The following is a 115,343-nucleotide window of genomic DNA, read 5'->3' on the forward strand; positions in this document are numbered from 1 at the left end:
TGATGATTCTCAGGTAATTTAAAACAGGACTTTGATTTAAATTTAAAGTGGACAAATTATTATAACTGGCCTCAAGTGACTTTAATTTGGGTGTATTCTGAAGAACAAGAGAAGTAAGCTGATTGGCCGAACATACCAGATCTTCAAGTTTTGTTAAGTTGCTTACATTAAGACTCGTCAGTAAATTGCTGGAAATATGAAATCTGTACAGGTCAGTCAGTGAACTTACATCAATACTGGATATTTCATTGTCACTGCAAAGCAAATACTTCATGGTTGAGCTTCCTGCAAAATTAATGGTCTGTACTTTTCCTCCCGTACACGTCAGGATATTCATTTTTGGAAGATTGGAAATATCAAGGTTGACAATATGAGCATTCTTAACACTAATATTTTCCAATACGGGACAACCCGTAAAATTAGCTGAAGACATATTCGTATTATTATCAAAGCTTACCAGTTTTATTTTCGGCATTCCACTTATATCTACAGAAAGGATATTCGGAGAATCGGATACATCCAGGTACTCCAGGTTCACGAAAGATTTTACACCTTCTATCGAGGAAATCTGGAATGGACTGCCGTTTGAGCTGTAGATCGTGATATTCCTGATGTTGGCTGCTTCGGAAACCTGTATTTCCCCATCATTGTTAAGGTCCATAAGTATCCAGTTACCCGCAAGATCCTGTGTGATATGGTTGGTAGCACTACCGGAAAGTAGATTAGCCTTAAATTGCAGGTCCGGAATATTGACAATCTGCGCTATAACAGATAAGTGTGCCAGGAATAGCACGAAAAAGTAGAGTTTTTTCATGGTTCAGTGATTATTTGTTTTTATAAATATATAAAAATTATATTATAAAAAATAATTACTTTTTAATTTTTATTATTTCACATAATTTTAATTTTGTTTGTTTTTATTTAATTAATTTATTTAAATATTGATTTTGTGTTAATTTAAATAAAAAATAAACCATTGAAATCTGGTCTCAATGGTTTATTTTATCATGTATTAAAGAAATTACTGCTTTTCTATCAGATCCAGAAACTCCTGTTCATCCAGAATTGTGATGGTTCCTATATCCTGGGCCTTTTTCAGTTTGCTTCCGGCCTTTTCCCCAACTACAAGGAAATTGAGGTTTTTAGACACAGCAGAAATATTTTTTCCGCCATGCTTTTCCACCATTTCCTCAGCCTGTTCCCTTGTAAAAAGCGATAGTTTTCCGGTAAAAAGGAAAGCCTTTCCTTCCAGAACATTGGATAGAACCTCATTGGTGCTTTCACCCTTTTCAAGCTGTACTCCATAAGATTTCAAACGCTCGATCATCAGTACATTTTCCGGGTTATTGAAAAACTCTACAATGCTTACGGCAATCTTGGTTCCAATATCTTCCACCTGGCAAAGCTCTTCTGCAGTGGCAGCTTTTAACTCATCAATAGTGGCAAAATTTTTCACCAGCTTTTTGGCAACCGTTTCACCCACATGCTTGATCCCGATTCCGTAAAGCACCTTTTCAAAAGGAATTTCTTTCGATTTTTCAATTCCCGAAATAATATTCTGGGCAGATTTTTCCGCCATTCTTTCAAGAGGAAGAAGCTGTTCTTTTTTTAAGGTATAGAAGTCTGCCGGATTTTCAATCAGTTTTTCCCTGTAAAGCTGCTCAATTGTTTCGCTTCCCAGGTTTTCAATATTCAGGGCCTTTCTGGAAACGTAATGGATCATTCTTCCTACCACCTGAGGCGGACAGTGAAGTTCATTCGGGCAGAAATGAATGGCCTGGTCTTCTATTTTTACAAGCTCCGTCCCGCATTCAGGACAGTGTTTGATGTATTCTATCTCTTTACTTTCTACTGTTCTTTTTTCGGTATTGACAGCTACGATTTTCGGGATGATCTCGCCGCCTTTTTCCACATAAACAAAATCATGTTCGTGCAGATCGAGCTTTTTGATAATGTCTTCATTGTGAAGAGAAGCTCTTTTAACAATGGTTCCTGCCAGTAAAACAGGCTTCAGGTTGGCAACCGGGGTAATTGCGCCTGTTCTTCCCACCTGGTAAGAAACACTCTGAAGTTCAGTTTCTACCTTTTCAGCTTTGAATTTATAAGCCATAGCCCATCTTGGTGATTTTGCCGTATAGCCAAGTTGTCTTTGCTGCTGTAAAGAATTTACCTTTAAAACGATACCGTCAATTTCAAAAGGAAGATGATGTCTTTCGTTATCCCAGAAGCTGATGAATTCTTTAACCTCATCCATCGTTTTGCAGAGTTTGGCCTGCTGCGAAGTCTTAAAACCCCAGCTTTGTGCTTTTTGCAGCAGCTCCCAGTGACTTTCTGCCGGAATATCTTCAGAAATAAACTGATAAAGTACAGATGACAATCCGCGCTTTCTTACCTCACCGCTGTCCTGCATTTTTAAACTTCCGCTGGCAGTATTCCTCGGATTCATAAAAGGATCTAAGCCCTCTTCTTCACGGAGTTTATTAATTTTGTCAAAATTTTTCCGGGTCAGGTAAATTTCACCTCTCATGAAAAAATGAGCAGGGAAATCACCTTTCAATGTCAAAGGAATATCCGAAATAGTGCGGACATTTGCCGTAATTTCATCCCCTTGAAAACCGTCACCGCGTGTTACAGCCTGCGCCAGTTTTCCGTTTTCATACAGGATAGAGATAGAAGCGCCATCGTATTTCAGCTCTGCAACAAATTCTACAGGATCATTGATGGTCTTGATAATTCTCTTCTCCCAATCTTCAAGATCATCAAAATCATAAGAATTATCCAGGGAATACATTCTGAATTTATGCTGAACCGTTGGAAAAACTTTGGTAATACCACCGCCCACACGTACGGTAGGTGAGTTTTCGTCATAGAATTCAGGGTATTTTGCTTCCAGATCCTGCAGTTGTTCCAGAAGCATATCAAACTCATAATCCGAGATGGTGGCTGCGTCCAGAAGGTAGTAATTTTCGTTATGCTGATGAAGCTCTTTGCGGAGCTGTTCTATTTTTTGCTGTATGTTTTCAGGCATTGCTTTCTATCTTTTGAGCAAAAATAGCTAAACTAATTTCATTAAAAAATACTGTAATTAAATATTATACAAATATTAAAAAGCTGTAATATGCTTTAAGCAGCTGGCTGTCTTTATTTTAAAACAATTGTTTAAATTAATTTAACATCGCGTTATGATTTAATTGAAAATTTGTTAAAGCTCCCTTAAACAGGCAGTCCGGAAAGTCAAAATACCTTTGCACATCTGATTTGAGTCATAAAAATTAATAAAAAGATTTTCGGAAGAGATGAGAAAAGTAAAGATTGTACTAGGATTATTGTTTTTGGGATTTGGAACACTGACGTATGCACAGACTACGCAGGCTTCTATTGTGGGAAAAGTAACAGGGCTGGGCAGTACTGCTCAGGAAAGAGTGAAAGTAACGATTGTGAATGAGTCTACAGGGTTCAGGACGGAGACGGAGACCAATTCGAAGGGAGAATATATCTTTAAAGAAATTCCTCTTGGCGGGCCTTATACGGTTATTGTGAATGATGAAAAGAAAGAAGGATACAGCGTCAACTTCGGGGATCAGGTTACGGTCAATATGAGTTTAGGCGGCACACAAAACCAGATAGAAGAAGTTGTGGTTACCGGAAACCTGAAAAACAAAATCGGAAACCTCGGGGCGGCTACAGCTATTTCTGCTAAGAATATCAGCATTCTCCCGGTCAATGGAAGAAATTTCAACAATCTTACCGAATTATCACCATTAAGCGGGAAAGGTGGAAATTTATCCGGGCAGCTGGGATCTTCAACCAATTTTACCATTGATGGGATGACGGCTAAAAACCCAACCTCTGCGGGAGCTACCACCAGCAGGAGCAGTGCACCGTTTTCTATTTCGATAGAAGCTGTAAGGGAATTTAAAATTACCACCAACCAGTACGATGTAACCTTAGGAAGAAGCGGTGGAGGAACCGTAAGTGCTGTTACAAAATCCGGAACGAATAAATTTTCAGGAAGTGCATGGGAGTATTTAAGAACCAATTGGCTTTCCAGTCCGTATGATATCAGGGGAAACAAAAGGGAAAATGATTTCTCTACTTCCCAGTTTGGGTTTTCACTGGGCGGACCGATCATTAAGAATAAATTACACTTCTTCGTTGCCTGGGATCACCAGCTGGATTCAAGACCTTTGATTATTGCAGATATCAAATCTCCGGATGATGAAAAGAGGTTTAATGTAACAACACAAACCCTGAATAATTTCCTTGATATTGCGAGAAAGAAGTATGGGGTAGGGAACTCACCTCAGTTCGGGACCTTTGATAAAGTGAGAAATTCTGATGCAGGGTTTTTACGTTTAGACTGGCAGATCAGTCCCAGGCATTTATTAACCTTAAGAAACAACTTTACCTACGATCTGAATAAAAACGGATTGGGAGACAATACCAATATCAATTTCTTCGAATCTTACGGAAATGATAAAAACCTGGACAACAGTTTACTTTTAACCTTAAGATCGAATTTAAAACCTAATTTAACGAACGAACTTAAAGCACAATACCTTTATACCTTCCAGGACAGTTACCAGAACAGTGAGCTTGGAAAACCGGTTCCAAGAGCGATTGTAGAAAATATTATTTCTCCGGGGATCGGGGCTACCAATATCCAGATCGGGGGACACCGTTTTGGCCAGGAAAGCTTTAGAAATAATGTCATCCAGGTTGTAGATAATTTGTATTACAATACAGATAAAGTAAAATATACTTTCGGGACGGATCTGATGTATACCACAGCGAAATCGGTATACGGAAGCGAGGTGAACGGGAGATTTCATTTCAGGGAAGAAGCTGCCAACCCCGGCAATCTCTATAATTTTAACAACCTTACGGCCTACAGGTTTTACAGGGAAGTACCTTTAATGGAAGATACGTCCGTGAGATCAAACATATGGAACATTGGAGTTTATGGGCAGTTTCAGACGAAGATTGCCAAAGGTCTGGATTTAATGGCCGGTTTAAGATTAGACTACGGAGGCTATCCCAAAGCTGAATTCAACCAGAAATTATATGATGAAATGGGAATCAGAACGGATAATAAGATCAAATCTTTTGTCATCCAGCCAAGATTCCAGATTGAATGGAACTTCAACGAGCAGAACAAAGACTTCCTGAAATTCGGAGCAGGAATTTTCTCTTCTGATATCAACAACTATATGATTATCAATAATCTTGTCTTTGACGGAAAGCACCTGGCAACAGTAGATGTAGACCCTTCTGCCATAGGTCTTACACCTGATTTCTACAGCTACAGGAATGATTACAGTACGGTTCCTACACTTTCTCAGTATCAGATCCCAACTATCAATTATACAGGAGAAGATGCCAAAATCCCAATCGTTTACAAGGCTAATATTTCCTATACTCATTTCTTCAATGAGAGATTCAGAGCGGGAATTGCAGGATATATGGCTTTAGGAAGAAACAATTATTTCTATTATGACCGGAACATGGTTTCCAATCCATATTTTACATTGGCTAATGAAGGAGGAAGAGGGGTTTATGTGCCGGCTTCTTCAATCCAGGGAGCAAAAGTAGACTGGAAATACGGAAGAATCAATAATAATTTCGGAAGAGTATTAGAGCTTGTAAGTGACGGAAAAGTGAATCAGTTCTCATTTGTGGTGGATACCAGCTACCGTTACTGGAAAGATGGGGAGATCACAGCGAGTTATACATGGTCCGATATTAAAGATAATACATCATACAACGGAAACGTAGCCAATTCAGCAACACTGTTCACTATGATCCAGAGCGACCCAAGAGACCTTAGAATGACTTATTCCGATAACCAGTTCAGGAATAAAATTGTTATTTACGGTAACTCACCTACCGTAGCAGGGTTTACGCTGGGATTAAGATATTCAGGTATCGGAGGAACGCGTTTCTCAGTAACTGCAGGTGGAAATATCAATGGGGATTTTGTGGATTCCAACGATCTGGCTTACATCTTTCCGGAAATCATCACCCAACCGCTTCTTAATGATCCGGAAGTAGGGCAGGCACTGAAAGACTATGTCGAAAAATACAACAACGCCATTGCAGAACGTAACGGGGGTAAAAATGGTTTTTACGGAGTCTGGGATGTTCGTGTGGCAAAGAAAATTAAGTTTGAAAAGATCGGCGCATTTGAGTTTTCCGTAGACATCTTTAACGTTGCCAATCTCCTTAATAAAGAATGGGGTGTGAACAAATCCTATGGAAATATGGCTTTGTACAGGGTTACTAAATTCAATCAGGTTACGAAACAGTTTGAATACGTTAAGAATACCAGCGGTTTAGCGCCGCTTTCCGGGAATCCTTACCAGATCCAGATTGGTGCTAAGTACAGCTTTTAATATTTAAGCACTACCTTTATCAAACGTTTTTAAGTTTTTTATTTAATTATCCAATTATATTATGAAAAAATTTATCTTAGGGTTAACAGTTTTAAGTACAGTAGCAATGCAGGCACAAACCCAGATTATTGCGCACAGAGGCTATTTCCAGTCTCAGCCGCCCACAACAGAAAATTCCATTACATCTTTGGAAAACGCCCAGAAATTAAAGATATACGGATCCGAATTTGATGTGAGAATGACCAAAGACGGTATTCTGGTCATCAATCACGATGAACATCATGGGGAAATGGAGATTTCCGAAACCTCCTTCAAAGAACTGGAAGCATTGAAATTATCTAACGGTGAAAAGTTCCCCACATTGAAAGATTACCTGAAACAGGGTAAAAAAGATCCGTCTTTAAAGCTTATTGTTGAGATCAAGCCCGCCAAAACTCCGGAAATAGAAAACGAGATCACTCAGAAAACCCTGAAAATGATCAAAGATATGAAGCTGGAAGGGCAGTGTGAATATATTTCTTTCAGCCTGAATATCTGCAAAGAGATCAAAAAGCTTGAGCCAAAATTCAAAGTACAATACCTGAACGGAGAACTGTCTCCTGAACAGATCAAAAAAGAAGGCCTTGACGGAATGGATTATCATTACAGCGTATTCCAGAAAAACCCTGCATGGATCTCCGATGCAAAAGCATTAGGGCTTATTACAAATTCCTGGACAGTGAATGATCCTGCTGTTTATGAAGAACTGAAAAAACAAGGGATAGGTTTTGTGACTACTAATATTCCGGACCAGTTAAAAAATAAATAACAGATTTGGTTTTAAAATAAAGCCGTATAATACATGTACATAGCCTGTTTCTTTTTAGGAACAGGCTGTTTTATATATATGAAAACCAGTATTTTGAACTTGGTTTGTTATATTTTCTTAAAAAATTCATTACAATTTTCAGTATAATATTAAAAATTAAAATTCCGTTAAATCAGTGTGATTGCGGCACTATAAAAATGTTCTTTCGTAAATTTGTATGAGAAATAATAGTATTATGAATATAAACGGAAAGAATGCCATTGTAACAGGTGGCGGAAGAGGACTTGGAAAAGCAGTTGCCCTTGCTTTGGCAAATGAAGGAGTAAATGTTGCCATTACAGGAAGAAATGAAGAAAACCTTAAAATGACGGTTGAAGAGATCAGGCAATTTGGAGTAAACTCAACATATGCCGTTTTTTCTGTAGACAATGAAATTCAGGTAAAAGCCGGAATAGAATCTTTGGCAGAACAATTGGGAGGTATTGATATTCTGATTAATAACGCAGGAATAGGAGATTTTGGAACCATCGAAGAAATGCCTTCCGAAACCTGGGAGCAGGTCATTAAAACCAATCTGTTCGGGGTGTATTACGCTGCAAAAGCAGTTTACCCGTTTATGAAAGCTAAAGGCGAGGGAGATATTGTAAACGTAGCATCTACCGCAGGTTTGAAAGGCGGTCCTAATATGTCAGCTTATGCAGCTTCAAAAGCTGCAGTGGTTTCCCTGTCACAATCCATGATGGCAGAATGGAGAAAGCAGAATATCCGTGTAATCACCTTAACACCAAGCACCATTGCTTCCGATTTGAGTATCCAGAGTGGACTTACAGACGGGAATCCCGATAAAGTACTTCAGCCTGAAGATTTTGCAGAATGGGTAAGGGATATTTTAAAAATGAACAGAAGAGTATTAATTGCTAATGGTTCTATTTTCTCTACGAATCCGTAGAAGTTGTCGGGATTCGTGTTACAGAATAATTGAACACATTATTAAAACGGTAAAATATTCAATAGGAGCGGGCTTTAGCCCGCTTTTTCAATGAATGTAAATTCATCCGGCTTTAGCCAAAACATAAAAATCCCTCATCCTCTGCTAAGTATTAACACCTTTGCGGTCTTAAAAACATTCTGTCCATAGAAACTTTGCTTCTTTGCGATTAAAATAAACCCCCATTATTCTCAAAATATACAATACTCATGTCACTTCAATTTTTTTAACAATAATAACATTCCTATTTTTGTACTAAATTATTGACTCACATGCAAAATTATTTAGAATTCAATTTCAGGATTTCTCCATTGCAGCCATGGAACGAGATATTAATGGCAGAGCTTATCGAAATAGGTTTTGACAGCTTTACAGAAGAAATCGACGGAATTTTAGGATATATCCAGAAAGAATTGTTTAAAGAAGAAGAACTTAAGGCACTGCCTCTTTTTGAGAACGAAAATGTACAGATCAGCTATACTTACGAAGAAATGCCTAATATCAACTGGAACGAAGAGTGGGAAAAAAACTTCTCACCCATCAATATTGATGATAAAGTGCTGATCAGGGCAGAATTCCATGAATCTGTACCGGGAATGCATGAAATTATCATTCAGCCTAAAATGTCTTTCGGAACAGGGCATCATCCTACAACACACCTGATGATCCAGCAGATGATGGATATTGATTTCAGCGGTAAGAAAGTACTGGATATGGGCTGTGGAACTTCAGTCCTGGCAATTTACGCAAAACAAATCGGTGCGGGAGATACAAAAGCTATCGACATCGATGAGTGGTCTGTTGAAAATTCAAAAGAAAATGCAGCCAGAAATAATGTTGAACTTGATATTGAACAGGGAACTGCCGAAAATTTGGGGAAAGAAAATTTTGATATCATTCTTGCCAATATCAACAGAAATATACTGATCTCTGATATTCCAACCTATGTTTCCGTATTGAATGAAGGAGGAAAATTACTGCTTTCAGGGCTGTGTTTCTTCGATGTGGATGACATCCTTGAAGTATGTAAAGAAAACGGATTGGAGCTTAAAAAGAAGCTGCAGCGTGAAGAATGGGTAAGTCTGCTACTGGAAAAATAATAAAACAGAATATTACTATGAAATCTTTAATAACCGGGTTGTTTTTAATGGTGTTGCAATTTATTTCGGCACAGGATGATAATATGGTGTATGCTGATGGAGTTTTTGGCTTTGAAGAAAATAAAACCCAGAAAATCTTTACAGACTGGACCAGAGTGAGAAAACTACCGGATGTAAAATCTGAAATAACAGATTCATTGCAGACCAATCAGCAGGTAATGATTCTTAAAAAGGAAGAATCTGTCTTAAGATTGGGGGAAAGAGGTGCCAATTGGTATAAGATATCGTATCAGAAAGGAGAATTGGTTTCGGAAGGTTATATCTGGGGAGGCAATCTGTGCATTGGTTACCGAAACAAAAACGGTTACGATTTCCTTTTCGGTCTCTCCAAAACAGTAGACAGGAAAAATAAAGATTATAATGAAACCATAAAGCAGAATATTGCCGGAATAAAAGTTATTGAGGGTACCAATCTGATTGATGAGGTTTATTTTGATACAGGAAGTGGAGAGGAACTGAGTTATGCAACATTTACTGTTGAAAGCGGCCATAAGTTACAAAACGTGGAACTGACCCTTAAAGCTAGGGTTTCCGGTGAGGCATGCGGAATTGCAAGTTACGATCAGTATGTGTTCTTCAGGAATAAGAAATTAGTTATCCTGCCACAGCTGATGAACGTTGGGGATGCAGATGTATATTACCACTCTGAAGAATTTGTATTTCCTAATGATAAAGGAGGGATTCCCGGCGCCTTTATTTTTAAAATGGAAGAAATGGAAAAAGATGACAAAGACAGGGAAAAGAAAAAACGGTCTTCCAAAACCTATCTGTGGAATGGAGATTCTTATAGACTCAAATAAAAATAAAACCGCTGTAGAGATTGCAGCGGTTTTTTTATGATCTGCTTCAAATTGAGTAAAAACAAAAAAGACTCTACATTTCTGTAAAGTCTTCCTGAGTGAGCGCGAAAGGATTCGAACCTTTGACCGTCTGCTTAGAAGGCAGATGCTCTATCCAGCTGAGCTACGCACCCATTAAATAATTTTGAGAAAATTAATAAAACAGTCGGGGCGGCAGGATTCGAACCTGCGACCTCCTGGTCCCAAACCAGGCGCGATGACCGGACTACGCTACGCCCCGATTGATGGTCATCTAAGCGAATTTTACTTCGTTTTTGCGAGTGCAAAGATAGAAATTTATTTTTAATAAAAAAGAGAATTTTGAAAAAAAATAAAATATTAATGAACTTTATCAGGCAGTAATTAGTACAAGAAATATGGGCTTTTCAGGCTTAAAGAGTATTTTGTATTAAATATCAGTATTTTACGTTGTAATAATATTTCAATTTCAGAAAAGATCAGCAAAAAGCCTCTGGAAAAAATCCAGAGGCTTTACTTTTTATAATAAAACTGCAGTGCAAGTTCAATTTACTTTTTTATAAATTTTACGCTTTCTGCTTTTTTATCATTTTTAAATGTAATGAAATAGGTTCCTTTCGTTAATTCAGATACATGTATTTTCTGATCTGCAATAGTACCTGTTTTTACAATCTGACCAACAGCATTGTGAATTTCATACTTGGTATCATTGGCAATATTGGTAACATTTAAAATATCGCTTACAGGGTTTGGATAAATGCCAACAGTATTTTTTTCCTTAGTTACTTCGCCTGTAGCTAATGCACCAACAACCTTAAATTTTCTTTCTTGCGTATCAGTAAAATCATTACCTGCAATTATAGGTACGCCTGCTGAATTTAAAATTCTGTAATATCCTTCATATTCATAAAAACCGTCACCATAGCTGTCGTTAACAGTAATGGTATAACAGTCATTAAGAGGTAATACCCAGTTTTCAGTTATTAATGTAGGAAGCGGGGTGCTTGCATTTGGATTTGGAACATCTGCATATGGACCACCACTGTAAAGTACATTACCTGCACTGTTAGTTAGAGCCCATGTTGTTTCAGAACCCCAATAGTCAAGCTGTAATTCGAATGTGAAGTTTGTGTTTGATACAGGCGCTATATTTCCTATCAATACAGATGCTGTATTATTACTTGCTCTTTGGTCTGCGGTCCCATTAACAGATGTAATTTGTGCTGAAATATTACCGGTAGCTGTGCCAGTAGGAATATTAACAATAGCATATTTATCCTGTGCCAGATTTCCATTCCAGTTCATAGTCTGTACAGGTCCACCATTTACAGTGTAGGTAATTACAGCTGATGTAATCGAGCTTGTACCTCTGTTGTAAAGCGAAAACTGAACAGTAACGGGCGCTGGAGAATCAGCACATGCTGTCTGACTACAGTTTCTTTCTCCTTTAAGTTCAGCATCATTAGCAAATAATGGAATAGGAAGATCTGCGGTTGAAGTTTTCAGTTCCATTCTTCTGGGAGAATTATTCATTACAGCAACCATTCTGTCCTTCTGGTTAATCGTAAAAATGTTCATACATGTATCATATGTATAATCCATGTAATTTTCAAACATTTCATCAGGAGTTCCGCAAGAATTTGCTTTTGGGTGTGTTGGGCATCCTCCATTGGAAGTTCTGTGTGTTGGAGTATCTGCAACGTAATCTGTTCCACAGTTTAAATCTCCCCAGATATGTCTCAACCCTAAGAAGTGTCCTACTTCGTGTGTCATTGTTCTTCCACGGTCATAAGGAGCACTTAATAAAAATGTTCCGTCATTATATGTGCTGCTTCCAAAAGTTGCATAGTTAGCTACTACACCATCGGTATCAGCATACCCGCCATTTGTATTAAGTCCGGGTAGAGTAGAATTAGATGGAAATTGTGCATAACCAAGTAGCTCTGCGTCAGAGAAGTTTACGCTCCACATATTCATGTATTTTGTAGGATCCCAGATGGTAGTTGGTTTTACGTAAGTGTCAATAGCTGCTGTTGCCCATGAAGTTTGGCAAAGGTTTACACGGTCTATCCCATTTGTAGGGTTGCCTTTAGGGTCAACTTTTGCCAATGCAAACTGAATCATCGTATCTGCTCCTACAGGGCTGGTATTGGCTCCCGGAGTTCCTGCCAGTTTTCTGTAATCATTATTCATTACAGTAATCTGGGACTGAACCTGTGTGTCAGTAATGTTAGGTGCAGTACCCAAAGCCTGTCCGCTGTGAATAACGTGCACTACAACAGGAATTGTAATAATTCCGCCGTTCTGAGATTTGTTTGCCTGTGCATTGGCGATCAACGGGCCAATCCAGTTTTCAAATTCTTGCTCAGTCATCCTTTTCGGATCTTTCTTTTGCAGCATGTCTTCATATTCTGTAGAAGCACATCTTACAAAACCATTTGTTTTTCTTAGTTCCTCCAATGTATAGGTTTTGCCAAAAACAATCTTATCCTGAGAGTTTTTCTTTTGGCCAAAAGCTAAACAGAAAAGTGTTAAAAAAAGTAAAAACGGGAATTTAAAAGTAGTTTTACTCATCATCTGAATATATTTTGATTAATTGTCAAATATATTAATTTTTATTATTATTTTTAAACGTTTTTTTAAAAATAAATCAAATGATGTATAGATTTTCAATTGCATTCATTTTTGTTTTTTTATGTAGTTTGAGTTGTACTTCTCAACAAAAAAAGGATAAAGATGTAATTATGTCAAACGGCTTACAGGCAAAATCTAAAATTGAAAAAATTGAAGTTACTGAACAGACAAGAGGCACAAACAGACTGATTACGTTCACTCCGGATTCTAAAATTACATCCGTTAATGGAAATGTAACAACTTCAATATTATCCGCTGTAAACTGGGAAAATATTGTAAAGAATGCGGAAGCTATCGACCTGAGTAAGATTGCTTCGTTTCAATCCCCTACAGAAGGAAGGTTTGGAGACCGGGCCTTATATTCCAGTATACTGATTACGAAAGGTGGAAAGGTGTATGAATCGTCAAATTTTGATGCCGGAAATCCCCCGAAAGAATTGGAAAATTTATACAATGCTCTTTTTAGCGATAGAAAGGTTAAACAGAAGTTTCCTAAAAATAACATACGTTAATTACTTATCAACTAGATTTTAAAGACAAAGGATTTCTGAATTTTCTTTCTTATAAACAAATAAAGGGAATATTTTCAGTCATAAAATTTTCGTAAGATTTGTTATTCTTCATGCGAATTACCAATGTATAGTGCCGGGAAATAAGATGGTACCGAATTGTCATTTGACTTTTTAGTAGTAAATATAAAAGATTGATCTTTTATGAAGTAAATAAAGAAAGTATAAAACCACAAAAAGCTTGCAATAATGATTGTAAGCTTTTTGTGGTAATTTGTAATAATTTTCAAATCATATCATGACTTTCTTATCAATGAATATGAGTTTAATATTTGTATTTAAAATCCTGAAGGCTTACTTAAGGCTTGTGTAGAACCGTTTGTACCGCCCAGATCCTGAACAGTGTCATTGATATTCTGTTTGGTAATAAGATATTTATAAGCCATAAGATATAAATCAATGGTAAAATTGTTATAAGTTCCGTCCGGGTATCCCGTAGTATAATCCAGCAGCTTACTGTTGGTAAAATTGGCTGTGATATGCCAGGTCCCGTTGCTGCGGAATGCTGTGATATTAGGAGAGCCCTGTATCTTGTCATTAATCCCGTTACTTCCGTAATCCAGTGCCACTTCAGTGGAGCCGTTATTGAGCTTGAATGAATAATTGTGAACAACCACTAAAAATTTGGAAGCATCAATTTTAGTATCATAATCAGTAAGACCGGTAAAAGGTACTCCTGTAAGGGTAAGATTTATATAATTAAATAATCCGCTGCTTTCAAGAGTCGGATCATAAAGGTCCAGTGTGTTTTTGGAGGTGGCGAGAAAGTGGCCACCCGTTTTGTCGGGTTCGCCGGGATTCCTGAGATAGAGGGAATTGGTATAGCTTGCCCCGTTTACGTCCAATGTTTCTGTAGGATTGGCGGTATTTATTCCTACTTTACTGTTTTGAGCATTAATGAATAGGCTCATCATCAATGCAATGACTGTACTGTAAATTTTTCTTTCCATGATTTATCGAAGACCTGCCGGTGTGTTAGTTGAAGTTCCTGTATATGAATCGTCTACAGAACCTGAGTAGGTTCCCCAGTCTTTTATGAGTGCTTTTTCATAAACGCAGAGTGTAAGCGTCCATGTCCCGTTTTGTGCGGAAACCGTACCCGCTCCCTGAAAGCTTAAATTAATGGCGTTATAGGTTTGGCCTGCGTTGGTAACAGTGGTAACTTCTGTAGAATAGGCGCCATATGACTGATCACCCGGGTTCATTTTTAGCTCGGCTGCAGTAAAAACAGCACCGGTAATGGCAACAACATATTTGCTTGTTTCCAATCCTGTATTCAGTTTGACAACATCATCCTGGTTTACGTTATTCAAAGTAATGGTGTAGGTATTTACAGGTGCCACATTTCTAAGAGCAATATCCAGCAATTTTACCTTTCCTACCGGTGTTGTGTCTTTGGAGCGGGTAAGCAGGTAATAATTTCCTGTGGCATTGGCATTCTTGGTATCAATGACATAAGACTCTATCAGAGTTGCGCCTGTAACATCCAGCATTCCTTTGGGAGTTGTTGTTTTTATACCCACCTGTGCGTCCAAATGCAGAAAGGTAAAAAGCCCCAATAATGGCAGTATTATTTTTTTCATTCTATTTTATTTGGTTATTGGATCAATGGAGCTGCCGCAGATCCGTTAGCAGAACCGCTGAGATTCTGGGTATTATTAAACTGTTTTGTATAGGCTTTATCGAAAACCAATAAATTGAGAGTCCAGATCCCGGCAGGAAGAGAATCTGCGGGTTTAAATCCTGCATAATCAGCTTTAAGTCTCCATGTTCCGCCTTTTGGGTAAGCGAAAATCTGGGGTACTGGTGTCGCTACTTTACTCATGATGGTATATACCGGCTGTGTAAAGCCAAAGGATGAGAGTACAACCAGAAATTTGCCTGCGTTGATCTTGGTGTCATATTCATCTACCCAATCCTTATTGGAAGGGTCGCAGCTGATTTTGAACTGGATCAGGTTAATCGGGGCCGGGGTAGTAGGCACAAAGCTGTCGTTGTAAGACGTTATTTTGTTCTGTGGGGCCGGAGATTTAATTAAAAAAGAATAATTTTCATCTGCCCCCAGTTTTTCCAGAGGATCTTTTATGGTCATACCGGAAGTTTTCATAGTGCCGTTTACGGTAAGCTCTTTTTCAGGATTGGAGGTGTTGATTCCGATGTTTCCGGAATTTTGTGCACGCACAGAAATAAGAGCACCGGCGAGCAGTACTGTCGAAATAATTTTATTCATTAAATATTGTTGTTTGTGTTATGCGTTTTTTTGTGTCAAATGGAGAGGCATAGCTTAAATTTTAAAACTGTTTTTCCATTTTGCAACAGTATTTCTGCTTAATTTGTAATGGTTGGATAACTGGGTGTTGTTAAGCTTATACTTTTTCTGATATTCCAATATTTTTATAATGGCCTCGTCATCATAGGAACGCAGTTTCTGGTTATCTGATGAAATCTCATCCGAACCGAAAATCTGCTGGTTGAGCTGGATAACATCTAAAACGTTAAGCTCGTTCTTAGACAGTATAGGCTGGCATTCAGCTATTTTTTCCGGAAACTTTTGGGTAAGTATATCCGTAAAAATCTTTTTATAATAAGGCTGTGTTATTTTTTGCTTTTCTCTATCCATTTGTATAAAGTTGTTTTGGGAATATTATATTCATTAACGACCTGGCTTTTGGTCTTTTCACCTTTTTCAATCGTTTCGAGTATAAAATTGATTACCTCTTTGGTGTAAATATTTTTACGGAAATAGGGCATCTGTGAATCTGCTTTCTTTTTCCTTTTTTTGATACCCGGCGAAGCTGGAGAGTAAAAGATCAGGTTTTGGGAATAGAATCTGAAAAAATCATATTCTAAAATCTTACTCCATTTCAAAAGAATTTCAGAATCCAGGCTTTTGGAATTATACATTTCTAAAACCTCATCCTCCGTGCAGTTGAAAAATTTACAGATCCGCAGCACTTCAACCTCGCATTCCACTACGCGTTTATTGACCATTGAGCCAATGTGTATATTCTTAAAATTCATTTGAAACGGTATATGAAATGTTGATATTGTGAAGGTATATGCTTTCGGAAGTTGCGAAATAATGTGTTTTTATCATAAGCATTTGAAAATTTTAAATCTTTTACATGTTTAAAAAACTATACAGAGCAGGTAATGTACTTTGGGTACATCATTGTAATCGGCATGAAAAATCTGGAAGGGAATAGGAATTCTCTGTATAGTCATTGTGTTAAAAATATTCATCATTTGTGTTTACAGACTACAGAACAGCTAGGCTGATCTTCTATTTGAACTAACAGTAAAGTCTGATTTGTAAAATATGTATACTAAAAATTTGTTCGTTTGTAAATTATTTGATACTATTTGATTTTTGTGTTTTTTTATAAATATGCCCTTTTACGGCTTGAGTATTGTTCTTATTTAAAATTTTGGAATAAATTTTCAACGTTAATCTTTATATAATGAATTATGTATAAGAAAATGAAAATCGATTTATATTTTCCATCATTTTAAATATTATCATATATTATTAAATTTGTAACTTACTTTTGCAAAATTAACTGATAAAAACAATCAAAAAATTTAACTATAAATAGAATTTTTAATTTCATTAATATTTATAATTAATTTATAATCAGTATTTTGTATAAGCTATTTTTTGAAAAACATTACGATGGTAGTTGATAACGAATTTATGAATGGATCTGTGGATGCATTAAAGAGAAAACTCATCTCACAGTACGTATATTTAATGTCGGGCATACTGCTTACTTACTCTTTAGTATTCTACTTTGTTATTAAAGATTCTTTTTTTGCAGCCTGCACACTTGCCTATTCCGTGTTTTTATTTTATACGTTTATGATTATCCGTAAAAATTATAATATAAAAATGCTGGTGCATCTGTATATTGCCTATGCACCTTTATTTGCCGGATTTATCATGCTGGACTTCTGGAAATATTCTGCCGCCACTGCCATGTGGCTGCTGCCCGTACCGCTTGGGGCTCATATTTTTCTGGGTAAAAAATATATTTATATCTATACACTTTATATTTTATTGATTATAGCAGCTGTAAGCATCCTTACCAAGATGTTTGTTTTTGATTATTTCAGCCTGAATGATGTAAAGGTCATTGTAATCTCAGATACTTTTGTAGGAGTCTCTAATATTGCTGTATTCGGTCTTTTGCTTTACTACAATGAAAAAATAAGAAAAGCGGAGATAGAGAAAAACATTTTTACCAGGATGGGCTTTTCCGGAGAGGATAAACAGCCTGAGCCCGCTGAAACTACTGTGGAAAAAGATAAAGCTGCCTATGCTGATAATGAAAGTATAGAGAAATATGCTCTTTTATTTAGCGAAGTGCAGGAAATTGTAGAAAATAAGGCTTATTATAAAGATGTGGGCTTTACAATTTCCCAGTTATCTAATATTTTGAAATCCAATAACCTGTACATATCCAAATCAATTAAATTAAACGGATTTTCAAATTTCAACCATTATCTAAATATCTGCCGGATAGAGAATGTAAAAAAGCTTCTTGAAGAAAATGACATCAGCAGGGTAACTCTCATGTATATCTATACGGAGTCGGGCTTTTCCAATCAGTCTACTTTTAACCGGGTATTTAAACAGATTGAAGGAGTAACCCCATCAGAATATATAACGGCTTTAAATCAGAAAAAAAATGATACCTCAACGCTCTGACAATTAATTGTTTTTGTGATTTGAGTGTACAGCATTAATCAAAGACTTTACTGTTTTAAATAAAAAATCCGGCACCATTGGTGCCGGATTCAATTATTGATATTAAACGGGATCTATTTCCAGAAGCTCCATTTAAGGCCATCAAATACAGCCATTGTTTTGCTTACAGTATCATAGCATACCGTTCCTGCTATCGGGCTTTTCATATTAGCTACCGGGTTGTTAACTTTAGGTAAAATTAATGCCTTGTTGGCAGCTTCAAGTACCAGTACACCCTGTGCGGGGGAGCTTGCAGCGCCAATAATAACGCCTCCTCCCTGTTCACCTGAAGTATTGGGCATTGTGCCCGTAAGACTTCCGGCATCTGATAACGGGACCCACAGGTCATTTTCACGCATCTTTACGGTAAGGTCTGTTTGATCCAGCAGGAATGTTCCGTTGCTTGCAGCGATTCCTGTAGGAAGGGCTTCTACCATTGGAAGAATAATTCCTGTAGTGGATAAAGGAAAATCCAGAATAGCATCTCCGTCCACAGAAGCTTTACCCATACCCACCTGTGATTTCACGGAAGACAGGCCGGCAAAAATAATGGTTAATATTATTATTTTTTTCATTTTTAATTCATTTAAAAATTATCATTCGTTACAGCTTCTCACTACACAGTTCCAGCTGGTTCCGTTATAAAGCTTCATACATTTATCTGTTGTGTCATAGATAAGCATACCTTCTACCGGGTTGACAATCAGAGAACTCTGGGTACGTGTGATGACGAAACCTTTTGTTTTGGATTCCAGGGCTACCGCACCGTTCGGAAGATTTTCCGGCCATCCGCTTTGCTTGGTCTGGATTGTAATACCTATTTTGGTAAACGTATCGGCAGGAGAGGTATTCGGATCTTTTGTACAGTAAGTACATGCAAGTACTTTTAGCAGATTGGAAGCTACAGAATTTGCTGCTCCACACTGAGACTGAGGATCTACTGAAACAGATGCCTGGTTGTAGAAGAACTTGCTTCCGTCTACATCAGTATAAGCCATTGAAGCGGAAGTGTTGGTGTTAACTTTAAATTTAACAACAGCAGTCTGTCCCGGTGCTATACTCATTCCTGAAATGTACACCAGTCCTCCGTTGAAGGTGGCTGTTCCGTTAGCCGTAAAATTGGTCTGAACCAAAGAACCGGTTATGTAAGTCTGCGCAGCATCAAGGTTATCCATGAATTCAACGCTGGTAATAGGATTGGTATCATTATTCGTGATATTGACCGTGTATTCCAGTTCTGTTGAAGAGGTTCCGAAGCATCTGTTCACAGATTTTGTTACCGTTGGTTTCGCAATTACAGGGCTTGCAGTATAAGTAATGCTTGTATCCTGGTAACCTGCAGTGCCGCTGTCGTCATCACTTCTGTAAGGGTTCGGATTGTTGATTCCTCCGTCTACAGTATAATTGAAGTGGGTTGCGTAGGTTCCGGCTCCTGAAGGTCTTACTTTTATGTAAATGTAAGAATCTCCCGAAGGCACTGTAAGGTCATTCAGTAAGAAATTTTGTCCTGCATAGGTAGGTGCTTCTGTTCCAAGTCCTACATAGCTGGCTGCAACATACTGCAATCCTCCAGGTAAAGTATTATTGATATCAATTGTTTTGGAAGTACAGTTATTGTTTTTGATGTTCAACTTCAATGTTGCATCCTCACAGGTTGGTAACTGGCTTTCAATATAGGAAGCGATAATACTTACGTTGTCCGGAGTCGGTTCAATAGGATTGGCACAAACAAATGACATATCACCAATATAAAGGAAATCCACTTTACTGAATACCTGTTCCCTGTTAATCGTCCATTCTATCACAATTTTTTCAACAGGTTTTTCAAAATCTACATTTACGGTTGCATAATCAAGATAGTCTAAATACGGTTGGGTTCCTGTTGCTGTACCTGTAGCTGAGTCAATAGTGTATCTTCTCAGAATACTGTTAAGAGCAGGGGTTGAATTGTAAGCGTAATTCATTTTTGGAATAACCTGATTGGCACCACAATATCCAATTACTTTTACAACAGCAGTCTGACCTGCCAGTTTAGTGATACCTGCAATCTGGAAGCTTGCTTTTGCTGCCTTGCTGCCGCTTACGTCTTTTAAATTTACCGTATAGGATACTTTTCCTGCAGCACCGCTCAGGTTGTCGTATCTTGACAATTGTGTCCATTTACCAAACATTCTGGGGAATAGAGTTGGTATCCATTCAACGCCTGAAGGGTAGGTAGCACTGATATCTGCTGATAATGCGCCGCTTGCAGGAGCGGTTCCTGTCAATGGTACGTTGCTTAAAGTATTGGTGTTCATACCTGTGGTACCTCCGTTGAACCAGGCTTGTGCATTCTGCAGGGTTTGTTTTCCTCCGGTACAAGTCTGGCAGGCAATAGGGCCCACTTTACCTACTACTGTAAAATACTGTCCGTTTTTAAAGTTGTAATAAAATACTGCTTTACCTCCGGAAACGCTGACAGCAGGAGAGATGCCTGTATTGGTGGTAAATCCGCTGTCATCAGCAAAATATAAAGATATTTCACTGTTGATATTGTAAGATGATAAATCAACTTCAAAATAAGCAGCACCTACAGTACCGGTTTCCTGAACCAGCCATGTTTTGTTGATTCTTTCAAGGCCGTCCGCCAAAGCAGGGCAGTTAACAGGATTTACCACTGTAGTACCCGTATGGATATTATTATCACCAAACATCATGAAACCTTTGTCGGCAAGCGATGTTCTGCTTACAGTAGAGTTAGGTGATGTAAAATCATTAACGGTTGATGCAGTAAGTATACTGTTGTCATTGATACTGTGAGATACTTTCTGATCCAGGTTACCGATTACATCTCTCGCAACACCGAAGATGTTGTTATTGAATGCAGTATTGGTAGATGAATTCCAGACAATAGTTGCATCAGAATTAAGGTAATTCTGCGGCTGTATCAATGTAATACCGTATTTTATGGCAAAATAGGAATCTACTTTGTCTCTGTCCTGTGTTGATAAACTGGCATTATAATAGACAACCTCCGGAATTCTTCCTGCGAAACCGTAAATACTTCCGCCTATTTGCATATTGGCATAAACATCAGCTGTTATATCATCTGAAAAAGTACTGAAACTACCATTATAGCCCACCTGCTTGTTATTGCCGCTGACCACTGAGCTTACCTGGCCCCCAATTAGAGTCATTTTATTTAAAATAGCGCTGAAATTGGTATTTTGTCTGTCTATTGTACCTCCGCTATTAATATAATGTAGGGATGAATAATTATTCGAAGTATTAATACCTAAACCATATCTGTGAATAGTTCCACTTGTAGGGTCATTTCCAAATCTGAAGATATGACTGTAAAAAGCATTAATATCCCCTGATTTTGCTCCTACAGCAAAAGTTGTATGCAGTCTGCCTAAAGCAACCGGATTTATAACTCCTGTAAAGTGTGCAAAGTCTGTTGCGGAAAATGTATAGAATGGATTATAGTTACTGTTTGTATCACCATTGGATAATACAATTGCTCCTGTCCCATTCTTACTGATGGTAAAGCCGTTTACCCTGTCAGACCAATTAGTTAAGGTAGCTGTAACGCCTGCATCATACCAATATCCCAATCCTGCTGCAACACCTGCAGGAGCATTGATGAAGCCTGCAAAAGTAAAATACTGACCATTGGCTAAAGTTACATCTGCATAATTGTAAGTTATCCCGTTAACAACCTGTGTGGAAGTCATATTGGTAACTGTATCCGAACTGTCAAAAATTGCATCAGAACTCTGAAGCAGTTTCATATTGGTAATGCCTTGAGGCCACAATACCCTTACCGTACCTACAGAAGTAGTATTCTGTGCTTTCCAGATCGCTGCAAAGCGCAGATTGATACCGGAAATTCCTGTAATAATTACAGATAATGATCGTGCCAAACCGTTATCTCCCCACATCAGATACTGTCTGTCAGTTGGGAAGCTGTTGGTATTTAAAGCATTGGTATTGGCTAATGTTCCACCGATTCCTATGATCACCTGGGAAGTATTGGAATTGATACTTTGGGACTGCTTCTGGTTCAAAGCTGTATTGTCATCACGGCCAATACCTGCAATATTTTGGTTATAAGCAGAGTTGGTTGTGGCATTCCATATTGTAGTACCGTCCGTAGCAACATAGTTTGTTGCTGTAGTCTGATCTATCGTAATGCCATATTTCACGGCCAAATAACTTTCAATCCTGCTTTGTTCAGCTGGAGTTACCTGTCTTTCATAGCCTATGACTTCCTGATAATCATTTCCGCCTCTTTCCAAACCACCATCGGTATCCGTATTCAGGTGAAAGTTTCTACCGGTAAATGCAGATGGGGCATAACTGGCTGTTACGGATTTTCCATTTATTTTATATGGAAAAGTACCGCTGCTGAGACTTGTAGTATAAGCCCAGCCTAAAATGTTATAAGTAGATGGAGTAAATAAGTTGCTGACATTTACACTCTGGCTCCATCTGAATATTCCTGCTGAAGTGGAACTGTTGATATAGCTTCCTATTTCAGCCTCAGGTGAGCCAACAGTACTTAATGTTGCGTTACTGACATTCATCTGTACGTTATAGCCTGTAGTCACTGTTCCTCCTGCTCCTGCTTTAGAAACATTGTAAAAGCTTCCTGCTGTCCCTAATGTGGTTGCAGTTGAGGAAAAGGCATTGAGCATTCCTAAACCTGCTCCCTGAATCATTCTTACTGTTGGGTTGAAGTTTCCTCCCTGGTTCAGATAGGTAGAGCTGGCTGTATGACTGGTAAATCCTGACAGTGCCTGAAGCTGTCCGCCCGGCAATGCTGAATTATTCCATGATGTTACTGTACCGCCTTCAGCAGTTGTATTGGTTCCAAAATCTGCTCTGTTCCAAATCTGAAGACTGCTGATGACACCACCGGGAGCTTGTACAAAAGCTGCCAAAGTAAAATATTGTCCATCGGCAAGCGTTACATCAGCATAATTATAAATAACCCCATTGATGGTCTGTGTGTTGGCAGACATATCAACAAAGGTATTACCCACGGAAAAAGTGGGATCCAGGTTGTTTTGAATCAGCTTGATATTGGATAGACCCTGCGGCCACATTACTCTTACAGTTCCAACAGATCCTGTATTCTGAACTTTCCATACAGCTCCGAACCGGTAATTGACCCCGGTAATACCATTAATTGGTACTGAAGGCGCTTTTGCCGATCCGTTGTCTCCAACCACGAGATACTGCTGATCCGTCAATGTTCCGGTATTGGAAGCATTGGTGTTGGCCATGCCTGTAAGCCCAATCAGAACCTGTTGTCCGGAATTGATACTCATGGATTGCTTTTGGTAAAGGGCAGAGTTATCATCCCTTCCGATACCGGTAATGTTATTATTAAAGCCGGTGTTGGTTGCAGAACTCCAGTAGGTGGATGCGGTTCCCGGAGTTGTATAATTCCCGGATTTTGTCATCCCGTATTTCAGACAGAGATAACTCTCTATGTGGGTACGGTTTGCTGCAGTTTGGTTGATGTTGTAAATCACAACTTCAGCTATATCTGCATTTACGTTTGTAAGACCACTTTCTCCTCCAATCCAGAAACTTTGTGCTCCGGCGTTACCGATGCCATTGTTGAGTACTGAAGATACCGAAGCTCCGTTCAGGTAGGATGTTGCCGCACTTGTGCTTCCGTCTAATTCCTGTAATCGGATTTCATTGACTGCAGGGGTAGATGTAGAAACATACCTGTTGGTGATGTACATTGCCCCATTTGTAATTGCTCCTACATTCCAGGCACTGCCGCCACCGTTAGAATGATTGTAAAGTGGTCTGGCATTAGTACCTATATTCCTATATACAACATACTGTGAGGTGGTATAAGGAGCTGCCGCAGCAGTGGTTACCGTTTGAGGGACGGTAGTGGTTGTAACCAGGCGGTCATCTACACCATCAAATCTTACTGATGGGTTGAAGTTAATCTGGCTTGTATTGTATGCGGGCAGGGTAGTTGCAGCAGTAGCGCTCTGCTGGGCCAGAGTGTATGTACTTGATGGTGCACTGTTACTCCATGTCTGCACATTGCTTCCTACAGGCGTGATTCCGGCATTGGCCTTATACCACAGTTGTACATTGGTTACCCCACCGGGATTTTGGGCGTTAATGAGCACACTCATGATCATGAATATGCCCGTTAGAATATTAAATTTTTTCACCTTATTTTTCTTTTAAATTTTAAATAGTAAGAAATGTTTGTTCTTTAAAATAAAATTCAAAAGGAGGGGGGCGTGTTGTATGGTGTGACAGATAGTAATTCTTTAAAATATCAGAATTGCTGTGTCTTATCTCATGGTTGGTAAACATTGAATACCCGGGTAAGGGTTTAAACCTTATGTTTTCAATTAAAAACTTCGAATCATACTGGGTGGAGGCTCCTGCTGAAATAGCTATTCCTTTCTGATAAGCTGAAAAGAAATTATCGGGATTCAGTTGTACAAATTCAATAGGTTTTGCCTGTGGGTATGTTTTTACCTTTTTTTCAGAATGTTTTGAAACAGAGAGTTTTTCATTTTTTGTGGATCCGGATCTTTTTTTATTGAGTGCAGCATATTTATCATTGGAAGACGGTTTTGCTGTCAACGGTTTTTTTTCGAAATTTTTCACCCTCGCCTGGTCTACATTCCCGGAATCAACAATATAAAAAACGGTGTTCTTGTCAATTGTGATTTGGGTATCCTTTAAATAGGAAAAAACCTGTGCATCTAACCTTAAGGATGTTAAGAGGATGAACAACAGCAATGAAGCCCTTTTGTAAAAAGGAAATTCGGGCTTCAGCTGTTGTATAGAAAATTTCATTACTTGTGTTTTTGTTAATTATGAAGACAAATTGTGTTTGTCTCAATATGCTCTGATCATAAGTGTTTTTTAAGATCAGAATGAAAATGAGGGAATAAAGGTTTTTCTTTTATTAAAGCTAACTGCTGTTTATGCAGTTCGTTATATATAGTTACTAAGCTATTGAAGTAGGTGTGTTGGCGATGTTCGCTGTATTGTTGGAAGTATTAGACTGAATTATATACTTCTTTTGTGAACTAAATAAAAAAAATATCAGTTTTGGTTATTTATAATTTATATTATTTTAAATAATTTATATATGATTAAATTTTAATCTAAAATATATTTGATTTTATGTTTTATTTATTTTGTAAAATTAAGACAATATTTACAGCTTAAGTAGGCTTTGCATAATAACTTTAAATCATTTTATTAATTTCATTTAATTAATTTAAGTAATTGATTATTAGTGTTTTATATAAGTTATAAAGTAAATTCATTTATAATAACTCATATAAATGGAATATTAATTTTTATGAAACAGGTAAAACGGGAAATTTATAGTGCTTATTGATGGTTAAGGATGAAGTTATTTTAGCATTCCATTACAATATCCGGAATAAAGGATAGTATTAAAATAAAGCATAAATAACTTCTGTTTTAATCTTAATTTTTTTCTGATTATGAAAGACAGTATAATTCAACAGAAGCTCAGAAATAGAATGAAATAAAAAGTCACATCGCCTGGGAATTCAGGTAAGCAGGTCTTGAATGCAGTTTTATGAAAATTTTTAGAAGAATTATAAAGTAATGACTGATGTATGATTCCGGTTGTATACATAAAAAAAGTCTTCACATTGCTGTAAAGACTTGATTTTCAATTAGTGAGCGCGAAAGGATTCGAACCTTTGACCGTCTGCTTAGAAGGCAGATGCTCTATCCAGCTGAGCTACGCACCCATTAAATAATTTTGAGAAAATTAATAAAACAGTCGGGGCGGCAGGATTCGAACCTGCGACCTCCTGGTCCCAAACCAGGCGCGATGACCGGACTACGCTACGCCCCGAAGTATATATTGGTGTAAGAAAAAATGCGGAGGGTAAGGGATTCGAACCCTTGCGACACTTTCGCGTCGACAGTTTAGCAAACTGCTCCATTAACCACTCTGGCAACCCTCCTTTTTTCTTATTTTTTAATGATCGTTGTTCCGTTATTGCGAGTGCAAATATAGAATAGATTTCTTTATTTACCAAATAAAATTCAAGAAAAATTTGTGTATTTTTGAGGAGATAAATGATTAAAAAATTAAACGGATGCGTAAGACATTATATATCATCGGATTAAGTACTTTTGTTTTTTCATGTACTTCCCAGCAAAATGTAAAGAAAACCGCTTACAAGCCAAAAACCCCGGTATCACAGGCAAAACCGGCAGTTAAAACCCCGGTAGCCGAAGCCGCGAAACCTAAAATTACCAATGATCACGGAGCAGAATTTTTTACAGTCAATCTTGCTGATCCTAAAAATAATGATAATACAGCCAGTTATGGCTCCATTGTGTCAGCAAAACCGGCAGGATATAAAGTAGTGAAAACCTATTTTCCTGCTATTGGGCAAAACTTCAGACAGCGTTACCTTATCCTGCATTATACAGCACTTGCTGATGACAAATCCATTACAGTTCTTACCCAACAGGGAGTAAGTGCACATTACCTGGTAAATAATACAGGAGACAACGAGATCTATCAGTTGGTGGATGAGAACAAACGTTCCTATCACGCAGGAGTAAGCAATTGGAGAAATGATAAAAACCTTAACGATACATCCATAGGAATTGAGATTGTTAATACAGGTTATACGGCAGATGCCACAGGAAAAAAAATATTTGTCCCTTTTAGCGATGATCAGGTGAAAAAAGTGGCTGCACTGGCTAAAGATATTGTAAACAGATACCAGATTCCGGCAACCAATGTACTTGCCCATTCAGATATTGCCCCTACAAGAAAGCAGGATCCGGGGCCTATGTTTCCCTGGAAAAAGCTTTATGACGAATACCAGATTGGAATGTGGTACGATGAAGCTGCAAAACAAAGCTTTCTTGATTTAGCGCAGACAGACTTTGCCACGAGATACAGTGAACCATCCTTTATTTTTCTGATCCAGACTGCATTGCAGAAATTCGGATATTATCTGGATCTGAGCGGAAAATGGGATGATGGTACCAAAAAAACAATTGAAGCCTTTCAATATCATTTCCGTCCGCAGAATTATGACGGAATTATGGATGCCGAAACATGGGCAATTCTCCAGGCTTTAAATCAAAAATATCCAGCGAAATAAAATTATTAAAACGCATCGCCTAAGATGCGTTTTTGTTATATTTAAAAATAAAAAGTTAAAAAATCTGTAATGGAAAATTTCAGAAAAGAAAGTGACCTGTTAGGCGAACTTAATGTGCCTGCAGATGCTTATTACGGGGTGCAGACGCAAAGAGCGATCAATAATTTTAAGATCTCAGGACAGCTTTTGTCCTCATATCCGGACTTTATCAAAGGTCTGGCCTTTGTGAAAAAAGCAGCCGCAAAAACCAATTATGAACTGGGATTGCTTGATGAAAATTTATATTTCAAAATAGCAGAAGCATGTGATGAAATTGTAGCAGGAAAATACCACGAACAGTTTCCTGTAGATATGATTCAGGGAGGAGCCGGAACTTCAATCAATATGAATGCGAATGAAGTAATAGCCAACATCGTGTTGGAAAAACTGGGAAAAAAGAAAGGCGAATATGAATTCTGTTCACCAAACGACCATATCAATCTTTCCCAATCAACTAATGATGCATATCCTACAGCAATCAAAATGGGACTTCTGCAAATGAATATCGGGCTGGTTGAACGGCTTGAAAAAATTGTTGAAGCTTTCCGTGCCAAAGGAAAAGAGTTCCATGATGTAATCAAAATGGGGCGTACCCAGCTTCAGGACGCCGTTCCGATGACCTTAGGACAGGAATTTGAAGCATATGCCGCCACTCTGGAAGAAGATATTTCCAAATTAAATAATAACGCCAGCCTTTTCGTAGAAGTTAATATGGGAGCCACAGCTATCGGGACAGGACTGAATGCTCCGGTAGGCTATGCAACCCTTTGTGCCAAAAACCTGGCCCAGATTACAGGTTTTCCGGTTATCTCTGCACCGGACCTCGTTGAAGCAACACCGGATACAGGTTCTTACGTGATTTATTCCTCAGCTACAAAACGTCTTGCTGTAAAGCTTTCAAAGATCTGTAATGATCTGAGACTGCTTTCCTCGGGACCAAGAGCAGGTTTATTTGAGATCAATCTTCCTCCGATGCAGCCGGGATCATCCATTATGCCCGGAAAAGTAAACCCTGTTATCCCGGAAGTGGTGAACCAGGTATGTTTTAAAGTATTCGGAAATGATCTTACGGTAACTTTTGCTGCGGAAGCAGGGCAATTACAGCTTAACGTAATGGAACCGGTACTTTCTCACGCGATTATGGAAAACATCAATTTCCTTTGCAATGCCCTGGATACTCTTCGTGAAAAATGCGTTACAGGAATTACTGCTAACAAAGAAGTATGCCTGAATATGGTAAAACACAGCATCGGTATTGTAACAGCTCTTAACCCGTACATCGGGTACAAAAAATCTACGGAGATTGCAAAAGAAGCTTTGGAAACCGGAAACAGCGTTTATAATCTTGTTTTGGAAAAAGGAATTCTTTCCCAGGAAAAACTGGATGAAATTCTTGATCCTAAAAATATGCTGAAACCGCATAACAAATAAAACTTAATTGATAGATGGCAAGTGATAAATAATGATCCCGTATCAGTAATTTATCACTTGGTATTCATTACTCATTACTTATTAATCATTATCCATAAAAAACGTGAGGTTTTTAATTATAATTCCTGCACATAACGAAGAAGAAAATCTTCCGTTCACACTGGATTCTTTACAGCAGCAAAGCTTTAAAGATTTCAAAACTGTGATTGTTAATGATGGTTCTACGGATAAAACACCGGAGGTTATCAGAAAATATACAGAAACAGATTCCCGTTTTGAAACAGTAGATCTTCAGAAATCTGCCCATCAGCCGGGCTCTAAAGTAGTGAATGCGTTCAAAAACGGTTTAAAGACCCAAAATAAGGATGAATTTGATGTCATCTGTAAATTTGATGCAGATATTATCCTGTCTGAAAACTATCTGGAAACAGTAGAAAATGCCTTTAAAAATAATCCTGAATATGGGCTTGTTGGCGGCTTACTCTACATAGAAAAAGAGGGAAAATGGATATATGAAGGGAATTCAAATAAAACCCATGTAAGAGGCCCAATGAAAGCTTACCGTAAAGAATGCTTCATTCAGATTGGAGGATTGCGGGAAACATTAGGCTGGGATAATATTGACTCTATTCTTTTGGAAAACCTGGGGTGGAAAGAAATCGTTATTCCTGAATTGCAGGTAAAACTCATTAAGGTGAAAGGCGCAGATTATACAATAAGACCTGCAGACTATTACGGCAGGTATTTTTACTTTTTAGGACTGAACAGGTTTCTTGCTTACACAGCCTCTGCAAAAGAAGCTGCAAAAAGTAAATCCGTTTCGTTTTTCTTTAAGATCATCAAAGCCTATGAAACCTGCAAAACAAACAACCTTGAGCTGAAGATATCAAAAGAAGAGCAAAAAACCATTAATAACAAACGATGGAAAATGCTGAAAAAAAAGTGGCTGAAAATGTAACGAAAACAAAGAAGTAAAAATTATAAAAACATATAAAACGTTTTACCTTTGCTAATCCCTAATCCCTAATCCCTAATCCCTAATCCCTAATCCCTAATTGAAAAAAATCGCCTACATAGAAATAGACACCCACGCAGAGATCGCACAGGCTTTCATGGATATTATGAAGGATTCTTCAGGTTTCAGTGTAGATTATTATTTTTCAAAAAAGATAAAGGATTTGGTTGAAGAGAGTGGGGAATCTGTGTTTTTATCAGACAGTTCCATGATTATGGAGCAGCTGAAATTAAAAAAGTATGATCTGATTATTATTGGAACTGTTCACAGGTATTTCAATACTTTTTATGCACTGACTCAGAAATATAATACCTCTGTCATTGTTCACAATATGAATTTTTCAGTAGCATCAAAAGGTGCTTTGATGAGAAGTATCTTTAAAGGAGATATTATTTACCGGCTGAAACTTTGGTGGAAAGAAGGGTTGTTTTATACCTCAAAAACATACAGGAATGCCAAAAGCTTACTGGTTTTGGATGAAGAGCTTGAATCAGGTAACTATAAGTTTTTACCTCTTTTTTACAGTGGAAATTTTGAAAAACATGAAAATAATGTCCTTACCATTGTAATCCCCGGAGGTGTTTCACAGAAAAGGAGAGATTACCATCATGTTTTTGAAACCATTCAGAATTTGAAAACGGAAGAGAAGTGTGCATTCATATTTCTTGGAAAGGCTAAAGATAAAGAGCTGGATCAGCTGAAAAAACTATCCCAGAAGCTTCCGGAAAATGTTTCCATACAATATTTTTCAGACCGGGTTTCCCATAGCGATTTTGAAGAAGGAATGCGGAAAGCAGATGTTTTATGGTGTCCAATCCGGCAGAAAACAGAATTTTTTAGCATGGAGGAAACATATGGAGTTACCAAAATGACCGGAAATATGGGAGATGCTGTCAGATATAGAAAAATAGCGGTTTTTCCTAAAGATTATCCTTCAAAACTGGAATTCATTATTCCTGAAAAAGAAAATATTCTGGAACAATGTAAAACCCTTAAAAACACTCATTTTGATTTCCAGGGAAATTATAATAAAAAGGCGGTTTTAAAAAAGCTGGAAGATGTTCTTTCCGGTTTGGTCTCTATTTAAATTTAAAAATACTTTTAATGAATTTTGCATTCAGGTAATCCTCAAGTGGGAATACCCTGGTAAAATAATTTCCGATATAGATTAATATCAGAACAACGGAAGGCTTATATAACAGATTGATAAAGTTATTGTTGAAATTCGGAAGTACAATGGCGACAGTAATTGCCAAAGTACAGATAATGGAAACAAAGATCATTTCAATGGTCAGTGGAGAAACTTTAAAAACAAAATAATTGAAAGCTATTTTAATAACATTGTAAGTCGTCAGAGAAATTGCTGTGGATAAAGCAATTCCGATCAGTTTCAGATCCGTATTTTTAATGAAATAATAATTTAAACCAACGGTAAGGCCTGCCAGAAGAAGCATAATCAGGATGTTGAATCTGTAATACTTTGAAAGAGAAATAATATTTCCGTTAAATCCTGTTGCCAGGTCAATCAGAACTGCAGAACCCCAGATCCATACCACAGGCTCGTACTCCCTGAGCATAGTCCCGTTTTTAGGCATCAGTTCCGTAAGGTAAGGGAAGCCTACCATAATACATGAAAACAAAACGGCCCCTAAAAAATAGAGAGATAAAGATGTTTTTTTGTGGAACCTGTCCAGTTCCTCCATGTCACCCTCAATTAATGTTTTATTGATGATAGGTGCAGAAATATTAAACAATCCCAGTTGTGGAATAGAAATCAGAGAGATGAGGGCATAAAGAACAGAATAAATTCCTACTTCTTCCATTCCCATAAACTCACCGATCATAAAGTTATTGATCGCTAGGTAATTTCCGAAAGTTCCCAGAAAACCAAAAAAACTGTAATTGAAGAACTCCTTCCAGAAATTATCTTTTTTGAAATAATCCGTATTAAAATCCAGCTCTATCTTTTCAAGCTTATTCGTATAATAAATATATCCGAAAAGTATCAAAGCAAACATTCCGAAAAAGAATCCAAATGCTATTTCCTGGGGTAGCAGAAAATAGGCAAACAGGCAGAAGGCTCCGAGATTGGCTATTTTAGGGAAAAGATTGTCGAAAATATTGGAAACCACAATCCTCTTGTAATTGGATGTGTATTTATTAAAGATCGCACAAAAGGAAAGAATCAGTATTAAAGGAAGAATCATTTCCTTAAGCTTCCAGGCTTCCGTGTGTATGAATTTTGGAAAAAAATAGGGGAGTATGAAAAATACACCCATAAAAACAATAAAGTTAATAAAAATGGCCAGCAGCGATAAAGACAGCATATTCTGCTGTTTACCATCCTTTTCCACCCTGTGGAAAAATTTCACATTGGAGTAGGAGATTCCCAAAACAACAACAGGAACCAGCATTTCTGCGGTTGGCAGGATATAACGCAGCTTTCCGTAAAATTCAAAATTATACGGAAAAATAAAAATGGCGGATATGGTACCCAGCAGAAAACCAATATAACCTATGATGGAATATTTGAAGCCCTGTCTCGCTACTACACTCATAATGTTTATTTAATGGTTTTTGGCGTAAAAATAATGTTGTTTATATAGCTGGTTTTGTTTTTTTCATCGTTGGTGTTATGTATTAAGATCTCTTCCGTTAAAAGTTCCAGCTTAAAACTGTTGCGGTTAAGATATTGTGCTTCGTATCCCCAGCTTTTAACCTCGGAAATATCATTCCAGATAGGGTTTTCGTGGTGTCTTTGTTCCATTTCTACCATTAAAGTCGGAAGAAACTGTCTGATGATTTTTTGGGCACCGGACAAAGTTTTCATTTCATTGCCTTCCACATCTATTTTAATAAAGTCCAGCCTTTCGAAATGTTCTATGGCAGCCCATTCGTCTAACTTAATTACTTTTACTTTTTCGGTATAGCTTTTTTCTTCACCTTTTTCTTTGTAAGATGTGTTTAAAGTTCCGCGGGAAGCAATCAGTTTACCGTTGATAACAGGAACCTTAAATTCAGCCGTTGTATTTTCGTCAGAAAGAGCTAAAGGAAGAATTCTCATTCTCGGAAAAAGTCTTTTCAGTCGGCGGTAAAGCTTTTTGTTAGGTTCAAAGCCATAAATATGTTCATGGTTCAGCTTATGTTCCAGCTGATAAAGAAAAGTTCCCACATTGGCCCCGATATCCAATATTACAGCGCTTTTTGGAAGGTATTCCTTAATCCATACCAGTTCCGGTTCTACATTGCGTGCCGAAAAATTATCCTTGGTAAGATTGTTTAAATTCTTAAAATATCTCTTTTTATAAAAACTCGGACTTATATATTGTAGTTTTTCTGCAATTTTTTGATATAAAGACATCCCTGGTTATTTGACGAAAAGCAAAGATAAGCAAAAATGTTAAACTAATGTTAAAAAATAACAAATATAACCGATTGATTATCAATTTATAACTTTTAAATACTCTTTTATGAAAATTGAATTTTATTAGACGGATATTTTATTGCAGAAATCTTCGTGGTAAAGTTGTTGCGAAAGTATTAATTTAAAAAATCAGTTACAAAATCTCAGTATCTCCTGTTTTTTTATTTGCCATAGTTTCCACTGATTTACACAGATGTTTATGTCATACTTATTGAAACCACTAAAACTATATGCAATCATCTGTGCAAATCAATGAAATCTGTGGTTAAAAAATTCAATACCCCTTTTTGCAATGAAAATAATACCCTTCTCCTTTCCAGCTTTTCCGTTTTTTTAATTTGCTATGGTGTGAATATATTTAATCTGTTTTTAGTTAATTCATGGTTTATTTCTGTTTTTTGCGGTGTAATTTTTATTGTTTTTCGTTTTATAGTATGTATTTAATAATTAATGGTTTGTTTTTTACGAAAAATGAAATGAATTACACTTCATTTTTGAATATTTCCGGTTTGTTAAAATGTTAAAGTTTGCATTTTGATATATTTTTTTTAGAAATGTTGCTGTTTTGACAAAATTTTGGCAAATATTTTGATATGGAAACAATACTTGTCGATAAGAACCCTAAAACTAATAATCACTGATTTTAACAGTTTAAATATTTAATAGTGATGAAACACCTAAACCAAAATCAGGAATTTCGTTTTAACGAGGTTCTTTTTGAGCACCGAAACAAGGAATACGGTGCCTATGTATTAAGAAATGAATCAGATAAAATCCTAACCAAAGCGCTTTTTATAGGAGTGAGTTTATTGGCTGCCATTTCAATAACACCATTTGTAGTTTCGGCATTTGAAACAACTGAAACGGTTGTTATCAAAGACCCGATTTACCGTCCAATGGATATCATCCCTAATGATCCGCCAAAGGAAAAGCCACCAGTGCAGATTCAAAAGCCGGAGACTCAGCCACAAAAAGTTAAAACCTATGATGCGAGTTTGGGTGAGCCCAAAGCACATGTAACCAATGAAAAAGTGGTAGAAAAAATCGAAGGAGCTATTGCAGGACCAACAAATAATCCGGATGGAGCTATTGCAAAGACAAATTATCAGCCTGTTACCCCTAATATAGGAACAGGTCCGGCAGTACCTTATATTCCGCCTGCGCCACCGGCAAAAGTTCCGGATAATCATATAGCAGGTGATGATGAACTGGGTTCTGAAGCTGCATTTGCCGGAGGAATTGATTCTTTCAGAAATAAAGTCATAAGCAGTTTTGATGGTTCAGGCTTTGAAGGAGAAGGAGGTACTATGAAAACAGTTATAACCTTCGTTGTAGAAAAAGACGGAACTATTTCCGGGTTAAAAGCCAATGGTAAAGATGCTGAATTTAATAATGAGGCTATCAGAACCATTAAAAGTGTCAGAGGATTATGGAAGCCTGCTAAAAATAAGCAGGGTGAAACCGTAAGAAGCTATTTCAAATTTCCGATCACCATGAACTTTGAATAATTCAGATAAAAAACCAATCTTGAATAGTTATCCACAAAGAATTTTTTTTGTGGATAATTTTTTTAATTGTTAAACCATTTATTAACAATACTTTAACTCAATTTTGAATTTCGCCACTCACACAGAGCAAAGAAAAAAGTGTATTTTTGAAACCTAAAGTTCTAATAATGGCAAAAATCATAGGTATCGCTAATCAAAAAGGAGGAGTAGGAAAAACGACAACGGCTGTAAACCTGGCAGCGGCATTAGGGGTATTGGAAAAAAGAATATTGATCATTGATGCTGATCCGCAGGCGAATGCAACTTCCGGACTTGGTGTGGAAGATGTTCAGTATTCCACATATAACCTGCTGGAGCACAGTGCAGATACAGCAACATGTATCAAAAGAACTGCCAGCCCCAATCTGGATATCATCCCTTCACATATTGACCTGGTAGCGGCGGAAATTGAGCTCGTGGACAAAGAAAACCGTGAGTATATGCTGAAAAAAGCATTGGAAGAAGTGAGAGGTGATTATGATTACATTATTATAGACTGTGCACCAAGTTTAGGACTTATTACAGTGAATGCACTTACTGCGGCAGATTCTGTGATTATCCCTATCCAGTGTGAATATTTTGCATTGGAGGGATTAGGCAAACTTTTGAATACCATTAAAAATGTACAGAAGATCCACAATAAAGATCTGGGTATAGAAGGGCTTCTTCTTACCATGTACGACAGCAGGCTGAGATTATCCAACCAGGTAGTTGAAGAAGTGAATTCACACTTCCCGGATATGGTTTTTGAAACCATTATAAGCAGGAATGTAAGATTAAGTGAAGCGCCAAGCTTTGGAGAAAGCATTCTGAACTATGATGCAGAGAGCAAAGGAGCTATCCAGTATATTCAGCTTGCAGAAGAAGTTTTGCTGAAGAATGAAAACTTAGTAAAAAATTAATAGCAGTAAAAAGTCAATCAACAGATGATAAACGGTAAAAGCCAATTATATCATTTGTAACTTAGAATTAAGCCATCATTATCAAATATATTTATGAAGGACAAAAAAAGAGCTATGGGACGTGGTTTGGGCGCTATTTTAAGTGCCGAATCCAAAGCGAGTGTCAACTCCGCTACCGATGAAGGTGCAGATAAATTTGTAGGGAATATCGTAGAGGTAGCCCTTGAAGATATTTATCCGAATCCGACCCAGCCGAGAACCTATTTTGACGAAAAAGCATTGAACGAACTTGCCCTGTCGATCAAAAACCTAGGTGTGATCCAGCCGATCACTTTAAGGAAAGACGGTGAGAAATTCGAAATCATATCAGGGGAAAGACGTTACCGTGCAAGTAAAATTGCCGGACTTGCGACAGTTCCTGCCTACATCCGTTTAGTAAACGATCAGGAGCTTCTGGAAATGGCTCTTGTTGAAAATATTCAGAGAGAAGATCTGGATGCTATCGAGATTGCCCTTACTTACCAGAGACTTTTGGATGAGATCGGTCTCACTCAGGAAAATCTGAGCCAGAGAGTAGGAAAGGACAGAAGTACCATTACCAACTCTATCAGGCTTCTAAGATTGAATCCCGATATCCAGAATGCAATCAGAAGCGGGGAAATCTCTGCAGGACACGGAAGAGCCATCATCAGCCTTGAAAGTGAAGAACATCAGCAAATCCTGTTTGACCTGATTATCAAAGAAAAACTCAATGTACGTCAGGCTGAACAGGCTGCCACAGCATTGAAGAATCCTAAATCACCGGCAGCGAAAAAAGCTAATACTGAACTCTCCAATAATTATAAGAGAGCTCAAAAGATGATTGCCGATATTTTGGACGTAAAAGTAGAAATCAAAACCTCCGGAAACGGAAAAAAAGGTAAAATTCTCCTGGACTTCAAAAATGAAGAAGAACTGGAATATATTTTATCCCATATTAAATAATGAAGAAATTATTTTTCACATTCTTTTTGTGCATTTTTGCTTTCGCTTATTCGCAGGTAGTTCCCAGCGATACTGCTCGTGTAGAGCCACTTCCAAAGGATAGCGCGGTTGTTACCAAAGCTGTAAAACCCTCAAAACCTGTAAAAACAGAAGCTAAGATCATTGAAGATCTGGAAAATGCCAATGGACCCACAAAGAAAACTATTAAACTGAACCCTACAAGAGCAGGGCTGTATTCCGCAGTACTTCCGGGATTAGGACAGTATTATAATAAAAAATATATTAAAATTCCTATTGTCTGGGGAGCTGTAGGAGCCGGTATCGGATATACAATCTGGAGTAATAACCAGTATAAAAAATACCGGGAATATTATGTGGCAAAACTGAACGGGACACCCAATGAATTCGTAGACAGCCACCCGTGGCTTGATAAAAAAGCATTCGGTAATGCCCAGGACAGGTATAAAAGACAGAGAGATTATGCCATTGCGATCACTGGCCTGATCTACATTCTGAACATTGTAGATGCCGTAGTAGATGCACATCTTTATGAAAGCCGTCATGACCCGGATCTTAGTTTCAATCCAACAGTAATCCAGGATCAGTATGGATTTTCCAATCCGAAAACAGGATTAAGTTTAAGTTACAGATTTTAAAATAAGTAAGCATCTGTGAACGGTAAAGTTCATTAGATCATAATAAAATAAAATATTACATGAGAATAGCATTAGTTGGATACGGTAAAATGGGGAAGATCATTGATGAGATTGCTCAGAAGAGAGGTCATGAAATAGTAGCCCGACTGAAAGAAACTCCAACAGCTGAAAATCTTAATAATCCTGATGTGGCTATTGAATTTTCACTGCCGGAAGCTGCGTATGACAACATCAAGGCTTGCCTCGAAAATAAAATCCCGGTAATCTGTGGTACTACAGGCTGGCTGGAGAAAAAAGAAGAAATTGAAAAAATTGCTGTAGATAATGACAGCGCATTCTTATACGGTTCAAACTTCAGCTTAGGTGTGAATTTATTTTTTGCCCTGAACGAAAAAGTAGCTGAAATCATGAAAAATGTGGATGAATACACATGCCAGCTTGAAGAAATTCATCATATCCATAAAAAAGATGCTCCAAGCGGAACAGCTATTTCCATTGCTGAAGGAATTATCAAAAATAACCCTAAATTTAATGCCTGGAAACTGGAAGAAACTGAGGGACAGGAACTGGGGATTTTTGCCATCCGTGAAGATGAGGTTCCGGGAACCCATAGCGTTTATTACAAAAGCGAAGTTGATGAAATTGAATTAAAACATACAGCTTTCAACAGAAACGGTTTTGCACTCGGAGCTGTAGTAGCTGCAGAATGGATTAAAGATAAAAAAGGAAACTTCACAATGAAAGACGTTTTGGGGCTTTAATTTGTAACAATTGCACTAAATAGTAAACTAATAATGAAAAATGATGATTTATAAGTGTTCAGCAATTAAAAAAAACACTGTCATTTAATAATCATATTTGTCATTTATATTATCAGAATAGGCACAAAAAACTATGAATTATTTTTTAACTTATACAGTATATGTTCTCATTTTGTCTGTACTGATGGGAATTTCCACTTGGAAACTGTTCAAGAAAATGGGATACAGTCCCTTATTTGCATTTATACCTTTCTATAATTACTTCATTATATTAAAGGAAACCAAACATCCGAAATGGTGGGCTATCCTGTCTTATCTTCCGATAGTAGGACCTATTATGATGTCTGCTTTCCATATTTATTTAATGAAAAAATTTGGAAAACCCCTTTTTCAGCACCAGCTTCTTACCGTGATCCTGCCGTTTATCTATATGGCAACGGTGAACTACTCCAAAGATGTAGAGATAGAAGATGAAAATGCTGATGACCTGTTCATTACAGACGAAGAAAAAAATGCAAAAAAGAAAGATACATTCATTGGATCTATTACTTTTGCGGTTGTTTTTGCAACCATTATCCACGTTTTTGTAACGCAGCCGTTCGGGATTCCTACAGGATCCATGGAAAGAACGCTTTTGGTAGGTGACTTCCTTTTTGTAAACAAATGGAGCTACGGCTACAGAATGCCGATGCGTCCTGTGGCAATACCATTCCTTCAGGGAACCATTATGGATACCGGAAAAAAAGGAAACCCGAAAGACGATCCGAAATCTTATGTAGATGCTGTAAAGCTTCCTTATACAAGAATTTTCCAGTTCAACAAACCTCAGAAAAATGATGTGGTAGTATTCAACTATCCTCAGGATTCCGTACATACAGCAATTGACAGGAAAGATCCTTACGTTAAAAGATGTGTAGCCACTGCCGGAGACACCTTTGAAATGAGAGCCGGAAGACTTTTCGTTAACGGAAAGCCGGAAACCGTTTTAGGAGATCAGGAAGTACAGCACAGATATATTGTGAATACAGGAAGCCAGTTGGATATTCCTGCGTTATATAATACTTATGGATTTTTACCTGTACAGGAAGTTCAGGGAGAAAAAGGATATATTTATGCTTTCCAGGGGCTTACAGACAAAACTGCTCAGGAAATCAAACAGCTTCCTCAGGTAATCGACATGAAGGAAGATATTACAGCAAAAGGAGAACCGGCAGTATATTACAAAGACGAAGCAAAAACAAGAATAGATACCACACAATCCATTTTCCCGATCAACAAGCCGTGGAACCAGGACTGGTACGGACCGTTAAGAATTCCTAAAAAAGGAGATGTAGTAGCAATCAATAACGAAACACTTCCTATGTACCAGTGGATTATTTCCGAGTACGAGCACAACAGCCTTGAAAAGAAAAACGGGAAAATCTTCATCAATGGAAAAGAAGCCAGTCAGTATACGATCCAGCAGGATTATTACATGATGATAGGAGACAACAGAGACGCTTCCCTCGATGCAAGATTCTTTGGTTTCGTTCCTGAAGAAAACATCGTAGGAAAACCAATGTTTACATGGATGAGTTTACAGGGAGCATTCTCGGACAACAGTTCTACATATCAGGCTCCGTTCAAAATCCGTTGGGACAGAATGTTCAAAGCAACCAACACAGGGGAAGCCAATAAAACTTCATACTGGTGGATTGCTGCAATGATTCTTATACTGTTCTTCGGATGGGAATATTTTATGAAATTATTCAGAAAGAAAAAAACAGAAGACGAATTATAACTAAATTTAAACTTAAAATAGAATGAAGTATTTGAAAAAATACTTCATTTTTGTATGATGAATATGACGAATGTATTATTGCCGGTATTTTATATGCCCCCGATTTCATGGTTTTCAGTGTTTTTAAACCCTGAGAATAATATTATATTTGAACAGTTTGAAAATTTCCCGAAGCAGACCTACAGGAACAGAGCCAATATCTTTGGCGCAAACGGGAAACTTTCCTTGATAATCCCTATCAATCATAACGGGAAAAGAGAATATAAGGATATTGAGATCTCTTACCGGGAAGACTGGAAAAACCTGCATTGGAAATCCATTAAAACAGCATATCAGAGCTCTCCTTACTTCGAATATTATGAAGAAAAATTCAGGAAAATATACGATCTGAATGAGAAATTTCTTATCGATTTCAATCAGAAAGGATTAGAAGTTCTGCAACAGATCCTTAAAACAGAAAAGGCACAGTCTTTGAATGAAGAATATATCAAAAATCCGGAAAGTGTAAACTTCAGAGAAGGATTTTCGGCTAAACACCCTTCAGAATTTAAAATGGAAGAGTATTACCAAACCTTCTCAGACAAACTTGGATTTTTGGAAGATTTGTCGGTTTTGGATCTTATTTGTAACAAAGGTCCTGAATCTCTGACTTATATAAAAAATATTAAACAATCATACTAATGAAAAAGGTATTATTAGCTGCTGTTTTTCTGGCAGGTTTTAGTTTCTCTTACGCTCAGGAATCACAGGCTAAGAGCATTGATCCAAAAGAAGATAAAGATCTGATGACTTGGTATCATAAAGATTTTTCCACAACAAAAGTATACGGGATAAATACTGCAAACGCATATAAATACTTGGAATCCAAAGGTCTTAAACCGAAAACTGTTGTTGTAGGAGTTTTAGACAGCGGAGTTCAGGTTGATCACCCGGGGCTTGTCAAAAATGTATGGTCGAATCCTAACGAAGTTCCCGGAAACGGTAAAGATGATGACGGAAACGGCTATATCGATGACGTACACGGCTGGAACTTTATCGGAGGAAAAAACGGCGACATTGATGTAGATAACATGGAAGTAACCAGGGTTGTTGCCAAATATAAACCGGTTTTTGAAGGTGATGATTCTGCAAAAAACAAAGCAAACCAGGCGAAAATGCCCGAAGAGTTTGCGATGTATATGAAATCTAAAGAACTTTTCAGTAAAAAAAGCGTAGAAGCAAAACAAGGCTTGCAGACTTATACCATGATCAACAGTATCATTCCGAATATGGTAAAACTATTGGGAGGTAAACCTGTTACTGCAGAGACTCTGGATGGAATTAAACCTCCAACAGATCAGAAAGATGCTATTGCACTTCAGGTTCTTGGACAGGTTTCTCAAAGTCCGGAATTCAAAGGAAAATCCTCTGCAGACTTCGAAAAGCTGATGAAAGAGCAGATGAAAGAAGCTATCGATCATTTTACACCACAGTCTAAGCAGTATGATCTGGGCTATGATCCAAGAAAAGAAATTGTAGGAGACAATTACGACGATTATTCTGAGAAAAAATACGGAAATAACGACTATGAAGGACCGGATGCAGAGCACGGAACACACGTTTCAGGAATCATTGCAGGTCTTCCACAAGGGAAAGAAATACAGTATGGTGTAGCTTCCAAAGTAGCTAAAATTATGTCTGTAAGAACCGTTCCAAACGGAGATGAAAGAGATAAAGACGTTGCCAATGCCATCAGATATGCAGTTGACAATGGAGCAAAAGTATTGAACATGAGTTTTGGAAAACCGGTATCTCCAGGTAAAAGCGTAGTGTGGGATGCGTTCAAATATGCAGAAGATAAAGGCGTTCTTTTGGTAAAAGCAGCAGGTAACGAAAACGAAGATGTAGCTGAACACCTTGCATACCCTACAAACTTTAAAAATGTTACAGATGAAAAACCGTTTGTAAACAACGTATTGGTTGTAGGAGCCAGTACCAACAGAAATAATGATCTTAGAGCAAGCTTCTCTAATTACAATAAAAAAATGGTAAATGTTTTTGCACCAGGTGAAGAAATATACTCTACAGTACCTAAAAACGAATACAAATACCTTCAGGGAACTTCTATGGCATCACCGGTAGTAGCCGGAGCAGCAGCTGTATTATTAGCTTATATGCCTAATCTGAAGCCTTACCAGATTATTGAAGCACTTGTAAAAAGCAGCAATCCGAATGCGGATAATAAATTTCCTGAATATTCCCAGGCAGGAGGTGTTATAGATCTTGAAAAAGCAGCAGAATATGCCTATACCAACTTCTATAACGGAAAATCTTCAAGCAGCAGCAAGCCTGCGAAATCCGTAAAAAAGGCTGTTAAAAAATAATATATCTCCCTGTATATAAGGAGAAAGCATTTAAAGTCCGAAATTTTCGGACTTTTTTTATTTTTATTATTCAATTTGGCACGGTTTTTTGTAACTTTATAAATAACAAAATAATAAACAACAAAATGAAAAAGTTACTACTTGCAGGGATGATCGGAACATCACTTTTTGCAGTGTCTTGTTCCTCAGTGAAAAATGCAGAAACATCACAAAACCAGAGAGTCGAATACCTGAAATTAAAAGGTGACTGGCAAATTGTTAGCGTGGATTATGAAAAAGGGTTTAAAATCAAACCTTTTGATGAAGGTGCTGATGCTCAGTGTTTTGTAGGAAGTCATTGGAGATTGATTCCCAATAACTACACCGGAGCCTATACTTTGAATGGCGGTGGAGCTTGTCCAAGCGTTACCCAGCCAATTAAATTTGAAGTAAAAGACGGAAATACTTTCATGTTTAAAAAAATCGCTGCGGGAACTAAAGCTAAGCAAAATACTGTAGGATACTCTTTAACGATCACTAACCAGTCTACAGACCAGTTTTCACTTGTACAGAACGTTCCTTTCGACGGAAATACAGTACAGGTTGTTTACAACTTCCAGAGAACAGGAATGAAATAATTATAACATAAAAGATAAAAAAAATGAAATTTACTAAAACATATATAGGTGCTCTTTTCTTATCATCAGCATTATTATTAACCAGCTGTGAGGCTGTTCAGAATTCTAACCACCAGCAGAGAGGTACAGCAGTAGGTGTTGCATCAGGAGCTGTGATCGGGGGTATTTTAGGTAATAATGTAGGAAGTGGTAAAAACTCAGCATTAGGAGCCGTATTAGGAGGTATTATCGGTGGTGTTGCCGGTAACGTAATCGGTAATAAGATGGATAAGCAGGCTAAACAGATTAAGGAAACTTTACCTGGAGCTGAAGTGGAAAGAGTAGGAGACGGTATTAAGATTACCATGAACGAAAGCATTGTAAACTTTGCTTTTGACTCTTCAAACTTAACTCCTACGGCTAAAACCAACCTGGATAAATTAGCAACAGTTCTTGTTGATAACCCGGATACGAATATTAATATCTACGGTCACACAGACAGCAAAGGTACTGATGCTTATAACCTAAGTCTTTCACAAAGAAGAGCAGATGCTGTAAAAGCTTATCTGTCAGGTAAAGGAATTGCGTCAAGCAGAATGATGACAAAAGGAGAAGGAGAATCCATGCCTGTAGCTACCAACGATACAGAAGAAGGAAGAGCTAAAAACAGAAGAGTGGAATTTGCCATTACTGCTAATGAAAAGATGATTAATGATGCCAAGCAAGGGCAGTAATTAATTTTATATAAATATTTTCGTAAAAGACCGCCTCGGCGGTTTTTTTTATATTTTTATGTTTAATTTTGAATTCACTATTTTTGTAACCGAAATAGCATAAATGAAGAAATATTTTAAACTCCTCCGTGTAGAACAATGGGTGAAAAACCTGTTTGTTTTTGTCCCCCTGTTTTTTTCCGGAAACATTACAAATTTAGACTTACTTACCAAAAGCATCTTTGCATTCATCATCTTTTCCCTTGCTGCAAGTGTTGTATACATCCTTAATGATTATAACGATATAGAAGCGGATAGCAAGCATCCTGAAAAAAGAAGAAGACCCCTTGCAAGCGGAGCTATTTCAAAATCCAAAGCTTTGGGAATCCTTGCAGGACTTATTATCGTAGATGTTGCCCTTGTATTTCTTGCGCAGCTTTATTTTCATGAACCCTTATGGAAATTTGCAGCAATTATAGGGTTCTATATCGTGATGAATCTGGCCTATACCTTTAAACTTAAGCATGTGCCGATCATAGATATCTTCATTATTGCCTTAGGTTTTGTACTGAGAGTTTTAGCAGGAGGACGCATAACGGAAATAAATATTTCACAATGGGCCATCCTACTGACCTTTGTACTCGCACTTGTTTTAGCCATCGGAAAAAGAAGGGGAGAACTCATCAATGCACAGGTTTCCGGGAAAACAAGAAAAGCTTTGGATGGGTACAACGTACAGTTTGCGGATATTGCTCTTTCCATTTCAGTTACCCTTGCAATTGTCTGCTACCTAATGTTTACCCTTTCGCCCGAAGTGCAGGGAAGATTTCATCAGAGAGTTTTCTATACCGTAATATTTGTAGTCTTTGCATTTTTGAGATATCTGCAGCAGACATTAGTTTATAACAGAACAGAGTCTCCTACAAAAATTGTGTACAGAGACCGATATATCCAGGTGACTTTAGTGCTTTGGGTAGCCGCATTTTTAATCCAGATTTATTTTAAAAAATGAAGCCGAATTTCACACAGAAAGTTGCCAACTGGGGAAATTACCCGGTTGTAGAAAAAGAAATAAGATCTGAGGACAGCTTTAGCAGAATAAAAGAATTTGTACTCAATCATAATGAAGTTATTGCCAGAGGCAATGGAAGATGCTACGGGGATGCCTCCCTGGGAGAAGCCATATTTTCTACCCAGAAATTAAATAAATTCATCAGTTTCGACCGTCTTAACGGTATTATAGAATGCGAATCCGGAGTATTACTTTCAGACGTGCTTGAAATCTCCGTTCCGCAGGGATATTTTCTTTATGTAACTCCCGGAACTAAATTTATTTCAGTAGGTGGGGCAATTGCTTCAGATGTTCACGGTAAAAATCACCACGCAGAAGGCTGCTTTTCAGAATACGTGACGGAATTTAAGCTGATGACTGAAAACGGAAACATTATCACATGTTCCAGAGAGGAAAATTCAGATAAATTCTGGGCCACCATCGGAGGAATGGGACTTACCGGAATTATCCTTACAGTAAAATTCAAACTTAAAAATATAGAATCTGCCTACATTCGTCAGGAAAGCATCAAAGCAGAGAATCTGGATGAAATTTTCAGGCTTTTTGACGAAAGTGAAAACTGGACGTATACAGTAGCATGGATCGACTGTCTTCAGAAAGGAAAAAATCTGGGAAGAAGCATTTTAATGAGAGGTGAACACGCTTTTCAGCACGAACTTCCACAGAATATTGCCAAACAGCCATTAAGACTGAAGAAAAAATTACAGCCTACAGTTCCGTTTTATTTTCCAGGCTTTGTTCTGAATGCATTGACGGTAAAGATCTTCAATCTGCTGTATTATAAAAAACAGACCAGAAAAGAAGTGAAAAACTTTATTGATTATGAAACCTTTTTCTATCCGCTGGATGCCATCACCGACTGGAACAAAATCTATGGAAAATCAGGTTTTATCCAATATCAGATGGTAATTCCGAAAGAAGCAGGCAAAGAAGGAATGAAGCAGATCCTCGAGACCATCGCGGCAAGCGGTAACGGCTCTTTTCTTGCCGTTTTAAAGCTTTTCGGGAAAAACAATCCTGAAGCCTACAATTCATTTCCGTTTGAAGGCTATACGCTTGCCCTCGATTTTAAGGTCAATTCAAAACTGAAAAAGCTTGTTGAAAAGTTAGACGATATCGTACAGCAGTTCGGAGGAAGAATTTACCTTACGAAAGACAGCATGAGCAGGTCTTCACTTACGAATTACCTTAAAAACATTCAAAGTTCAAAATTTGTGTCTTTACAGCACAAAAGAATTATAAACAACAATTCATAATGATAGTTCTGGGAAGTACATCTGAAGTAGCGCAGGCCTTTGTAGAAAAGGCTTTGCAGGAAGGAGAAAAATTTGAGAAAATATATCTTTTCACATCCAATAAAGAAACTACGGAAAGATTCGCAAGACATATTGATGTAAAGTTTCTGCAGCAGTCCGAAGTTATTGAAATTGATCTCATGAAGGAGATTGATTACAATACATTTGATCATGTCAGCTCAAATGTATTATTTTGTGCTGCGGGATATTTGGGAGACGGAACAGAGGAAGGTCTCTATGACAGCAGGAACACAGAAAAGATCATCAGTATCAATTATTCCAAATTGGTCCCGGTGATGAACTTTTTTGCACAAAAATTTGAGAGCAGAAGATCGGGAACCATTATAGGGCTTTCATCAGTGGCAGGAGACCGTGGAAGACAGAGTAATTTTATTTACGGAAGCGCAAAAGCAGCTTTTACAGCATATCTGAGTGGGCTCCGCAACTATCTTTTTGATAAAAAGGTACATGTTCTTACCGTAAAACCAGGTTTTATGGCCACTAAAATGACGGAAGGATTACCTTTGAACCCTAAACTGACAGCAACGCCAAAACAGGCGGCAGCCTGCATTTATAAGGCTTTCAAAAAGCAGAAGAATGTAGCATATGTTTTACCTGTATGGGGTATTATTATGATGATTATCAGGAATATCCCTGAGTTTATATTTAAAAAATTAAAGCTTTAATAAAAATGAAAAAATTGTATTGTTTTGATTTTGACGGAACCCTGACGTATAAAGATACCATGTTTATGTATCTTAAATTCTATGATTCTACCAAATTCAGGATACAGTTTTTAAGACATGTTCCTCTTTTCATTCTGTTAAAACTAAAGCTTGCAGAAACTGAAAAAGTAAAAAAGAGTTTTATAGGATCTATTCTGAAAGGACAGACCCAGGAAAAGATCGAAATGAAATCCAAACAGTTTTTCGAGCAGTATTATCCAGCAATTGTAAGAGAAAATGCCCTGGATTTCATAAAAAATATCGATAGAGATAATACACAGAGTTTATTGGTTACCGCATCACTGGATATCTGGGTAAAACCTTTTGCCGAAAAGCTTCAGATGCAGCTGATATCCACGCGTGCAGAGTTTAAGAATGGTGTTTTTACAGGAAATTTCATTGGCAAAAACTGCAACGGAAAAGAAAAACTTCTGAGAATAAAAGCGGAAATACACGATTCTAAATACGATAAAATTATCGCTTTCGGAGACACTTCCGGAGACAGACAGATGCTTAAGTGGGCAAATGAAGGTCATTACCAATTTTTTCACTAATTTTGGGTGGTAAAAATGTAATAATGAAAAGACTGCTTGTTTTATGTACTGCAATCTTAATGAACTGTACAGCTGCGCCGTCTCAAAGAGCATCAGATATGCCTGAAAATGCAGAACTGCTTGTTTCTGAGGCACAGGGCGGTACAGATGAAGTTGGATTTACTATTATTAAGAATGAAAAAGAATTCCGTAACGCTATTAAAGGCAGTTTCGGTCTTATAGATTTGAAAAAAGAGCCGTCCGTCAATTATCCTAAATTTCCAAAAAACAAAAAAGTGATCATGTATCATATGGGAATTTTCAGGTCGGGCAGTCACAGAATTACCTCAATCAGAAATATATCCGTAAAAAATAATGTACTGTACGTGGAAGTTCCGGGGATATCATCAGGCGGAATGGAAATTCAGGTGCTTTCAAATCCGTGGTTTATTTTTGCCGTTCCTTCAGATTACCAGTTTGCCTCAATAGAATTAAAATATTCCAATTAAAATGAACAAAATATATTTAGATAACGCTGCAACAACTCCTCTTTCAGAAGAAGTCATAGATGCAATGGTTGGCACCATGAAGATGAATTTCGGAAATCCTTCTTCCACCCACAGTTTTGGGCAGGAAGCAAAGATCCTTATAGAAAATGTGAGAAGGCAGGTTGCAGATTATCTTCATGTAACACCTGCAGAAATTATCTTTACTTCGTGCGGAACAGAATCGAACAATATGATCATTAAATCCAGTGTGGAACATCTTGGAGTACAGAGGATCATCAGTTCACCGCTGGAACACAAATGTGTATCTGAGAGTATTCTGGATATGAAAAGCAGAAAAGGAGTAGAGGTAAACTATATACGTCCCAATGAGAAAGGGGATATTGACCTTAATAAGCTGGAAGAGCTTTTAAAAGCATCAGATAAAAAAACGCTGGTAAGCTTAATGCATGCCAATAACGAGATCGGAAATATTGCAGACATCAAAAAGATTGCTGAAATCTGTAAAGCAAATAATGCCCTTTTCCATTCAGATACGGTACAAACGATGGCCCACATGAATCTTGATTTTTCCGATATCTTGGTAGATTTTGCTTCATGCAGTGCCCACAAATTCCATGGCCCGAAAGGAGTAGGGTTTGCTTTCATCCGAAAATCAACAGGAATGAAGGGAATTATCACAGGAGGACCCCAGGAAAGAAGTCTGAGAGCCGGAACTGAGAATGTAGCCGGTATCGTAGGTCTTGGAAAAGCACTGGAACTTTCCCTGAATCATATGGAAGAATATACCAACCACATGCAGGGCATCAAAGATTACGCAATAGAAAGACTTTCTGCAGTAATTCCGGGCATTAAATTCAACGGAAGAAGTGCAGAGAAGGAAAACAGCCTTTACACGGTTTTAAGTGCTTTACTCCCTTATAAAAACCCTTTGATCGGGCTTCAGCTGGATATGAAAGGAATTGCAATTTCCCAGGGAAGTGCATGTTCTTCAGGAGCATCAAAACCTTCGATGGTGATGATGATGGTTCTTTCTGAGGATGAAATGGAGCATTGTACGCCGTTACGTATTTCTTTCAGCCATATGACAACAAAAGAGGAAATAGACGCATTGGCAGCAGCTCTGGAAGAAATTTCAAAAGACTTTACTATAGAAAAAACAAATGTTGAGCATAGATAGTCTTATTGCTTAAAAATCGTAATTTTGAACATCCGATTAAGGATTGGAATAAGAATATAATATTAATTTAAATAAAAGAAACAAAATGGCTTTAGAAATTACGGACAGCTCATTTCAGGACACAGTTTTAAAATCAGACAAGCCGGTATTGGTAGACTTTTGGGCGGTATGGTGCGGACCATGCAGAACTTTGGGACCAATCATCGAAGAAGTAGCATCAGATTTTGAAGGAAAAGCAGTGGTAGGAAAAGTTGATGTAGACAACAATCAGGAAATTTCTACACAGTACGGCATCAGAAATATCCCTACAGTTCTGATTTTTAAGAACGGTGAAGTGGTTGATAAATTAGTTGGTGTAGCTCCAAAAGAGGTGATCGCCGAAAAACTAAGTGCACACTTATAAAAAAAATAACTTTGATAATGAATGCCTTCCATTTTCGGGGGGCTTTTTTTTTGTAAATAATTTGCAGGTAATGAAAAAAGGTGTAATTTTGCAATCACAAAAAAGAAACAACGTTCTTTACAACACAGAAAATGATCCGGTAGTTCAGCTGGTTAGAATGCCGCCCTGTCACGGCGGAGGTCGCGGGTTCGAGTCCCGTCCGGATCGCAAAAGTTTTATAATTTACTTTAAAAAAATTAGATCCGGTAGTTCAGCTGGTTAGAATGCCGCCCTGTCACGGCGGAGGTCGCGGGTTCGAGTCCCGTCCGGATCGCAGAAGTTTTCTCAATTTCTTTTTTAAAAAATTGATCCGGTAGTTCAGCTGGTTAGAATGCCGCCCTGTCACGGCGGAGGTCGCGGGTTCGAGTCCCGTCCGGATCGCAATATTTGTAAAGTCACCAATTTGGTGACTTTTTTTGTTTGTAATTGTTTGATAAACAGAATCATACCTGCTTATAAACAGGTTGGCTAAGTCCAGAATAAAATGGTGAAATTTTGAAGGTATTTCGTAAGCGACCTAATTTTTTACCATTCTATGTAATAAGAATTCTACGGTCTTGTTTATACTGTAAGATCTATATGCCTAATGTCTCATGGGCTGTTATAATTTACATTCTTTTCGTTTTCTAACTTAAAAAAGGGGAATTTCCTCTATGAAAAAGGGTGTATTTCCTGTAACATATTTTATATATTATTGCTTGTTTTGTATAGGAATCTTTGATAAAATAATGATTTATTAAAACATTCTTAATAAGCATATGAATTTAAAAACAATCATAGAGAAAATTGCCGGATTGGTTGATCCTGATGAAAATATGATCAGCATCACCAATATTGCTACCCTTAATGATGGAGATGATTTTCTAGAATTAAAATCCAGCATTACCCTATCTGTTGTAAATATTCAGGAAGATAAAACACTTAAAAACCAGTCTGTTTATCAAAAAAATACCATCAGCAATACTGTTGATAAATATGCACATCCTACAAAATACCTGAATATTTCTATTCTTTTTGCATCTTATAATAAAGACCATTCCCAGTATTTGGTTGGTCTCGAAAAACTACAGAGTATTATTGATTTTTTTCAGCAGAACAACTCTTTTTATTATCATTTGAATACTAATGAAGTAATTACATATTATACCTATGACGGTAAAAGTGATACCGAAAAAAAAGACTATTCAAAAATAACATTCTTATTAGTTAGTTTAAGTATGGACCAGCTCAATCAGATGTGGTCATACTTAGGTTCAAAATACATGCCTTCAGTTTTGTACGAAATGAGAGTGCTGCCTGTTCAGAAAAATACAAAAGTCAACGAAAAAGCAATCGAAGAAATTGGAATAAATCTGTGGGAAAATAATAAAAATGATCCTACAGGATTTTTAGAATCCGTAGTTCACCCTAATCCTTAAAAATAATTAAAAAATAAAGCCATGAATGTAAGTTCACTTAAAACACCCGGAGTGCACATCAATGAAATTGACGCATTCCCACCATCAGTAGCACAGGTAGCCACAGCAATACCTGCTTTTATAGGCTATACGGAAAAAGGACCGCTTGTTCCGGTAAGAATTACCTCTTTTATGGAATTTGAACAGATTTTCGGAAAAGCTCCAAGTCCGGACACCGTTACCATTGATATAGGAAATGACGTGTATACGGTAACTGAAAGTAAATTTAAACTGTACAACAGCATAAAATTGTTTTATGCAAACGGAGGAGGAACATGCTATATCGTTTCCCTCGGAAAATTTACAGATAATCCTGCATTCTCTGCGTCAAAAGACTTTACAGATGGTTTGGATTTGTTAAGAAGTTTTGATGAGCCCACCTTATTGCTTTCTCCCGATGCAGTTAATTTATCCGCTGATAATCTTGCTGCCGTTCAACAGCAGATGCTTCTTCAGTGTAATGATCTGATGGACAGGTTTTCAATACTGGATATCATCACATTATCTGCCCCGAATAAAACGGACTTAATTTCCAGCATTGAAAGCTTCAGGGATAAAGTAGGAAATATGAACCTGAAATACGGAGCTGCTTATTATCCGCATTTCAACATCAATTCCAGTTATAAATTCAGGTTTAGCAAAATAGATGCACAGGTAAATTTTGCAGGTATTTATGCTTCTGATCCTATTATTGCTCCCATGATCGCTAAATTTAAATCCCAGTATGATTTAGTTTATAAAGCTACAGCAACTACAGGATTTATTTTTGAATGGAATAAAGCTGCTTTTCAAACCAATAAAGACAAAGCGGTAATAGCAAACGACTTTTCCAATACCAATGCCTATTTCACAAAACTGGTAAACCTGTTGTCAAAACTGGGGAAAACATCCACCATTACCGATGCAGATTTGAAAATTTATGTTGAAAACACAATCTCAACATCATTAAAACCATATCTGCAAAGCCTGATTGATCTCAAGGCAGTTTATAATACATTGAAAGATCCTGCTACCACAAACGTTTTTGTTGCAGGAAAACAGATCAGCCAAACTATTGTAGCTGCTGATTTTGAATCAATCTGGGGTACTTTGGCCGTTTCATCATCCAATCCTTTCACGGGTAATTTAGAAACTACTCCCGCACTTACGGCAGATTTAAATAAAATACAGTTTGCATTGGACAAATTAAGAACATTGATTCTTAATGGAATGAACAGTGCCATGGCTTCCATCGAAAATTATATCGAACAGCAGGAAAGCACGCTGACTTCCAATATGCCGTTGTATGCTGAAATCGTTGCCAGATTATCCGTTTCTATGAATACTGTGCCTCCTTCGGGCGCTATAGCAGGAATTTATGCACAGACAGACAGGACAAGAGGAGTCTGGAAGTCCCCAGCAAATATCAGTATCAATGGAATTATTGGTTTAACAGATGATATCAATGATACGGAACAGGAAGACATGAATATTCATCCTACCGGAAAATCTGTTAATGCCTTAAGAAAATTTACAGGAAGCGGTTTCCTGGTTTGGGGTGGAAGAACACTAGCCGGAAACAGTAATGACTGGAAATACATTAACGTTCGCAGATTGGCCAATATGATTGAAGAATCTGTGAAAAAGGCATGTATGCAGTTCGTTTTTGAACCTAATGCTGCTCAAACCTGGGTCAATGTAAAAGGAATGATAGAAAATTACCTTACCACAGTATGGAATGACGGAGGTTTGGTAGGGGCAAAAGCAGAGCATGCATTTTTCGTTCAGGTTGGATTGGGACAAACCATGTCCGCCCAGGATATTCTGGAAGGAAGAATGATTGTTAAAATTGGGTATGCCCCTTCAAGACCTGCTGAATTTATCGTTTTGGAATTCAAGCAAATGCAACAGCGTTCATAAAAATAATCTTTACTAATCAAAAAAATTAATATCATGCCAAATACAGATTTTCCACTACCGAAGTTCCATTTTAGCGTTGCCTGGGGAGGTAGTAAAATAGCATTTACTGAAGTTTCCGGTCTTAATAAAGAAATGGATATCATAGAGCACCGTGTAGGATCAAGCCCCGAGTTTTTTAAAAAGAAAATGCCGGGATTGGCAAAAAACGGGAATATTACCTTAAAAAGAGGCGTGTTTGAGGGAGATAACGAGTTTTACGACTGGTACAATACGGTAGCCCTCAACACCGTAGAAAGAAGAAACATTACGATCTCGCTATTGGACGAAAACCATGAACCGAAAGTAGTCTGGAAAGTGAAAGACTGTTTCATCGTATCCCTGAAATGTACAGATATGAAAGCCGATGCCAACGAAGCAGCCATAGATACGGTGGAAATCGCCAATCATGGTTTTACATTGGAATACCTATAAAAGCTTGTCATGCCTAATAATGATCCCATAGTAGGTTTCCATTTTTCGGTAGTATTTGAACTGATGCCACAGTTTTCTATTGATACAAAGTTCCAGAATGTAAGCGGATTAAAGGCAACTGTTGAAACGGAATCCTATACAGAAGGCGGACAAAACAGGTTCAAACACAATCTGCCGTTGCGTTCCGGTTATCAGGATCTTGTTTTAAAAAGGGGGCTTACCTCCGATATGTCCGGACTGTCCATGTGGTGTAGCCAGGCCATAGAAAACTTTATTTTCCATCCGGCCAATCTGGTAGTGTCATTATTAAATGAAAATGGAATTCCCGTAAAAGTCTGGTATGTATCTCATGCCATTCCGCTGAGCTATGAATTCAGTGAATTTAATGCAGAAGAAAATAAAATAGTTGTAGAAACCATTACCCTGAAGTATAATTTTTTCAAAGAAATTCCTGTTCCGGGGTTTTAAAAAAAATAAAATGGCAATCGAGATCAAAGAACTGAGGATAAAAGTGAACATCACCGAAGGAAATGATGATCAGTTTCATATTGCTAAAAAGATGGACCCTGTAAAATTACAGGAAATGAAATCTGAAATAGTAAAAGAGTGTACCCAAAAAGTTTTAGAAAAAATTAAAGAAAAAGAAGAACGATGATACAGGCAGCTCTAGGCATTATAGATAAAATGCGGATCGAGGTTTTTCCTACAAAAGACTATGCCGAACCTCCTAATGAAACCATTTTTGTCCAGTTAAATCCCGAAAAATACACCATGAAAAATAATGTGGTGTTTTGCGAAGGACAGGCAATGGGAACTACGGGAAGCGATCTGAAATTCAATAAAATTGAAGGGGAAGAAGTAACATTCGATTTTTTGTTTGACAGTTCAGGCATTGTTCCTCAGGGAAAAACAGTAAAAGGAAAAGGAACGGATTCTCTTACAGGGACGTTAAGCGCAATCGGTGAATCATTGAAACCGGCGTATGTAGATCCTTTCGGGGAAGTTGAATCGGTGGAAAAGCAGGTGGAAGGATTCAAGGATTCTTTAATGAAATATGACGGGAAAAGTCACCAGACTCCTTATTTAAAATTACTTTGGGGAGGCTACAGTTTAAGCTGCCGGCTGAAAAGCATGGATATTGAATATTATCTTTTCAGAAAAGACGGAAGACCGGTTCGTGCCAAAGTGAAATGCCTGTTCAAAGGAACGGTAAAATATGAGTTGATGGTGGCTGAACAGAAAAAGAGTTCACCCGATCTTACCCATGAAAGAACCATCCAGATGAATGATAAGCTCCCGCTGCTGGCAGAATCTATCTACGAAAGCGATGATTTTTATATTGATGTAGCGAAAAGCAATAAACTGCTTAGTTTCAGGAATATAAATACAGGACAAAAATTAAAATTTCCACCCGTTAAATAATTACCATGTTATCTTTAAAACCATTTTTCCCATCAGAAACCCTGTTAAAATTAGAATTTTTAATAGATGGGAAAAATGTGGGACTGGATAGTTTGCTGAAAGATGCATCCATTAATTTTGAGCTGAATAAAATCCCCTTTGCAAAATTTACCTTTATTTCCGGCCAGCTGACAACGGACAGTAAAGAAAAATTACCTACCGATTCTTTGGTAAGAACATCCGATGATAAACCTATAGAAATAGAAGTGAAAGTCTCCTGTGAAAAAAAATCAGTTACTTTTTTTAAGGGAATCGTTAAATCACTCAATAAACAAAATGATAATGACCAGGTAGTTACGAAAATAGAATGCAAAGATGTTGGATTCAAGCTGGCATTGCCCGCCAAAGTGGATGAAAATAATAAAGACAAATTTTCTGATAAACTAAAAAAATATACTTCGGATGCAAAGCTTAAGCTGGGTTCTCATTTCGATGGAGAATATCTAAATGAAGCCATTACCCACAATTCAGCAACTGTTGCATGGGATTATTTAGTAGGGTTTTTAGATTCTGTCGGGATCATGACGGCTTTGCGAAACGGGGAATTCAACGGGATTGATCTCAAAAAAAAGCCGGAAAAAGAATCCTATGTAGCTGAAAACGGGCTTAATGTATTCTCTTTTTCAGGTAAAAAAGATCCTGAAAGAATAAAATCATCCGTTACTATCGAAACATGGGACATTGAATCCCAGGCGATAAAAAAATTCAATTCCGACCAAAAAGGGCCGAAAAATGAACAAACCGTAAAGCTCAATCAATCCACCTATAAACCGGCAACGCTCACACGGATTGCTGATGTGATCAAGGAAAAAAGCAATATTGCATCTGTTCATGGAAAAGTGACCACTTATGGCAATCTTGAAGCAAAAGCAGGAGATTATATAGGTTTCAGCAAAGTAAACAAGGATGTTGATGATCAATCATTTCTGATTACTGCCGAAGTTCATACTATTGAAAACGGCTGCTGGAAAACCGAGTATACGTATGGTTTTGAAAATGAAAAATCTTTTACAGAAAATACAGCCGGCGGAATCAACAACAGCCAGGCCCAGGTTGGGCAATCCAACTCGATTAACGGTCTGCAAATCGGGATTGTAACTCAGATTGAAGAGGACCCGGATAAGCAGTTCCGGGTGAAAGTGAGGATTCCTGTTTTATCTGAAAAAGGAGAGGGAGTCTGGGCAAGACTGGCCACACTTAATGCTTCAAAAGACATGGGAAGTTATTTTATCCCGAATGTAAATGATGAGGTCATTATCGGCTGTTTAGGGAATAATCCCGATACACCCATTGTTTTGGGAAGCCTTTACAGCAACGTAAATAAAATGCCTTTTCCCATTGAGAAAGAAAACTATATCAAAGGATTTGTAACCAAAGAAGGTACTAAAATCATTATGGACGATGAAAAAAAGATTGTCGAGATCAGTACCAAAAAAGGAAATAAAATTACCATCAGTGATGATGCAAAAGGCATTACGCTGGAAGATGAAAACAAAAATAAAATAGTGATGGACAATAAAGGAATCACTATAGAAAGTAGCAAGGATTTTAATGTTAAAGCAAAAGGAAATGTCCAGATTGAAGGGATGCAAAACACCATAAAATCCAGTGCAGTAATGGAATTAAAAGGATCATTAATTAAACTCAATTAATATGGGAACAGCAGCAGCAAGAAGTACAGATATGCATGTCTGTCCGGCTTCGGACGGACCCAAACCCCACGTGGGAGGCCCAATTTTATCGGGAAGCAATACTACAGTAATGATTGGCGGTTTACCTGCCGCAGTTGTGGGTGATTCATGCACGTGTGCAGGCCCGCCGGATACACTTATAAAAGGATCATCATCCGTATTAATTGCCGGAAAACCTGCCGTAAGAATGGGCGATTCCACAGCACACGGAGGACAGGTAATTCTCGGATGTTTTACAGTACTTATAGGAGATTAAAAACTAAAAACCATGACAGAAGATTCATTTTTAGGTGTGGGATGGGGATTTCCGCCAACATTTGATAAATATACAGGAACAGTTGAAACCGTTTCTGATGAAAAAGATATTCAGCAAAGCTTACAGATTCTACTCTCGACCCAGCTCAAAGAAAGAGTCATGAGATCCGATTTCGGATGCGATCTTACAGCGATGGTATATGAAAGCATCACCGTGACGTTACTCACCAAAATAAAAGGAATTATAGAAAATGCAATTCTGTTATACGAGCCAAGAATAGATTTGACAGAAGTAGATTTCAGCTCAACAGACGATCTTTCAGGCATTATAAATATTGAAATTATGTACCAGATACGGGCCACCAATTCCAGAAAAAATTATGTATTCCCATACTATCTGGAAGAAGGAACCTATCTGTAAAAAAAAGAAGTTAAAAATGGAAAACTGCAACACCATATTGTCCATACACAGCGGAATGGGAGCTACCCAGAACGACAGGTATAAAACTGCTCTGCAAACAGATTTTTTTCTGTTGGATGAAAGAAATGAGCAGGATTTCATTCTTTTCGTACAAAAGCTGTCGCGGTATGTAATGTATTATGACGGATTGAATATCGCAGATGGAAACTGGGCCGGTTTTTTTGAAAAAGAATCAACTTCCATACTTATTTTAATTGCCGGCTGGAATATCGAATTATTACAAAATTCTTTTGAAAGCAAGAAAAATGAAGTTTTATTAAATATAGATCTCAATACCCAAAAACAAATTTTAACAGATTACTTTAAAAGTATTGAAAGCGAGTACAATAAACTGCTGAGAAAGGCCCAGGATTTAGATAGCGATATTTCTGAAAAACAAAACCTTACCGTTGCCGCTTATTCTATTACTGAAAATTTCAATCAGGTTTTTATTCAGATCAGCAAAGCAACAGATATTGAAGCCTTATTTAAAAGCTACGTTTTTGCCAAAGCTTCACAACAGCTATTCGGGTTACTTTTGTCATGGAAGAGTTTTTCAAAAAATGCTATTGATTATCAGTTAAATAAATATTCAAAACATACACCACATTACGCACTTTTTCTTTCTTTTTTAAAATTATTAAACATTGCAAAGGAGAAACTTAATGAATTTACCAAAAAGCACCTGGATTTTTACTATAAAGATATACTGCGTGTAGAAAATCAGACTGCAAAGCCGGATTATGCCCATTTAGTGGTTACGCCTTATGACGCATCCCCTTTTTTAATTCCGAAAAACACCATTTTTCCTGCCGGTAAAAATACAGCCGGACAGAAAAAATATTTTGCTTCTACGGCTGATCAGACCATTAACGGAATTCAGTTGCACTCCTTATATAGTCAGTACAGAAAAGATGAGCAGTATTTTAAAACCGAAAATTTGCTTCCTTTCAATGCTCAGAATACAGGTTTTAATGCTTTTTCAACAACTGCAGCCGAATCTAAGGAAGGAATAATGATCGCAAGCCCGTTATTATATCTGCAAACTGGGGAAAGAACCATAAAGCTTAGATTTAATACTGCTCATTTCAATGCAGACGATTTCAGTTTTTATATGACAGGAGAAAAAAAAGTAATAGAACTTTCAGGGGAAAAAAATGAGGGAAATTATATCGTATTGACCATTCCTGCCACCGAAAAAAAGATTATTCCATTTAATAAAGAAATTCACCCCGAATTTTTAATAAAAACTGACTTTCCGGTCCTTAAAATTGTTCCGGACAACAGAAATATTATTCCATCTATAGACAAAATTGAAATTATTGTTTCCGTGGCCGGATTCAAATCATTTGTTTTAACCTCTGATCTCGGAGTAATAGATACGGAAAAGCCATTTTATCCTTTCAGTGAATTTCCCAAAACAGGAAACGGCATCACACTGGAATCCAATGAGTTTTTCATGAAAAAAAATGCTATTGCCTTTCTCAGTCTCGTTCCGGATGGACAGTCTGAAAATTATTTTGATCTGAACACAAAAAAATTCTTTCTGAATAAAGGAAAATATACAGATTTCGCAGGCTCTGATGGAGAAGCTCAATACTACAATGCCCAAAATACAAATACCGCAGATAATATCATTGGATTAACGAATCATTATCCTTTGAAGGAATTCAATTTTGAGGATATTTCAGACAACGGACTTACTTCAAACGGAAAATTCAGAATTGAACTGAACAATACAAACTTTAACAATGAAGCTTTTTTAGAAGCTTATATTACAGCTAATAAAGACTCTACAACATTACCGTACAAGCCAAAAATCAAGGAATTTATTTTCAATTATTCCGTATCAGAAGTTATTGATCTGAATACAAGAACCAATGAAAACAATCCAATAGAGCTTTATCAGGCTTTACCCTATGGATTTTTACCGATTGAAAAGGGGACATTTTATTTTTCAGATTTAAATATCCTGGAAGGAGCCGTTTATCTTGGGTTTGAACATGTTTCACCAAAAGACGGACTTACTTTTTTGCTTCAGCTGGAAGAAGGAACTGCCAATCCCTTATTGGAATCCGCGAAAATTTCATGGGAATACTTAGATAAAAATAAATGGATCTCATTTGAGCCCAATGCAATTGGTGATGAAACCTATTCGCTTACACAGTCAGGTCTTGTCAATGTTTCAATACCGGAATTTAATGTTTCTTCCAATACCATGTTTCCGGCAAATTTATTCTGGATAAAAATATCGGTTTCCAATATCCGGGCGGTTTGTAAATTCATAGGAATTCATACACAGGCACTGAAGGCTGTATTAACAGATTATGAAGAAACAGGAAGCACATTTTCAGAAATCACACCTGCAAAAACAATAAATTCAATATATGACAACATCGTCAATGTAAAAAAACTAGAACAACCTTATCCCTCTTTCGGTGGAAGACAAGCGGAAAAAGATACCATTCTGTATCAACGGATAAGCGAAAGATTACGCCACAAAAACAGGGCAATAACCTCATGGGATTATGAAAGAATTATTCTGGAAGAATTTCCTGAAATTTTCAGGGTAAAAGTATTAAATCATTACAGATACGACACGCAGATTTCCAATACTTCTGCGGGTTTTGTAACATTAATACCGGTTGCTAAAACTTCCAACGCAGAAAACATCAATTGGAAACCGATGCTGAGCCTTAATAAAATGACTTTAATAAAAAAATACCTTTCAAAAATTACGTCTCCGCATGTAAGGATTAATGTAAAGCCTCCGAAATTAGAAAAAGTAGAGGTCCAGTTTAAAGTAAAATTCCGTCACTCAGAAGGGATGGATACAAGATTATATATTTCAGAGCTTACCCGTACCATCAACCGCTATCTCAGTCCGTGGTCCTATGACGATCATTCCGAAATAAATTTTGCCAGCGAGATTGAGTTTTCATCTGTAATTCAATTGATTGACAATCAGTATTATGTGGATTACATTACCGACTTTAAAATCACCCAGTATGTTTTGGATGAAAACGGCAATACCACAGGAAGCCCTGTTCAGAATTTAAGTAAAATAACCCCTCAAACCGATTTCAGTCTGTTTGTTCCCAGTGAATCTTATCCCATACAGGAAATCTAAAAACTAAAAACCATGTTGACACAATATTACATAGAAAAAGACCGGAAATTGCCGCCTTCACAGGACTATCAGTTCCTGCTGAAAGAAGGGATGAAGTATGTGGAACAATTTGGAAATAAATTCTGGACAGATTATAATCCGCATGATCCGGGAATAACGATTCTGGAGGTTTTATGCTATGCAATTACGGAGCTGGGTTATCGTTCAGATTTCGATATCAAAGATATTCTGGCAAATAAAGACGGTTTTATCAGAAATACAACCTTCTTTACAGCTTCAACCATTTTTACCAACGCAGCTTTAACTGAGATTGATTACAGAAAACTTTTAATCGATATTGAAGGTGTTTCCAATGCCTGGTTATTACCTCTTAAAAATGAGATGAAAGACGGTTATTTCTTACCAAATGATTCTGAAGCCCAACTCTATTTAAACAAACTTGAAGATAAATTAAGTCTTCAGAATATTGATAAGCACAACAAAAAATTAGAGCGATTATCATTGTGGGGATTGAACAGAGTCAAAATAGAGCTTGACGAAGATCCCGTTCTTGGTGACCTGAATTCTTTATTGCTGAGATTCTCCTTCTGGAAAGAAAACCGATGGGTCAATATGAAGATCATCCCGCAATTCACCAATTGGAACCATCCGGATGCAGGATTATTCAAACTGATGAATACGCCTACGGAAATTACCATCAAAAGCGTTGAAAAAATTCAGGATATTGTTCATTTGATTGTCAACAGATATCCAGATCAGTCACAATCCCTGCGCTTCAGGATTTTTCCGGAAGATCCTTCAGAAATGGATATCATTCTGGATCATTTTGATCATGAGAAAAATACCTGTGAAGTGATTGACCTTTTTTATCAGAAAAAAAATAAGATCAAAGAAATATTTTCTAAAGTTGAAAACAGATTACATAAAAACAGAAACTTAACTGAAGACTACCTCTGCACAGAAGTGGTTGAAAAAATAGACATTGGAATTTGCACAGACATTGAGCTTGAAACAGGGATTGATCATGTAGAAGTCATGGCTCAGATACAAATTGCCATCGATAAAATCATCAGTCCGAAAATTAATTTTTACACCCTTTCGCAGTTGGTAAATGAAGGGTATCATTCCGAAGATATTTTTTCAGGGCCGAAACTCTCTCATGGCTTTTTAAAAGATGAAGAAATTGAAGAAGCACAGCTTCCAAAAGAGATCCATGCGTCCGATATTATTGCCGATTTAATGGAAATAAAAGGGGTGAAATCTGTGAAAAACCTGATGATGACCGCCTATAATATCTTAGGAAAGCCCATCAATAATGCCATGAATAAAAGCTGGGTCCTGGAACTTTCAGGAGATCAGAAGCCGGTTTTTAGTCCTGAAAAATCAAAACTGCTGCTTTTCCAGAAAAATATTCCTTTTCTGTTATCAGAAAACCAACAAATGCTGGTTGATCAAAAAGTAATCATGTACAAAGCACAGTTTAATCAGAAAAAACTCAAAGACACTTACTTTGATTTTGAAATTCCTAAAGGAGAGCATTTTGAGCTTCAAAATTACTACAGCATCCAGAATGATTTTCCTGCCAATTACAGATTGGGAAAGAATGTAATTTCCGAGAAAGAAACCGAACTGAGAAAGGCTCAGGTAAAACAGCTGAAAGGCTATCTCTATTTTTATGAACAGATTTTGGCAGATTTTTTCAATCAGTTATACAATGCTAAAGATATTTTCAACACCAATTCTGTCAGCAAAACATATTTCTCATACTATTTTGATGAAAATGTAATAAGTAAAGACAATTTTTACTGGAAAGATATATTGAGTTCAGATTTAAATAGTGCTTTGTTGCAGGGAGAATCTCCAAACGATGCCAGTTTGTACGAAACAAAAGATCAGTTTTACAGCAGGAGAAATAAAATCCTGGATCATTTGATGGCGCGGTTTTCTGAAAGTTTTAATGAGTACGTTTTTATGATGTACAATGTTGCCGGTGATACTTCGGGAATGGGCGAGATCAGCTTTGATTATGAAGATTTAATGATCGACAAGCAAAATTTCCTGAATGCATATCCTGAAATCAGCAGTAAAAGAGGTTTGGGAATGGATTACATGAATTCTGATGCCTTAAAAATGAAATCTTTCTGGAATACTGACCACCGGGGAGGTTATGAAAACAGGGTCGCAAAATTACTGGGAATCAATGAGATTGGATTGCGAAATATCGTTACCGAAGATGAAGATCCGCAAAAACAATGGACGGTAGAAACAAGTCCCGAACATTTTGTATTTAAAATTCTCTATCCGAATATCAGTTTACAGGAAAAATGGGATTGGGCGCAATTGCATTTTTTAGATCAGAATCTCTATAAAATAGATAATTCCGGAAGTAATTATTACCTGTATTTAGTAAAAGACACACAAAAAATAGCAAAATTATTTAAGACATTTCAGAATGAGACGGAAGCTTTTGAATACCTGAAAAAAATGATAAAAGCAATGAATCTGTATTATGAGAATTTTTATTGCCTGGAACATATTTTACTCAGACCGTTCAATTCTACTGTTTTTACAGATGAAGATCTATTATCGGTTTGTCTGAATGACGACTGTGATAATGAAGCCGATAACGATCCTTATTCTTTTAAAGCAACCCTGATTTTGCCGGGCTATCTTTCCCGTTTCAAAAGTATCGTTTTCAGAAAATATGCAGAAAAAATTTTCAGACAGGAAGCTCCGGCTCATGTACTTCTTAAAATTTGCTGGGTCAATATTTCAGATATGCTCAGATTTCAGAAAATCTACAGAAAATGGCTGGAAAATTATAGAATCTACCGGCAGAAATTCTGTAAAAATAAACTAAAAGCGGAAGATGAAACGAAATACAGAACGATACTTAATGAGCTTGTAAAAGCATTAAAAGAACTCAATACCATTTATCCGGAAGGTAATTTATACGATTGCCGGTTAAGCGAAACAACCAACCCTATTATTTTAGGAAACTCATCATTAGGAACTCTATAAACAAACACCATGGAAGCATATAACACCTCTGTTTATCCGGTTTTTGAAGCCGATCAGGTATTAAGCCAGAAAGAACTGAACCTTATCGTAAGCCATTTAGAAGAGCAGGACCGGTTAATAAGAAAAAATTTGACCGGAATAGGAATTGTTTGTGGTTCGGAACTTTCTTTTCCCTCACCAAACAGCGTAAAAATTTCCTGTGGAACGGCTGTTACCTCTTTAGGCTTTCAGATCAACTGGAAAGAAGATACTTTTTCCCACTACCACGATTTTGAAATTTCGGACCAGTTTCTGAAACCGGATTATACCAAAGAATCCTATCTTGATAAGTTTTTTAAATACACTGATGACTATACTGCGATTAAGAATTGTGTAGAGTTGCTTCCCGCCGGTTCCAACGCAGAGGATAAAAAACCGATACCCGCCAACTTTTTCAATAATAAGGTGGTTATCCTTCTTTTGGAAGTCACATTAATTGATCAGAAAAACTGCGTGACCACCAATTGCGATGATAAAGGAAAAAGGATGGAATTCAATGTAAGACCGTTACTTATTCCTATCAACGCCTCCAAAGAATTGTTGAAGGAATATGATATTTCCAAAACCTATTCAAAAATCGCATTTCCAAGATATAATGTTCCTTTTCAGAATGCTGTTGTTACGGGTTCTCAGGTTTTAGACGGCTTCAGGAAAGCGTATTCCGATACCCTGGTTTCGGGAATTTCAAATGCCGTTAAAGAGCTTTACCAGGATCATAAAAAGAATTTGTCAGGAACAGACCTTTCGGTTTTAGAATCGGTGAAAAGTAGAATTGATGAAACCGTAAATACATATAAATCAGGAGTTAATATTCAATATATATGGGACTGGATCTATGATATTACAGAAGCGTACAATGAGATCATAGATTTTAAGGAAATGTATCCTTCGGTTTGCTGTGTTGATGAAAACTGGTTTCCTTTTCATGTAGTTTTGGGTGGGAATTCCGTTTACGGAAATTCGTTCAGGACTCCTTTTATTAAAACTTCCGATTTCTCGAAAAAGGAAAAGAAAAAATCAGAAAAACTGGCACTTCTTTTCAGAAAATTAGCGCATCTGATTTCTTCATTTGAGGTGGTAAAAGTGAATGATATAAAAGTGACTCCTTCACAACATGGAAATTATCCATTATCAAAAAAATCAATCCCTTATTACTACAAATCAGTTTTAGAACTGAATAAAAAATGGAATCCGGATTTAACAGCTAAAAATCAAAACGATTCTGTCTTGTCTTATTATTCAGATTTAGCGGGCTACACAAATAAATTATCTGTTCAGAAACCTCTTTTATTTGATTTTGAACCCTATAATTTTTTCAGGGTTGAAGGTCATATCGGACTCAATTATAAAACGGCCATTCAAAAACTGAACTTAATAAGGGACAGCCACAATCTGTCTTTCAAAGTTACTGCGGTCAATGCCGTTGACTTTCTTAATAAAGAAGTAGATATTACAAAATTCGAAGGAAGATGGGATGATCTGGAAACAGACTACGATTTAGCCAGAAAAAGAGTATACAATATCACCGAATTTGCCATTAACTGGATGGATCAACATAAAGCAACATTAAGCAGCCAGGGGCTTATCGGAGTCGGAAGCATTGACAATTTTAAAAATATTCTTATACAGCTGAAAAACCTGCTTACCAATGATTTAAAGGAATTTCTGCCCAATTATAAAAGTTTTTATGAGATTTTCAAGCAGCTGAATTATGTCTTTCTGTTTCACAGATGGTGCATTCAGTTGAATAAACAGACATTATCAGTTTTAGCGGAAGATCTGATTGACCGTTTGGATGATATCAATGAACTTTTCTTAGATGATCCTTTTACCGTAATTTACGAAGAAGCGAATCTGAGATGGCAAAAAGTGTACAAAGACCTGTTTTTTTCCACCTTTATTAAAAAGCATCCTGGTCTGGAACATAAAGCAGGCGTTACCAAAGGAGGAACTTTTGTTCTGGTATATGTGGATTCTTCTATTTTCAAAGCTTCGGCTCCGCCCAAACAATATACTGCTTTGCTTACCGCAATTACAGCATATAAAAATAATTTCGCCATTGAAGACAGTGTTAAGCAGGATCTGATAAAAAGCGTAAAACTGACGGATTACAAATCACAGTTGATTACAAAGCCGGATCTTACAGCTATCGATAAATGTAAAGCGGAAACAGACAATATAAAGAACAGCCTGATAGAAGTGGCAAAATTTAACCTGAATGCTTATTATCCGGTAGAAATGAGCGGATTTATCCTTGGGAATTTAATAGATGTATTACAGTTTGAACCAAGCGTAAAACCCCAGGATAACAGTTTTCAGCAAACCGTTATTGCCGACTTCTTCCTACCTTATTCCTGTTGCGGAGACGGCAATACGCTGGAAGTGAAGATCGAAATCAACGAGCCGTTATCCATTTCGCTTGATAAGCTGAAATTCTGCCAGACAGATACCAATGAGCAGCAAATCGTGATCAAAGGAAAATCCGGAGGAAAATTTTCGGGAACCGCAAAAGATGCAATCGTTCAGAAAAGTGATAAATATTATTTGCAGCCGAATCACGCTTCGATAAAAACACCTAAAATCTATACACTTCAATATGAACTGGAAGGAGAATTCAGCAATACGATAGAACTGGAAATTGTAGCTCCTCAAGGTTTGAAATGGGAAGTTGCGCGGGATAAAAATGACGTTAATACCTTCCATTTTTCAAATCCTGTACAAGATGATCAACACGAATATGAAATTGATTTTAATGATGGAACCAAAATAACAACCAAAGAAAAACTGGTTTCCCACAAATTCGACTTTGATGACCTTAATAAACAGTTTGAAGTCAATATAGTACAGTTAGGCGAAACCTGTCCCAATCAGCAAAAACTCACAGTAAAACTCATAGGAGATTTTAATGTTTCCGATTTTAAATCAAAAGATTTTTTCACTGAACAATAATTTAAAAAATAAAAACCATGGCAACTAAAAGAACCATTATAGCAGAAATCGATACCAAAATAATTCCCAACGGAAATATCCTTGCAAAAGACACGAACAAGATCCTGAAAGATATTCTGGATTGCGATGAACTTAATTCTTCAGGGGGATCTACTGACGGATTTTCCTATTCCGGAGAATCTAGTGATGATAACGGGGCAAAGCTCATTTATTCTATTCGGGGAATAATTGGCTTATTTGCCAATTTTACGGTAATGATAAGCATACCAGATAATAACGTAAATAAATTATCATTTCCTTATGAAGATTTAAAAATGTTTGAATCACTGTCAACTGTAATGGTCAATTCTGAAAATATGCCTGATTTTTTAGTAAAGATCAGAAACAGTAAACCGGATAAAATTTATAAAGAATGGGGGCTTGCACCCAAAAAATACAGGATAGGATGTCTGAATTTAAGATTTGATGATAAGAATCTGTATTTCTCGATTGAAGGTCAGGAATGGGAAGATTCTTTAGTTGGCGGGGACAGCATTTTCACATCGTTTGCGATCCATAATCCTGGAATTAAAAAATTAAAATAAACCATGCATCTTCTCACCAGAAATACCTTCGATATACAGTGTGCTTCTTCCGATTTCGGGAAAGAAGTGCAAAATCAATTGGGCGCATTACTGGAGAAAGAATTTTATCCAAAACTTGATCATTTATTCCAAAAATATGATCAGAAAAATAAGGTTTGGAATATTGATTTTTTGAATGTAAATATTGAAAAAATTGAAAAAAAGAACTGGAAAGAAGAAATTGTTCGTCAGTCTTTATTGCAAATAGAGGAATATTTGAAATTATACAAACCTGTATCTATTGAAAATCATTACCAATTAACCGATGATTTTGCTTTGAATAGAGAATCTGCCGAAAACTCTTTGATTTCTGTAGAACAACAGGCAATTATTTTAATATTTCGTTTTCTGAAAACAGGAACTTTAGAAGAAAACACCATTTCCAAAGATCTGAAAACTATTTTGGAGCAAATTAATTTCACGGAAGATTTTATAAACAATCTGATTCTATTGTTTCGGCAAAATAATCAAAGTATCATACGATGGATATTCTCAGTACCTAAAAATGTAAGGGAAAAAATAAATGAATTTGTTTTTGATGATTTTAAAATCTCCGAAACCTTTTTAGAAGACCTGATCCGTACTAAAAAAGCGGTTGACAAAAATATTCTGAGTATTGCTCAAAAAATAAAAACGGTTCATCAACAATCACTTTGGCTGGAATTCCTGCAATGGATGAATTGGATGGTGTCAGAAACAAATGAGCAGGAATTATATATCCGTCAGTTTTTAGTGCAATCCGAAGAATATTGGAATATTTCAGAAACAGAAATAAAAATTTTACTCAGTTATTTTATAGAAAGCAAAAATAATTTCAAACCCGGAACGGTTCGTTTCCATCAGTCTGTTATTGAAAAAATAGAAAGTAAAGATCAGTTTGTTAATCAGAAAAAACTGGAAAAGGAGCCTGTTCATCATAATGTGAGTAAAAATAACTTTATAGAAAATGCCGGACTTGTTATTTTACATCCTTTTTTGAAAACCCTTTTCGAGAAATCAAATTTGTATGAGCATGATAGCTGGACAACAGAAATAAGCGTACAGAAAGCTGTACTGTTAACACAATATTTAGTAACAGGAAAAGACGAAATTCAGGAAAATGAACTTTTGCTCAATAAAATTCTCTGTGGTTATGATACAGGAAAGGTGATCAATACTCAGTTAGAAATTACGGATGAAGAGAAAGAACTGTGTAAAGACCTTTTAGAAGCGGTTTTGGAACATTGGAGTGTGATGGGTAAATCATCGGTAGCCGCTTTGCAGGAAACTTTCCTACAAAGAAATGCACGTTTGGAAGAAATCCGGGAAAATAGTTTTGAGCTCTGGGTAGAAGAAAAAGGCTTTGATATTTTATTAGATCAGCTTCCGTGGGGAATCGGGATGATAAAAACACCCTGGATGGGTGAGTTTCTACTATGTAACTGGTAAATGCTCTTAAAAATTCAGAAACCATGAAAGCAGAAAAAATAACGAAAAAAACAGCCGCTTCAAGAAGTTCTAAAAAATATTTTTTTGGAGCTAAAAAGAAACTGCGTGGTGCTTTAAGCAAAGAAAGTAAAGCCGTTAAAAAACCTGTTGCTGCTCCTAAACCTGTAAAAAAAGAAGAAAAAGAGAAAAAAGCTAAAACTCCCGCTGAATCTTTAAAAAAGCCATTTAAAGAAATAGAATCCACCGCAAAAAAATATCAAAAACATAAAGCCCCCCAAAAGGTCTCAGACGAAAAGTATGAGGCAGCACTTTTACCTTCGGAACAGGCCAATACATCCGTAGCAAACAGGCATCATCTTGATATTATTCCTGACGAAAAAAAAGAATTTAAAAAATCTGCTTTTAAAGAAAAACTGCAAAAACAGATTAATGAAACCATAGAAAGCAAATCCGATGCAAAAAAAGTAGCAACAAATGGTGTGGCAAAATCGGATACGGATCAAATTTCAGAATCCCTGCAAAAAGAAAAAGAGGCAGCAGGAGGAGAAATAGAAAGCGGAACTATTGTGCCCCCCGATAAACCTCTGACTCCGAAAAACGAAATCACCAGCCAGGAACCTGTTGCTTTGATTCAGGAAAAACAGGAATCCAAAACACAAACCACACAAAAAGCCAGTCTTGCTCCTGCAAAAAAAACTGAAGAGGAAACAGATTTCACAAAAGAAACCAAAACACTGGACGACCAGTACTCCCAGAACAATCTTTCCACGGAAAAACTGCAAAACAGTAATGAACCTTCCTTCATCGCTGCAGACAGCCAGAAATCTGAATCACAGGCTAAAGCGCAGGAACTTACCGACACCTACAGAAAAGACGAAAATAAAACCGTTGCCGGTACAAAATCGGGGAATGAAAAAGCAATGAATGCAGCTTACACTTCCATGCTGCAAAATAATTCTGATGCTAAGGCTGATATTTTTTCGAGTCAGAATGCTAAAAGTAAAGAGGAAAATGCAACAAGGGAAAAAATAAGAAAAGGGCTTGACGAAATTTTTACGGCAACAAACACAAAGGTTTTAGCATATTTTAAAACCATTGATGATTATATTGAAACCGTTTTTGGAAACAAAATGTCTGAAAACCTAAACAAATTTTCAGACAGAGTCGCCGATCTGCTCGATGAAAACACAGGATTTTTTAATGAACTTGGAGCTGCAGTTACCGGGGACGAATTACTAAGTGAAAAAAAGATATTCGATATTGCCAAGAAAGAATTTATTGAAAACATGCAAAACCCTATCGATGATCTTGTAAAAGTTGTAGATAATTGCCTGTTTCTGGCCGCAACCGAAGTGAAAAAAGGCAAAGCGGAAAAAGATAAATTCTGGAAACAGCAGCCGGATAAAGATAAAAAAACAGCAGGTGATATTTTCGATGAGGCCAATACGAAATTTGAAGGTCTGGAAAGCTCGATAGAAAGTAAACAGGAATCTATTATTGATGCTGTTACTGAGAAATTCAGTGCCGCAATGGATGAGCTGGATTCCAGATTTGAAAAAGCCAAAATAGAAAATATGAGTTGGCTGGATCGTGCAATAGCAGCCGTAAAATCAGTAATCAATACCATTATTGAACTTAAAAATGTAATACAGGCTGTTGCTAAAAAAGCGGCAAAATACGCCGAAGCCATTATTGATGACCCCATCACTTTCTTTGGAAATCTTGCAGATGCCGTAGGGCAGGGGTTTACCAACTTTAAAAATAATATAGACAAGCATCTTATAAAAGGTGTCTTACAATGGTTAACGGGATCAATTGGCGATGAAATTATTCTGCCCAAAGAACTTAATTTAGAAGGAATTACAAGTCTGGTGCTGCAGATTTTAGGAATCAGTATTAAAAAAATCAAACAGCTTGTGATAGATGTTATTGGTCAGGAACGCTTTAATTTTATAGAAAAAGGAGTAGATATGGCCATTTCTGCAGGAAATAAAATTCTTGATATTTTCAGGATTTTAAATGAGAAAGGCCTTGCCGGTTTGTGGGAATTTATCAAAGAAGAATTCAGTGATCTGAAAGAAATGCTGATAGAAAACGTAAAAACATTCGTGGTAGAAACCATCACCCAAAAAGCAATGGAATATTTGCTGTCACTTCTGATTCCCGGAGCCGGATTTATCAGAGCCGCACAATTGCTGATAAAATTTGTGGTCACTTTATTTCAGAAAGCCGCTCAGATCGTCAAAATTATTGATGGAATTCTGGATACTTTCGGTGATATTTTAAATAAGAACCTTTCTGCCGTCACTCAGAAAGTAGAAGATGTTTTCAGTAATTTTCTCAGCCTTGCCATCAGTTTTCTGGCTGCAGTTCTCGGCCTGGATGGAATTGTAGGGAAAGTACAGAAATTTATTCAGCAGAAAATAAGACCGAAAATTGATGCCATTCTTAAAAAGATCGCCTTAAAGATCAAACAGATTGCAGAAAAAATAGGTTTGATGAAATTGATTGACAAATCCATGAAAGCCGTGGAAAAAGGTAAAGCCTGGGTAGATGATAAAAAGAAAAAAGCAAAAGATACGGCCAAAAAATATGGCGAAAAACTATTGAATTTCTTAAAAATAAGGAAAACCTTCAAATCTGAAAACGGAGAAACGCATACCCTTTATTTTAAAGGAAAAGATGAAAACGTAACTTTAATGGTAGCAAGTAATCCCAAAACGTTTACCGACTTTTTAAAACAAATAGGAACTGTAAAAGGAAATAAAGCCAAAGCCAAAAAAGATGCCGAAACAGAATTTGATGCATTGCAGACCGCTCTGTCGAAAAAAAACATGGGCGCTACAGATGAAGAATACAAAACAGAACAGACAAAAAAATACGAAAAAGTAACCCAGCATGTCACCACGTTAAGCAATTATATGCCGCCTCTTTTTGATATTGAAGGGATAGGAAAATTTGAATTAAATTTCGGATCTTTGAATAAAAGCGGATACGGAACCAAAATGGAAGTGAAAAATCTGCATAAATCTACAAAACCACCTATTGGCTCGGTTCCGGGCGTTTCCAATGATTCCTATGACACTTTGCGCAAGAAAAGAAACGGAGGTTCTACCTATTATATTCTAGGACACTTATTAAACCATAACCTGGGAGGAAGCGGTAATGATTTCAGAAATTTAACGCCATTAACCCGTAAAGGAAACAAAGATCATAATGTGGATATTGAAGAAAAAGTAAAAGAAGATTTAAAAGCCGGAAAAGTAATTAATTATACGGTTGTGCCCAATTATGGTTCGCTCAATAAAGTAAAAGGAAAACCTGCCAATTTATCTGCTAAAAAGAAAATAATTGTAGATGCAGAAGAAAAAACTCCGGTAACAATAAATTATATTTTTGAATCCTGGAATAAAGAAAAACCAACTGAAAAATTCTCTAAAACAGATTCTTTTAATAATGAAACAGATTTTAAAAACGGGACTTACGAAGATTAGTTCCGAACCAGGATTGATTTTTACCATTTAAACTTTACTTATGCCATTTAAAGCCCTTAAACAATATATTATTTCGCAACTCACAGACGAAGAAACAACTGAGAATTTCGATTTTCAGAATTCGTTTTCGGAAGCACTGGGAAGAGAAACTTCGCACGAGGAAGCTGTTGTATTGCTGGTTGCTTTGGTTCCGCATGTTTTGCCGGGTTTTTTTGATGAGGTGATCAAAGAAGTATATCCTGAAGGTGGAGACTTTCCGGAACTGGGTGGAATAAGAACAGAAAACCACAGAGGAATGCTTCCAACCGGAGAAACAGTACAATGTATTTTAGGAGGAGAAGATATTAACAGCCGGTTGCTTATTCAACAATTATTTTCGCAGAATCACTGGTTCTTCAAAGAAAATATTCTGTATCTGGATGATGTGAAAACCGGAGAACCGGAAATGAGCGGAAGAATTATCCTTACTCCCGAAACGGTGCATATGCTTTTTTTCGGGGAAAAATTAAAACCGAAATTCAGCATCCATTTTCCAGCTAAAGAAACGATTACCCATATGGAATGGGAAGATCTGGTCGTCAATACTACGGTTCATTCACAGATCAACCAGATTAAGCTTTGGATAAAACACCATCAGACTTTAATGGAAGACTGGGGAATGAAAAAGCAGATACTTCCCGGTTTCAGAGCGTTGTTTCATGGTCCTTCAGGAACAGGAAAAACCCTCACGGCAAGTCTTTTGGGGAAAGAATTTAATAGAGCGGTTTACAGGATAGATTTGTCTCAGGTGGTTTCAAAATATATTGGTGAGACAGAGAAAAATTTAGAAAAGATATTTACGCTTGCAGAAAATAAAAACTGGATTTTGTTGTTTGATGAAGCAGATGCGCTTTTTGGGAAACGGACCAACGCAAAATCTTCCAATGACCGGTACGCCAATCAGGAAGTGAGTTACTTGTTGCAACGGGTGGAAAGTTTTAACGGACTGGTTATCCTTACTTCCAATTTTAAAAATAATATTGATGATGCTTTTTTAAGAAGATTCAATATCATCATTAAATTTTCAAAACCTACGGCAGAAGAAAGAATAAAACTCTGGAACAACATGATTCCTAAAAATATTTCTGTTGATAGTGACCTGATCAATCAGTTAGCTACAAATTATGAATTGACAGGAGCGCAAATTACTTCAGCTATTATGAATTCTTCCTTACTGGCAATTGAAGAACAGACAGATTCTCTTTCCAAAGACCATTTATTATGGGGTATAAAAACTGAATATGATAAAGAGGAAAGGAAGTTTGATCTTAATTGCTAATGTAAAAAAGGTAGAAGGCTCAACATGGAGTCAAAGTTTAAAATCTGTTATATTCCTGATATTACAACCAGTCGCACCCGGTTGAACCTTCGCGGGAAGGTATACACAGTTGGAACAATTTCGACATTATTTGCAGTGTCCTAACGCTTGTTAGTCGTATAATTACTACACTTTTTAAATTTTTTGTTGAAATTTTATTTTATTTGCCAATTACTTCTACATTTGGTGATATAGAAAAACAAATCACAAAATATTAATTGTTAAAAATTACTTACTATGGCACTTAATTCAAGAGGAATCTTAAAATTCAACGGAGGAGAAGGACAGAAACTGTTAAAGCTGAACTATAGTGTATCCAGATCTACAGATGTATCAGGGCGTGTAGCCTCAGATCCTTCCAATGCCCTTATCAAAGTTACCGTAGAAGCCACTGAAAAGTCTGATATCCTTGAAAGCTTATTGAACGGAAAATACAAACCAACCACAGGAGAAGTTACTTTCAACAAATCTCACGAAGAAGGAACTTTAATTACCTTAAAATGGACCAACGGATATGTGATCCAACACCAGGTAGAATTTGATGCCGTAGATGAAAACTCTATGTACATCAGTTTTGTAATAAGCGCAGAGACTATCGATTATGGAAATGCTGCTTATGAAGGTCTTTGGCCGAAAGCTTAATAAGCACTTCCAAAGAACCGGAAAAACAAAACAAAGACTATCCCTGCCAAAAGATGGTCTTTTTGTCCTACGATATAAAAAGGTATCTGGGTGAACAACATGTAATATCTTTAAATCACACACAATCACAAAATTATGTCATCAATATCAGAATCATTAAGAGGGGCTGCTTTCCGTCCGGTGCAGAATGCAGAAGGTGTTTCCGAGAATCATCACAGCGGTATCAATCGTTTGGTAAAACTATCTCTGGTTATTGAAGGGAAAGTCATTAAATATTACAAACACTTCAAATTTACCCAAAGCTCCCGCCGTCATCATGAATTTACCCTGACCCTTGCCCACGATGCATTGGAAGACCGCCAGACGCATACCTTGGAAGAAGCCAATAAATTCCTTGGAAAACGTTTAACGGCAGTCATAGCCTATAAAGATATTGATAACAGTCCCGAGCGAACATTTGTAGGTGTGATTACCAGAGTAGGTTTCAGTCAGGAAAAAATGAGTCTTGGGAATATTGTTCTGTCAGGATACAGTCCAACCATTTTACTGGATGGTGCTCAGCACATTCAGAGCTTTGGAGGAAGCCAGCCTGTTAATATAGGAATCATTGCAGAAGAAGTCATTAAGCAAGGTTTAGACAAAAGCCGTTTCGATATCAGGATTGATACCCATGATTATTCCCAGATTATCTATAGCAGCCAATATGATGAAACCCATTACAATTACCTTGCGAGAATGGCAGAAGCCTACGGCGAACAGTTTTATTATGATGGGGAAGTGCTCCATTTTGGAAAATTACCCCTTCAGAACAAGCCTATCAAACTCATCTACGGAAGTAATGCCAATGATGTCAAAGTAGAGCTGAAGGCTCTTCATATCAAGCCCCAGTTTTACGGATACAACAGCAGTAAGAATGAAAAGCTCGCTTCCGGTTCTACGCCCATTCAGCATGTAGGAGATTTAGCTAAAACCGCTTATGGGAATAATAACGGGATATTTAAAACTCCGGCTCTTCAGGTTGCCCCAATTAAGGCATCCACACATCTTGATGTTGAATATTCCCAGAAAAGTACAGCAGGAAGTGAGGCTGTGGAGATCTTTACTGTTTCGGGGTCAACAACTGTTCCTTTCCTTCATCCCGGATGTATAGCAGATATTGAGATGCGTAAGCCCGACAGTAATGAAACTTCTTATTTCACTAAAATAATGATCACAGAGGCTGTACATGAGATAGATACAATTGGTCATTATACTGGTTCCTTTGAAGGGATAGCTGCGGACACAGGTTTTTTACCCAAACCTGAATTTACCATTCCTATTGCACAGCCTCAGATCGCTACAGTGATCTCAAATGCTGATTCTGAGGGACAAGGTAGAGTTCAGGTAAGATTTGACTGGCAGATGAATGATACTACCCATTTTATCAGGATGATGAGCCCCGATGCGGGAGGAACGGATCAGGTAACCCAAAACAGAGGCTATGTAGCGATTCCGGAAGTGGGGGATCAGGTGATGGTGGGCTTTGTACATAACCATCCGGATAGACCTTTTGTAATGGGGGGGATGTTTCACGGGCAAACCGGTTTAGGAGGCGGTGCCAATAATCATATAAAATCAATACAGACAAGGAGCGGAAATAAAGTTATTTTTAATGATGCAGAAGGAAGCATATATATAGAAGACCCAAGTGGAAATACCTATTTTATGGATGGAAAAGGAAATATCATGGTAAATGCCCCTAACGATATCACCTTTACTGCCGGAAAAAATATAAAAATGAGTGCCGGAATTGATATAACCTCTATTGCAGGCAGTAATATTTTATCAACGGCAAACGTAAACATCGTTTCTAATGCGGGGGTCAATATGATTGATACCGCAGGAAAAGATCTGATGCAGACAGCAACCGGCAATATTCATGAATCATCTGACATGAGATCTGAAATTTCAGAAAATGAAAGGAATATTCAGGCTAAGAAAAGTGACTCATATGCTGAAAAAGTTACAGTTGTCAGTACTAAACAAAATATGATTTTACAAAGTGAAAAAACGGTAAAATCACAAAGTGGCGAACAAGGAAATTCTCATTAAAAGTTTTTGCCATGGCCATTATAAAAAACGCAAAGAATATTAATATACAGGTTGCTCAGAATTATACTTCTCTAAGCAAAATTTCCCATGAGGAATCTGAAGAAGTAATTATTGAGGCTACTAAACAAAATCTTGAACTCTCCAGCCAAAAAAGGACAATCATGCAGGGATTTGGAAGGGAAACTAAAGAAAAGGAAAAATCAGATAATAGCTCAGGGCACGAAGGACCAATTATTACAATCACAAATCAAAAAGTTGGGTGGGGATATATCAAATTAATTGGAGCTGATGATAGGAAATTTAAAGGGAGTTATATCACTATGGGAATTCCCTTGTACAAAATGTTAGTGACTCACTCAGCAGATAAAACATTTAAATTTGAAACTATGGTATCAAGGGATTCTTGGATTGTAAACAAAATTGAAGGAGTACAGGCAGAAGTGTATAACTGTGCATTTGAGCCTAAAAATAATAATGAGTATGAAGGAGTATATATTGATGTTTACCCTCATAATAATGACACGGCCGCTTATAAACTTGAACAAAATAACTCAGATACACTTGCATCAGGAGAGCGCTATAACGATAAACGAGAGAAAGTATCATCTGCAAAAAGTATAATGATTCATGTAGGTGGTTATTATCATAACGAAAAAGATGCAACAAATGATAATAAGCCCCGCACAAGAGCAGGTGGATCATTAGGGTGCTTTGGAATCACAAATAAAGAAAATTCATTTAACAATCCATCTGATAATGAAACTAAAAACATTATCAATAAAATTAGACAAAAATCAGATGATGATACAATTTTTGGATATTCAACAGTTAAAATAATTATTGAAAAAAGACAAGATGTTGAGAGAATTAAAAAAGTTAATCTGCCTTATTAGCTCATATATGCTGATAAGTTGTGGACAAAAAGAAATTTTAGTAATTAAAGGAGAATCTATAAACAAAGGAATTCCAAAAATATATTCTCCAGATTGCTATGTGAAAAATTTAAACCATGAAATATTAATCAGAGAGGGTTTTTTATATAAAAATAATATTTTACAAAAGTATATCACTCCTCAATCAGAAAGCTTATTGATTGATAACATTAAAGAAAATGGAAATACAAAAGAAACTGAACCATATAAAGAGCTGGATTTAAAAAAAGTAAATAAAGAAATAATACTATTTAATCAAAAATATCAAATTTTACGCGCAAATAAGGATACTTTATTTCTTTCTCAGGATATGATTCTGATAGAATCTCCTCAGAGTATAAAATAAGTTTGTATTAAAGTTTTATTTGGAAATGATTTTTTGATATCAAATGATAAAATAATGACTAAAACAATCTTTTTTTCAGTAATTATCATGTTACTCGTTTCCTGTACAGGTAGAGTGAGTTTAACAATAAAATTTTCGAAATTATTTTTAAAAAGTCAGAGACTATATAAGAATCATGTTTAACAGCGCGGATAGTTTAATGTGTCCAATTAGATTTGATAATTTTTGTAGATAAATAAGATATTAAAAAAACATAATTAAGATGGCAGGCGTTGATTTTAGAACCACAACTCAAACTCAGAGGAGACTATTGTCTAGATATTTTGTTCGCGGTTGGTGGACTGATGTTAATGATATGGAAATTACAGAAGCATCCTATGGAGATACTGTAAAATTTCATTTACAAACTCAATCAATACCGAATGATCGTGATGTCATTTTAAAGTTGTTTGATGATGATACAGTTCTGAACACTTCTGAAGATCAAGAAGATGATCAAGTCGGACTTGTTTATTCAGAGAGTGGAAGACCTGCTTTACAGGATAGGATTGATCTTAATAAAAAAATTATTAAGACAATAACTCTTGATAATTTAGAGCTTTTTGCAAAAAATGAGAATGATGGAATACTCGAATTATATTTTAAATGTAGTTATGATAATGAAGTAGATATAAAGTTTCCTGACATGCCAACTAATTATCTTAAAGTGATTGGGACTCCAAAAATTTTGCTTGTTAATGGGCATTGGAATAGGGCAGCGCATGCAATGGGTATGTCCCCCGGTTCTGGAGGGGAAGGTTATTGGGATTTTTTTACCCGTGATGTTAAAAGATATAAAAATAGTGCTGATCAATATTTTGGAATCAAAAGTAAAGAACCATTATACGTTGATGGATCATCATCATGGGGAGGAAGTGAGAGCGGTTCTGAAAGAAAAACCAGAGGATATGATTATTGCAAAGAAAACTTCAATGAAATAAAGAAAGGTCTGGGTAAAGAAAAAATTTATTTAATATCACATAGCGAAGGGGGAGCTCACGCTGCAGGTATTTGTAAATATTTATCTGAACAAGGGATAGAAATAGGTGAATCTCTAATGCTATCAGCAGATGAAGGTGATGAGTTTTCTGTTGAGGGCAATTATCCATGTTATCAAATTGTTGCAGGGTATTTGAGTAAGGATTGGTTAACCAGAAAAACTATATTTCACATAGATCCTGTTGTCATGGATAATAAGGTTCAGGGGGTAAACAGATATGGTGTTTATATATCGAATGGAGGTTTTGGAACAGTTCATGGAATTACAATTGGTGAGTCGACTTTTGGATTAGTTAGCAAATTAAAAAATATAGTTGTAATACCTGCTCTGAATAGCAGAGGAGGGTCTGTACATCAGACCAGTCCTATGGATGAAGATTGGTACAGAATAGACGATTACGTATTATACAACAAAAAAATTGATTTGTATCCTCGATTAAACTCAAATATCTCCGAAGCATATTATCAAAGACAAGATTAATTATGAATAAATCAACCAAAAAAGGAATTATTATTTGCGTGCTTGTTATAGTATTTATAGCATTAGGTTTTATATTCAATCCTTTTTATTGGTTAATGCAACCAACAAAAAAAACTGAACAGCCGGAAACATCATTTCAGGAAAAACAGTATTTTCAAAAATTAGAAAAAAAATATAATGCAAAAATCAAAAGACTGTATTATAATAAAACTAAAAAAGAGGAAGATACATTATATTCTGATTATGCCAGTTTCCCTTTTGAGTATTCTATATCCATTGATATTCCTAAAAACGTAACTATTCAAAATGATTCAATTCTTAATATAGCTATAAACATTAAAGATAAAATTTTAAATAAAAATAAGAATCTGAAAAAAATAAGAATTTATAAGAATTATGAAACATATCTATATGATTATAATGCAACTAATGATACTATAATCCTTCAAAAATAATCGTTATAAAATGACAGCTTCTCATTTCCCCACTTCCACTTATTCCGTCATAGATAAAAGCCTTGTAAGAATAGGAGAACAAGAATATGAAAGCCTTCTTACTTACAATTTATTTGTGAAAACAGAAGAAGATCTGGATTTTGATATCAGTATAAACAGGACCGATTTTAAGGTTAATCAGCAGAAAATTGATACTAAATTTTTAGAAATTTCGAATCAATATATGGAGGCCCTGTTTCCTTTGGGATGCAATATTGAAAACTACACACTAAAGATTATTAATTTAAATGATATAAAAGAAAGAATTCTAAAAGAAGATAGTAAAATAAGAGATCAGTATAGCGGAGAAGGAGTAAATCATATCCGTAGCCAATTTTTGACAGCTACCGAAACAGATGAAAAACTTTCAGAATTTATCAACCAACTTCATTTCATGAAAGTTCTCAATCTTGGAATTCAAAAATTCAAGCAAAAGCAGGGATACTTTCTGAAATGGAACATTCTTCCCATTTGCTACTCAGAATGGAAGGGAAATATCAGCTATTCAACTGATACAAACAGTCTTCATTTCGAGCCAAAAATTGATAATGCACAGGAAATAATGGACGAAATCATCAATTATGTTCATACGCATGAATACAATTTAGATTTTGAAGAAGAAAATTTACCATTATATGCAGACTTCAACCATCTGGTAAACTATACAGGAAAAACAGGTAGGATGGCCAGCTCAGAAACCCATATCTGTATAGAGGTAAAAAACAAATTTTATTACCAGCAAACATTCAAAATAAACACAAAATAGTATGGCAGCATCAATCCCTTATATAGTTCAGACCGGAGAAACGTTGCAGGATATCGCTAAAAAACTGGGTATAAAAGACTGGACACAGCTAAAGGAATATCACAATCAGAATTCCGGACAGTCTACTTCAGATATCCCTTATTCCGGATTCACCTTGATGACTCCTTCACAGGATGAAATTTATGGCATGAACGGAGAAACCCCTCCATTAGATCCGGTAGAAGAGCAAAAAGATGCTGAGCAAAAACAAGAACAGGAAAAGAAAAAAGAAGAAGAGGATAAAAAACAGGAAGAATCTTCCAAAAGTGAGCATGACGGAAAATATTTCGTGGTACATAATGCAAAATGTGTCTGTGACAAAGCTGAAAACCCAAAACAAACAGCAGATTTACAGGTAACTTCACATAAAACAATTGTATTTAATGATCAGGCAGAGAAACTCGTGGCCACAGAAGATGATAAAACATTTATACCGCCTGCAGCAACTTTCGGAAAATGTAAACTAAAACCATCTTCCGGCGGATATTTGCCTTGCCAGCTTGCAGCAGCGCCTAAATGGAGCAAAACCTATGACAGCACTACTGTTCAGGATAAAAAAACACTCACTGAAATCTCTGAACTTCAGTGTATGGTGGGCGGAAAAATTACTATTGAAAAACACGGGCAGACCGATAGTGTAAGTAATGCACATGCAGACAATACCAATCCTTTGGAACTCGCAGCTGTGAATCCGGCCATTCAGCAGCCGAAGAAACCGGATTTAACCCCGGAAATTGAAAGTGTAGAAATTATCATCCCCCAAACTACTTAAAAGATGGCAATTACAATTTTACGTCCAAATCAGGAATTCACAGTAAAGGCAAATGTCACCCGTGGTGATACACAATTGGTATCATGGATTATTTTCAGCGGACATAATTCTGAATCTATGAATATCTTAGCATTTTATCCGAAAAACGGGGTTGAATTACACCATAATTTTCCAGATGAAGGAAAGTTTCGTTTAGCCGCCTACAATAAGGAAATTCAAACTAAAGAAGATTTTCAAGGCTCTGCAGAGCTTAAACATGTTGATGTTGAAATTAAATATAATCGATTAGACGGATCAAAATTAAGTCCTAAAAACCCTGGGAATTTCCTGGCAGGAGATGATTTCCGTAAAGATTTTCCGGCAGTTTTTGAAGCAAAATTTCTCATCAATCCTCCCAATCAGGAAGAAATAAGCCGGCTGCAATTCATTCTTGAAGACGGCTCAGGAAACACACTTAATGAGGGATCAAATGTTTCAAATGTGTTTACTTTTACTCCTCGAAATTCTAATGCAAAATATACCATAAAGGCAATATATACCAATGAATCGGGAGAAGCAACCCAACAGACATTTTCCGGAACTTCAAAGGCAATATCGGTAAGGGATATTACCCATGGAGCAGAGGTTGTGAGACCGGGAGAGCCAATGACCTTCAGCGTGACCAAAACACAATTCGGTGCAATAAGCAGTAACAGTGATTTTCCCGAACAAGGAAATATAAAATGGAATTTGGATAAGATATTAATAGGCACCGGAAGATCTATTACTATTTCCGGAAACCAGCTAATGCAAAAGAGGAAATATCATATTGAAGCGTATGCAACTTCGGCAGTAGGTAATACGAAAGGAAGCAATACAGACAATACAAAAAATGACTGGCATTTTGAGGTTAAAGAAAATATTGTAGAAAGTATAAAGAGTAATGGTAAAGCAAAGTTGGGTAAAAGTGTTGAGTTTGAGATTGAAAAAATGACTTTTCCTAATTATGATGCTGCGAAAGATGGAAGTCTTGTCTGGGAAATTACGGGTTCCGAAAATAAAAATGTTTCTTCAGGGACAAAATTAATCCATCAGTTTTCTATTGCCGGGGACTATACAATTGATTGTGTTATGGGGGGAAGAAAATCTCGAAATCCATTAAAAATAAATGTGATACAACCTAAAATAATATCTGATACAGCCAAATGGATTGATAATGATAACGGCGCTAGTGGGAATATAATCAAAGAGGCAGGATATGGCCAGGAAGTTTGTGCTTATGTAAAGTATGTAGGTTTAGAAAAAGAAGAGGCCGTTTTAGAAATATATGATGATGATAGTACAGGAAGTAATATCGTTTTTTCAACTACAGCAACTTTACCAGATACTCCTGGAGTTTACTGGCCATTTAAATTAGATGATACTGTAAAACAAAAAATTGAAGAAAAGGGTTTAACAAAACCTGGCGAACTATATTTTAAAATAATACCTAAGGATGCAAGTTTAAAAGTTGAGAATGGAAATCAGGCATTGGGGAAATCATTAAATGTACAAAGTGAGCCTAAAATTATTAATGCTTATTTCTGTGATGCAAACGACACTCAAAAATTTACGATTTCTCCTTTAAGTAAAGCATTATATTTTAAGGTTTATGCAGCTAATATGGTTGATAAAAAAGTTGAGATAAATTTTGCAACAGAGTCTGATGCTTATTGGACTTGGGATGAAGAATTATTATTTCACAAATGGAAAGATATTCAAGATAAATTTAAGAATGAAAAAATACGGGATACCAAAACCGCTACATTTAATAATAAAGGAGAAGTCCTTGTCCCTGTAGATTTATCTAAATTAGGTACTCCAAAAAACTATATTTTATTGAATGCAATGATAAAAGTCATTGAGGAGAAAAAAGAAGGGGAAATACAAAAAGAAGAACAAGGGTTCTATATGGCTCATGGTAATTTGGTAAGGCTTTTTCCTGATGCTACTTTACCAACAATCTCGGAAAATAATGGTGCTGTAAAAGTGGGTAGAGAGCAATTGAATGGTGGTGAAAATGGTACCTGTATCTGTAAGGAGACAAACTTAATTTGGGGAGGTCATCCAAATGTAACTTGCGAATTCAGAAAGAAAGTTATTGACATTAGTAAAAGGCAAAACTTTGATCCTAATGATTTGATGGCTGTTATGAAGGTTGAAACTTCCGGAACTTTTTCATCTTCTAAAATTGAATTAAAAGATACCAAAGAAAAACGTAAAGATGGAACATTTAAACGGGAATATAGGGGACTGACGAAGGATGAGATTATGAAATTGGACGAAAACTTTAGTGGTGCCGTTGGTCTAATACAATTTACACCTACAGCAATTAGTTCGTTGAATGAAAAATATAGCTTGTCATTAACTAAAAGAAAATTAGCTTTAATGCCACAGTTAGATCAGCTTGACTATGTAGAAAAATATATTGAATTATGGAAAAAAACAAAAAACATTACAAGTAAAATCTCATTATCTGATCTTTATGTATTAGTTTTTGCTCCGAATTATTTTGGTACTCCTGACAATACAACTTTGTATAAAGAAGGCTCAGATTATTATAACGCAAATGCAAGTGTTGATACTGATGGTAAAAATGGAATCACCAAAAATGAAATTGCAGCGCGAGCCATATTGGCTAAATCTGAAGGAGATGCATATAAAACATCTAAATTTAGTTGTGGTAATGGTAACAGTTCAAATAATAATATAGATTCCAAAGAGGTAGTTACATTTCACATTTATTTTGATGGAAAAATAGAAAAAAGAATTCCTAAGTCGATCAAAGAGGCATATAAACAAAAATATAAATATGTTTTTCATGATAAAGAGAAAAAAGAGCACGATATATGTGTTGTTGATTGGCATACAACAAGTAGAAAGCTACCTAGTAGGAGTAAATTATATAAAAAACCTACACACTCAAAAATATTAAGTGATGATAATATAAGTGAGGGGCAAACGCGACGAAGAGTTATGTATGAAAATGGTGATATTGCAGAGTATGGAAGTAATAATGGAGATACATTTTGGAGATTATACTCAGCAACAAATGAGAAAATTGAATTGATAAAAATGCCTGATACAGTTAATTATGTAAAATATAGTTTTTCAGGAACAAAAAGGATTTATACAGGACCTAATTACTTTGCTGGTTTTATAGGAGCATTGGCAATTACTGAACTTTCTGTAACTACTACAGGATCATGTTTTAGAGAGGGATCATGTTTTCCAAGCCAGTTCCATGTAAATGGTGAAAGTATAGATACTATTTATTTTGGAAAATTGGAAACCGATCAGAAATTTATAGACGCAATGAAATCTTTCCATTTTGGAGAAAGAAAAGTTGGAAATGATGCTTATTTTACGAAATTAAAAAATGTTTCAGACGGTGGAGATCTTCATGATTCTCACTTGCATTGCGGAGAATTTGACAACTCGAAAATTATAGAAATAAAAGAAAAGTAAATAATGAAAAATTATCTAATCATAATATTAGCTATACTTTCTATAGCCTGTATAAAAACTAAAAAAGAAATCACTGAAAATACAACAAATATCAAAAATAAAGATGATAAACCATTTAGAGAGATTGGGAATTCTCTTTTGTTAACGACAAAATTTGCAAAAAAATGGTACGTTCAAATTTATAATGAAGCAGAAGCAATGTCTAAGAATGATTCATTAAATCAAAACAATTTAGAAAAATTAGATTTTTTTGATTCTATGATAAGTAAAAAAATTATAAATCTTCAATACGAAAAAGATCTGGTTGATAAAAATACATCAAAAATAGATTCAATTTTTGTTATTGATTCGGCAAATTTAGGAAATAAAAAACTATTTTATGTTAAATCCTACAAAACTATAATTGAGAAAGGATACGATTTCCCTCCTACAGAAAAAAGTATTGATTTATTAGTTTATAAGAATAATATCTTATTCAAAAAAGTCAATATTTATTCTGATATAAGCTATCCTTTTGCGAAAAAAATAAATTTAGGTTATTTAAATACATTAGGTATTTTATATACTAAATCTTTCAATATTGATGAAGAAGGTGTAAATTTTTTAGGTGAGAAACAACAAGATTTAAATAAACTTTTAAAATAAATCTTGTTTATAAGCAGTTTATCAGGATATAATTAAATTATCAAAATGAAAACCCTATCATATATATCACTATTATTATTCTGTACATTTTCATGTAAGGATAATAAAATATCAAACCCTACTAAAAACTTAGTAGAAAATAGTACAAATAAGGTAATTACTTCAAAACTACAAAATACTAATATTGATCAAAAATGGTATGGTATCTATAAAGCACGATTTGATTATGGAAAAATTGGTGGGGTTAATGCTGGCTGGGATTTAGAAATTCATATTGATAGTAATCACATTACAGTATCAGGAAGTGGTTATCAAATAGGGTTTAAGGATGAGGTAACAGCCACAGAAGAAGAAAATAAATTAATTCTGAAATATAAAAAAAATATTGATGGTTACTCACTTGGAAAAAATATGAATCCTGAATTTATTTTAATAAAGGATAATGATAATTTTTATATTCAGTCAGAATGGATAGACTCTGATATTATTACAAAACCAGAAGCTAAAGGATTTATCATTTCAAAGAAAAGCCTTTAGCTTTATTCCCTTTTCAAAAATATATATTATAAGAATAGGGGGGGCTCCTTCCCACGAAATAAAAGTTGAGATAAAAAATACCTGCAAAGAAATAAAGTTCGATTCAAAAATAAAAAAGCTCTTTTATTTTAATGTTAAACTGGGAAGTGATAAAAGAAATGTAAATATCCACGATTGGTTCTAATTTCGAAGGTTGAAATAATTTTACCGAACTGTGTAAAAGGAATGCCTCTCAAACTGATCAGATTCCGACTGAATTCTACTGGAAGACTAAAAACAAGATCAATTAAGAACATAGATTTATAGTTGTACATTTAGTATATCATCACCAAAAAATACCTGGCTTTACATATAGACCTTACATTTTTACAATTTTTCCTGTTCCTTCAGTTCTATTTTTGTAATATTATAAAGAAATATTAAATGGAAGGAATAGATAAGATAGAAACAGCAAGAACAGTAATGCGTAAACTGACCATAGAAGACGCAGTAGATTTTTATACTTTAAATCTGGACAAAGAAGTATTAAAATATACGGGAGATAAGCCTTTTAAAGATTTACAAACCGCAGCCGATTTTTTGGCTGATTATGATCAGTATAAAAAGTATGGTGTCGGGCGGCTTGCGGTTATTGACAAAACCAGTTTAAAATTTATAGGCTGGTGCGGACTTAAATACAGTCCCGATAAAAATGAATATGATATTGGGTTCAGGTTTTATAGAAACTATTGGAATAAGGGATTGGCAACAGAGACTGCAAAAAAATGCCTTGATTTTGGTTTTAATGAACTTAAAATTGAAAGAATAGTTGGCCGGGCAATGAAAGAAAACATTGGCTCTATTAAAGTCCTTGAAAAGATAGGGATGACTTTTAAAGAAAGTTTTGATTTTGAAGGACACGAAGGCGTAATTTATGAACTGACAAAAAATAAGATATAAAATACTTCATCAGAATACTTTCAAAATGAAAGAGATTTAAAATTATAAACATTACGGAAGTGAAGACTTTTTACAGTATGGTATTTATTATATCAATTATAGGTCAGTTCGTTATTGTATATAGTTTCCCTGACCATGATGAAATGTCCTTCTAAAAAAACGACTGTAAACGGGATTGCCTTCACATTCCGCAATTTTATTATTTTTTGATCATTTTATGCTTTTAGATCGTATAAACTCTTTTTAAAATTTTTCCAGAATTAGGTTGTATAGTCTTTCCTGGCCTGCCACTGCAGAATTTATTACAACATAACATGTAGCTCTGTATAAATCTTTTGTTCCCGGAACAGCAAATGTAAGTACATTCTTTTCATTAAGGGCCATTGTTACTGAGCCTATATTTTTCCAAATATCCCAGTTGGTAGTGGTGAATGTATACTTTCCTGCAGAACCATTAAATGTATTAACACTTGAAGTTTGCCCTGCGGTTAACCATGTTTCTTCATCCAGTACTATTACATCAATATTTGATGCTGGTGCAGTTCTGAGTCTTATCTGCGGATAAACATCAGTAGTACTTGTACCATTCACAGGATATAAACGTATTTCTATCACACCCGCATTAATAGTCTGATTGGGATCAGCAATGGTGCCAAAATATTGTTGTTTTTGGATGCTGACTCCCGAAGTATCAGAACTTCCATCCAGATCTCCCACGCTTAAGGTTGTTTTACGGAGTACACCATTAGTATCTGCTGCCAGAATATAATCAGGGGTATTAGCAGGGTTTATTGTTCTGACTCTTGCGTCACCATTCACATCTAATGTAGATCGTGGATTTGCTGTATTAATGCCCACTTGTCCGAAAATGGCTGATGAAATCAGTAGCATTGCAGTTGTTGATAATAATTTTTTCATTTCTTAAATGTTTTTATATGTTTGTTTTCGGTTGGCAAAATTATAGTGGCTGGAATGGACAACGGTATAAAGTACTCACGTTAAAACACTTGATGCGCCCCTTAAAATCACTCAAATTTTTAATGTTTTGATTATTAAATGATTATTGCCTTTTGATAAATTGCTTAATCTTTACAGTTCATTAAAGAACAGCATCAGATTTATGCCTGATTCCAGATCGAGTTTTTTTCTAAGCCTGTATTTGATCGATTCTATCGCTTTATAGGTAGAATTCGTAGCTATGGCGATCTCTTTTGTTGTAAGTCCAAGCTTGATTAAGGCGCAGACTTCAAGTTCAGTATCATTAATTTTAGGACATCTTTCCCTTACCTTATTCATGAAGGCCGGATTAACTGTTAAAAACAGAGGCATGAAAGAATTGTCTCTTCTGCTGATTGATTCGAAAATATCAGCCAGCTTTACAGAATCGGTTTTTTCCTTTGATATATGGGTAGATTCTTTTGCCAGGGATTTGTTTTTTAACCAAAAATCTGCGATGTAATAAAAAAGCAGGCCTATTGCAAATGTGGCAGTAGCACGCAGGTAGCCAATATATACGCTGCTGTCTCCCAAAGATCTCAGCATATTATTTTTCTCCCTGAAAAAGAACAGCAGTAAAGTAATGCTTATGACAATTAATGAGAATAAAATAATTCTCTGTATATCCCTGAATAAAAAGAAAGTATATAAGTATAGCAAGCAGAAGACAGGTACAAAAAACAGATCCAGAGAAAAATAATGGCACAGAAAGGAAAAATACACTATTAAAATGATCATGTCTGCAAAACTGAGTTTTTCTATAACCGGCTTATTGATATTAAACAGTAAAATAAGATTGAATATCAAAGCAGTCAGAGTAGGGTATAACAGCATTTTTTTGCTGCTGAAAAAAAAATCAGCTACACATATGAAAAAGAATATAATTGAAAGTGTGATAATTGTTCTGGATAATAATTTTGTTTTTTCATTTTTAATTTTTTCTTTCATGTATCTTTGTGTTTAAGAGGTCTGGCAATAAGGAGCTATAGTAATTATTTTTGGAAAATATATGATTTGTGGTACCTGAGTGCAGCTTAAAATATCACTCAAAAACCCTTAATTCCACTGTTGTTGATATAAGCCTGATTTTTTTGCAATTATTAAAAACTGGCGTATATTATTTAGTTTATAAGTTACTTTCGCAAAAGTAGTTGATAGAAACAATCAAGTATTTTAAATGTAAACCGAATTTTAAATTTCACTAATATTTTGTAAATATTTGTAAATCAGAATTTTAAATAAGTTATTTTTGAAAAAAAGCATAATTATGATAAAGAACATTGTAGTAATGATGGCCGTTGTTTTCTTTATTTCATGCAACGGACAGAAAAATGCTGAATTTATTGGCCGGGCGTATGGAGTGTTTGATCTTAATAAAATCACGTTTAAAGAAAATCCGGATCATCTTTTATCTAAAGTTGAAAAATACTACCAGCTGCCCACAGAGAAAACCGTAGACGGAAAACTACTGGCTTACAAAATTTACAGAATACTGCCGGAATATGTAACAGAAGGAATGTTCAGTTTTAAAAATATAAAACTAAAGAAAAGAAAGATCGTAGATTTTTATGTAGACCCATCCAAACAATTGAAAGAGGTTGAGTTTTCTGCTTATTTAACTGAAAAAGAATACCGTGATTTGTTAGGCGGGCGTAAAGAATTTAAAGATATTACCCCTGAGAATGTCCGTAAATTCAATAATAATAAATATGAGATCCTCCAATCTACGGATCATGGGAGACAGGTAGAAACTACATTCTATATTCTTAAATCAAAAGACGAAGGAGAACCGGGTACGGATTATTTTCTTAGAGTATCCGTTAAAAGCATAACATTCTAAATCCGGAAAAACTCTTTGAAAATATTGGAGTAAATAATATCTGAGAGGCTCCGGCCTATGCTAAAACCAATAAACTGCTTTAAAATAATATACTATGATACCGTTTTTTTACGGTATTTTTTATAATGTCTTTTGGGATCCAAATTTAGGTCTGATATTTGCACATGATAGCCAAACTAAATAGCCGATTTTATTTATGAAAAACATATCTGTGAAAAAATCATTTTTATATGCACTTTTTTGTGCCGCAATGCTGATTTCATGTAAGAAGGAAATTGAAAAAATAAGCGATACTTTTAAGGATACCGTTTCTTCATCAGAAACCCCCGCTGTAGAAAAAGATTCTATTAAGAAAGATTCAGTGGTGAAAAAAGAATCTGTTCCGCCTGCCATGCAGGAAAACGGTTTTTATAATGCTTTTGTTCTTCCCAAAGATAAAAAACTCAGAGATTCCGTATATGCGGAATTCAGCAAAAAATACAGTGAAAAAGAGCGTTATGCTATTCTGGCATTAAACAGACTTGATTCTAAAAACAGATGGAATGCCGATACATTGGTAGTCCCTGCAAAGATAGACACCACACTTATGGAATATTCTCCCTTTCCAATGCAGCTTGATGTATTGAGCGGAGTGAAGAAGTTCGTCATCTTTTCTTATCCTATACAGGCTTACGGAGTATATTCCAACGGAAGCCTTGTAAAATGGGGCCCAACAAGTATGGGGAAAAAAGCTGCGCAGACAACGCGCGGACTTACTTTCGCGAACTGGAAAAAGAAACTTTCGATCTCAACAGTAAGCAGCGAGTGGAAGCTACCGTATAATTTTAATATCCATAACGTTGGAGGGATCGGCTGGCATCAGTATGATCTTCCGGGATATCCTGCATCACACTCATGTTTACGTTTGCTGATGAAAGATGCGCAATGGCTGTATTCTTATGCAGATACCTGGATTCTGAATCCCGGAGGAGCTACTACCAAAGCAAAAGGAACACCTGTAATGGTATTCGGGGATTACAAATGGGGCGGCAGAAAACCATGGAAAAAGCTTCTGGATGATCCCAATGCAAACAATATTTCAGTAGAAGAAATGACCAAACTTCTGGAACCTCATGTTGATAAAATGATCAGAGAACAGGATAACAGGGAAAAAGTATCAGACTCTATTAAAACAGCTAAAGCTATGGCTGCACCGGTTCAGAATGAAAAGCCAACAGAAGTTCCTTCTAATTGATTTTTTTCTCAAACTGTAGAGTAGATTCTTCCGCAAACTTTCTAAGCTTAAGCATTTCTTCTTTACCCTTATGCTGTCCGAATCTGGCAGCCGCATAGGTCAGGAAGATGAAGAACAACATAACAAATGAAGCGCTCAGAGCCCACGGGAACTCAGCGCTTTTTATTTGCTTTTCAACGTAGTACATGGTGAAAAAAGTCATCCACAGAATGGAAAAAGAAAAATAAAGGAACATGAAGAAGGTCCACACGGCAGAACTGGGACCGAATATTCCCCGGATAGCCGTTTCATCGTCTTCAATTTCTATTCTTAAAGACAGCCTGGGCTTCCAGTAATTGTCATATTGCGTTTCTACCCAGATGGTGGCTACTTCCTTATTGATATTCCCGGAAAACTCATCCTTATGTTCGGCAAGGTATTTTTTTAGATTCTCCGCATATTCTTCTTTGGTAAGATGGGTAAACATCTTGAATCTGGGGCGGGTTCTTATCTTATCTATTGTGCTTTCTTCTGTATTCATATTTTATTCCTGATATGGGATAGGGTCTTCCAATACAAAACTAAAGGTCATTTCCTTATCCATTCTTTTAATTACCATTGTGATACTCTTTCCTTCATCGGATTTCATCAGTTCCATGATCTTTTCCATGGTCATGTCGGAAGTCCGGCTCCCGTTGATTGTAATGATGCGGTCGTCTTTCTTCAGTCCTGCTTTAAATGCCGGAGAGTCTTTTCTTATACCTGCTATTGAAAATATAGGTTTTAAAGTAAATTTATACTGAAAATTATTGACTGAGGAAATTTCAGTAGTTGTCTCATATAATTTTTTGGGCTCAATTTTTACCCGGTCTTCCTGCCATTCCAGTCCATCCTGTTTAAAATCCAATCCACTCATATTAAAATGAAAAGGATCATCAAAATATCTGTTTTTTTTCAGGTATAACTTTTTACCCGGATAATCAAAAATAACTGAAAACCGGCGCATTATTTCTCCTCCAACAGATCCTTTTCTGTCTTTTACCAGGTTTACATGCTGGATGGAGTATTCATCGGGCATTGCGGTGAGCGGCATTTCAAATTTGAAATTTCCGAGATAAAAATTATGGATTCGGCTCCGTTTACCGTAGATATCTCCATTGAATCCGCGTCCCAGGTAATCATCAATATTGGGTCTGTTGTATACAAAATCTTTGATGAGGGTAGGGAAGAGCCATATCGCATCGCTGTTTCCAAGATCTATCAGCAGCTTTGAGCTTTTCTTTTCGTTGGTCATTTCCACATCAGCATTGATATAAGGTTTGTCTTTTTCCACGGTTATGGGAAGCTCTTCAAACTTTCGGATTTTCTTTTTAAATACTTCAGAATCCTGGTATACCGTTATTTTTTTTGAGGAATAATCTATCGAGATAGGATGATTTTTAAAAAAATGATAGCCGATAACACCGTTCACAGGAATTCCTATATGTGATGAAATGTTGAATTCTTCATCTATCACAATAAACAGAAGCATAGAAGAATTAATGATATTATCACCTATTCTGGCAATATTACGGTCAGATTTAAAACCGTCTATGCTCATACTGCCTCCAAGCCCTGAAAACTTGATCTTTTCAATATTCTGTAATTTGATCTCTTTATTATCCAAACTGAAAAGAATGGTTTCTGCAACCCCGGTATCAAGCATAAAAGTGAGCTCAGCCCCGTTAACATTGATGGGAATGAAAATAAGATTGTTGATAAGTTTAAAAGGAATAACCGCTTTTTTAGCATTTACCAGTTCAAAAGAGTTCTGTGCATTGATACAAATGCTGAAGAATAATACCAGTAAAAAAAGCTTGAGTTTCATTTACTGAATTTACTGAAATAATCCTTACTATCAATAAAAAAACATTCCAAATACAGGAATGTTTGTATAAACTGCAATGAAGCAGCAATGTCGGTTGAAATTATTTCAAATCAGGTCGGAACTATTTTGAGAAAAAATCCATCAGGTCCATGTAATTTTTCTGGTTTACCCCATGCCCGCTCATATATTCTCTGAAAGTAAAATAACAGCTCAGGTCATAAAGCAAATCTGCAGCTTTTCTTCCCCATTCCATTGGGATAACAGCATCATCTGTTCCGTGGGATACAAAGAAACGGAGCCTTTCCAGCTTCTTTTTATCTTTTACTATGCCGTCCAGAAGTTTTTCTTCAGGATAAGTGCTCAGGCAGGCCACATAATTGAACATATCAGGATGCTTTAAAGCTAAGGCATAACACAGGATTCCGCCCTGGCTGAAGCCGCACAAATGTACTTTACCTTTGGTAACTCCGTAATGATTAACAATTTTTAGTATACTTTCCAGCACTCCGTTCAAAGATTCTTTAGCCTGGGAAATATCAATGAAGTTTTCAGGATTGTTGAAATCGATATCAAACCAGGAATATCCCTCAAACTGGGTATCTCTGGGTGCTCTGAAGCTTATAATGAGCCAGTCGGCAGGAAGAGTTTCCCTGAAGCTGAAAAGATCCTGTTCATTGCTTCCATAACCATGAAGCATGAAAAGGACGGTTGTATTGGGAGTAATATGTTCCGGTTCTCTTACTATATAGTCTAAATTCATACAGCAAATATAATTAATAAATCACATTATAAATTCAAAATACAGTTGCCGTTTTTATACTTGGCTGCTTAAGTGAATATGCACTTAAATATAGACTGTTACTGTAATTTGGCTTTTTGATGATTTGATATTATTTGGAAAACTTTATTGGAAATTTTTCATAAAAATTATTTTTATATTAATAAAAAACTTATATTTGAAACATTAAAAATCTATTTGGAGAAATGAAGCAATTTTACAAATCAAAAAGTTTACTTAGACTTTCTTTTTTATTCGTTTTATTATTTTCGGTAATGACTGTATTGAATTCTTGTAAAAAGGATGACGATGATGACGAATTCACAGATCACATTGTTCAGTTTGAAGTAAAAACAACTACCGGAGGAGTGATCAGAGCTATCGTAACACAGGTAGGAACTACTAAAACTGATATTTTCGATCCTGTAGGAACGGTATGGGCAAGTGGTGAGTTCTTTGTGAATTCCGGACAGGCACAGCTAAATCTGGATGCTAAAGCGGATCTTCCGAGTGCGGATTCAGAATTGGTAGTTAATCTTTGGATAGATGGGGAAATTGTAAAAACCCAGAAGAAAATAGGAGCAGGGCCTATGGTAGCTTCTATAGATTACAGCTTCTTAGAATTGTAAATATAAATTTACTTATTATAGAAAAAACCGCTTTATTAAATTAAAAGCGGTTTTTTTATTTATCGTTTTCAATCATATTCTGTTGGATTGCAAGATTGATAAGCTCGGTAGAATTCTTTGCCTGAAATTTCTGTAACAAATTTTTACGGTGTGTATCTACGGTCAGTGGACTTAGAAAAAGTTCATCTGCAATAATAATACTGGTTTTCCCTTCTGCCAGCATTTGTAATATCTGCTTTTCCCTTTTAGTCAGCCTGGGTATCTGCAAATCGGTTTGAGAAGGTTTGCTGATAATCTGCCTGGCTTCATTGCAGAAAACAATATTTCCGGAATAGGCTCCCTGAATACACTTCACCAATTCATCTATAGAGGAATTTTTAAGAATATAACCGCTGGCACCATGTTGCATAGACTGCATAATAATGCTTCTTTCAGAACGGTTACTGAACATAATTACCGAAGTAGCCGGTGAATTTTTTTTAATTTTCCTGCACAGTTCAATACCATTGGTATCGGGCAGTGCAACGTCTAAAAGAACAATATCCACTTTATGGTTCAGGATAAAACCAATAATCTCCGAACCGGAGGTAAAGCTTTCTAAAACTGTGAAGCCGAGCTGGTTTTTCAGCATTATTTTTAATCCTTCAATGACAATAGGGTGGTCATCTATGATAACAATATTGATTTTATGAGACTGCATTGGTGTTTAATTCAATATTAATAATTGTTCCTTCATCATCCGAATTAATTTCCATTTTGCCTTTAAGATAATCAATTCTATTTTTAAGATTATAAAGGCCCATACTTTTGGATTTCCTGTAATCTTCTTCTTTAAACCCTTTTCCGTTATCTTCTACAGTAATCATGAGGTTTTCGTCGTACTGTGAACATTGCAGCAGTATATTGCTGGCTTCTGAATGTTTAACAGAATTGGTCAGTAATTCCTGTGTAATCCTGTAAACATTAAGCTGTACTGATAAAGGAGTATTTTTACTGATGTTAATAGCCTGAAAAATCACGGTCAGATCCTTTCGGGTATAGAACTCACATAAATCTTTTAGGGCTGCTTCCAGACCGAAGTTCAGCAGGGATTCGGGCATTAGATTTCTGGCAACATGTCTGAGTTCTGTAACCGAATTATCCAGTTGATTTAAAATTTTGTGAAAATCTTTATGCTGGTCTGCTTCAAGGTTGGCAGAAGACCAGGTTGAAAAATTTATTTTAACCCCGGCAAGCATTCCCCCAAGGCCATCGTGAAGATCTTTGGCAATACGGGCTCTTTCCCTTTCTTCGCCTTCCAGAATAGCTTTTGTGAGGGTAAGTTCTTCTCTTTGCTGAATTTCTTTTATGGTTTGCTGAAGGTTTATTTCACGCTGTTCCGAAATTTTTTTGTTCTTCTTAAAATTTAAAAATCCTAGAATAATGAAGCATGATGAAAGGAGGGATGCAAATCCCAGGATCCACATGTATTTGTTTTTTTTGCTGATTTCCAACTGTTTTTGAGCTAATTCCTTATCTTTTTCGGATTTTCTGTATTTTGCTTCAAGAACGGCAATGCTTTTATGGATCGAAACAGCATTGAGGCTGTCGAAAGAGTTTATATACTGTTCAGCATAAAGGTTACTTTTTGTGGTATCTTTTAATGCGGTGTAATTTTTGGAAAGCTCTTTCAAAACTTCCTGTTTGTTTCCCTGATAAGGTGTGTTTTTATATACCTCCTTCAGGATTGTATTGGATTTTTCATACTCTTTCAGTTCACTGTTAAGTTGTCCTTCAAATAGCTTTATTCTTTCTGCAATAGTATTATTTTTATATTTTTCGGCATTGCTCAATCCTGTGGCAAAAAGTTTGATAGCTTCCGGATAGTTTTTCTGTTTCATGTAGTAATATCCTAAAGTACAGTAGTAAAGCGCATAAAAATTAGATTCGGGATAATCTTTGATGATAGAATAGGTTTTCCCTAATTCTGTATTCGCTTCAGGCATTCTGCTTTCTCTGATTAGGGCATCTGCCTTTAACAAAAGAGATTCTCCCATAATAGCTTTGGATTGGGAAGTTTGTTTTTTTAGTTTATTTAAAAAATTTTCAACCAAGCCCATGTATTCTATTGTTTTTGTATAATTCTTAGCATTATAAAATAAAATGCCTATGCTTTTATATAAGGCTCCTGTCAGCTCATTATCTCCTATAGCTTTGGCCAACGGTATTGCTTGGTTGGTGATGATATTCATGGATTCTACTTCTTTATTCTGCATGATCCTGAATAACGCCTTATTTTGAAACATAATGATCCTTATCCTTTTTGCCTCGCTGCTTTTATATTTTTTCAGGAGCGATTCTATATTTGTGAAATCTTTCTCAAGAATGTTGGCGGCATCGGGTTTTGTAAGATTCATCAGAGATTGGTAGTAAAGCCCTATATCTCTATATATGGGGCTGTTAGATGAATTTTCGAGACCCTGCTTCAGGTATTTTTGGTAATTTCCGAAGTCTTGACGGGTAAAATAGGTGGCGGCAATCTTATAGGACTTAATAGCCTTTACCGTATCAACAGCCTCATTATTGGCAGCAGCAACCAGGCTGTCAAAATTATTGTTCTTTTTTTCGAGAGAATAGAAGTAGATAGACTGTGCATCAATGTTTTGTATACTGAGAAATAAGATTAATAATAAGAAGAATTTATTTTCATGTTTTTGTGCAATCATTATTTGTGTTATAAACGTATTTATGAATTTATTAAAAAATTCACATATATCTTACGTTATATTTCATGTTTTTATTGAAGTAAATGAAAAATACCTAAAATCTGGTAGATATAAATACTGGTTTTTTTGTATTGTTCCGCCCGGACGTACACTATAGTTTTGTGATACCCATCAAGACTAAGAATTTTATATAATATCAAAATACATTTAAAAATGAAAAAAATGATTTTTTTAAGCTTTGTTCTATTAACGGCCAGTGTCTCAACCATAAAGGCACAAAGTTTTTTGGACAAAATAGACCGGGCTGTAAGTAAAGTAGATAATGCTTCAAATACAGCAGATAGAGCATCTCAAACGGGTGGAAAAGTCCTGTCAATTTTTAAGAGAAAAAATAAAAACGATTCTGCTAAAAAAGAAGATGCTTCAGTTTCATTGAATAAAACAGTTTTTACCGTTGTAAACGGAAGCTTAACGAGTGTAAAAAATTTGAACTCTATTATAGAAAATATCAAAGGAGTGAGCAGTACGCAAATGAAATTTAATGCCAATAAATCTTCAATTGTGATTAATCATTCCGGGAGCACCGAAGATCTTCTTGAAAAAATACAGGCAAAAGCACAAAGTATTTTTACAGATAAAAATATTGAAGGCTTTGATGAAGGAAGCATAGAAGTTAAATTGAAATAAAAGACTTATCCGAATAAGCTGTTTTCGAAGCTGAAATAGTTTTTTAAGCTGATGATATATATAAAGAAACACCTTGATCCCAAGGTGTTTCTTTATATATATTGTTTACAGTTTTTACTGGACTTTTACAATAAAGTAGCTTTTCTTACCCTTTTGAAGTAATAAAAACTTCCCGTCAATCAGGTCACTTTCATTAGCTGTAAAAGTATCGTTTACCTTTTCTTTGTTTACAGAAACTGCATTTCCTTTAATCTCTCTTTGAGCCTCGCTTTTAGACTTTAAGAAACCTGATTTTTCAGAAAGAAGATCGGTAATGCTTATCCCCAGAACATCAGCTTTTGGAAGCTCTTTTTGCGGAACACCATCAAAAACTTCAAGGAAAGTTTCCTCATCAAGGCTTACCAGGTCTTCAGCGGTAGAACGCCCGAACAAAATTTCTGAGGCTTTAACAGCTTTTTCATATTCTTCTTTGCCATGTACCCATACCGTTACTTCTTCGGCCAGTCTCTTCTGAAGTTTTCTTTCATGAGGAGCTGTTTTATGTTCTTCAATTAAAGCTTCAATTTCTTCTTTTCCGATGAAGGTGTAGAACTTAATGAACCTTTCAGCATCTTCATCCGTTGCATTCAGCCAGAACTGGTAGAATTTATATGGTGAAGTTTTCTTTTTGTCCAGCCAGTAATTTTCCCCGCTTTCAGACTTTCCGAATTTGGAACCGTCAGCTTTGGTGATCAAAGGAACCGTTAATGCAAATGCTTCTCCCTGAGTCTTTCTGCGGATAAGTTCCGTCCCTGTGGTAATATTTCCCCACTGATCAGAACCTCCCATCTGAAGCTTTACGTTATTATTTTGGTAGAGATGAAGGAAATCATATCCCTGAATCAGTTGGTAGGTGAATTCTGTAAAACTCATCCCGTCTGCTCCGCCATCTCCCGAAAATCTCTTCTTTACAGAGTCTTTCGCCATCATATAATTAACGGTGATGTTCTTTCCTACATTTTTAGCAAAATCAAGAAAAGAAATGTTCTTCATCCAGTCGTAGTTATTAACCAGTTCAGCTTTATTGGGACCGTTACCTTCAAAGTCCAGGAATCTTGAAAGCTGGTTCTTTAAACAGTCAACATAATGAAGAAGGGTAGCTTCATCCAGTAGGTTTCTTTCTGCAGATTTTCCCGAAGGGTCTCCAATCATTCCTGTTGCACCTCCAACCAAAGCAACAGGTTTGTGTCCGTGCTGTTGGAAATGCGCTAAAATTTTGATCTGGATAAGACTTCCGATATGTAAAGAATCAGCAGTCGGGTCAAAACCAATATATGCTGTAGTTAGCTCTTTATTCAGCTGTTCATCGGTTCCAGGCATCATATCGGCAAAAAGACCACGCCATTTTAGTTCTTCTATAAAGGAATTCATCTATAATTTTCTTTAAAATTTTACGGGGCAAAGATAGTAAATTCAACAGAATGAAGAGTAAATGCAGGATGACAAAAAACTAAATGTACGGATCTGCTTATTACTCTCTTTGACTTTTCACTTAAAAAAATTATATTTGTTAATAATGAATGACGAACAGCTATTCCTGCTTATTCAAAAGGCAAAAGAAAAGGACCAGAAGGCCCAGACCAAACTCATCAATGTTTTTTGGGTGGATGTCTTCTCTTTTGTGATGAAAAAAGTAAAAGATGAAAATGATGCAGATGAGATCACGGTTAATGTTTTTTCAAAAGTATTGTCGAAGCTGGATATGTACGACCCTCATTTTCAGTTTAAAACATGGGTATTGACGATTGCCCAGAATACGGTTATTGATTTCTGGCGAAAAAGAAGCCGCGAAAACCAGGATCCTACCGAGAACCTTGATGAGGTAAAAAACCAGTTTGCAAAATCTCCCGAAGAGCTGATGATCTCTGATGAGGAACAGAAAAAAATCATCAAAACCATTGAGTCGCTGGATGCCAATTATCAAGACATCATCAGGCTAAGATTTTTCGAAGAAAAAAGTATCAAAGAAATTGCTGAAGAACTGGGGATTTCTGTTGCCAATACCAAAGTAAGGGTAATGCGCGCCAAGAAGGTCCTTGCAGAACTCCTGAAAAATAATGAGTTTGAGGATAATTAGTTCCATTGTAAATTTAAAACGAAGTTCAGCTTAATAATCTTAACCGCTTCATAAACCTTAATGGTTCAAATTGTTACAAATAAAGTTTTTCAAAAAAATAATTTCCATATTTTACATTATCTGTTCCATCAATTTTTCCGTTAGATGGTTTCCATTAAAAATTCCTTAACTTTGAACTTCAATTTTAGAAATGGAAAATTTAGTTCAAGATACTACCGTTCAGAAACCAAAGTGGATCCGAGTAAAACTTCCTACCGGAAAAAATTACAGAGAGTTGAGAACTTTGGTAGATAAATATAAATTAAATACCATATGCCAGAGCGGAAGCTGTCCGAATATGGGGGAATGCTGGGGAGAAGGCACGGCAACGTTCATGATCTTAGGAAATATCTGTACAAGAAGCTGCGGATTCTGTGGAGTAAAAACAGGGAAACCTCTTGATGTGAACTGGGATGAGCCGGAAAAAGTGGCACGATCTATCAAATTAATGAAGATCAAACATGCGGTTCTTACTTCTGTAGACCGTGATGATCTTAAAGACATGGGCTCTATCCTTTGGGGTGAGACTGTAAATGCCGTAAGAAGAATTTCTCCGGGAACAACAATGGAAACACTTATTCCGGACTTTCAGGGAATTACCAAACATATTGACAGGCTGGTAGCTGTGGCTCCTGAAGTAATTTCCCACAATATGGAAACTGTAAAACGTCTGACAAGAGAAGTAAGAATCCAGGCTAAATATGAAAGAAGCTTAGAAGTCCTGAGATATTTGAAGGAAGCCGGGCAGAGAAGAACAAAAACAGGCGTAATGCTTGGTTTGGGAGAAACAAGGGATGAGGTTTTCCAGACCATTGAAGATATCAGAAATGCTAACGTAGATGTGATTACACTTGGGCAGTATCTTCAGCCTACTAAAAAACATCTGCCGGTAAAAAAATTCATAACACCGGAAGAATTTGATGAATTCGGAGATTTTGCAAGGAGTTTAGGTTTCAGACATGTGGAAAGCTCTCCACTTGTACGAAGCTCTTACCATGCTGAAAAACATATACATTAAAATAAAAAACCACTCTCAGGAGTGGTTTTTTATTTTAAGATTCAAAGATTTAAAAATTGAAGGATTTAAAAATTACTGTGCGTTTAAATTCAATAGGGGTGGGCTTTAGCCCGCCCGTAACAATAATATTCCTCCGGCTTTAGCCAAATCTAATTCCTTATCTCAATATTCTTCAAATGCTTTTTCCTGAATTCTGAAGGTGTTTCTCCCGTATGCTGTTTGAACAGCTTGTTAAAGTAAGACAGACTCTCAAAGCCTACCTGGAAACAGACATCCGTTATAGAATAATCTTTCAGTAAAAATATCTTAGCCTGGTTAATCCTGTAGTTATTAACAAAATCCGTGAACGTCATATTCGTCTGCTTTTTAAAATAACGGCAGAAAGCCGGAGTACTCAGGCTGACTATCCTTGCAATTTCATTCACGTTTGGTTTTGCATCATAATTCTCGTGGATATAATCATAAATAGTTCCCATTCTGATCTTGTCATTCAGGAACCATTTTATCCTTGTGTCCTCTTTATTCAGCTCCTTTACTTCATCTGAAGCAGCAAGGATCTGCAGGATTTCAATCAGGCCTATCAGGGAATCAAAAGAGTTTTTATCTTTGATCTTATTAAGTTTTTCAATCACTGTCTTTTTTGTTTCACCTGAAAATGAAAGTCCCAGATATGATCTTTCCAGAAGTTTTTTAATGTTTTCAAACTCGGGAACGGGAATAATAATGTCCTGAAGAAAATTTTCTCTCATCTGTAATACCAATTGCCTGCAATCCGTCTGAACACCGTAATCAAAATTGAGATGAGGTACATTGGAACCTATCAGAAGCAGGTCGCTTTCTGTAAAAACTGAAATATCCCTTCCTACGTGGCGGATTCCATTGATAGCTTCTACATAAACAAGCTCTATTTCCGGGTGATGATGCCAGAAAAAACAGTTCTTTAAAGAGGGAGAAAAGAGCTTAAAAGATTTTCCGTTTTCAAACTCTATAATTTCTTTCTGGATTTTCATTGTGTTCTCTTTTGATTGATTCTGATTTTAAAATTACATAAAAAGGTTAATATGGAGCAAAATTTTATCATTTAAGGAGAAGTGAAAACAGATATTTCTCCCGATTTTTGCACTTTGAGAAATAGAGATGGACTGCCGTTTTTATTTTCCGACAGAATCATTTAAAATTAATTCGAAAAAATGTTTACTGACAATGAAGATTGATAAAAGAATAATACCGCTGGCTATAGGCGGTCTTGGGATAGGAACCACAGAGTTTACCGTAATGGGTTTGCTGCCCGATATAGCCAATACCTTAAAAATTACCATTCCGGAAGCGGGACATCTCATTTCAGCTTATGCAATGGGTGTTGTAATAGGAGCTCCGATTCTCATTGGATATTCCGTGAAATTTCCGCCAAAAAAAGTGTTGATGGTTTTAATGATCCTTTTCACATTATTCAACGGACTTTCTGCGGTGGCTCCTGATTATACCAGTATGATGATCATCAGGTTTATGTCTGGGCTCCCTCACGGAGCGTTCTTCGGAGTAGGAACGGTAGTAGCCTCAAGGATGGCAGGAAAAGGGAAGGAGGCATTTTATATATCCTTAATGTTTACGGGACTTACGGTGGCTAATCTGGTCATGGTTCCATTGGTCACCTATATAGGACATGTTTATCACTGGAGACTATATTTTGCAATTGTTGCATTGATAGGACTTTTTGCGATATTATTCCTGAAATTATGGCTGCCGGCCATAGAATCCAACCAGGATACCCATTTCCTGGAAGAACTTAAATTCCTTAAAAATAAGCAGTCATGGTTGGTTTTAGGAATCACAGCGATTGGATTTGGAGGACTTTTCACATGGTTCAGTTACATTACTCCTTTAATGACGATAGTGGCAGGAATACAGAGTAATCAGATGGCTTATGTAATGATTCTTGCAGGGGCAGGTATGGTAGTCGGGAATCTCGCCGGAGGATTTATTTCTGACAGATTGGGACCGGAAAAAACATGTGTATTACTGATTTTCCTGATGATGCTTTCCCTTGCAGGTGTATTTTTCCTTGCAGAATATAAGAGTATGGCACTTGTACTTACATTTGTATGCGGAGCACTGTCCATGTCCGTTGCCGCACCTATTAACATCATGATGATGAAAGCTGCACCTAAAAGTGAGATGATGGCTGCTGCTTTTATGCAGGCCGCTTTTAATATAGCTAATGCAATGGGGGCATTTTTAGGAGGAATTCCTCTGGAATATGGATTTTCTTTTAAATATCCTTCATTGGTAGGAGTGGGGATGACGTTCATCGGTCTGGCAATAAGCTTAAGATACAGATACCTGTATGGCAAAGAAACTGCTCCTGAAGATGAAGATACGGTTATAGAATGTGTACCCTGTGATAAATAGAATAACATAACAGTTGTACTGATCATACAGATTGTTTCAAAAAAGTTGCGGTACTTTAACGTAATTAATCAATACAAAAATAGACTCTGTTCACCCTGAACAAAGTCTATTTTTCTTTACAGATCTGTTTCAATTTTTGATAAGTTGAAACAAATTTTATAAAATAGTGTTACACTTCTACCTCATTGCCGTTTTTACACCAGTAAAGTGCATTGTACAGGTTTTCTTTAGGAAAAGATTTAAATTCTCCCGGCATCAGGACGCTGAAAATATCCGTAAATTTCTGCACGCCCTCTTTGTCTGTAACAATAGCCGTGCGGTTCCATTTTGTAAGATTTTTTAGTCCTAAAAATACATCTTCAAGCCATGCTCCTGTGGTAAACTTATCCAGATCAGTATCCAAATACAATAAGTAATTCAGTTCGCCAAACTGATCTACTTTTTCTTTTACATGAGGAATGACAAGGTTGTCAAAATCTTCTTTAGTCACTTCTCCGGTTGCATTGAATGCTGCAACATTTTCCGGAGCTTCTGGAATAATCGTTATCATATTTACTTATTTTTAATGTGGTTGGATTTTAGAACTGGGTACAATAATTGCACCATAAAATGATAAAAAACAGTTAAATTACTTATAAATGTTATTATTTAAATATAATATTCAATTATGGATCTGAAATCAAACGAACCTTTCTGGCTTTTAAAAAACGGATTGACAGCTTCCTATCCGTCCCTGAAATCAAATGAAGAATGTGATGTACTGATTATAGGAGGCGGCATTACCGGTAGCCTTGTTGCCCATCAGATGGTTAATGACGGCTATAAAACAGTCCTGATTGATAAACGGGAGATCTGTAACGGAAGCACTTCTGCTACAACTTCCATGCTGCAGTACGAAATAGATGTCCCTCTTTTTGAACTTGAGGAACAGATAGGCAGGAAAGGAGCTGTAGAAAGTTATAAAGCTTGCTCCGATGCTATAGATATCCTTGAAAAACTTACAAAAAAGATCCGGTCTGATGCTGGATTTAAACGAAAGAAGTCTTTGTATTTTGCTTCAAAGAAAAAAGATGCGGATTGGCTTAAAGAGGAATATAAAGCGAGGAAAAATACAGGATTCGAAGTGAAATGGCTGGAAGCAGACCAGATTGCAGACCAGTTTGGATTTGAGAATACATACGGAGGTATTCTGTCCAAACAGGGAGCAAGCATTGATGCTTTTAAATTTGCTCATGAATTATTCGAGCATAATGTAAAAAAGGGATTAAAAATATTTGATAAAACCGAAATGAAAAAGGTGGATTATCATAAAGGCTTTAATCTGGTGACAGTGGATAGCGGCTTTCAGATCAAAACGAAAAAAATAATTTACTGTATCGGTTATGAAAGCAAAAACCTGCTGAAAGAAAATTTCGTTGATCTGAAAAGCACTTATGCCATTGTTTCGGAAATTGATAATGATAAATTTAAAAATATAGGCAATACGCTGGTCTGGAACACGGATGATCCTTATATCTATATGCGGACAACAGACGACGGAAGACTTTTAATAGGGGGTGGAGATGAGGATTTTTATGATGCCGGAAAACGCGATTCCCTTCTGAACAAAAAAGAAAAAGAGATCCTGAAAAACCTGAAAAAAATAAAGCCGGATTATCATTTCTATACAGATTTCGTCTGGGCCGGAACCTTTGGAGAGACCAAAGACGGACTGCCTTATATCGGGGAACATAAAAAATTTAAAAACTCTTATTTTGTTCTGGGTTTTGGTGGGAACGGGATCACTTTTTCTGTAACGGGAATGGAAATGGCTTCACTGTTTATGCAGAATAAAAAGCACATTTTATCAAAGTATTTTAGATTCGGGAGGTAGATTTTGCTATTGTTTGGGTGTAAAATAGCGTTTTTTTAGTCTGCTTAATGAAACGGGATGCATTCCCAGGTAGGTTGCAAGATCTTTGGATTTTACCCTCAGTATCAGTTTGGAATTCTGCTGAAGCAGCTTCAGGTATCTTTTTTCGGGGGTTAAGTGTAAAAAGGAAGAGAACTTTAGGTAGATATCCATTGCCGTATTTTTCCAGAATGCAAGAAGAAGCGTTGTAATATTAGGGTAATCTTTAATGGTATTTTCCAGGTCATTATAATTGAACATAAATACGGAAGTTTCTTCCAGTGTTTCATAGGTAAATGATGAAGGATGTTTAAGCGTTAAAACTTCCATAGAGCCGTATACACTGTTTTCAGGGAACAGCCAGACGGTTTTGTTATTCTTGTCATAAGCACGCACCAGTCCCTTTTCAATAATACCTACCTGTTCAATTTGTTCACCTCTGTGCATAATGATCTTATTTGCGGGATAATTGACTACCTGAACCATTTCTCTCAGTTTTTCCTTATCCCTGTCATCCAAAAAATGATTTTGGTCAAAATAGATTTCTATAAATTCATTATAATTCATCTGATGTGTTTTTGTAATATCGAATTTATAAATATTATTTAAATTTCTCTGTTTAGTGAGAGATTAAATGTAAAGCTCCATGTTTTTTTTGTTTATTATTAACTTATGTTAATAAATCGTTTAACTGTAGCTAATAAATAACTCCTACGATGAGTGAAATATTTTTTTGTCTTTATCTAAGGCATACATTTGTTGTGCTATAAATAAATGATAATGAAAAGAAAAGTTATTTCAGTCCTGCTTTTTCTAATAGGAGGGCAGGTCTGGTCACAGGTAGGTGTTAACACCGATGATCCTAAAGCAATGTTGGATATCAATGGCAATTTACGGGTGCGTACTGCAGAGAAATGTCTTGACGAGGCATGTACGGAATCTATTTTGGTGAAAAATAGTGACGGATATGTTCAGACTGTTTCAAAAGATCAGGTATTTAATTCAAATGGCAGATCATATGTTTCCGGAACAGGGAATGGCGGAACGATGCTGGTCTCTATTTCGTTACTCCCGAACTGGGGGAAAATTTTGTTTGACAAGGAACTAATGGATGACCACAATGATTATGATCCCTCAATTGGTACATTCACAGCTCCTAAAGATGGAATCTATGCAGCATATGTACAGGTTAAAACCTCTTCTGTCGTTTCTGCAGGTGATTTTGGAGTGGGTATTTATGTAAAGAGAGGGTCGGCCGCACCGGAACTGATGGCTGAGGAAAGCTATGCAGGTATAAATGTTCTTTCCATTGACGTATCACCGTCTACAAGGAAAACGCAGTCTATTGTTTCGTTAAAGGCTGGCGATCAGCTTTTCTTTTGCGCAAAATCAACTCTTGCTACCCTTAATCTTATAACAGGGGCTTCATCTTCATTCACAATTTATCAGATTAAATAATTACTGTTGTTTCAATTTTAGACAAGAAAAACCGCTTCAAAAATGAAGCGGTTTTTCCGCAGCTATCAACTATATCCGTTTTTTCTGGCAAGCTCAAGAATAGAAGATTCAATAGCTTTTCCGAGATCATCAGAATCTGAATTTCCTCTTTTCTTCATTTCAGTATCAATATAATCCTGGCGTTTCTTAGAAAGTTCCTCAATTTCTTTCTGAATTTTATTCCTTTCTCCAGATTTTACAGCTACCGCTTTTTTAATCTCATCTTTACTTTTACCTTTTAATTCAGCCGGCAATGCATCATCCTGTACTGTGGCAATAAATCCGGCGTCTTTTTCTGCTTTGTCCACCAGGTCCCAGTGATCATTTTTGTAGGCATTCTTCTTAGATTTGGCAACAGTTCTTTCTACATAGTTGGAAACCGACTGCACTTCGGCATTTTTATCCTGGGCAGCCTGTTTAAGCTTATATTCAGAGCCGTGGCTTCCGTAGTAAATATAAGTGTCATTTAGTTTTGTGTTGCACTCTGAGATCCTTACATCATAGGGTGTTTCAATATAGATTACCTTTCTGTCGCTGTCGATATTGAAATATTTACCACCTCCCACAACGGCACCGTTCTGCCAGAAAGTTTGGGTTCCTTCTTCTCTGCTTCCACAGAAAATGGTATTCGTATAAATATTTTTGTTTTTAGCTTTCGAAATTACTTCTTTGTAATTCACCCTTCCCTGGTCAAACGGTTCATTTCCGGCAATATAGATCAGTTTCATGCTCTTTTCATTACCATCCCAGTTCAGGTTCATGGAGGCATCACGGATTACGGCACCGCAATATTCGCTTCCGCCATTGGTTCTGAGGGCAAATAATTTTTCTGAAACAAGATCCAGGTCCTGCGTAAGCGGTGTTACCTGACGGATATAATTTTCATCGCGAATACCATCGTTTCCGTATTCATAAAGGGCAATTTCAATTTGAGGAGCTTGCCCGTTGTACTTGAGTGTGGTTAAAGTATTTACAATATTCCACAATCTTGATTTGGCCTGATCGATAAGCCCGTCCATACTGTTCGAAGTATCCAGCAGAAGTGCCACCTGAATTTTATTTTCTTTTGATATAGATCTTTCCTGTGTTACGGAAGCCGTTTGTACCATTGTTTTTCTGCCTGATGTATTGCTGTTTGAACAGCTGTTGCCAAAACTTCCGGAGCTTAAAAAAGCTGTACCTGCTGTCAGTGCTAAAATTTTTAAAGTTGTCATAATATATTTTTTTATTGGTTATCTGTTGTAATATTGAATCTGCATATCTTTTGGATACTTCACCTCATAAGAGAAACTGATCTTGTCCGAACCTCCACTGCCGATATTTCTGTTCCAAAGAATGCTTCCCGTCTTATCATCAAAGCTTCCGTTGCCAATTTCCAGGGCTTTTACCAGGATTTTGGAATTCTCGCTGATCGGAAGCTGGTCGAGGACCTCCAGTTCGATGCTTTCTTTCGTATTATTTCTGATGCTGATCTGGTAAGATTCGGTATCCCATTTATTGCTGTTCAGCGTTTTTTGGGAAGTTTTGTCTTCCAGTTTGATCCTTTTTACCGTAATTCTTTCATCTACTCCCAGGGAGATCGGGAACTCGTCCTTCACATAATTGCTCGTGATATTGGTTTTTCCGATATAATTATCATCAAAATAGATATTGGCTTCACCGGAGATCAGATTGAGATTCTGCCAGTTTCTGATAAATGCCATCAGGAATACCTGGTTGTTCAGTTTCGGAACTGTGTGGTATTTGTAGACAGCGTCTATCTGCTTTTTGTCAAGGATTACATACTGTTCCTTTTCCTGGCTCAAAATGGTTTGATTATAATTTAATTCATAAATCACGTTCATCTGGCTGTCCGAAACTGTTGCTACAGGGATCTGGCTTGGCTTAACGGCTGCATCTTCTCTCATCTGGTAAGAATTGACCTCTTTAGCAGCTGCCTTCAGCCTGTAATTGGCCGTTTCAGACTGAGGATTATAAGCTGTGTATTCAGCAACATAAAGCGGGGAAAGGATCGGTCTGTCCTGGTTGTAAGAAGGCCTGTAGGTGGAAACAAACAGCTTTACGTTTTTCCAGTCCTGTCCGGTTTTCTGGTAGATTTTTCCTTTATAAACCATTTCAAGAGGTTTCTTTACAGATTCTGCACGCAGATCGTAAGACGGTACCCAGCCTGCATCAGAAACAATATAGCTTACCCCTAAGTTCAGATTGGTTTCATTGTCTGCAAGGATTTCAAGAAGAAGCTCTTTCCTGTTGGTATTTTTATTGGTTTGCTCTTCAGCTGATTGTTTGTTGATTTTGGCAATACTTTCATCCAAAACAGTTTTCTGTTCGTTCAGAATAAAAACCTGATTGTCGATTTCCAGCATTCTTTTCCTGTAAAACTCAGTCAGCTTGATCAGTTGTTCCTGCGGGGTAGATTTATCATTGGTGGAGACTTTCAAATTATCATTAATGATATTCTGCTCGCCGGTCAGGTTCTTGATCTGGATATTCAGTAAATTCACCTGTCTTTGCAGCTTCTTTCTTTCATCTTCCAGCTTTTTTTCACCTTCGGATAATTCATCGTTTTTCAAAAAATTACTTTGTGGAGTGATGGAAAGCAGGGTAGTATTTTTCTCAAGATTGATTTTGTAAGTATTTTCATCCAGATTGTTCGGAAGATTGATGATTCTTACCATATTTCTCCCTTTCTGAAGATTGACAGCTGTGCTTCCAAATACTTTGGCGCCCTGCAGGAATATGGTAGCCTGCTTTACCTCAATTTCTTTCTTTATTTCCTGTGCTTTTATAAACGAAACAGAAAATACGATGAGTAGTAATAAATAGCGTTTCATAGTTTATTATTTTAAATTCCTGAAGTAAAATTATCTGTATTTAAGGCTGAAAATCCGGAGACTTGGTGAATCCGGTCTTTCACTTGGTGAACCCGGAACCCTTATGGATAAAACAAAAACAGCCCTTTCGGACTGTCTTTTTAAATCTGTTAATTCTAAAGGATTTCGTATCTCGTCTTGATGCTGTATTTCAGCTTGATATTCTCGATATTGTCAAAAGAAAAATCTGCAGGGGCATCCGCTGCTTCCAGCTGAACATTTCTGATACTGCTTTTATAAGCTGCAGGAAGAACCGTGTCACTGGTATAATCTTCAATCTCAATAATTTCAATAGGGGCTCCTGTTTTTTTACCCATGCTTTCCAACAGATAATCTGCTTTTTCTTTTGCGGCTTTTAAAGCATTGATTTTAATGGTTTTCTTGAAATCGGAAATTTTAGTGTTCTTCACTTCTGCAACATTCAGGCTGCTTACCCATTTCTGGTTGAGGTCTTCAAATATTTTGCTGATATTTGCTTTTGTACCGGCCTTGAACAGGTAGTTTTTCGTAAACTTCCCGTTCTTGGCGTATACATTCTGGTACATAGATTTGAATTTGATATCCTCATTTCTTACACCATTATTTTTTAGGGTTTCAAACAGCTTCTTTTCATTATCAGCGAGGTCATTCTTGTTATCTGCCTTGATGCCGATACTGAAGATAATTTCGTCCGGTTCCACTTCCATTTCTGCAATACCTGTTACTTCAATTGCATTTTTCTTTACTTCCTGTGCGTTCACAAAGCTCCCGAGAGTAAAGATTCCGATCAATAAAAAATGTCTCAATTTCATAATTTCTTGTTTTAAATTCTAAAGTAAAATTACTGCGATCTGAAACCCGAAGCAGAGAAACTTGGTGAAATGAGGTTTTCACTTGGTGGATAGTTCGAGAGAGGAAAACCTTTACAGAATAATGTATTGTGAACCGTTAAGAGAATTTTAAGTTGCTAAGAACATTAAGGACAGGTTCAATTAGGTGCTTAATAAAATCCCGATGGTTCAAAAAAATAACCCATAATCTACAAAACTTGGTGAAACACATTGTTGACTTGGTAAAGAATAGAAAAGGTTATATAAACTTTTACTTACTTTGCATTAAAGATCTGGAATCCGTGAAATTAGTTTTTAAAATACTTTTCATTTTTATCCTTGCTGCAGGAAATTTCTGTACAGCACAGGATTCCACGCGGGTTACCCAGGCCTATAAATCTGCTGTAAGACTGAAAAAAGCGGTAGATAATAATGATAATAAAGGGGTTGCCGACAGTTATGTAGGAATTGCAAACGATTATTATAACCAGGGAAATTATGCCAAAAGCGAAGAATTTTTGGTTAAGGCCAGGAATATTTATAAAAATCTAAACGATAAAAAGAATCTGGAATCCGTGACCCGGAAAATTGCCCAATCACAGGAAAAGCAGAATAAAATAACTCCTGCGATAAGCAATTACAGCATGGCAGCCGACATGAGCTACAGTGAAAAAAGCAAAGCAGTTAATACCAATGATGCCGCAAGGCTCTCTGCTCCTACAACTGAACAAAAAGCTGAAGCCATTCAGGATAACATCAACATAACCCTTAAAGATAAGGATAAAGGAAATCTGGCTGAAAGTTACAGTCAGATGGCGGATATCAATATACAGCAGAAAAATATTCCCAAAGCAGAAGAAAACCTGAACAATGCCTATGTAATTTCCAAAAAAGAAGCCCCTCAGCAGGCTTTGGAGATCAACCGGAAGCTTACCGATTTCTATGTTGAAAACAGGAACTTTGAAAAAGCCATTGAAGCCAAAAAGAAAGTACTGAAAGAAGATTTTGTCAAGGAAAATTCACAGGAAAAAGTAAACCAGATTCAGGAGCTGGCTGATATTTATATCAAAAAAAATGATCCGGAAGAAGCCGTGGTCTTATTAAAAAATGCCTACGGAATTGCTTTGGAAAAAGGGCACACGCTCGAAGCTCAGAAAAGTGTAAAAAAGCTGGACAGTCTTTACAATATTTCAGGGAATACCGGAGCTTCAGTTTCGCTGTACAGGGATTTTCTCGGGAAACTTCCCGATCTTGTTTCTAAAGACAGAAGCCTGGTAGACAATAAAATACTGGAAGATACCGAACAGAGAATTTCCCAGCTTGAAAAAGAAAAAGAGCTGAAAGATGCCCTTATCCGGAAGAAAAATGTCTTTAATTACAGCCTGATTGGAGCTCTGGTTCTGCTTACCGGACTGATCGTATTTATTTTCAGGACTTTGAAGAAAGTTCAGATCAAAAATAAAAAAATTGCGCTGCAATCATTACGGCGTGAAATGAATCCGCATTTTATCTTTAACAGCTTGAACAGCGTTAATCATTTTATTGCGACCAATAATGAGCTGGAAGCCAATCAGTATCTCACAAAATTCTCCAAGCTGATGCGTGGTGTGATGGAGAATTCCACAAAAGATTTCATTCCTTTTCAGCAGGAGCTGGATTTGCTTCAGAATTACCTTGCTCTTGAAAAGACCCGTTTTGCAGATAAATTCGATTATGAAATTGAGGTAGATGAAAGCCTGAATATGCAAAGCCTGAAAATTCCCGGAATGCTCATTCAGCCGTTCCTTGAAAATGCAGTATGGCACGGATTGCGCTACAGAACTGAAAAAGGATTTTTAAAACTGAATGTTGAAAAAGAAACCCGGCATTTAAAAATAACCGTTGAAGACAACGGAATAGGTATTGAGGAAAGTAAAAAGCAAAAGACCCAGCACCAGAAAACCCGTGAAGGCCGCGGAATGAAAAATACCCTGGAAAGAATCAGTTTGCTGAACGACCTTTATAAAAAAGAAATTTCCTGTTCCATAAAAGACAAAGAAAACAATAGTGGGGTTTTAGTAACCATAAAGATCAATCTGACCTGATCGAGAGTAAAGAAAACTGCCCGTAATCTGCAATCTATTACCTGAAGAAAATGAAAATAAGTGCTGTAATCATAGACGATGAGATCATTGCAAGAGAAGTTCTCAGAAGTTATATCACAAAATACTGCCCGCAGGTAGACATTGTAGGAGAGGCGGAAAATATCAGAGAAGCAGTTCCTTTAATTGCTGAAAAGCAGCCGCAGCTTGTCTTCCTTGATGTTGAAATGCCTTTCGGGAATGCATTTGATGTGCTGGAAGCCACCAAAGAATTTTCTTACGAAACCATCTTTATCACGGCATTTTCCCAATATTCATTACAGGCGCTCAATAAATCGGCAAGCTACTATATTTTAAAGCCTATTGATATTCAGGAACTTATTCTGGCCGTCAATAAAGTAGCGGAAAGTCTTGAAAGAAAAGAAGAGCTTAACCGTAATAAGATCCTCCTTGAAAATTTAAAATTAAAACCTGAAAAACAACAGCTTATCCTCCCAACATTACAGGGATTTGATGTTGTGAAAACTGAAGATATCCTAAGGCTTCAGGCAGACGGAAACTTTACACAGGTTTATCTTACCGATGGCTCTAAAAAAATGGTCTGTCGCTTCCTGAAACATTTTGATGATCTGCTTGAAAATCCGTTTGTAAGAGTTCACCGTTCCCATATCATCAATGCAGGGTTTGTAAAATCCTATCATAAAAGTGGAACCGTTATGCTATCCGATGATACGGAAATTGAAGTTTCAGGCAGTTTTAAAGATAATTTCCTGAAAGTCTTTTCCTGAGATTTATTGTTCCTTAACAGCTTAAAGGCATTATTTTTGAAGTTTTACCACAATCACAAAATATTCTGGTTATGAAAACCCTTCATAAAATTGCGGTTCCCGTCACATTAGGTGCTCTGGGACTGGTTATTTATCATTCTTTTTCCACGGGAATACCAAAAGGAGCAGTGGCAGTCAAGAATTTTGATGCTAAAAAATACCTCGGAAGATGGTACGAAGTTGCCCGTTTCGATTACAGATTCGAAAAAAACATGGACAATGTTACTGCTGAATATTCCGAAAACACCAACGGCTCCATCCGTGTTGTTAATAAAGGCTACGACTACATTAAAAAAGAATGGAAAGAATCTGCAGGAGAGGCAGGATTTATAAAAGACAAAACAGACGCCCGTCTTAAAGTTTCATTTTTCAAACCGATCTGGGCGGGTTATAATGTCATTGATATTGATGAAGATTATCAGTATGCCCTTGTTGCAGGAAGCAGCCTGAAATACTTATGGATTCTGTCCCGTACCACAAACCTTCCTGAAAGTATGAGACAGCGTTTCATTGAAAAAGCTAAAAAGATTGGTTATAATACCGATGATCTCATCTGGGTGAAGCATAATCAGTAGTAGTTTCCCCATCGCCGGTAATTATAGTTTTAAACAGTATCAGTCAAAGACAGAAAAAATCATTTTATCTTGTCACAGCCACAGATTTTCCCTTCATTTGCAGAAGATTTTTTTTCAAGCATTTATATATGGAAAAAGCTGTTCTGATTACCATCGGTGATGAAATCCTTTCCGGAAACACCGTTGATACCAATTCCAATTTCATTGCCACAGAGCTTAAAAATATAGGCATACAGGTTACGCAGATCTTTACCATTTCGGATGAGATTGACACCATTAAAAACACTTTAGAAGCTGCTTTTAAGGTGGGTGACCTTATTATTACAACCGGTGGTCTGGGGCCGACAAGGGACGACAAGACCAAAAAAGCACTGGCAGAGTTTTTCAATGACGAAATTGCGCTGGATGAAGTTACTTTCAACCATCTTAAAAATTATATGGAAAGGCGGGGACGTCTGGATATTCTCGAAAGAAATAAAGAGCAGGCCTTTGTTCCTTCAAAATCTGTTGTTTTTCAGAACCATTATGGAACAGCACCCTGTATGATGATGGAGCAGGATGGGAAATTATGTTTCAGCCTTCCCGGAGTTCCCTATGAAGTAAAACCGCTTATCAAAGACCAGATTATTCCTTATTTAAAAGAAAAATTCAATCTTTATTATCTCCATACCAGGATAGTTTCCGTGGTGGGAATTCCTGAAAGTATTCTTGCAGATATCATTGAAGATTGGGAACTTGCCCTCCCTGAAAACCTTGCCCTTTCTTATCTGCCCGTAGGCACCCGTGTAAAGCTGAGGATAACTGCTTCAGGAGATAATGAGAATGCTTTGAAACAGCAGACAGAAGATGAGATCCAGAAACTTCTTCCTTTGGTTGGCGACCATGTTATTGCAGTATCGGAAGACAAAATAGAAAAAATTCTGGCAGAAATCCTTACAGAAAGAAAACTGACCATTTCCACGGCAGAAAGCTGTACCGGAGGTGAACTGGCAAAAATGATAACATCCAATTCCGGAAGCTCAAAATATTTCATGGGTGGTATTGTAGCATACGCCACGGAAAAGAAAACAGAAATTTTAAAAGTTTCTAAAGAGACCGTACACCAGTTCACGGTAGTAAGTGAGCAGGTAGCTGGCGAAATGGCAAAAGGATGCCAGGAATTATTCGGTACTGATATTTCACTGTCTACTACAGGAGTTGCAGGCCCCGGCAGAGGTGAAGACGGTAAGGAAGTAGGCACTGTTTTCTACACCATCAGGATCAATGAAAAGGAAGTTACTTCAAAACTCTATATGCCACATCTGGAAAGGCTTGATTTTATGAATTTTGTTTCCCAGAAAGTGATTCAGGATTTGGTGGGATTGTTAATTTCAGAATAATTTTTTTGCCTGTTCATGATTAAAATAATTAATATTCGTTGGTGTTAATTTTTTTTATTGAAAAAAATCGTAACAAATTGTAAAAAAAACAGACATATATTATAAAATTGCTATCATAATGAAAAAACTAACGCTTTCTTTGTTTTTATTGGCAGGCATTTGCTCACTCAGCACAGTGAACGGACAGACAAAAGCCGTAAAAACAGCAGTTAACAGCACAGATAAAGGCTTGGATATTGGCCTTATGGATACTTCAGTACGCCCGCAGGATGATTTTTACAACTACGTAAGCGGAACCTGGATGAAAACAGCGAAAATTCCTTCCGATAAACCAACCTGGGGAAGTTTCAACAAGCTTGCTGAAGATACGGATAACAACTCCATGACCATTCTGAACTCTCTTCTGAAAGATAAATTTGCTGACGGAAGCGAAGGTAAAAAGATCCAGGACCTGTATGCTACTTATATGAACATGCAGAAAAGAAATGCAGACGGGGTTAAGCCTATTCAGGGGAATCTGAATAAAATTGATGCCATCAAAAATATGTCTGATCTTCAGAATTATCTGATCTCTGTAACTAAAGACGGCGAAAATACTTTATACGGTTGGGGTGTTGATGCAGACCTTAAAGATTCTAAAATGAATGCAGTTTACTTAGGAGATGCTTCTTTAGGATTAGGAAGAGATTACTATCAGAAAGTAAACGAAAAAAATACGGAAGCTATTGCTGAATACCAGAAATATGTAGCTTCCATGCTTAAAGAGTTAGGTTACAAAAATGCTGATGCAGCTGCAAAAGGAATTGTTGATTTCGAGAAAAGCATTGCAAAGACTTATCTTACCAACGAGCAGAGCCGTGATAATACATTACAGTATAACCCAAGAACAATGGCTGAGCTTTCAACATTGGTAAAAGGCGTTGATATTCCTGCTTATCTTAA

Annotated in this window: 97 protein-coding genes and 8 tRNA genes (2 of these 105 cut by a window edge); 73 read left to right on the forward strand and 32 right to left on the reverse strand. The window is 36.5% G+C overall.

The window, feature by feature from the left end; translation table 11 throughout:
- Nucleotides 1–814 carry the start of a T9SS type A sorting domain-containing protein gene (locus HNP36_RS00785; RefSeq protein ID WP_184161716.1) on the reverse strand. It extends 1,652 nt beyond the left edge of the window, so the window shows 814 of its 2,466 coding nt (coding positions 1–814); the start codon lies at nucleotides 812–814; its stop codon lies off the left edge, out of view.
- Nucleotides 815–1,021: 207 nt separating this feature from the next.
- Nucleotides 1,022–3,028, reverse strand: coding sequence for an NAD-dependent DNA ligase LigA (ligA, locus tag HNP36_RS00790; RefSeq protein WP_184161713.1), 2,007 nt, complete (start codon nucleotides 3,026–3,028; stop codon nucleotides 1,022–1,024).
- A 268-nt stretch (nucleotides 3,029–3,296) separates the two neighbouring features.
- On the opposite strand from ligA, the gene HNP36_RS00795 reads away from it, so the two are divergent.
- The 5 genes from HNP36_RS00795 (at nucleotide 3,297) to HNP36_RS00815 (ending at nucleotide 10,148) form a co-directional block, all read left to right on the forward strand.
- Complete coding sequence (locus tag HNP36_RS00795) at nucleotides 3,297–6,392, forward strand: TonB-dependent receptor (RefSeq protein ID WP_184161710.1); 3,096 nt, start codon at nucleotides 3,297–3,299, stop codon at nucleotides 6,390–6,392.
- A 61-nt stretch (nucleotides 6,393–6,453) separates the two neighbouring features.
- A complete protein-coding gene (locus HNP36_RS00800; RefSeq protein ID WP_184161707.1) occupies nucleotides 6,454–7,200 on the forward strand; it encodes a glycerophosphodiester phosphodiesterase family protein in 747 nt (248 codons plus the stop codon).
- 235 nt (nucleotides 7,201–7,435) lie between these two features.
- Nucleotides 7,436–8,149 carry a 3-ketoacyl-ACP reductase gene (locus tag HNP36_RS00805; protein WP_184161704.1) on the forward strand — a complete coding sequence of 238 codons (714 nt, stop codon included), beginning with the start codon at nucleotides 7,436–7,438 and terminating at the stop codon, nucleotides 8,147–8,149.
- 311 nt (nucleotides 8,150–8,460) lie between these two features.
- The gene (prmA, locus tag HNP36_RS00810; protein ID WP_184161700.1) at nucleotides 8,461–9,288 is read left to right on the forward strand and encodes a 50S ribosomal protein L11 methyltransferase; all 828 of its coding nucleotides are present in this window, start codon (nucleotides 8,461–8,463) and stop codon (nucleotides 9,286–9,288) included.
- Between the two features lie 17 nt (nucleotides 9,289–9,305).
- Nucleotides 9,306–10,148, forward strand: coding sequence for an SH3 domain-containing protein (locus HNP36_RS00815; RefSeq protein ID WP_184161697.1), 843 nt, complete (start codon nucleotides 9,306–9,308; stop codon nucleotides 10,146–10,148).
- A 99-nt stretch (nucleotides 10,149–10,247) separates the two neighbouring features.
- Here HNP36_RS00815 and HNP36_RS00820 read toward each other — a convergent pair.
- From HNP36_RS00820 to HNP36_RS00830, 3 genes are all read right to left on the reverse strand, one after another.
- Nucleotides 10,248–10,321 (reverse strand) — tRNA-Arg (locus HNP36_RS00820).
- Nucleotides 10,322–10,353: 32 nt separating this feature from the next.
- Nucleotides 10,354–10,428: transfer RNA gene (locus HNP36_RS00825), tRNA-Pro, on the reverse strand.
- A 287-nt stretch (nucleotides 10,429–10,715) separates the two neighbouring features.
- The gene (locus tag HNP36_RS00830) at nucleotides 10,716–12,743 is read right to left on the reverse strand and encodes a M43 family zinc metalloprotease (protein WP_184161694.1); all 2,028 of its coding nucleotides are present in this window, start codon (nucleotides 12,741–12,743) and stop codon (nucleotides 10,716–10,718) included.
- Nucleotides 12,744–12,910: 167 nt separating this feature from the next.
- Here HNP36_RS00830 and HNP36_RS00835 point away from each other — a divergent pair, with 167 nt between their 5' ends.
- On the forward strand, nucleotides 12,911–13,312 hold the full coding sequence (locus tag HNP36_RS00835; protein WP_184161691.1) for a hypothetical protein: 402 nt from the start codon (nucleotides 12,911–12,913) through the stop codon (nucleotides 13,310–13,312).
- Nucleotides 13,313–13,647: 335 nt separating this feature from the next.
- On the opposite strand, the gene HNP36_RS00840 is transcribed toward HNP36_RS00835, so the two are convergent.
- Genes HNP36_RS00840 through HNP36_RS00860 form a run of 5 tightly spaced genes read right to left on the reverse strand, consistent with a single transcriptional unit; the run spans nucleotide 13,648 to nucleotide 16,360 of the window.
- The gene (locus HNP36_RS00840; RefSeq protein WP_228456203.1) at nucleotides 13,648–14,319 is read right to left on the reverse strand and encodes a hypothetical protein; all 672 of its coding nucleotides are present in this window, start codon (nucleotides 14,317–14,319) and stop codon (nucleotides 13,648–13,650) included.
- 3 nt (nucleotides 14,320–14,322) lie between these two features.
- Nucleotides 14,323–14,952 (reverse strand): hypothetical protein, encoded by a 630-nt coding sequence (locus HNP36_RS00845; protein ID WP_184161687.1) that lies wholly within the window; start codon nucleotides 14,950–14,952, stop codon nucleotides 14,323–14,325.
- A 14-nt stretch (nucleotides 14,953–14,966) separates the two neighbouring features.
- Entirely contained in the window at nucleotides 14,967–15,599 is a 633-nt protein-coding gene (locus HNP36_RS00850; protein ID WP_184161683.1) for a hypothetical protein, read from the reverse strand.
- Nucleotides 15,600–15,653: 54 nt separating this feature from the next.
- Entirely contained in the window at nucleotides 15,654–15,989 is a 336-nt protein-coding gene (locus HNP36_RS00855; protein WP_184161680.1) for a helix-turn-helix domain-containing protein, read from the reverse strand.
- Nucleotides 15,965–16,360: a transposase gene (locus HNP36_RS00860; protein ID WP_228456205.1), complete on the reverse strand. Its 396-nt coding sequence runs from the start codon at nucleotides 16,358–16,360 to the stop codon at nucleotides 15,965–15,967. The genes HNP36_RS00855 and HNP36_RS00860 overlap by 25 nt, the downstream gene beginning before the upstream one ends.
- A 682-nt stretch (nucleotides 16,361–17,042) precedes the next feature.
- Between HNP36_RS00860 and HNP36_RS00865 the strand changes: the two genes are divergently transcribed.
- Entirely contained in the window at nucleotides 17,043–18,077 is a 1,035-nt protein-coding gene (locus tag HNP36_RS00865) for a helix-turn-helix domain-containing protein (RefSeq protein WP_184161674.1), read from the forward strand.
- Nucleotides 18,078–18,190: 113 nt separating this feature from the next.
- Here HNP36_RS00865 and HNP36_RS00870 read toward each other — a convergent pair whose 3' ends face one another.
- From HNP36_RS00870 to HNP36_RS00895, 6 genes are all read right to left on the reverse strand, one after another.
- On the reverse strand, nucleotides 18,191–18,691 hold the full coding sequence (locus HNP36_RS00870; RefSeq protein ID WP_184161671.1) for a hypothetical protein: 501 nt from the start codon (nucleotides 18,689–18,691) through the stop codon (nucleotides 18,191–18,193).
- A 21-nt stretch (nucleotides 18,692–18,712) separates the two neighbouring features.
- On the reverse strand, nucleotides 18,713–24,268 hold the full coding sequence (locus HNP36_RS00875) for a beta strand repeat-containing protein (protein ID WP_184429249.1): 5,556 nt from the start codon (nucleotides 24,266–24,268) through the stop codon (nucleotides 18,713–18,715).
- Between the two features lie 58 nt (nucleotides 24,269–24,326).
- Nucleotides 24,327–24,947 carry a hypothetical protein gene (locus HNP36_RS00880; protein ID WP_184161665.1) on the reverse strand — a complete coding sequence of 207 codons (621 nt, stop codon included), beginning with the start codon at nucleotides 24,945–24,947 and terminating at the stop codon, nucleotides 24,327–24,329.
- 864 nt (nucleotides 24,948–25,811) lie between these two features.
- Nucleotides 25,812–25,885: transfer RNA gene (locus HNP36_RS00885), tRNA-Arg, on the reverse strand.
- A 32-nt stretch (nucleotides 25,886–25,917) separates the two neighbouring features.
- Nucleotides 25,918–25,992 (reverse strand) — tRNA-Pro (locus tag HNP36_RS00890).
- A gap of 27 nt (nucleotides 25,993–26,019) precedes the next feature.
- A tRNA-Ser gene (locus tag HNP36_RS00895) sits at nucleotides 26,020–26,104 on the reverse strand.
- A 135-nt stretch (nucleotides 26,105–26,239) separates the two neighbouring features.
- Here HNP36_RS00895 and HNP36_RS00900 point away from each other — a divergent pair.
- The 4 genes from HNP36_RS00900 to HNP36_RS00915 all read left to right on the forward strand — a co-directional run bounded on the left by HNP36_RS00900 (nucleotide 26,240) and on the right by HNP36_RS00915 (nucleotide 30,837).
- Nucleotides 26,240–27,265, forward strand: coding sequence for an N-acetylmuramoyl-L-alanine amidase (locus HNP36_RS00900; protein WP_184161662.1), 1,026 nt, complete (start codon nucleotides 26,240–26,242; stop codon nucleotides 27,263–27,265).
- A 69-nt stretch (nucleotides 27,266–27,334) separates the two neighbouring features.
- Nucleotides 27,335–28,735, forward strand: a complete 1,401-nt coding sequence (aspA, locus tag HNP36_RS00905) for an aspartate ammonia-lyase (RefSeq protein WP_184161659.1) — start codon at nucleotides 27,335–27,337, stop codon at nucleotides 28,733–28,735.
- Between the two features lie 103 nt (nucleotides 28,736–28,838).
- Nucleotides 28,839–29,693, forward strand: a complete 855-nt coding sequence (locus HNP36_RS00910) for a glycosyltransferase (protein WP_184161656.1) — start codon at nucleotides 28,839–28,841, stop codon at nucleotides 29,691–29,693.
- A gap of 97 nt (nucleotides 29,694–29,790) precedes the next feature.
- Complete coding sequence (locus HNP36_RS00915) at nucleotides 29,791–30,837, forward strand: hypothetical protein (RefSeq protein ID WP_184161653.1); 1,047 nt, start codon at nucleotides 29,791–29,793, stop codon at nucleotides 30,835–30,837.
- Here the strand turns inward: HNP36_RS00915 and HNP36_RS00920 are convergent.
- Nucleotides 30,830–32,308, reverse strand: coding sequence for a lipopolysaccharide biosynthesis protein (locus HNP36_RS00920; protein WP_184161651.1), 1,479 nt, complete (start codon nucleotides 32,306–32,308; stop codon nucleotides 30,830–30,832). The two genes, HNP36_RS00915 and HNP36_RS00920, sit on opposite strands and share 8 nt — an antisense overlap.
- 5 nt (nucleotides 32,309–32,313) lie before the next feature.
- Nucleotides 32,314–33,111, reverse strand: coding sequence for an FkbM family methyltransferase (locus HNP36_RS00925; protein ID WP_184161648.1), 798 nt, complete (start codon nucleotides 33,109–33,111; stop codon nucleotides 32,314–32,316).
- 731 nt (nucleotides 33,112–33,842) lie between these two features.
- Here HNP36_RS00925 and HNP36_RS00930 point away from each other — a divergent pair.
- The 48 genes from HNP36_RS00930 to HNP36_RS01165 all read left to right on the forward strand — a co-directional run bounded on the left by HNP36_RS00930 (nucleotide 33,843) and on the right by HNP36_RS01165 (nucleotide 86,172).
- Complete coding sequence (locus tag HNP36_RS00930; RefSeq protein ID WP_184161645.1) at nucleotides 33,843–34,682, forward strand: energy transducer TonB; 840 nt, start codon at nucleotides 33,843–33,845, stop codon at nucleotides 34,680–34,682.
- 167 nt (nucleotides 34,683–34,849) lie between these two features.
- Complete coding sequence (locus HNP36_RS00935; protein WP_184161642.1) at nucleotides 34,850–35,623, forward strand: ParA family protein; 774 nt, start codon at nucleotides 34,850–34,852, stop codon at nucleotides 35,621–35,623.
- Nucleotides 35,624–35,716: 93 nt separating this feature from the next.
- The gene (locus HNP36_RS00940; protein WP_184161639.1) at nucleotides 35,717–36,607 is read left to right on the forward strand and encodes a ParB/RepB/Spo0J family partition protein; all 891 of its coding nucleotides are present in this window, start codon (nucleotides 35,717–35,719) and stop codon (nucleotides 36,605–36,607) included.
- Nucleotides 36,607–37,263 carry a DUF5683 domain-containing protein gene (locus tag HNP36_RS00945; RefSeq protein ID WP_184161636.1) on the forward strand — a complete coding sequence of 219 codons (657 nt, stop codon included), beginning with the start codon at nucleotides 36,607–36,609 and terminating at the stop codon, nucleotides 37,261–37,263. Before HNP36_RS00940 ends, HNP36_RS00945 begins: the two co-directional genes overlap by 1 nt.
- 59 nt (nucleotides 37,264–37,322) lie before the next feature.
- A complete protein-coding gene (dapB, locus tag HNP36_RS00950) occupies nucleotides 37,323–38,024 on the forward strand; it encodes a 4-hydroxy-tetrahydrodipicolinate reductase (RefSeq protein ID WP_184161634.1) in 702 nt (233 codons plus the stop codon).
- A gap of 133 nt (nucleotides 38,025–38,157) precedes the next feature.
- Complete coding sequence (gene lepB / locus HNP36_RS00955) at nucleotides 38,158–39,804, forward strand: signal peptidase I (RefSeq protein WP_184161631.1); 1,647 nt, start codon at nucleotides 38,158–38,160, stop codon at nucleotides 39,802–39,804.
- A 57-nt stretch (nucleotides 39,805–39,861) separates the two neighbouring features.
- Nucleotides 39,862–40,485, forward strand: coding sequence for a WbqC family protein (locus HNP36_RS00960; RefSeq protein ID WP_184162346.1), 624 nt, complete (start codon nucleotides 39,862–39,864; stop codon nucleotides 40,483–40,485).
- Nucleotides 40,485–42,167, forward strand: coding sequence for a S8 family serine peptidase (locus tag HNP36_RS00965; RefSeq protein WP_184161627.1), 1,683 nt, complete (start codon nucleotides 40,485–40,487; stop codon nucleotides 42,165–42,167). Before HNP36_RS00960 ends, HNP36_RS00965 begins: the two co-directional genes overlap by 1 nt.
- A 125-nt stretch (nucleotides 42,168–42,292) precedes the next feature.
- Nucleotides 42,293–42,784 carry a lipocalin family protein gene (locus tag HNP36_RS00970; RefSeq protein ID WP_184161624.1) on the forward strand — a complete coding sequence of 164 codons (492 nt, stop codon included), beginning with the start codon at nucleotides 42,293–42,295 and terminating at the stop codon, nucleotides 42,782–42,784.
- 23 nt (nucleotides 42,785–42,807) lie between these two features.
- Nucleotides 42,808–43,497: an OmpA family protein gene (locus HNP36_RS00975; RefSeq protein WP_184161621.1), complete on the forward strand. Its 690-nt coding sequence runs from the start codon at nucleotides 42,808–42,810 to the stop codon at nucleotides 43,495–43,497.
- 103 nt (nucleotides 43,498–43,600) lie between these two features.
- The gene (locus HNP36_RS00980) at nucleotides 43,601–44,488 is read left to right on the forward strand and encodes a decaprenyl-phosphate phosphoribosyltransferase (protein WP_184161618.1); all 888 of its coding nucleotides are present in this window, start codon (nucleotides 43,601–43,603) and stop codon (nucleotides 44,486–44,488) included.
- On the forward strand, nucleotides 44,485–45,804 hold the full coding sequence (locus tag HNP36_RS00985; RefSeq protein WP_184161615.1) for an FAD-dependent oxidoreductase: 1,320 nt from the start codon (nucleotides 44,485–44,487) through the stop codon (nucleotides 45,802–45,804). The genes HNP36_RS00980 and HNP36_RS00985 overlap by 4 nt, the downstream gene beginning before the upstream one ends.
- Nucleotides 45,804–46,529, forward strand: coding sequence for an SDR family NAD(P)-dependent oxidoreductase (locus HNP36_RS00990; protein WP_184161612.1), 726 nt, complete (start codon nucleotides 45,804–45,806; stop codon nucleotides 46,527–46,529). Before HNP36_RS00985 ends, HNP36_RS00990 begins: the two co-directional genes overlap by 1 nt.
- Nucleotides 46,530–46,534: 5 nt before the next feature.
- Nucleotides 46,535–47,122 carry an HAD family hydrolase gene (locus tag HNP36_RS00995; RefSeq protein ID WP_184161609.1) on the forward strand — a complete coding sequence of 196 codons (588 nt, stop codon included), beginning with the start codon at nucleotides 46,535–46,537 and terminating at the stop codon, nucleotides 47,120–47,122.
- Between the two features lie 23 nt (nucleotides 47,123–47,145).
- A complete protein-coding gene (locus HNP36_RS01000; RefSeq protein WP_184161607.1) occupies nucleotides 47,146–47,610 on the forward strand; it encodes a hypothetical protein in 465 nt (154 codons plus the stop codon).
- 1 nt (nucleotide 47,611) lies between these two features.
- Nucleotides 47,612–48,787, forward strand: coding sequence for a cysteine desulfurase family protein (locus HNP36_RS01005; RefSeq protein ID WP_184161604.1), 1,176 nt, complete (start codon nucleotides 47,612–47,614; stop codon nucleotides 48,785–48,787).
- A gap of 85 nt (nucleotides 48,788–48,872) precedes the next feature.
- Nucleotides 48,873–49,190 carry a thioredoxin gene (gene trxA, locus HNP36_RS01010; protein ID WP_184161601.1) on the forward strand — a complete coding sequence of 106 codons (318 nt, stop codon included), beginning with the start codon at nucleotides 48,873–48,875 and terminating at the stop codon, nucleotides 49,188–49,190.
- 133 nt (nucleotides 49,191–49,323) lie between these two features.
- Nucleotides 49,324–49,397 (forward strand) — tRNA-Asp (locus tag HNP36_RS01015).
- A gap of 32 nt (nucleotides 49,398–49,429) precedes the next feature.
- A tRNA-Asp gene (locus tag HNP36_RS01020) sits at nucleotides 49,430–49,503 on the forward strand.
- Between the two features lie 33 nt (nucleotides 49,504–49,536).
- Nucleotides 49,537–49,610 (forward strand) — tRNA-Asp (locus HNP36_RS01025).
- A gap of 377 nt (nucleotides 49,611–49,987) precedes the next feature.
- A complete protein-coding gene (locus tag HNP36_RS01030) occupies nucleotides 49,988–50,647 on the forward strand; it encodes a Pvc16 family protein (RefSeq protein WP_184161598.1) in 660 nt (219 codons plus the stop codon).
- Between the two features lie 21 nt (nucleotides 50,648–50,668).
- Nucleotides 50,669–52,585: a phage tail sheath C-terminal domain-containing protein gene (locus tag HNP36_RS01035; RefSeq protein ID WP_184161594.1), complete on the forward strand. Its 1,917-nt coding sequence runs from the start codon at nucleotides 50,669–50,671 to the stop codon at nucleotides 52,583–52,585.
- Nucleotides 52,586–52,618: 33 nt separating this feature from the next.
- Nucleotides 52,619–53,056 carry a phage tail protein gene (locus HNP36_RS01040; RefSeq protein ID WP_080778370.1) on the forward strand — a complete coding sequence of 146 codons (438 nt, stop codon included), beginning with the start codon at nucleotides 52,619–52,621 and terminating at the stop codon, nucleotides 53,054–53,056.
- Nucleotides 53,057–53,065: 9 nt separating this feature from the next.
- Entirely contained in the window at nucleotides 53,066–53,524 is a 459-nt protein-coding gene (locus HNP36_RS01045; protein ID WP_184161592.1) for a phage tail protein, read from the forward strand.
- 10 nt (nucleotides 53,525–53,534) lie between these two features.
- Nucleotides 53,535–53,711, forward strand: coding sequence for a DUF5908 family protein (locus tag HNP36_RS01050; protein WP_184161589.1), 177 nt, complete (start codon nucleotides 53,535–53,537; stop codon nucleotides 53,709–53,711).
- On the forward strand, nucleotides 53,708–54,478 hold the full coding sequence (locus HNP36_RS01055) for a hypothetical protein (protein ID WP_184161586.1): 771 nt from the start codon (nucleotides 53,708–53,710) through the stop codon (nucleotides 54,476–54,478). The genes HNP36_RS01050 and HNP36_RS01055 overlap by 4 nt, the downstream gene beginning before the upstream one ends.
- 5 nt (nucleotides 54,479–54,483) lie before the next feature.
- Nucleotides 54,484–56,169 (forward strand): phage baseplate assembly protein V, encoded by a 1,686-nt coding sequence (locus tag HNP36_RS01060; protein ID WP_184161584.1) that lies wholly within the window; start codon nucleotides 54,484–54,486, stop codon nucleotides 56,167–56,169.
- A gap of 1 nt (nucleotide 56,170) precedes the next feature.
- Nucleotides 56,171–56,464 carry a PAAR domain-containing protein gene (locus HNP36_RS01065; protein WP_184161581.1) on the forward strand — a complete coding sequence of 98 codons (294 nt, stop codon included), beginning with the start codon at nucleotides 56,171–56,173 and terminating at the stop codon, nucleotides 56,462–56,464.
- 12 nt (nucleotides 56,465–56,476) lie between these two features.
- The gene (locus tag HNP36_RS01070) at nucleotides 56,477–56,884 is read left to right on the forward strand and encodes a GPW/gp25 family protein (protein WP_184161578.1); all 408 of its coding nucleotides are present in this window, start codon (nucleotides 56,477–56,479) and stop codon (nucleotides 56,882–56,884) included.
- A 16-nt stretch (nucleotides 56,885–56,900) separates the two neighbouring features.
- Entirely contained in the window at nucleotides 56,901–60,053 is a 3,153-nt protein-coding gene (locus tag HNP36_RS01075; protein ID WP_184161575.1) for a baseplate J/gp47 family protein, read from the forward strand.
- 12 nt (nucleotides 60,054–60,065) lie between these two features.
- Complete coding sequence (locus HNP36_RS01080) at nucleotides 60,066–63,074, forward strand: hypothetical protein (protein ID WP_184161572.1); 3,009 nt, start codon at nucleotides 60,066–60,068, stop codon at nucleotides 63,072–63,074.
- Nucleotides 63,075–63,083: 9 nt separating this feature from the next.
- Nucleotides 63,084–66,062 carry a hypothetical protein gene (locus HNP36_RS01085; RefSeq protein WP_184161569.1) on the forward strand — a complete coding sequence of 993 codons (2,979 nt, stop codon included), beginning with the start codon at nucleotides 63,084–63,086 and terminating at the stop codon, nucleotides 66,060–66,062.
- Between the two features lie 17 nt (nucleotides 66,063–66,079).
- Nucleotides 66,080–66,646: a hypothetical protein gene (locus HNP36_RS01090; protein WP_184161566.1), complete on the forward strand. Its 567-nt coding sequence runs from the start codon at nucleotides 66,080–66,082 to the stop codon at nucleotides 66,644–66,646.
- A gap of 3 nt (nucleotides 66,647–66,649) precedes the next feature.
- A complete protein-coding gene (locus HNP36_RS01095) occupies nucleotides 66,650–68,113 on the forward strand; it encodes a contractile injection system tape measure protein (protein ID WP_184161563.1) in 1,464 nt (487 codons plus the stop codon).
- Between the two features lie 23 nt (nucleotides 68,114–68,136).
- Nucleotides 68,137–71,607 (forward strand): DNA/RNA non-specific endonuclease, encoded by a 3,471-nt coding sequence (locus tag HNP36_RS01100; protein WP_184161560.1) that lies wholly within the window; start codon nucleotides 68,137–68,139, stop codon nucleotides 71,605–71,607.
- 40 nt (nucleotides 71,608–71,647) lie between these two features.
- Nucleotides 71,648–72,925, forward strand: coding sequence for an ATP-binding protein (locus HNP36_RS01105; protein WP_184161557.1), 1,278 nt, complete (start codon nucleotides 71,648–71,650; stop codon nucleotides 72,923–72,925).
- Nucleotides 72,926–73,201: 276 nt separating this feature from the next.
- Nucleotides 73,202–73,606, forward strand: a complete 405-nt coding sequence (tssD, locus tag HNP36_RS01110) for a type VI secretion system tube protein TssD (protein WP_184161554.1) — start codon at nucleotides 73,202–73,204, stop codon at nucleotides 73,604–73,606.
- Nucleotides 73,607–73,741: 135 nt separating this feature from the next.
- Nucleotides 73,742–75,697: a type VI secretion system Vgr family protein gene (locus tag HNP36_RS01115; RefSeq protein WP_184161551.1), complete on the forward strand. Its 1,956-nt coding sequence runs from the start codon at nucleotides 73,742–73,744 to the stop codon at nucleotides 75,695–75,697.
- Nucleotides 75,698–75,708: 11 nt separating this feature from the next.
- Complete coding sequence (locus tag HNP36_RS01120; protein WP_184161547.1) at nucleotides 75,709–76,590, forward strand: hypothetical protein; 882 nt, start codon at nucleotides 75,709–75,711, stop codon at nucleotides 76,588–76,590.
- Nucleotides 76,553–76,975, forward strand: a complete 423-nt coding sequence (locus HNP36_RS01125) for a hypothetical protein (protein ID WP_184161545.1) — start codon at nucleotides 76,553–76,555, stop codon at nucleotides 76,973–76,975. Before HNP36_RS01120 ends, HNP36_RS01125 begins: the two co-directional genes overlap by 38 nt.
- A gap of 262 nt (nucleotides 76,976–77,237) precedes the next feature.
- Nucleotides 77,238–78,494 carry a hypothetical protein gene (locus HNP36_RS01130; RefSeq protein ID WP_228456207.1) on the forward strand — a complete coding sequence of 419 codons (1,257 nt, stop codon included), beginning with the start codon at nucleotides 77,238–77,240 and terminating at the stop codon, nucleotides 78,492–78,494.
- A 2-nt stretch (nucleotides 78,495–78,496) separates the two neighbouring features.
- Nucleotides 78,497–78,949 carry a hypothetical protein gene (locus tag HNP36_RS01135; RefSeq protein ID WP_184161542.1) on the forward strand — a complete coding sequence of 151 codons (453 nt, stop codon included), beginning with the start codon at nucleotides 78,497–78,499 and terminating at the stop codon, nucleotides 78,947–78,949.
- Between the two features lie 10 nt (nucleotides 78,950–78,959).
- Nucleotides 78,960–79,754, forward strand: coding sequence for a hypothetical protein (locus tag HNP36_RS01140; protein ID WP_184161539.1), 795 nt, complete (start codon nucleotides 78,960–78,962; stop codon nucleotides 79,752–79,754).
- A gap of 1 nt (nucleotide 79,755) precedes the next feature.
- Nucleotides 79,756–80,565 carry a PAAR-like protein gene (locus tag HNP36_RS01145; protein ID WP_184162340.1) on the forward strand — a complete coding sequence of 270 codons (810 nt, stop codon included), beginning with the start codon at nucleotides 79,756–79,758 and terminating at the stop codon, nucleotides 80,563–80,565.
- A 3-nt stretch (nucleotides 80,566–80,568) separates the two neighbouring features.
- Nucleotides 80,569–84,051: a hypothetical protein gene (locus HNP36_RS01150; protein WP_184161536.1), complete on the forward strand. Its 3,483-nt coding sequence runs from the start codon at nucleotides 80,569–80,571 to the stop codon at nucleotides 84,049–84,051.
- A 3-nt stretch (nucleotides 84,052–84,054) separates the two neighbouring features.
- A complete protein-coding gene (locus tag HNP36_RS01155) occupies nucleotides 84,055–84,696 on the forward strand; it encodes a hypothetical protein (protein WP_184161533.1) in 642 nt (213 codons plus the stop codon).
- A 45-nt stretch (nucleotides 84,697–84,741) separates the two neighbouring features.
- Complete coding sequence (locus HNP36_RS01160) at nucleotides 84,742–85,233, forward strand: hypothetical protein (protein ID WP_184161530.1); 492 nt, start codon at nucleotides 84,742–84,744, stop codon at nucleotides 85,231–85,233.
- A 423-nt stretch (nucleotides 85,234–85,656) separates the two neighbouring features.
- Complete coding sequence (locus HNP36_RS01165) at nucleotides 85,657–86,172, forward strand: GNAT family N-acetyltransferase (RefSeq protein WP_184161527.1); 516 nt, start codon at nucleotides 85,657–85,659, stop codon at nucleotides 86,170–86,172.
- Nucleotides 86,173–86,415: 243 nt separating this feature from the next.
- On the opposite strand, the gene HNP36_RS01170 is transcribed toward HNP36_RS01165, so the two are convergent.
- Nucleotides 86,416–87,090, reverse strand: coding sequence for a hypothetical protein (locus tag HNP36_RS01170; RefSeq protein WP_184161524.1), 675 nt, complete (start codon nucleotides 87,088–87,090; stop codon nucleotides 86,416–86,418).
- A gap of 171 nt (nucleotides 87,091–87,261) precedes the next feature.
- Nucleotides 87,262–88,116: a helix-turn-helix transcriptional regulator gene (locus HNP36_RS01175; RefSeq protein WP_184161521.1), complete on the reverse strand. Its 855-nt coding sequence runs from the start codon at nucleotides 88,114–88,116 to the stop codon at nucleotides 87,262–87,264.
- A gap of 319 nt (nucleotides 88,117–88,435) precedes the next feature.
- On the opposite strand from HNP36_RS01175, the gene HNP36_RS01180 reads away from it, so the two are divergent.
- Both HNP36_RS01180 and HNP36_RS01185 read left to right on the forward strand, forming a co-directional pair.
- Complete coding sequence (locus HNP36_RS01180; RefSeq protein WP_184161518.1) at nucleotides 88,436–89,008, forward strand: hypothetical protein; 573 nt, start codon at nucleotides 88,436–88,438, stop codon at nucleotides 89,006–89,008.
- Nucleotides 89,009–89,219: 211 nt separating this feature from the next.
- Nucleotides 89,220–90,242, forward strand: a complete 1,023-nt coding sequence (locus HNP36_RS01185; RefSeq protein WP_317168936.1) for a L,D-transpeptidase — start codon at nucleotides 89,220–89,222, stop codon at nucleotides 90,240–90,242.
- Here the strand turns inward: HNP36_RS01185 and HNP36_RS01190 are convergent.
- The 3 genes from HNP36_RS01190 to HNP36_RS01200 form a co-directional block, all read right to left on the reverse strand.
- Entirely contained in the window at nucleotides 90,235–90,762 is a 528-nt protein-coding gene (locus tag HNP36_RS01190) for a hypothetical protein (RefSeq protein ID WP_184161514.1), read from the reverse strand. The two genes, HNP36_RS01185 and HNP36_RS01190, sit on opposite strands and share 8 nt — an antisense overlap.
- A gap of 3 nt (nucleotides 90,763–90,765) precedes the next feature.
- On the reverse strand, nucleotides 90,766–92,088 hold the full coding sequence (locus tag HNP36_RS01195; protein WP_184161511.1) for a PDZ domain-containing protein: 1,323 nt from the start codon (nucleotides 92,086–92,088) through the stop codon (nucleotides 90,766–90,768).
- Nucleotides 92,089–92,209: 121 nt separating this feature from the next.
- A complete protein-coding gene (locus HNP36_RS01200) occupies nucleotides 92,210–92,848 on the reverse strand; it encodes an alpha/beta hydrolase (protein ID WP_184161509.1) in 639 nt (212 codons plus the stop codon).
- Nucleotides 92,849–93,141: 293 nt separating this feature from the next.
- Between HNP36_RS01200 and HNP36_RS01205 the strand changes: the two genes are divergently transcribed.
- Nucleotides 93,142–93,495: a hypothetical protein gene (locus tag HNP36_RS01205; RefSeq protein ID WP_228456209.1), complete on the forward strand. Its 354-nt coding sequence runs from the start codon at nucleotides 93,142–93,144 to the stop codon at nucleotides 93,493–93,495.
- 55 nt (nucleotides 93,496–93,550) lie between these two features.
- Here HNP36_RS01205 and HNP36_RS01210 read toward each other — a convergent pair whose 3' ends face one another.
- Nucleotides 93,551–94,195 carry a response regulator gene (locus HNP36_RS01210; RefSeq protein ID WP_184161503.1) on the reverse strand — a complete coding sequence of 215 codons (645 nt, stop codon included), beginning with the start codon at nucleotides 94,193–94,195 and terminating at the stop codon, nucleotides 93,551–93,553.
- Nucleotides 94,182–96,200, reverse strand: a complete 2,019-nt coding sequence (locus HNP36_RS01215) for an ATP-binding protein (protein WP_184161500.1) — start codon at nucleotides 96,198–96,200, stop codon at nucleotides 94,182–94,184. Before HNP36_RS01215 ends, HNP36_RS01210 begins: the two co-directional genes overlap by 14 nt.
- 213 nt (nucleotides 96,201–96,413) lie before the next feature.
- Here HNP36_RS01215 and HNP36_RS01220 point away from each other — a divergent pair, with 213 nt between their 5' ends.
- Complete coding sequence (locus tag HNP36_RS01220; RefSeq protein WP_184161497.1) at nucleotides 96,414–96,887, forward strand: hypothetical protein; 474 nt, start codon at nucleotides 96,414–96,416, stop codon at nucleotides 96,885–96,887.
- A gap of 114 nt (nucleotides 96,888–97,001) precedes the next feature.
- On the opposite strand, the gene tyrS is transcribed toward HNP36_RS01220, so the two are convergent.
- Nucleotides 97,002–98,297 (reverse strand): tyrosine--tRNA ligase, encoded by a 1,296-nt coding sequence (tyrS, locus tag HNP36_RS01225; protein ID WP_184161494.1) that lies wholly within the window; start codon nucleotides 98,295–98,297, stop codon nucleotides 97,002–97,004.
- Between the two features lie 145 nt (nucleotides 98,298–98,442).
- Between tyrS and HNP36_RS01230 the strand changes: the two genes are divergently transcribed.
- Together HNP36_RS01230 and lipA are read left to right on the forward strand one after the other, a co-directional pair.
- Nucleotides 98,443–99,003, forward strand: a complete 561-nt coding sequence (locus tag HNP36_RS01230) for an RNA polymerase sigma factor (RefSeq protein ID WP_184161491.1) — start codon at nucleotides 98,443–98,445, stop codon at nucleotides 99,001–99,003.
- Nucleotides 99,004–99,193: 190 nt separating this feature from the next.
- Nucleotides 99,194–100,060: a lipoyl synthase gene (lipA, locus tag HNP36_RS01235; protein WP_184161488.1), complete on the forward strand. Its 867-nt coding sequence runs from the start codon at nucleotides 99,194–99,196 to the stop codon at nucleotides 100,058–100,060.
- A gap of 149 nt (nucleotides 100,061–100,209) precedes the next feature.
- Here lipA and HNP36_RS01240 read toward each other — a convergent pair whose 3' ends face one another.
- Nucleotides 100,210–101,070 (reverse strand): AraC family transcriptional regulator, encoded by an 861-nt coding sequence (locus HNP36_RS01240; protein WP_184161485.1) that lies wholly within the window; start codon nucleotides 101,068–101,070, stop codon nucleotides 100,210–100,212.
- 193 nt (nucleotides 101,071–101,263) lie between these two features.
- On the opposite strand from HNP36_RS01240, the gene HNP36_RS01245 reads away from it, so the two are divergent.
- Nucleotides 101,264–102,469 carry an MFS transporter gene (locus tag HNP36_RS01245; RefSeq protein ID WP_184161482.1) on the forward strand — a complete coding sequence of 402 codons (1,206 nt, stop codon included), beginning with the start codon at nucleotides 101,264–101,266 and terminating at the stop codon, nucleotides 102,467–102,469.
- Nucleotides 102,470–102,638: 169 nt separating this feature from the next.
- Here HNP36_RS01245 and HNP36_RS01250 read toward each other — a convergent pair whose 3' ends face one another.
- Nucleotides 102,639–103,019 carry an STAS/SEC14 domain-containing protein gene (locus HNP36_RS01250; protein ID WP_184161479.1) on the reverse strand — a complete coding sequence of 127 codons (381 nt, stop codon included), beginning with the start codon at nucleotides 103,017–103,019 and terminating at the stop codon, nucleotides 102,639–102,641.
- Between the two features lie 117 nt (nucleotides 103,020–103,136).
- Between HNP36_RS01250 and HNP36_RS01255 the strand changes: the two genes are divergently transcribed.
- A complete protein-coding gene (locus HNP36_RS01255; RefSeq protein ID WP_184161476.1) occupies nucleotides 103,137–104,342 on the forward strand; it encodes an NAD(P)/FAD-dependent oxidoreductase in 1,206 nt (401 codons plus the stop codon).
- Between the two features lie 6 nt (nucleotides 104,343–104,348).
- On the opposite strand, the gene HNP36_RS01260 is transcribed toward HNP36_RS01255, so the two are convergent.
- A complete protein-coding gene (locus tag HNP36_RS01260) occupies nucleotides 104,349–104,927 on the reverse strand; it encodes a Crp/Fnr family transcriptional regulator (protein WP_184161472.1) in 579 nt (192 codons plus the stop codon).
- A gap of 213 nt (nucleotides 104,928–105,140) precedes the next feature.
- Here HNP36_RS01260 and HNP36_RS01265 point away from each other — a divergent pair, with 213 nt between their 5' ends.
- The gene (locus HNP36_RS01265) at nucleotides 105,141–105,818 is read left to right on the forward strand and encodes a C1q-like domain-containing protein (RefSeq protein ID WP_184161469.1); all 678 of its coding nucleotides are present in this window, start codon (nucleotides 105,141–105,143) and stop codon (nucleotides 105,816–105,818) included.
- Nucleotides 105,819–105,883: 65 nt separating this feature from the next.
- On the opposite strand, the gene HNP36_RS01270 is transcribed toward HNP36_RS01265, so the two are convergent.
- From HNP36_RS01270 to HNP36_RS01280, 3 genes are all read right to left on the reverse strand, one after another.
- Nucleotides 105,884–107,071 carry a vWA domain-containing protein gene (locus HNP36_RS01270; RefSeq protein WP_184161466.1) on the reverse strand — a complete coding sequence of 396 codons (1,188 nt, stop codon included), beginning with the start codon at nucleotides 107,069–107,071 and terminating at the stop codon, nucleotides 105,884–105,886.
- 18 nt (nucleotides 107,072–107,089) lie between these two features.
- Nucleotides 107,090–108,691, reverse strand: a complete 1,602-nt coding sequence (locus HNP36_RS01275; protein ID WP_184161463.1) for a DUF4139 domain-containing protein — start codon at nucleotides 108,689–108,691, stop codon at nucleotides 107,090–107,092.
- 155 nt (nucleotides 108,692–108,846) lie between these two features.
- Nucleotides 108,847–109,521 (reverse strand): SIMPL domain-containing protein, encoded by a 675-nt coding sequence (locus HNP36_RS01280; protein ID WP_184161460.1) that lies wholly within the window; start codon nucleotides 109,519–109,521, stop codon nucleotides 108,847–108,849.
- A 320-nt stretch (nucleotides 109,522–109,841) separates the two neighbouring features.
- Here HNP36_RS01280 and HNP36_RS01285 point away from each other — a divergent pair, with 320 nt between their 5' ends.
- The 5 genes from HNP36_RS01285 to HNP36_RS01305 form a co-directional block, all read left to right on the forward strand.
- Nucleotides 109,842–111,623, forward strand: coding sequence for a histidine kinase (locus HNP36_RS01285; RefSeq protein ID WP_317168938.1), 1,782 nt, complete (start codon nucleotides 109,842–109,844; stop codon nucleotides 111,621–111,623).
- Between the two features lie 50 nt (nucleotides 111,624–111,673).
- Nucleotides 111,674–112,408 (forward strand): LytR/AlgR family response regulator transcription factor, encoded by a 735-nt coding sequence (locus tag HNP36_RS01290; protein ID WP_184161457.1) that lies wholly within the window; start codon nucleotides 111,674–111,676, stop codon nucleotides 112,406–112,408.
- A gap of 71 nt (nucleotides 112,409–112,479) precedes the next feature.
- Entirely contained in the window at nucleotides 112,480–113,022 is a 543-nt protein-coding gene (locus HNP36_RS01295; protein ID WP_184161453.1) for a lipocalin family protein, read from the forward strand.
- 128 nt (nucleotides 113,023–113,150) lie between these two features.
- Complete coding sequence (locus HNP36_RS01300) at nucleotides 113,151–114,401, forward strand: CinA family nicotinamide mononucleotide deamidase-related protein (RefSeq protein WP_184161450.1); 1,251 nt, start codon at nucleotides 113,151–113,153, stop codon at nucleotides 114,399–114,401.
- Between the two features lie 118 nt (nucleotides 114,402–114,519).
- A protein-coding gene (locus HNP36_RS01305; protein ID WP_184161447.1) for a M13 family metallopeptidase crosses the window boundary here: on the forward strand, nucleotides 114,520–115,343 show its 5' end (the start). Its footprint extends 1,234 nt past the window's final position; the window shows 824 of its 2,058 coding nt (coding positions 1–824); its start codon is at nucleotides 114,520–114,522; the stop codon falls past the right edge of the window.

Origin of the sequence: Chryseobacterium shigense (assembly GCF_014207845.1) — a bacterium.
GTDB classification, from domain to species: domain Bacteria; phylum Bacteroidota; class Bacteroidia; order Flavobacteriales; family Weeksellaceae; genus Chryseobacterium; species Chryseobacterium shigense_A.

What these genes read in the sequence shown, in the direction of transcription:
- HNP36_RS00860 (WP_228456205.1), bottom strand. Translation starts at nt 16,360, where the DNA reads ATGGTCAATAAACGCGTAGTGGAATGCGAGGTTGAAGTGCTGCGGATC.
- HNP36_RS01030 (WP_184161598.1), top strand. Translation starts at nt 49,988, where the DNA reads ATGAATTTAAAAACAATCATAGAGAAAATTGCCGGATTGGTTGATCCT.
- HNP36_RS00815 (WP_184161697.1), top strand. Translation starts at nt 9,306, where the DNA reads ATGAAATCTTTAATAACCGGGTTGTTTTTAATGGTGTTGCAATTTATT.
- HNP36_RS01085 (WP_184161569.1), top strand. Translation starts at nt 63,084, where the DNA reads ATGGAAGCATATAACACCTCTGTTTATCCGGTTTTTGAAGCCGATCAG.
- prmA (WP_184161700.1), top strand. Translation starts at nt 8,461, where the DNA reads ATGCAAAATTATTTAGAATTCAATTTCAGGATTTCTCCATTGCAGCCA.
- HNP36_RS01300 (WP_184161450.1), top strand. Translation starts at nt 113,151, where the DNA reads ATGGAAAAAGCTGTTCTGATTACCATCGGTGATGAAATCCTTTCCGGA.
- HNP36_RS01120 (WP_184161547.1), top strand. Translation starts at nt 75,709, where the DNA reads ATGGCCATTATAAAAAACGCAAAGAATATTAATATACAGGTTGCTCAG.
- HNP36_RS00935 (WP_184161642.1), top strand. Translation starts at nt 34,850, where the DNA reads ATGGCAAAAATCATAGGTATCGCTAATCAAAAAGGAGGAGTAGGAAAA.
- HNP36_RS00965 (WP_184161627.1), top strand. Translation starts at nt 40,485, where the DNA reads ATGAAAAAGGTATTATTAGCTGCTGTTTTTCTGGCAGGTTTTAGTTTC.
- HNP36_RS00880 (WP_184161665.1), bottom strand. Translation starts at nt 24,947, where the DNA reads ATGAAATTTTCTATACAACAGCTGAAGCCCGAATTTCCTTTTTACAAA.
- HNP36_RS01230 (WP_184161491.1), top strand. Translation starts at nt 98,443, where the DNA reads ATGAATGACGAACAGCTATTCCTGCTTATTCAAAAGGCAAAAGAAAAG.
- HNP36_RS00960 (WP_184162346.1), top strand. Translation starts at nt 39,862, where the DNA reads ATGAATATGACGAATGTATTATTGCCGGTATTTTATATGCCCCCGATT.
- HNP36_RS01095 (WP_184161563.1), top strand. Translation starts at nt 66,650, where the DNA reads ATGCATCTTCTCACCAGAAATACCTTCGATATACAGTGTGCTTCTTCC.
- HNP36_RS01050 (WP_184161589.1), top strand. Translation starts at nt 53,535, where the DNA reads ATGGCAATCGAGATCAAAGAACTGAGGATAAAAGTGAACATCACCGAA.
- HNP36_RS01210 (WP_184161503.1), bottom strand. Translation starts at nt 94,195, where the DNA reads ATGCAGTCTCATAAAATCAATATTGTTATCATAGATGACCACCCTATT.
- lipA (WP_184161488.1), top strand. Translation starts at nt 99,194, where the DNA reads ATGGAAAATTTAGTTCAAGATACTACCGTTCAGAAACCAAAGTGGATC.
- HNP36_RS00795 (WP_184161710.1), top strand. Translation starts at nt 3,297, where the DNA reads ATGAGAAAAGTAAAGATTGTACTAGGATTATTGTTTTTGGGATTTGGA.
- HNP36_RS01000 (WP_184161607.1), top strand. Translation starts at nt 47,146, where the DNA reads ATGAAAAGACTGCTTGTTTTATGTACTGCAATCTTAATGAACTGTACA.
- HNP36_RS01105 (WP_184161557.1), top strand. Translation starts at nt 71,648, where the DNA reads ATGCCATTTAAAGCCCTTAAACAATATATTATTTCGCAACTCACAGAC.
- HNP36_RS00940 (WP_184161639.1), top strand. Translation starts at nt 35,717, where the DNA reads ATGAAGGACAAAAAAAGAGCTATGGGACGTGGTTTGGGCGCTATTTTA.
- HNP36_RS01115 (WP_184161551.1), top strand. Translation starts at nt 73,742, where the DNA reads ATGTCATCAATATCAGAATCATTAAGAGGGGCTGCTTTCCGTCCGGTG.
- tyrS (WP_184161494.1), bottom strand. Translation starts at nt 98,297, where the DNA reads ATGAATTCCTTTATAGAAGAACTAAAATGGCGTGGTCTTTTTGCCGAT.
- HNP36_RS00855 (WP_184161680.1), bottom strand. Translation starts at nt 15,989, where the DNA reads ATGGATAGAGAAAAGCAAAAAATAACACAGCCTTATTATAAAAAGATT.
- ligA (WP_184161713.1), bottom strand. Translation starts at nt 3,028, where the DNA reads ATGCCTGAAAACATACAGCAAAAAATAGAACAGCTCCGCAAAGAGCTT.
- HNP36_RS00845 (WP_184161687.1), bottom strand. Translation starts at nt 14,952, where the DNA reads ATGAAAAAAATAATACTGCCATTATTGGGGCTTTTTACCTTTCTGCAT.
- HNP36_RS01260 (WP_184161472.1), bottom strand. Translation starts at nt 104,927, where the DNA reads ATGAATTATAATGAATTTATAGAAATCTATTTTGACCAAAATCATTTT.
- HNP36_RS01040 (WP_080778370.1), top strand. Translation starts at nt 52,619, where the DNA reads ATGCCAAATACAGATTTTCCACTACCGAAGTTCCATTTTAGCGTTGCC.
- HNP36_RS01170 (WP_184161524.1), bottom strand. Translation starts at nt 87,090, where the DNA reads ATGAAAAAATTATTATCAACAACTGCAATGCTACTGATTTCATCAGCC.
- HNP36_RS01295 (WP_184161453.1), top strand. Translation starts at nt 112,480, where the DNA reads ATGAAAACCCTTCATAAAATTGCGGTTCCCGTCACATTAGGTGCTCTG.
- HNP36_RS01275 (WP_184161463.1), bottom strand. Translation starts at nt 108,691, where the DNA reads ATGAAACGCTATTTATTACTACTCATCGTATTTTCTGTTTCGTTTATA.
- HNP36_RS00900 (WP_184161662.1), top strand. Translation starts at nt 26,240, where the DNA reads ATGCGTAAGACATTATATATCATCGGATTAAGTACTTTTGTTTTTTCA.
- HNP36_RS01180 (WP_184161518.1), top strand. Translation starts at nt 88,436, where the DNA reads ATGATAAAGAACATTGTAGTAATGATGGCCGTTGTTTTCTTTATTTCA.
- HNP36_RS00870 (WP_184161671.1), bottom strand. Translation starts at nt 18,691, where the DNA reads ATGAAAAAAATAATAATATTAACCATTATTTTTGCCGGCCTGTCTTCC.
- HNP36_RS00925 (WP_184161648.1), bottom strand. Translation starts at nt 33,111, where the DNA reads ATGTCTTTATATCAAAAAATTGCAGAAAAACTACAATATATAAGTCCG.
- HNP36_RS00830 (WP_184161694.1), bottom strand. Translation starts at nt 12,743, where the DNA reads ATGATGAGTAAAACTACTTTTAAATTCCCGTTTTTACTTTTTTTAACA.
- HNP36_RS00800 (WP_184161707.1), top strand. Translation starts at nt 6,454, where the DNA reads ATGAAAAAATTTATCTTAGGGTTAACAGTTTTAAGTACAGTAGCAATG.
- HNP36_RS01125 (WP_184161545.1), top strand. Translation starts at nt 76,553, where the DNA reads ATGTTGAGAGAATTAAAAAAGTTAATCTGCCTTATTAGCTCATATATG.
- HNP36_RS01270 (WP_184161466.1), bottom strand. Translation starts at nt 107,071, where the DNA reads ATGACAACTTTAAAAATTTTAGCACTGACAGCAGGTACAGCTTTTTTA.
- HNP36_RS00970 (WP_184161624.1), top strand. Translation starts at nt 42,293, where the DNA reads ATGAAAAAGTTACTACTTGCAGGGATGATCGGAACATCACTTTTTGCA.
- HNP36_RS00835 (WP_184161691.1), top strand. Translation starts at nt 12,911, where the DNA reads ATGTCAAACGGCTTACAGGCAAAATCTAAAATTGAAAAAATTGAAGTT.
- HNP36_RS01255 (WP_184161476.1), top strand. Translation starts at nt 103,137, where the DNA reads ATGGATCTGAAATCAAACGAACCTTTCTGGCTTTTAAAAAACGGATTG.
- HNP36_RS01060 (WP_184161584.1), top strand. Translation starts at nt 54,484, where the DNA reads ATGTTATCTTTAAAACCATTTTTCCCATCAGAAACCCTGTTAAAATTA.
- HNP36_RS01200 (WP_184161509.1), bottom strand. Translation starts at nt 92,848, where the DNA reads ATGAATTTAGACTATATAGTAAGAGAACCGGAACATATTACTCCCAAT.
- HNP36_RS01055 (WP_184161586.1), top strand. Translation starts at nt 53,708, where the DNA reads ATGATACAGGCAGCTCTAGGCATTATAGATAAAATGCGGATCGAGGTT.
- HNP36_RS01240 (WP_184161485.1), bottom strand. Translation starts at nt 101,070, where the DNA reads ATGAAAATCCAGAAAGAAATTATAGAGTTTGAAAACGGAAAATCTTTT.
- HNP36_RS00875 (WP_184429249.1), bottom strand. Translation starts at nt 24,268, where the DNA reads ATGAGTGTGCTCATTAACGCCCAAAATCCCGGTGGGGTAACCAATGTA.
- HNP36_RS01035 (WP_184161594.1), top strand. Translation starts at nt 50,669, where the DNA reads ATGAATGTAAGTTCACTTAAAACACCCGGAGTGCACATCAATGAAATT.
- HNP36_RS01195 (WP_184161511.1), bottom strand. Translation starts at nt 92,088, where the DNA reads ATGAAACTCAAGCTTTTTTTACTGGTATTATTCTTCAGCATTTGTATC.
- HNP36_RS01070 (WP_184161578.1), top strand. Translation starts at nt 56,477, where the DNA reads ATGACAGAAGATTCATTTTTAGGTGTGGGATGGGGATTTCCGCCAACA.
- HNP36_RS00840 (WP_228456203.1), bottom strand. Translation starts at nt 14,319, where the DNA reads ATGGAAAGAAAAATTTACAGTACAGTCATTGCATTGATGATGAGCCTA.
- HNP36_RS01005 (WP_184161604.1), top strand. Translation starts at nt 47,612, where the DNA reads ATGAACAAAATATATTTAGATAACGCTGCAACAACTCCTCTTTCAGAA.
- HNP36_RS00865 (WP_184161674.1), top strand. Translation starts at nt 17,043, where the DNA reads ATGGTAGTTGATAACGAATTTATGAATGGATCTGTGGATGCATTAAAG.
- aspA (WP_184161659.1), top strand. Translation starts at nt 27,335, where the DNA reads ATGGAAAATTTCAGAAAAGAAAGTGACCTGTTAGGCGAACTTAATGTG.
- HNP36_RS01065 (WP_184161581.1), top strand. Translation starts at nt 56,171, where the DNA reads ATGGGAACAGCAGCAGCAAGAAGTACAGATATGCATGTCTGTCCGGCT.
- HNP36_RS01175 (WP_184161521.1), bottom strand. Translation starts at nt 88,116, where the DNA reads ATGAAAGAAAAAATTAAAAATGAAAAAACAAAATTATTATCCAGAACA.
- HNP36_RS01160 (WP_184161530.1), top strand. Translation starts at nt 84,742, where the DNA reads ATGAAAACCCTATCATATATATCACTATTATTATTCTGTACATTTTCA.
- HNP36_RS00920 (WP_184161651.1), bottom strand. Translation starts at nt 32,308, where the DNA reads ATGAGTGTAGTAGCGAGACAGGGCTTCAAATATTCCATCATAGGTTAT.
- HNP36_RS01280 (WP_184161460.1), bottom strand. Translation starts at nt 109,521, where the DNA reads ATGAAATTGAGACATTTTTTATTGATCGGAATCTTTACTCTCGGGAGC.
- HNP36_RS01250 (WP_184161479.1), bottom strand. Translation starts at nt 103,019, where the DNA reads ATGATAACGATTATTCCAGAAGCTCCGGAAAATGTTGCAGCATTCAAT.
- HNP36_RS01165 (WP_184161527.1), top strand. Translation starts at nt 85,657, where the DNA reads ATGGAAGGAATAGATAAGATAGAAACAGCAAGAACAGTAATGCGTAAA.
- HNP36_RS00850 (WP_184161683.1), bottom strand. Translation starts at nt 15,599, where the DNA reads ATGAATAAAATTATTTCGACAGTACTGCTCGCCGGTGCTCTTATTTCT.
- HNP36_RS01220 (WP_184161497.1), top strand. Translation starts at nt 96,414, where the DNA reads ATGAAAAAAATGATTTTTTTAAGCTTTGTTCTATTAACGGCCAGTGTC.
- HNP36_RS01140 (WP_184161539.1), top strand. Translation starts at nt 78,960, where the DNA reads ATGACAGCTTCTCATTTCCCCACTTCCACTTATTCCGTCATAGATAAA.
- HNP36_RS00980 (WP_184161618.1), top strand. Translation starts at nt 43,601, where the DNA reads ATGAAGAAATATTTTAAACTCCTCCGTGTAGAACAATGGGTGAAAAAC.
- trxA (WP_184161601.1), top strand. Translation starts at nt 48,873, where the DNA reads ATGGCTTTAGAAATTACGGACAGCTCATTTCAGGACACAGTTTTAAAA.
- HNP36_RS01205 (WP_228456209.1), top strand. Translation starts at nt 93,142, where the DNA reads ATGACTGTATTGAATTCTTGTAAAAAGGATGACGATGATGACGAATTC.
- dapB (WP_184161634.1), top strand. Translation starts at nt 37,323, where the DNA reads ATGAGAATAGCATTAGTTGGATACGGTAAAATGGGGAAGATCATTGAT.
- HNP36_RS01045 (WP_184161592.1), top strand. Translation starts at nt 53,066, where the DNA reads ATGCCTAATAATGATCCCATAGTAGGTTTCCATTTTTCGGTAGTATTT.
- HNP36_RS00985 (WP_184161615.1), top strand. Translation starts at nt 44,485, where the DNA reads ATGAAGCCGAATTTCACACAGAAAGTTGCCAACTGGGGAAATTACCCG.
- HNP36_RS01245 (WP_184161482.1), top strand. Translation starts at nt 101,264, where the DNA reads ATGAAGATTGATAAAAGAATAATACCGCTGGCTATAGGCGGTCTTGGG.
- HNP36_RS00805 (WP_184161704.1), top strand. Translation starts at nt 7,436, where the DNA reads ATGAATATAAACGGAAAGAATGCCATTGTAACAGGTGGCGGAAGAGGA.
- lepB (WP_184161631.1), top strand. Translation starts at nt 38,158, where the DNA reads ATGAATTATTTTTTAACTTATACAGTATATGTTCTCATTTTGTCTGTA.
- HNP36_RS00975 (WP_184161621.1), top strand. Translation starts at nt 42,808, where the DNA reads ATGAAATTTACTAAAACATATATAGGTGCTCTTTTCTTATCATCAGCA.
- HNP36_RS00995 (WP_184161609.1), top strand. Translation starts at nt 46,535, where the DNA reads ATGAAAAAATTGTATTGTTTTGATTTTGACGGAACCCTGACGTATAAA.
- HNP36_RS01150 (WP_184161536.1), top strand. Translation starts at nt 80,569, where the DNA reads ATGGCAATTACAATTTTACGTCCAAATCAGGAATTCACAGTAAAGGCA.
- HNP36_RS01215 (WP_184161500.1), bottom strand. Translation starts at nt 96,200, where the DNA reads ATGATTGCACAAAAACATGAAAATAAATTCTTCTTATTATTAATCTTA.
- HNP36_RS01145 (WP_184162340.1), top strand. Translation starts at nt 79,756, where the DNA reads ATGGCAGCATCAATCCCTTATATAGTTCAGACCGGAGAAACGTTGCAG.
- HNP36_RS00930 (WP_184161645.1), top strand. Translation starts at nt 33,843, where the DNA reads ATGAAACACCTAAACCAAAATCAGGAATTTCGTTTTAACGAGGTTCTT.
- HNP36_RS01090 (WP_184161566.1), top strand. Translation starts at nt 66,080, where the DNA reads ATGGCAACTAAAAGAACCATTATAGCAGAAATCGATACCAAAATAATT.
- HNP36_RS00945 (WP_184161636.1), top strand. Translation starts at nt 36,607, where the DNA reads ATGAAGAAATTATTTTTCACATTCTTTTTGTGCATTTTTGCTTTCGCT.
- HNP36_RS01290 (WP_184161457.1), top strand. Translation starts at nt 111,674, where the DNA reads ATGAAAATAAGTGCTGTAATCATAGACGATGAGATCATTGCAAGAGAA.
- HNP36_RS00990 (WP_184161612.1), top strand. Translation starts at nt 45,804, where the DNA reads ATGATAGTTCTGGGAAGTACATCTGAAGTAGCGCAGGCCTTTGTAGAA.
- HNP36_RS01155 (WP_184161533.1), top strand. Translation starts at nt 84,055, where the DNA reads ATGAAAAATTATCTAATCATAATATTAGCTATACTTTCTATAGCCTGT.
- HNP36_RS01265 (WP_184161469.1), top strand. Translation starts at nt 105,141, where the DNA reads ATGAAAAGAAAAGTTATTTCAGTCCTGCTTTTTCTAATAGGAGGGCAG.
- HNP36_RS01075 (WP_184161575.1), top strand. Translation starts at nt 56,901, where the DNA reads ATGGAAAACTGCAACACCATATTGTCCATACACAGCGGAATGGGAGCT.
- HNP36_RS01135 (WP_184161542.1), top strand. Translation starts at nt 78,497, where the DNA reads ATGAATAAATCAACCAAAAAAGGAATTATTATTTGCGTGCTTGTTATA.
- HNP36_RS01190 (WP_184161514.1), bottom strand. Translation starts at nt 90,762, where the DNA reads ATGAATACAGAAGAAAGCACAATAGATAAGATAAGAACCCGCCCCAGA.
- HNP36_RS01080 (WP_184161572.1), top strand. Translation starts at nt 60,066, where the DNA reads ATGTTGACACAATATTACATAGAAAAAGACCGGAAATTGCCGCCTTCA.
- HNP36_RS01130 (WP_228456207.1), top strand. Translation starts at nt 77,238, where the DNA reads ATGGCAGGCGTTGATTTTAGAACCACAACTCAAACTCAGAGGAGACTA.
- tssD (WP_184161554.1), top strand. Translation starts at nt 73,202, where the DNA reads ATGGCACTTAATTCAAGAGGAATCTTAAAATTCAACGGAGGAGAAGGA.
- HNP36_RS01100 (WP_184161560.1), top strand. Translation starts at nt 68,137, where the DNA reads ATGAAAGCAGAAAAAATAACGAAAAAAACAGCCGCTTCAAGAAGTTCT.